We start from the raw sequence: 114,575 nt of genomic DNA, 5'->3' as shown, positions 1-114,575 counted from the left end.
CGCATCAGCTGGCCGGCGAGCCGTTCGTCGAGCGGGCGTTCGGACGTGCGGGCGGTCAGTTCGGTGACGAGAGAGAGGTGCTCGCCGGACGCCAGGCGTGCGTCGGTGTGGTCGAGTTCGGCGGCGGCGATCTCGCCCGCCAGCGTCTCGCGCAGACCGGCGAACCACGGGCCGTGCAGTCCCGCGAACGGTTCGCCGCGCACGAGCGCCATGGCCTCGCTGGGCCGTCCGAGCGTCACGAGAGAGCGGAACCGGTGCAGGTCGATGGACGCCGGGTCGGTCTCCAGCACGTACCCGCCGGAGCGGCGCACGATCGGGGTGCCGCCGAGCGCCGTCCGCAGCCGGGACATGTAGCTGTAGAGCGCGGCCTTGGCCTGCCGCGGCGGCGCGTCGCCCCACACCCGTGCCAGCAGCTTGTCGATGCCGACGACCTGGTTGACGTCCACCAGCAGCACCGCCAGCACGCTCAGCTGGCGGGCGTGGCCGACGTCGACGAGGTCGGCGCCGAGCCGGATCTCAGGTGCGCCGAGGACGCGGAACTCGTGCCTCACCGGTCCAGGAACAGCAGCATGATCAGCAACGCCAGCAGCGCCAGGTCCACGACCACGCCCGACGGCTTCGAGTCGTACCGCAGCCGGGTGATCGTGGCGCCGACCATCAGCAGCCCGAGCCCCACGGTGGCGGCGTGCGCCACCCACTCCCACGTGACCAGGCCGACGACCAGCCCTGCCGCACCGGCCCACTCCAGCGCGCCGATGGTGCGCCACAGCGCCGGGTTCATCCGGAAGTGGTCGCGGGCCTCCAGTGACGCCTTCGCCCCGAACAGCTTGCCCGCGCCCGTCGCCACGAACAGCAGGGCCAGCACGATCGACAACGCGATGGTCAACGTCATGGCGGCGAGCATACGGTTTGCGCCCGCCCGTACCCTGTAGCTACAGGCACCGATCCGGCCATCACCGGGGAGCCTCCGGAAGAACGGGTGCGCGAGCACCTCAGTAGAACCGGACGGGACCGGCCCGTCACAGCCGAAGAACGAGAGGCTCGCCGCAAGGCGGGCAAGCGGGGTGGTACCGCGGCAGGCCGAGCCACATCGGCGTGTCGTCCTCGCGTGTCGCATCTGACCGCGAGGAGCAGTGGAGATGGCCTACCCCAGGGCCGGCGCGAACGAGGTCCCGGCGCAGCCGTCCTTTCCGAACCTCGAGCAGGACGTGCTCGGGTACTGGAAGGACGACGAGACCTTCCAGGCGAGCATCGACCGGAACCCGGTCGGCGACGACGGCGCGAACGAGTTCGTCTTCTACGACGGCCCGCCGTTCGCCAACGGTCTGCCGCACTACGGGCACCTGCTGACCGGCTACGTCAAGGACGTCGTGCCGCGCTACCAGACGATGCGCGGCAAGCACGTCGAGCGCCGGTTCGGCTGGGACACGCACGGCATGCCGGCCGAGTACGAGGCCGAGAAGCAGCTGGGCATCACGCAGAAGCACGAGATCGACGAGCTGGGCATCGAGAAGTTCAACGAGGCCTGCCGCACGTCCGTGCTGCAGTACACGGACCAGTGGCGCGAGTACGTGACGCGACAGGCTCGCTGGGTCGACTTCGACAACGACTACAAGACGCTCGACCTCGACTACATGGAAAGCGTCATGTGGGCGTTCAAGGCCTTGTGGGACAAGGGCTTGATCTACGAGGGCTTCCGGGTGCTCTGGTACTGCTGGCGTTGCCAGACGCCGCTGTCCAACACCGAGACCAAGATGGACGACGCCTACCGGGACCGGCAGGACCCGGCCGTCACGGTCGCGCTGCGCCTCGAGTCCGGTGAGAAGGCGCTGGTCTGGACGACCACGCCGTGGACGCTGCCGAGCAACCTGGCCGCCGCCGTGCACCAGGACGTCGACTACGTGACCGTGGTCGGCACCGACGGCGAGAAGTACCTGCTGGCCGAGGCCCGCGTCGCGGCGTACGCGCGTGAGCTGGGCGAGGAGCCCGAGGTCGTCGCCCGCTACAAGGGTTCGGACCTGGTCGGCAAGAAGTACCTGCCGCCGTTCGACTTCTTCGTGGGTCGCGAGAACGCGCACCAGGTGCTGGCCGCGGACTACGTGACCACCGACGACGGCACGGGCATCGTCCACATCGCACCGGCGTTCGGTGAGGACGACAAGGTCGTGACGGACGCGGCGGGCATCGAGGTCGTCGTGCCGGTCGGGCCGGACGGCAAGTTCACCGCGGAGGTGGCGCCGTACCAGGGCGTGCACGTCTTCGAGGCGAACAAGCTGATCATCCGCGACCTCAAGGACGCGGGCCTGCTGCTGCGGCACGAGACCTACGACCACCCGTACCCGCACTGCTGGCGGTGTGCGAACCCGCTGATCCAGCGCGCGCTGTCGGCGTGGTTCGTCGCGGTCACGCAGTTCAAGGACCGGATGGTCGAGCTCAACCAGCAGATCAACTGGGTGCCCGGCCACATCAAGGACGGCCAGTTCGGCAAGTGGCTCGAGAACGCGCGCGACTGGAACATCTCGCGCAACCGGTACTGGGGCTCGCCGCTGCCCGTGTGGACCTCGGACAACCCCGAGTTCCCCCGCACGGACGTGTACGGGTCGCTGGACGAGCTGGAACGCGACTTCGGCGTGCGCCCGGACAACCTGCACCGGCCGTTCATCGACGAGCTGACGCGGCCGAACCCGGACGACCCGAGCGGCCAGTCGGTCATGCGCCGGATCCCGGACGTGCTCGACTGCTGGTTCGAGTCGGGCTCGATGTCGTTCGCGCAGGTGCACTACCCGTTCGAGAACGCGGCGTGGTTCGAGAACCACTACCCCGGCGACTTCATCGTCGAGTACAACGGGCAGACGCGCGGCTGGTTCTACACGCTGCACGTGCTCGCGACGGCGTTGTTCGACCGGCCCGCGTTCCGCGACTGCGTGGCGCACGGCATCGTGCTCGGTGACGACGGCCAGAAGATGTCCAAGTCGCTGAAGAACTACCCGAGCGTCAACGAGGTCTTCGACCGCGACGGCTCGGACGCCATGCGCTGGTTCCTCATGGCGTCGCCGATCCTGCGCGGTGGCGACCTCGTGGTGACCGAGCGCGGCATCAGGGACGCGGTGCGCCAGGCGGTGCTGCCGCTGTGGAACTCCTGGTACTTCCTCGCGTTGTACTCCAACGCTTCCGGGAAGGAGGGCACGTGGCGCGTCGACTCGAAGAACGTGCTCGACCGGTACGCGCTGGCGAAGACGCACGACCTGGTGCGCGACGTCCAGGCAGCCATGGACGTCTACGACATCTCCGGTGCGTGCCAGCTGGTGCGTGAGTACCTGGAGGTGCTGACGAACTGGTACGTGCGGCGGTCGCGGCAGCGGTTCTGGGACGGCGAGCAGGACGCGATCGACACCCTGCACACCGTGCTCGAGGTCGTCACGCGCGTGACGGCGCCGTTGCTGCCGTACACGACCGAGGTCGTGTGGCGCGGGCTGACCGGTGGCCGTTCCGTGCACCTGACGGACTTCCCGTCGGTGTCGGACCTGCCGGCGGACGACGCGCTGGTGGCGGCGATGGACGAGGTGCGGGACGTCTGCTCGACGGCGTTGTCGCTGCGCAAGGCGAACAAGCTGCGCGTGCGGCTGCCGCTGGCGCGCCTGACGGTCGCGTCGCCGGTGGCGGGCTCGCTGGAGGACTTCGCCGAGATCGTGCGCGACGAGGTCAACGTCAAGGAGGTGTCGCTGTCCACGGACGTCGACGCCTACGGGCAGTTCCAGCTGGTCGTCAACGCACGTGCCGCCGGGCCGCGGCTCGGGCCGAACGTGCAGAAGGTCATCAAGGCCGTCAAGGCCGGCGACTGGTCCGAAGTGGACGGCAAGATCGTCGCCGCCGGTGTCGAACTGTTCGAGGGCGAGTACGAACAGCGCCTGGTGGCAACGGATCCCGCCGCCACGGCCGCTCTGCCGGGCGGTGCCGGTGTCGTCGTGCTCGACACGGTGGTGTCGCCGGAGCTGGAGGCCGAGGGCGTCGCGCGTGACCTCGTGCGCGTCGTGCAGCAGGCACGCAAGGACGCTCAGCTCGACGTGTCCGACCGGATCACGCTGACGCTGGAGCTGCCGGACGCGGTGCGTTCCGCCGTGGAGCCGCACCTGGAGTTCGTGCAGTCGGAGACGCTGACGACCTCGGTGGTGTTCGGCGAGGGCTCTTCGGAGGGCACGGTCGGCGACGGCCTGAAGGTGAAGGTCGCCGTCGCCAAGGCCTGATCTTCGGGTGAGGTAGCAGGAAGCGGGGCCGCCGTCTTCGGACGGCGGCCCCGCTTCCTGCGCATTCAAGAAAAATGTCAGATCTCGTCACTACGGTCGGAACCAGGTCGACCCGCGAGGGATTGCCGTTCTGACTGGGGGAAGTGCGAGATGAAGGCTTTGCTGATCGCGTCCGTGAGTGCGCTGAGCCTGCTGACACCGGTGTCGGCGTCGGCGGCCACCTGCACGTGGACGTCCGCTGACCTGCCGTTGCCCGCGGACACCGAGTTCTCGTCCGTCACCGGCGCGGCCAGTGATGGCAGCTACGTGCTGGGCACGGGCACCGAGACTCCGTGGAGAGACGTAGCCCTGTTGTGGCACAACGGTTCCGTCGAGTCGCTGCCGCTGGCGCCCGGCGAGTTCCCGAACGACGTCAACGCCTCGGGCACCGTCCTGATCACCTCCTCGGACGGCCACGCCCGGCGCGGTGGCGTGGAGCTGAACCCGGCGCCGGGATCCAACTACGCCTGGGCGTCCGCGCTGAACGCCTCCGGCACGGCGGTCGGCCACTCCGGTGGCTCGATGGCGATCTGGCCGGCGGGGTCGGCGGACCCGCGCCCGGTCGCCGGCACCGACGACGCCGCGAGCTGGACCGTGGCCGGCATCGACGAGCAGGGCCGCGTGGCCGCCTGGCGTCTGGGCCAGGCCGGGGAGCCCACCGAGTCCTACGTGTGGGACGAGGCGGGCGTGCGGACCCTCTTACGTCCGCTGCGCGGGTACAGCGAGACCAGGGTCCAGGGCCTCCGCGACGGCCGGGTGGTCGGCTTCTCGGCGCAGGAGCACTGGGCGAACCCGATCGGCGTGGAGTGGGACCTGCGGGGCAACGTCGTCCGCACCTTGGAGGGCTCGGTCGACGCCACGGACATCACGTCGTCCGGCGACGTCCTGGGCCGCACCGATGGTGGTGACGTCCCCGGTCCGTCCACGATCTGGCGTGCCGGCGGGCAGGTCGAACAGCCTCCGCTGCCCGCGGTCTACGAGGAGTTCGCGGACGACGGTTCGCTGTACGGCTGGTCGTACCGAGCAGGCACCTACACGCCGGTGCACGCCCGCTGCGCCTGACAAGTTGGATGCAACACCTCTCGTAGAGGTGGACACCTCCAGGTGATCGGTCGATCTCTCTGAGAGGTGTGGCGAATGGTTGCTGGGGGATGGCGCTCGACGGCGGGCACCGCGGTGTTGATCACGGGTGTGTTGCTGGCACCCACCGCCGCGCGGGCGGACACGGGGTGCGATTGGTGGATGAAGAGGTTGCCGATTCCGGCCGGTCAGTACTCGGTGGGCCCGCTCGCCGGAGAGGGCGACTGGTTGGCTTCCGGCGGGGGCACGTCGGTCGTGATCTGGCACCGCGAGGTCGCCAGGACGGTCGAGTTCCCCGTGTCCAGGTCCACCCCGGACATCAACCGGCATGGTGTGCTGATCAGCGCTGGTGAGGACGGTGTGTGGCGTGGAGAGGAGAAGCTCGGGGAGTTGCCTGGCGAGCCGTCGACGGTGCACTCGATCAACGCGGACGGCGACGTCGCCGGCGTTTCCGGCGGGGCGTTGGTGGTCTGGCCGGCCGGGTCTACCTCTCCGACACCGCTCGAAGGCACCGACGACGGGCGGTTCTGGCAGGTCTCGGGGATGGACGACGCCGGGAACGTCGTCGCCGCCACGAGTGCGGACGGGGTCCGGCAGGGCTACGTCTGGGGACCGCAGGGCGAGCGCGTCGAACTCCAGCCGTTGGCGGGGCACCACGAGGTCTCTCCGACGTTGATCCGGGACGGCCGCGTCTACGGGTCGTCGTCGGAGAGGGGCGGGGAGTGGGCGACCACGTCGGTCGAGTGGAACCTGCGGGGCGAGGTCGTCCGCACCATGGAACTCGGCCCCGTGTTCGACGTCAACGACGCCGGTGACGAGTTGCTGTCGTGGAGCGGGGCCGTGCGACGCGCCGACGGCCGTGTCGACCGCTGGTCCTACCCCTTCACCCTGGCCTTCCCGAGCGTGCTCGCCGAGAACGGCGACCTGTACGGCGGGCAGTACTACGAGGGGCCCGCCAAGCTGTTCTGCCGCTGACGCTTCATCGCCGTGCCGATCACCCGCCGCACCAGCCGGACCCAGGGGGACCACCTGGCCGGTGCGGCGGGTTCGCGTCCCGCCGCGCGCTCGAAGTCGTCGAACAGGTCCTCCAGGCACGCGTCGTGCAGCCAGCGGACCACCAGTGCCCAGCGGATCCGCGCGACCAGGGGGAAGTCGCCGACCAGCTCGTGCCGGATGACCGTGCCGGACGCCGACAGGGTGTGCGTGCCGTGGCCCTCGCGGAACGCGAAGGTGATCGACTCGCCGGGCGTGAACGAGGTGCAGTGGTAGCGGATCGGGCCGTGGCCGCCGTCCGCGCCGACCCCCAGCGGGCGGTCGAACTCCTGCCTGCCCCACGCGGGCGGCCAGAGTTCCTGGATGCGGTCGACGAACGGGCCCGCGGGCACGCCGAGGTCGCGGGTGTGGATGTTCCTGATCATGAGGATCCCCTTCCATACGCTGCCGTATGTTCCTGAAACGTACGGTAGCGTATGGAAGCGTGGTGCGGAGGAATCAGGACGACTGGACTGAGATAGCGCTGAGAGCGCTGGCCGAGGGCGGGCTTCAGGCCGTCGCGATCGAACCGCTCGCCGCACGGGCCGGAGCCACGAAGGGCAGCGTCTACCACCACTTCCCGAACCGCGAGGCGTTGCTGAAGGCGACGGTCGAGCGGTGGGAGCGGGAGCACACCGAGAAGGTCATCGAGCTGGTCGAGGCGGAGAAGTCCCCGCGGGACAAGCTCAGGACGTTGTTCGGCACGGTGCTCGACCGCGGCCGCAAGGGCTCGGTGGAGATGGCGTTGCAGGCGGGCGCCGAGAACGAGGTGATCGCACCGGTTCTGCGGCGCGTCACGGAGAAACGCCTGAACTACCTGACGGAGTTGTTCGAGCAGCTCGGGTTCGACCACGAGCACGCGAAGAAGCGCGCGCTCATCGCGTTCAGCCTCTACCTCGGTCAGGCGCAGATGTGGGTGACCCTGCCCGGCCTCGTCGAACCGGTGCTCGACGAGGCCGTACAGGTGCTCACCGCGAAATGATCAGACCGCGGTCGCCCACAACGCGTAGGCGATCACGTCCGCGTTGCGGTCGAGAGCCGTCACGTTGACGTTCGACGTGGTGTCGCAGGAGCGGTGGTAGCACCGGTCGAAGGCCTGACCGGCCGTGCCGCCCCACTTCGCCGCCTGCGCCGCGGTCTTGGTCACCTCGGCGCCGGTGAAGGTGCCGCCGGTCGCGATGCCGGCCCGCGCGAACGCCGCGTGGTCGGAGCGGCCGCCGACGTTGGTCAGCTCGGTCTGGACGCCGATCGAGGTGAAGCCCGCCTGCAGCCGCTGCTGCAGCGCCACCGAACCGGTGGGCTGGCCGTCGGCGCCGTTGTAGACGAAGTAGCCGGGGTTCGGCGAACCGGTCATGTCGAAGTTCAGGTACACCTTGATCCTCGACTTCTCGGTGGTGGACAAGGAGTTCACGTAGGCCGTCGAGCCGCGCAGCCCGAGTTCCTCCGCGCCCCACCAGCCGAACCGCACGTGCTTGGTCGGCTGGAAGTTCGTGGCCTTCATCTGGAGGGCGACCTCCAGGATCGACGCGGAACCCGTGCCGTTGTCGTTGATGCCGGGGCCCGCCGTGACGCTGTCGAGGTGGCCGCCCAGCATGACGACGTTGTTCGCGTCGCCGCCGGGGTAGTCCGCGATCAGGTTGTAGCCGGTGGCGCCGCCGTAGGTGAACGACTGCACGCGCGTCGTGAAGCCGGCCGCGTCGAGCTTGCTCTTGACCCAGTTGACCGAGGCCAGGTACCCCGGACGTCCGTGAGCGCGGTTGCCGCCGTTGGCGCTCGCGATCGACTGGAACTGGTTGAGGTGTGCTTGGACGTTCGCGACGTTGATGTTGGGCGCCGCCAATGCCGCCGGAGCGGCCGCTTGCGCTGTGGTTGCTCCGGTCACCATCAAGGCGGCCGCCAGCGCGATCAGGATCCTCATGGTTCAACTCCGTGCAGGGTTAGGGATTGAGCCACAGATCAACATGCTCCACCGCGCATGAGCCCGCTAGATGCGATCGTCGGATTCGTCGGAATCGATGGTGATCAACCAGAATGGTCCAGGTGGGTGACGTCACGGTCGTTCTGGGCATCGGCGCGGCCGTACTGCTGATCTCCGTGATCGCGGTGCGGGTGTCGACGCGGCTCGGGCTGCCCTCACTCCTGCTGTACCTCGGCATCGGCGTGCTGCTCGGCGAGGCCGCGTTCGGCATCAAGTTCGACGACGCCGACCTGACGCAGTCCCTCGGCATCGCGGCACTCGTGCTGATCCTGACCGAGGGCGGCATCACGACCCGCTGGAACGCGGTGAAGTCCTCGCTGTGGCTGGGTGTCGCACTGTCCACAGTGGCCGTTGTGGTGAGCGTGGCGGTGACCGGGACGGCGCTGCACTTCCTGCTGGGCCTCGACTGGCGGATGGCGTTGCTGTGGGGCGCGGTGCTGTCGTCCACCGACGCGGCCGCCGTGTTCAGCGTCCTGCGCTCGTTAGGTGTGGGGCCGCGGCTCACGGGCGCGCTCGAACTGGAGTCCGGCCTCAACGACGCGCCGGTCTACATCGCCGTCGTGCTGCTGGCCTCGTCGGACGCGATCTCGTGGACCGCGCCACTGCTGGTGATCTACGAACTGGGCGTGGGCGCGCTCATCGGCGTCGCACTGGGGTATCTCGGCGGGGCCGGGCTCAGACGCGCGGCACTGCCCTCCACCGGTCTGTACCCGCTCGCCACCGTGGCGGTGTGCGTCATGGCCTACACGGCCGGCGACCTCGCGCACGCGTCCGGATTCCTCGCCACGTACGTCGCCGCGCTGGTGCTGGGCAACGCCCGCCTGCCGCACCGCGCCGACACCCTCTCGTTCGCCGAAGGTCTCGGCTGGCTCGCCCAGATCGGGCTCTTCGTGCTGCTCGGCCTCTACGCCTCGCCGTCGCGGCTGCTCGACGTGCTGTTCCCCGCGCTGGTCGCGGGCGTGGTGCTGACGTTCGTGGCCCGGCCGCTGTCGGTGATCCTGTCCTCGCTGCCGTTCAAGGTGCCGTGGCGCGAACAGGCCTTCCTGTCCTGGTCCGGGTTGCGTGGCGCGGTGCCGATCGTGTTCGCGCTGATCCCGTTGATCCAGGGGGTCGAGGGCGCACGCGAACTGGTCGACGTGGTGTTCGTGCTGGTCATCGTGCTGACGGTGGTGCAGGGCACGACGTTGCCGTTCCTCGCCCGGCGCCTCGGGCTGGTGAAGGCGGGCGAGGCGCAGGAGGTCCAGGTCGACTCCTCGCCGCTCGACGAGCTGGGCGCCGAACTGCTGCAGGTGCACATCCAGCGCGGGTCGAAGCTGCACGGCGTCTACATGACCGAACTGCGGCTGCCCGTCGGCGCCACAGTCAGCCTCGTGGTGCGCTCGGGAAAGAGTTTCACGCCACAACCGACGACCCGGCTGCAGACCGACGACCAGTTGCTCATCGTCACCACCGAGGAAGCGCGCGATGCCGCTGAGCGGCGCGTTCGTGCCGTCGACCGCGCCGGTCGCTACGCACGGTGGAAGGGCGAGACCGGCGATTAGTCGGTCACCGACGCTTCCCAGCATCTGAATCAGGTGTCGACGGGCGCGGCGGCCTCCGCTAACGTCGTCGGCAGGTCATGAGAGCCAGCGTCAAGCCCAAGCTTGCTGGCCGGCAACCCTCCAACCGCGGTGGGGTGCCCTTGGTGAGGACCTGGTCCGGCGCGTGGGGCGCCGGTCAAGCGCGGGCCTTCGCACAACGGGGCCCCTGGCCTCGGAGGCAGCTCGATGACGCTCGCGATCACCCCTGGAACCACCACCGCCGTTCCGGCTGTCGTCGGCGCTGACCTGCGGGTTCCGCTCGTCACCGGAGAGCGCGTCACCTACGCCAACCTCGACCACGCGGCATCGGCACCCTGTCTTCAGGAAGTGCGCGACGCCGTCGACGAGCTGCTGCCCTGGTACGCCAGCGTGCACCGCGGCGCCGGGTTCGCCTCGCAGGTCTCGACCCGCGTCTACGAGCAGGCCCGCGACCGCATCCGCCGGTTCGTCGGGGCGCACTCCTCCGACACCGTCGTCTTCACCCGCAACACCACCGATTCGCTGAACCTGTTGGCGCGCAGCGTTCCCAGGAACACCGCCGTCGTCCTGTTCGACAGCGAGCACCACGCGGCGCTGCTGCCGTGGCGCGGTCCGAACGTTCAGCGTGTTCCCGCTCCGTCTTCGTCCGGTGCTGCTGTTGTCGCACTGGACCGGGCGTTGGCCGCCGCCCCGGTCGGTCCTCGGCTCGTGATCGTCACCGGGGCGTCCAACGTCACGGGGGAGCTGTGGCCGGTCGCCGAGCTCGCGAAGGTCGCCCGCCGGCACGGCGCGCGGATCGCGCTCGACGCAGCCCAGCTCGCCCCGCACCGCCCGATCAACGCCCGTGAGCTGGGCGTCGACTACATCGCGTTCTCCGGCCACAAGATCTACGCGCCGTTCGGTGCCGGTGTGCTGGTCGGCCGCGCGGACTGGTTGCAGCAGGCCCAGCCGTACCTCGTCGGCGGCGGCGCGACCTCGAAGGTGACCGACCACGGCGACCGTCTCGGCGTGGCCTGGTCCGCGGTGCCCGAGCGGCACGAGGCCGGCAGCCCGAACGTCGTCGGCGTGCACGCGCTGGCCGCGGCCTGCGAGATCCTGTCGCGGCACTGGGAGCAGACCGTCGCGCACGAGCAGGAACTGCTGACGCGCCTGCAGGACGGCCTGCGCGCGATCCCCGGCCTGCGCGAGCTCGCGATCCTGACCGACGCCGACAAGGTGGGCGTCGTGAGCTTCACGATCTCCGGCTTCGACGCGGGCTTCCTCGCGGCGGCGCTGTCCGCCGAGTACGGCATCGGTGTGCGCGACGGAGCGTTCTGCGCGCACGTGATCGTGGGTCGTCTGGTCAAGCAGGTCGGATCGCACGAGGAACGCGCCGTGCGTGCGTCGATCGGCCTCGGCACGACGGCTGAGCACGTCGACCGTTTGGTGGCGGCGCTGCGCACTCTCGTCACCGAGGGTCCGAAGTGGACCTACGCGCAGCGCGACGGCCGCTGGGTTCCGCAGGACGACAACCGAACCCTGCCGCCGTTCCTCGCGTAGTCCCTGTAGTGGACAATGACCTGGTGAGTGACGAGGCCGAGGCCGCGGAGAAAGCCACCGAGAAGGCGGCCGACAAGGTCGCTGACAAGCCGGTGGAAGCGCAGGTCAGCGAGCCGGAGACGGTCGCGACGCCCGCGATCGTGGTCGAGCCGGCCGCGGAGGAGAAGGCGGAGGGGAAACCCGCCGAGTCCCCCGCCAAGGCGGACGAGGACGACGACGAGTTCTCGATCTCCGGTTCGATCTCGGGCTCGTTGCCGGACCTCCAGACGAAGGTCCTCGCGCTCCTGGCGGGCGTCGTGCTGGCCCTGGACGTGCTCACCAAGGTCGTGTCCGTGGCGTTCCTCGAGGGCGCCGACCCGATCAAGCTCTTCGGCGGCGTGCTCTACCTGACGTTCGTCCGCAACCCCGGCGCCGCGTTCGGCCTGGCCGAGGGCCAGACGTGGATCCTCGCGCTGATCGCGCTGGGCGTCGCCGGGTTCATCCTCTGGATCTCGCGCAACCTCCGTTCGCAGACCTGGGCCGTCGGCCTCGGCCTGGTGCTGGGCGGCGCCGTCGGCAACCTCGCCGACCGCCTGTTCCGCGAACCGGGCCCGATGCGCGGCCACGTCGTGGACTTCCTGTCGCTGTTCGACCCGTACGGCCAGGTGTGGCCGGTGTTCAACGTCGCGGACATGGCGATCGTCGGCGGTGGCGCCACGATCATCGTGCTGGCGCTGCTGCGGCACGACTACGACGGGACCGTCCACAAGGACGAGCCCGCGCTCGTCGTGGAGCCCACGCGCACCGTGGAGTCCGATGGTGCGGCGGAGTCGAAGTAGCTGCTCCTGGTAGGTTCAGCAGGTTCTGCAAGGAGAAGAAGGTCGAGGCACCCCGCGTGAGCGGATACCGAACGCTGCCGATTCCCGACGGTCTGGACGGCATGCGCGTCGACGCCGGCCTCGCGAAGTTGCTCGGCCTGTCCCGCACCGTCGTCGCGGCCATCGCCGACTCCGACGAGGTGCTGGTCGACGGCCGGGTCGTCGGCAAGTCCGACCGGCTCATCGCCGGGTCGATGCTGGAGATCACGCTGCCCGCGCCGCCGCAGCCGGTCACCGTCCAGGCGATTCCCGTCGAGGGCATGGTGATCATCCACGAGGACGACGACATCATCGTCATCGACAAGCCCGTCGGTGTCGCCGTGCACCCGTCGCCGGGCTGGACCGGGCCGACCGTCGTCGGCGGGCTCCTCGCCTCCGGCCACCGCGTCGCCACGTCCGGTGCCGCCGAGCGCCAGGGCGTCGTGCACCGGCTCGACGTGGGCACGACCGGTGTGATGGTGGTCGCGAAGTCCGAGTCCGCGTACTCGGCTCTGAAGCACGCCTTCAAAGAGCGGACCGTCGACAAGGTCTACCACGCGATCGTGCAGGGCCACCCGGACCCGATCAAGGGCACCATCGACGCCCCGATCGACCGTCACCCCAAGCACGACTACAAGTTCGCCGTGATGCAGGACGGCAAGCCGTCCATCACCCACTACGAGGTGATGGAGGCGTTCCGCGCCGCTTCTCTCGTCGAGGTGCACCTGGAAACCGGTCGCACGCACCAGATTCGCGTGCACTTCTCGGCGCTGCACCACCCGTGCGTCGGCGACCTGACGTACGGGGCAGACCCGACGTTGTCCAAGCGGCTCGGGATCACCAGGCAGTGGCTGCACGCGCGCCAGCTCGGGTTCCACCACCCGGCCGACGGTCAGTGGGTCTCTTTCACGTCCGAGTACCCGGACGACCTGGCTTCGGCGTTGGAGAAGCTGCGCGAAGAGGGCTGATTGCGTTTGGGTAAATCATCGGTTGACGACGTTGCACTTGATGTTAATCGGTGAGCTCAATAGCGTTCTCGGCATGCACCTGACCATTCTCGCGGCCTCGGGCCGAACCGGTCTCGCCCTCACCCGCCAGGCGTTGGAGCGCGGCCACGTCGTCACCGCGATCGCCCGCGACCCGCAGCGGATCCCCCTCGACCACCCGAACCTGAACAAGGTCGCCGGCGACGTCAGCACGTCGTTGGACATCGACGCCGACTCGGTCGTCCTGTCCGGTCTCGGCACCGACCGGGCGGGCGTCCTGCTCGACGGCGCCAAGGCCGTGGTCGCCGCCGGACCGAGCCGGATCATCTGGCTCGGCGCGTACGGCACGGGCGCGTCCGCCGACGCGGCGGGCGAGGGCGCCGCGGTGCTGTGGAAGGTGATGGGCGACCGGATCCCGGACAAGATCGCGGCTGACAACGCCGTCCTCGCCGCCGGTGGCACCGTCTTCCACGCCGGCGTGCTCAGCGACGAGCCTTTGACTTCCAGCCGCACCGTCGGCCTGGACGCCGCGCCGCCGTTCGACCTCAGCGCCAAGGTCAGCCGCGAGACCGTCGCCGCCGCGATGCTCGACGAGGCCGAGAACCCGCGCTTTCCCGGCGTCGTGGCGCTGCCGCTACCGGGCTAGAACGTCGGCGAGGGTCGTCCGCACCAGGTCGCGCAGCCACGCGTGGGCGAGGTCGGAGTCGTAGCGCTGGTGCCAGTTGCAGTTGATCGGCGCCTCCGGCGACTCGGTCGGCAGCGGCCGGGTGACCAGCCCGAACGCCTCGATCAACGGCCGGCAGAGGATCGTCGTGGTGGTCACCAGCGCGTCGCTCGCCGCCGCGATCTGCAGGGCCGAGTGCACGGTGGCCACGGTCGCGATCACCTTGCGCTGCAACCCTTCCGCGGCCAGCACCTCGTCGATCGGGGCGGTCAGCCGGCCACGCCGGGAGACCAGCACGTGCGGATAGGCCGCGTACGCGCGCAGATCCAGTTCGGTGCACGGGTGGCCGGACCGCAGGACCACGGCGAGCGGGTCGGTGCCGAGCGTCTCCGAGCGGAACTCGGGGAGGTCGGGCGCGCCACCGCCGAGTTCGAGGTCGACCCGGCCGTGCCGCAGGTCGTCGGTGTCGGCGGACTGCTCGGCGAGCACCCGCAACCGCACGCCGGGCGCCTGCTGCGCGATCCGGCCGACCAACGCCGGCACCACCGACGAGGCGAGGGCGTCATGGCACTGCACCGTGAACGTGCGGTCGAGTTCGGCCAGATCCAGCTCACGGCTCGGCGCCAGCACGGCGTTGGCCTCCCGCACCAGCCGACGCACCTCTTCGGCGATTCCCAGCGCGTACGGCGTGGGCGTCATCGTGTGGCCGGTCCGCACGAGGATGTCGTCGCCGGTCACCTTCCTGATCCGCCCGAGCGTGCGGCTGACCGCGGGTGACGACAGGTGCAGCCGCTGCGCCGCTCCCATCACGCTGCCCTCTTCGAGCAGGGCGTCCAGCACGGTCAACAGATTCAGATCCGCTTGCATGACAGTCAATCTTGGAGGAAGCCATGCTCACCGCCACCACCGCCGCCGTCCGCCGTGCCGGAGCGCGCATGCTGAAGCGCTACTCGACGGAGTCCCGCGCCTCCAGCCTCACCGAGATCGTCGAGGCCGTCCGCGCCAACGACGCCGCCGTCGTCGACCTGCTCAAGCCCGAACTGGAGGCGATCAACCCGGACGCCCGCTGGCTCGACGACGAACACGGCTCCGGCCCGCTCGAAGCGGGCGAGTGGTGGCTGGTCGACCCGGTCGGCGGCAACATGAACGCGGTCCACGGCATGACGGACTGGAACATCGGCGTGAGCCTGGTCCGCGACGGCCGACCGGTGCTCGCGGTCATCTACTTCCCGCTGTTCGACGAGATGTTCACGGCCACCGAGGGCGGCGGCGCGTTCCTGAACGGCGTCCGGCTGAAGGTCTCGGACAAGACCTCGCTGGACGGCGCGCTGGCCGGCACCGGTCAGGCCCAGCCCGGTCAGGGCGCGGAGATGGCGGACCGGGTCGGCGCCGCGTACAGCGCGATGGCGAAGGAAGCCCTCTACGTCCGGATCTCGGTGCCGGTGACCCACCAGCTCGCCCAGGTCGCGGCCGGACGGATGGACGTGCACTGGCAGTACGACAACGTGCGCGCGCACGCGTCCGGTGTGCTGCTCGTGCAGGAGGCGGGCGGTGTCGTCACGGATCTCGACGGCAAGCCTTGGGAGCTGACGACCCGTGAGTACCTGGCGGCCGCGCCTGGCGTGCACGCGGCGGCACTGGAAGCGCTGGTTTAGTGGCGTGGCCCGAAACGCTGCCGTGCGAATTCGCGGTCAGACGGGCGCATCGTGGTGCCGCCCCCACGTCCTCATACCGGAGTCGTATGGGGGCGTGGGGGCGGTGCCGCGAGGTGCCCTGCTGAGCGTGAATTCACCGCCAGCGTTTCGGGCCGCGCCACTAGTCCTCGACGGTCCAGACGAGGGTGTTCAGGTCCACCTCGGGGCGCACGCTCCAGCGGACCTGGATCACCTCGGTCGCGTCCGGCAGCACGAACACGCTGTGGCCGCCCGCGGTCTCGCCCGGCGCCACGCCGAGCTTGTGCGCGGGCCGCGAGGACAGCGAGACGGGCGCCTTCGTCACGGTCTCGCCGGTCTTGGTGACCAGGACGAGGTACATGTCGGGCAGCGAGGTGTAGGGGACCTGGGAGGTGTTCGTCACCTCGGTGTGCACGACGACGGCCCGTTCGCCCTCGGCGAGCTTGTAGCCGGCGGCGGTGAACAGGAAGTCCGCCGGGTCGACGACCTCGATCAGCTGGATCGACAGGCGGGCGCCCTCGAGGCTGTCCGCCTCCAGGGCCGTGCCGATCTTGCCGGTGCGCGAGAAGGGCTTGGGCTGCGGCTGGTCCGCGCGCACCCAGCCGGCGGACTGGGGCGGACCCCAGGTGGCCTGCGGCTGGGCCGGGAACGGCTGGCTGACCGGCGCCTGAGGCGGGTAGGGCTGCTGCTGGACCGGGTGGGGGCCGCTCTGGTTCACCGCGTACGGGCCGGACGGCGGACCGCCCACGTAGCTGCCGTAGGCGGCGGCGTTCGCGAGGGCCCTGCGCACGCCGTTCGGGTCGCACTCCACGCCCACCAGCAGCGGAAGGCCGCTGCCGGAGAGGGTGATCAGACGCATGGCGGCCTCGCGCGGGTCCATCCCCAGGCGCTGGGCGATCTCGTGCACGGCGGCGCGACCTGACTCGGCGAGAACGGCGAGCAGGCGGGCGTCTACGGGATCGGGGGGCACCACGAAAAGAACGCTACCTGGCGGTCGCGATCTTCGTGACACCGCATGCCTGATCGAGATCAAGGCAACGTGCGCTGTCGTGCGGCACCGATGACCTTCGAAGGACGTACGATGTGGTCCCTTTTTTGCTGTCGTGGGAGTTCGCCGGCTCATTGGCGGGTCGGCTTCTTGAGCCGAAGCAAGTCGGCTAGTCTCGACGAGCGCCAGGGGCCTTCCCGTTCGCCTCGTTCGCGCTAAAACGCTTGCTATACAAGGGGGTTGCCGGTGGCGGACTCGTTTGTGCACCTGCACGTGCACACCGAGTACTCGATGCTCGACGGCGCGGCGAAGGTGGCCCCGTTGTTCGAGGAAGCCGAGCGGCTCGGCATGACCGCTGTCGGTATGAGCGACCACGGCAACATGTACGGGTCCGACGAGTTCTACCAAACGGCGATGAAGACCGGCATCAAGCCGATCATCGGCATCGAGGCCTACCTCGCGCCGCACAACCGCCTGCACAAGAAGCCGGTCGCCTGGGGCGATCCCGGCCAGCGCAGCGACGACATCTCGGGTGCCGGCGCCTACACGCACATGACGATGTGGGCGCGCAACGCGGACGGCCTGCGCAACCTCTTCCGCCTGCACACCGAGGCGAGCAAGACGGGCTACTACTACAAGCCCCGCATGGACCGCGAGCTCGTCGCGGAGCACGCCGACGGCATCATCGCGACGACGGGCTGCCCGTCCGGCGAGGTGCAGACCCGGCTGCGGCTCGGGCAGGTCGACGAGGCGTTCCGGGCCGCGGCCGACTACCAGGAGATCTTCGGCAAGGAGAACTTCTTCCTGGAGCTGATGGACCACGGCCTCGACATCGAGCGCCGCGTCCGCGACGGCCTGCTGGAGATCAGCAAGAAGCTGGGCATCCCGCCGCTCGCGACCAACGACAGCCACTACGTCACCAAGGACCAGGCGGACACGCACTCCGCGTTGCTCTGCGTGCAGTCCGGCAAGATGCTGACCGACCCGAACCGGTTCAAGTTCGACGGCGACGGCTACTACCTGAAGTCGTCCGAGGACATGCGGCAGATCTGGAAGGACCTGCCGGAGGCGTGCGACAACACGCTGCTCGTCGCGTCGATGGTCGAGTCCTACGACGACATCTGGAGCGTCAAGGACCGGATCCCGAACTTCGAGGTGCCCGAAGGCGAGGACCAGGCCTCGTGGTTCCGCAAGGAGATCCGGCGCGGCCTGGAGTGGCGGTTCACCGGCCAGGAAGTCCCCGACGAGTACATCAAGCGCTGTGACTTCGAGGCCCAGGTCATCATCGACAAGGGCTTCCCGGCGTACTTCCTGATCGTCGCCGACCTGATCAGCTACGCCCGCAGCGTGGGCATCCGCGTCGGTCCCGGCCGTGGTTCCGCCGCGGGCGCCGCCGTGTCGTGGGCGATGGGCATCACGAACATCGACCCGATCCCGCACGGCCTGCTGTTCGAGCGGTTCCTGAACCCCGAGCGCACCGCCATGCCCGACATCGACATCGACTTCGACGACCGCCGTCGTGGCGAGATGATCCGGTACGCCAGCGAGAAGTACGGCGCGGACAAGGTCGCCCAGGTGATCACGTTCGGCACGATTAAGACCAAAGCGGCGCTGAAGGACTCGGCGCGCGTGCACCACGGTCAGCCGGGCTTCGCGATCGCCGACAAGATCTCCAAGGCGCTGCCGCCGCCGATCATGGCGAAGGACATCCCGCTCAACGGCATCGTCAACAAGAGTCACCCGCGCTACGGCGAGGCCGCCGAGGTCCGGTCGCTGCTCGAGACCGACTCGCAGGTGAAGGAGATCTTCGACACCGCGCTCGGTCTCGAGGGCCTGATCCGCAACGCCGGTGTGCACGCCTGCGCGGTGATCATGTCGAAGGACCCGCTGACGGAGTCCATCCCGCTCTGGTACCGCGACGACGGCTCGTTCATCACCGGCTGGGACTACCCGTCGTGCGAGAACATCGGCCTGCTCAAGATGGACTTCCTCGGGCTGCGCAACCTCACGGTGATGGGCGACGCGATCGAGAACATCGAGGCCAACCGCGGCAAGGACGCGGTCCCGGACTTCGACAAGCTCACGCTCGACGACCCGGAGACCTACGCGCTGCTCGGCCGCGGTGACACGCTCGGCGTGTTCCAGCTGGACGGCGGGCCGATGCGCGACCTGCTGCGCCGCATGCAGCCGACGACGTTCGAGGACATCGTCGCGGTCGGCGCGCTGTACCGCCCCGGTCCGATGGGTGTGAACGCGCACAACGACTACGCTGACCGCAAGAACGGCCGTCAGGAAGTCAAGCCGATCCACCCGCAGCTCGAGGAACCGCTCAAGGTGATCCTCGGCGAGACGCACGGTCTGATCGTCTACCAAGAGCAGATCATGTTCATCGCCCAGGAGGTCGCGGGCTACTCGATGGGTCGCGCGGACGTGCTCCGCAAGGCCATGGGCAAGAAGAAGGCCGAGGTTCTGGCCAAGGAGTTCGCGGGCTTCCAGGAGGGCATGCGCAACGACCCGCGCGGCTTCTCCGACGAGGCGATCCAGGCGCTGTGGGACACGATTCTCCCGTTCGCCGGCTACGCGTTCAACAAGTCGCACGCCGCTGCGTACGGCCTGATCTCGTACTGGACGGCGTACCTCAAGGCGAACTTCCGCGCCGAGTACATGGCCGCCCTGCTGACGTCGGTCGGTGACAACAAGGACAAGTCGGCGGTCTACCTCGCCGAGTGCCGCCGCCTGGGCATCAAGGTGCTGCCGCCGGACGTCAACGAGTCGGCGCTGCGCTTCGGTGCGGTCGGCACGGACATCCGCTTCGGTCTCGGCGCGATCCGCAACGTCGGCGCGAACGTCGTCGAGTCGATCATCAAGAGCCGCCGGGAGAAGGGCAACTACACGTCCTTCACGGACTTCATGGACAAGTCCGAACTCGTCGCCTGCAACAAACGAGTGATCGAGTCACTGATCAAGGCAGGCGCGTTCGACGCGTTCGGGCACCCGCGGTTGTCGCTGATCCAGGTGCACGAGGACGCGGTCGACGCCGTCGTCCCGATCAAGCGCAAGGAGGCGGAGGGGCAGTTCGACCTGTTCGGTGGCGACAGCGCCGACGACCAGGACGACAGCACCTCTCCGTTGGCACACCTCAAGTTCGGCACCGAGGAGTACCCGCGCAAGCAGATGCTGAGCCTCGAGAAGGAGATGCTGGGGCTGTACGTGTCCTCGCACCCCCTCGACGGCGCGGAACGCATCCTGCGCAAGTTCGCGCCGCGGCCGATCGCCGTCGTGCTCGACGATCCGCCCAAGGAAGGCGAGCTGATCGTCTCGGGCATGATCTCGTCGATCGAGCGCCGGGTGAACAAGAACGGCCTGCCCTGGGCGATCACGGTGATCGAGGACCTGGACGCGTCCATCGAGGTGCTGTTCTTCCCGAAGTCCTACGAGGTGCTGCGCGACGACCTGGAGCTCGACTCCGCCGTGTGCGTGAAGGGCCGGGTGAACTGGCGCGAGGACAAGATGGCGATCTTCGGCGACGGTGTCGTCCCGCTCGACATCAGCGACGCGGAGGCGAACCCCGGAGCGGACCCGCCCCTCGTCCTCGGGCTGCAGACCAAGACGCTGACGCCCGAGTTGATCGAGGAACTGAAGAGCGTCTTCAAGTCGCACGAGGGGCAGGTCGCCGTGCACCTGGAGGTGCAGAAGCGCGACAAGTCGAAGGAGATGATGGTGGTGGGCAACTTCCGGGTCAACACCACGCCGTCGCTCTTCGGTGACCTCAAGACCATCCGCGGCATCACGATCCACCGCTAGAGATCCAGAACCACGTCGGTTTCCGGTCGCGCGCAGCAGATCAGCGCGCTGCCGGGAACCGGTGGTTCCAGCGGGTCCGGCGCGTTGGTGATCGTGCCGGACAGCACCGGGGTCACGCAGGTGTGGCAGACGCCGGTGCGGCACGACCAGCGGGTCGGGACGTCGCAGGCCTCGGCGAGGTCGAGCAGGGACTCGTCCTCGCGCCAGGCCACGGTGAGGCCGCTGCGGGCGAACGTGATCTTCGGACCGGTGCCTTCAGGGACGGGCTGGTGCGGTGCGACGGTGTTGGTGCCGTTCAGGCCCGGGTTGATGGCCGAGCGGGCGCCGAAGAGTTCGGAGTGGATGCGCGCCGGGTCGAGGCCCAGGCCGATGAGGGCCTCGCGCATGTCGTCCATGAAAGCGTTGGGGCCGCAGAGGTACGCGCTCGCGCTGGTGGGCAGGGCAGCGAGGTCGGCAGGGGTGAGGCGGCGGCCGGTCGCGGTGGTGAGGTGGACCAGTTCGTGGCCGCGAGGCATTCCTGCCAGCAGTCCCGCTGCCTCGGCCGCGAAAGCGTGGTCGGCTGAGCGGGTGGTGTGCACCCACCAGACCTCGCGGCCCGTTCCCTTGAGCGCGTGCAGCATCGCGAGCACCGGCGTGACGCCGACCCCCGCCGACAGCAGGACCACCGGTTCGTCGCCGGGCTTCAGCACGAACTCTCCGCGCGGCGCCGCGACGTCCAGCGCGTCTCCGACCTGCACGTGCTCGTGGAGCCAGGTGCTGACCCCGCCGTCGCGCTTGACGCTGATCCGGTACGAGTCCGCCGAGATCGAGTAGCTGCGCACTCCTGCCGGCGTGCGCACGGTCAGGTACTGGCCCGGTTCGGGGCGCGGGTCGTCGCCGGCGAGGCGGAACGACCTGATGGACGGGCTTTCCTGCGTGATCGCCTCGACCCGCAACGGCCGGAATCCTTCCCAGCCAACGGGTTCGGGCTCCGGTGGTGCCAGCAGGTCGTGGAACGAGCCCTGCCAGCCGGGGCTCAGGGCGGGGATGTCGACGGCCTTGCGGAGTTGTTCGGTGTCGCGGTCCGGCAGGTAGAGGAGTGCGTCGATCGCGGCCACGCTCATCCGGTGCCGGCCGACCTCGGTGCGCACGATCTCGTCCCCTGCCTGGACTTCGCCCTCGGTGATGACCCGCAGGTAGAAGCCCGGACGGCCGTGCGCGACCATCAACGACGGCATGCGCGGCTCGTCCAGCCGCATGCCGACGCGGTAGCAGGTGACACGTGGCTGGGTGACCTCGAACTCGGCCGCGCCGATGCGGAACCGGTCGCCGATGTGCACCTCGGCGTCGGCCAGGCCCTCGACGGTGAAGTTCTCGCCGAACTGGCCGTACTCGAACGCGCGGCCCAGCTCCGACCGCCAGTGCTCGTACGACTCCCGTTGGTACACAAGAACAGCGCGGTTCTCGCCGCCGTGCCCGCCGAGGTCGCCCTGGCCGTCGCCGTCGACGTTGAGCCTGCGGACCGTCAACGGCCCGGCGACCGGCTGCTTGAAGATTCCGGTGTGGACGGTCCGGTCGTGCCAGGAGACGTCCTTCGGCAGTCCGACGTTGAGCGACAGCAGGCGGGCCATCACTTGTCCCCTCGCGTGCGCTGGTAGTGGCGGCGGGCCTTCATCCTGTTGCCGCAGACGGCCATCGAACACCAGCGGGCGCTGTTCGGCTTGCTGTGGTCGATCAGGAACAGCCTGCAGTCGGGGTTCTCGCACGGTCGCACCCGGCCGGGGCTCGACCGGCGCAGTTCGTCCCACGCGAGCACGGCCTGGGCGGCGGCGGTGCGTCCTTCTGGCAGGTCGAGCTCCCACGTCACGCCGTCCGCGCCGAAGCCGGCCCGTTGCCGCACGCCCTCGACGAACGGGGCCAGTGCCGCCGGTTCCTCCTGGCCGCGCACCACGGCCTGCAACGCGTCCCGTGCCGCGATCAGCGCGCGCAGTTCGTCGTCGGAGGACGGCTGGTCGTGCGCTGTCAGCCAGTGCAGGCCTTCCTCCGCGAGCACGTCGTGCTGCCCGTCGTCCAGCACGGGTGTCGTGTTCAGCAGGTCGAGCAGCATCCCTAACCTCCAAAGTTACCCTTGACAGGTTATAGGACGCTCTGCCTAACTATCAACCATCACTTAAAGGGTTAGGAGATGGTCATGGGTCTGTCGTGGCAGCAGGGACCGCTGGGTGCGAAGGCCGTGGGGCGGTTCCTCACTCCGGAACCGTTGCCGGAGCGGCTGTTGTTCGCCGAACCGCTGCGCCGCCGGATGCGGGTGAAGCACGCGGGGGAGTGGATCGCCGACAGCGAGGACGTCGTGCTGCTGCACGAACCCGGCCGCTATCCGGTCGCGTACTTCCCGCGAGATGACGTCACGGGCCTCGAGGCGGAGACACGCACGACGAACCACCGCGACCTCGGCGCGACGGCGTGGTTCGCGGTGGGGGCGGCGAAGCACGCGGCGTGGCAGCACGTCGACCTGCCCGGTCACGCGAGGGTGCTGGAGGGCCGAGTCGCTTTCGCCTGGCGCGCGATGGACGCGTTCTACGAGGAGGACGAGCGCATCCTCGGGCACGCGGCCGATCCGTACCACCGCGTCGACATCCGGCAGACCTCGCGGCACCTCGTCGTGCGCGACGGCGACCGGATCGTCGCGGACACGAAGAGGCCGCTGGCGCTGTACGAATCGGGTTTCGCGACGCGCTGGTACGTGCCGCGCGAGGACATCGACGCGGCGGCCTTGAAGCTCGTCGAAGGCGAGACCTTCTGCCCCTACAAGGGTTTGGCGAGTTACTACGACATCGGCGACCGCGAGCGCGCCGCCTGGTCGTACCCGGAGGCGTGGGCCGAGGTCGGCCGGATCTCGGACTGGGTCTCGTTCGAACCCGACGTCGTCGACGTCTTCCTCGACGACCGGAAGCTGGCGCTGGAGCCAGGGCAAACCGTTGTGCCGCACGGGGTCGACCGCGGCCTGAACCCCGACGAGATCAAGGAGCAGCAGCGATGAAGGTACTGGTCATCGGCCGGGACAGCGGCATAGCCGGGGCTGTGGCGGCCGGGGTGCGCGCCGCCGGCGGCACCGTCGTCCTGGCCGGGCGCAACCAGGACGAGCACGTCGACCTGACCGACGAGAGCAGTGTCGCCGCGCTCGCCGAACGGGTCGGGAGCGTCGACCACGTCGTGTCCACCGCGTCGGCCAGGGCGCGGGGCACCGTCGCGGACCTCGACCGGGACGCCGTGCGCGCCTCGTTCGACGTCAAGGTCATCGGCCCGATCCTGCTGGCCAGGCACTTCGCGCCACGCATGCCGCGCGACGGCTCGTTCGTCTTCTTCTCCGGTGCCTCCGCCCGCAAGGTCATGCCGGGCATGCTCGCGGTCGGTGCCACCAACGCCGCCGTCGATGCCGTGACCAGGAGTCTCGCCGTCGAACTCGCGCCGATCCGGGTCAACGCGGTCTCGCCCGGCACCATCGACACCGGCGCCTACGACGGTCTCGGCGCGGAGAAGAAGGCCGCGCTGTTCGCCGCCCGTGAGGCCACGAGCCCGGCCGGACGCGTCGGGCAGGCGGACGAGATCGCCGCCGCGGTGCTGTTCGCGCTCACCAACTCGTTCATGACCGGCGTCTCGCTGGGCGTCGACGGTGGCGAGGTGCTGGTCTGACGTGGACTACCGCATCGAGGTCGTCACGCTGCCCGTCAGCGACGTTGATCGGGCCATCACCTTCTACACGAAAATGGCCGGATTCGAGTTGGATGTCGACTATCGGCCCAATGACCAATTCCGCGTTGTACAGCTCACTCCGCCGGGATCGGGGTGTTCGATCCAGTTCGGCACGGGTGTCGGCAACTACCTCGTGGTGAGCGACATCGAGGCCGCGCATCGCGACCTCGCCGGGCGCGGGCTGCGGGTAGGACCGTTGCGGCACAAGGCGGGCATGCCCGACTGGCAGGGGGAGTTCGCCCCCGGCAGGGACCCGGCGCGACGCAACTACGCGAGCTTCTTCGACTTCGCGGACCTCGACGGCAACACGTGGACGGTTCAGGAACGGGGTTCGCTCGAGAAATAGTGGCGAGGGTTGAGTAAACGGGGTTAACTGGGTGAGGTGACGACACTCACCCGGTTGCCCGACGACTACATCCAGAACCCGCACGCGGTGCACGACCTGCTGCGTGCCGAGGGGCCGGTGCAGGAAGTGATCCTGCCGCACGGCCTCAAAGCCTGGCTTGTCACTCGGTACGACGAGGCGAAGATCGCCCTCACCGACCCCAGGGTCAGCAAGAACATCCAGGAGGGTGGCCACCTGATGGCCAAGCACGCCACCCAGACGCACGTGCGCCGCGAGATCGAGCCCACGCTGGCCGTCCACATGCTCAACCTGGACCCGCCCCACCACACCCGGCTGCGCAAGCTCGTGACCAAGGCGTTCACCGCCCGCCGCATCGAACTGATGCGCCCGCGCGTGCAGGAGATCGCGGCCGAGCTGATCGCGAAGCTGAACGACGGCGACGAGGTCGACCTGCTGGAGGCGTTCGCGTTCCCGCTGCCCATCACGGTGATCTGTGAGCTGCTCGGGATCCCGATCGACAACCGCGACGACTTCCGCGAGTGGTCCAACCAGCTGCTGTCCTTCGGCACGCCCGAACAGGTGCAGGTCGCCGCGTCCTCCATGGCCGGCTTCCTGTTCCAGCACGTCACGGCGATCGCCGAGGCCGAGCCGAACGACACGTTCTTCTCCGCTCTCGTGCACGCCGACGACTCCGGCGACCGGCTGAACACCGAAGAGCTCATCTCGATGGCGTTCCTGCTGCTCGTCGCGGGCCACGAGACGACGGTGAACCTCATCGGCAACGCGGTGCTGTCGCTGCTGCGCAACCCGGAGCAGCTGCAGATCCTCAAGGACCGCCCGGAACTGATCCCGGCGAGCACCGAGGAGTTCCTGCGGCTGGAGGGCCCGGTCAACGTCGCGACCTTCCGCTACACCAAGGAACCCCTCGAGCTCGGCGACGTCACGGTGCCGGCCGACGAGATCCTGATGGTGTCGCTGATCGCCGCGAACCGCGACCCGCAGCGCTACGAGAACGCCGACCAGCTCGACGTGACGCGGTCCGCGCAGGGCCACGTGGCGTTCGGCCACGGCATCCACTTCTGCCTGGGCGCGCCACTGGCTCGGCTGGAGTTCGACGTGGCGCTCACGGCGCTGCTCGCCCGGTTCCCGAACCTGACGCTCGCCGCCGAGCCGGAGACGTTGGGGTGGCGGGACAGCACGCTCATCCGCGGCCTGCACACCCTGCCCGTTCGCCTCGCCTAATGTTCGATCCGTGGACGACCTGCTGAAGCTCGACCAGGCGCACGTCTGGCACCCGTACGGCCCGATGCCGGGCACCCAGGAACCGTTGCTCGTCGCGGAGGCCTCGGGTGTCCGGCTGACGCTGGCGGACGGCCGCGAGCTCGTGGACGGCATGTCGTCCTGGTGGGCGGCCATCCACGGCTATCGGCACCCCGTGCTGGACGCGGCCGTCACCGGCCAGCTCGGCCGGATGAGCCACGTGATGTTCGGCGGGCTCACGCACGAGCCCGCGATCAGGCTCTGCGAGAAGCTGGTCGAGATCACCCCTTCGGAGCTGCAGCACGTGTTCCTGTGCGACTCCGGCTCGGTGTCGGTCGAGGTCGCGGTGAAGATGTGCCTGCAGTACTGGCGTTCGCAGAACCGGCCGGAGAAGCGCCGCCTGCTGACGTGGCGCGGCGGCTACCACGGCGACACGTTCAACCCGATGTCCGTCTGCGATCCCGAGGGCGGGATGCATTCGCTGTGGCGTGGAATTCTGCCGGAGCAGGTGTTCGCGGACACGCCGCCGGCCGAGATGGACACCGCGTACGTCCAGCACCTCGCCGAACTGATCGAGGAGCACGCTCACGAACTGGCGGCGATCATCGTCGAGCCGGTCGTGCAGGGCGCGGGCGGCATGAGGTTCCACGACCCGCGCTACCTGCACGTTCTGCGTGAGCTTGCGTACACACACGACGTGCTTCTCGTGTTCGACGAGATCGCCACGGGCTTCGGGCGCACGGGCGAGCTGTTCGGTGCCGACCACGCGAACGTCAGTCCGGACGTCATGTGCCTCGGCAAGTCGCTGACCGGCGGTTATCTGACGATGGCCGCCACCTTGTGCACGTCACGGGTCGCCGACGGGATCAGCAAGGGCGAGGTGCCGGTGCTCGCGCACGGGCCGACGTTCATGGGCAACCCGCTCGCGGCGGCGGTGTCGCTGGCGTCGATCGACCTGCTGCTGTCCCAGGACTGGAAGCGTGAGGTCGCGCGCATCTCGGCGGGGCTTTTGAACGGACTCGCGCCCGCACGCGCGTTGCCCGGTGTTCGGGACGTGCGCGTGCTGGGCGCTATTGGCGTCGTGCAGTTGCACGAGCCCGTGGACATGGCACGAGCCGCCAAGGCGGCCGTGGACGCGGGTGTGTGGCTGCGGCCGTTCCGCGACCTGATCTACACGATGCCGCCGTTCATCAGCACGGACGACGACATCGCGGCGATCTGTCAGGGCGTGATCGCGGCGGCGAGCTGAGTGTCGGTCGGCTCGACCAGGAACTCGCCGTTCGGCAGCACCACGACGGGGATGTTCTTGCGGCCCGCGATCTCGATCGCCCTGTCCCGCGCCTCGTCGTCGTTCGCGACGTCGAGGTAGGTGAACGGCACGTTGTTGCGGGTCAGCCAGGACTTCGCCCGGCGGCAGTCACCACACCATTCGGCGCCGTACATCACGATCGGTTGCTCGGTCATGCCCTCACGTTAGGTGACGTCCTAAGGTGAGGACCTGTGAGCGTGCTGGTGATCACCGGAACCGGGACCGAGGTCGGCAAGACCGCCGTGACCGCGGGCATCGCGGCGCTGGCCAGGGCAGAAGGCAGACGGGTCGCGGTGCTCAAGCCCGCGCAGACCGGCCTGCTGCCCGGCGAGCCTGGCGACGTCGCGGAGGTGGCGCGGCTGGCGGGCGACGTGACGACCCGTGAGCTGGCCAGATACCCCGATCCACTGGCGCCCGCCACGGCGGCGCGCAGGGCCGGGATGGCCACCGTGCGTCCCCAGGAGGTCGCGGCCGAGGTCACCGCGCTCGACGCGGCCCACGACCTGGTGCTGGTCGAGGGCGCTGGCGGGCTGCTGGTGCGGTTCGACGAGGCCGGGACGACGCTGGCGGACATCGCGTGGGCGGTGAACGCCCCTGTCCTGATCGTGGCTCAAGCCGGGCTCGGCACGCTGAACACGACCGCGTTGACGGCCGAGGCGCTGCAGCGGCGTGGGCTCGAGGCGATCGGCGTCGTGGTCGGCAGCTGGCCGTCGCACCCGGACCTCGCCTCGCTCACCAACCTGGCCGACCTGCCGGAGGCGGCGGGCGCCCCGTTGCTCGGCGCGCTGCCCCAAGGTGTGACGAAGCTCGGTTCTGTGGATTTCCTGGCCGTTGCCAAGAGATCGTTTTCACCGTGGTTCGGCGGCGAGTTCGACCCGGAGACGTTCGCGGCTCAATTCGCGGTCCAGTGATCTACGTCGCTCCACGATGAAGGATTCAGTGAGGCACACTGGCTCGCCAGGCCACCGAGGAGGAGAGACCGTGACCGCAGCGCCGGAACAGATCGACGTGCTGGACGAAGCTCGTGAGCAGGTGCTCGAACGAGGCGTCGGGCTCACCGAGGCTCAGGTGCTGAAGGTGCTGGAGCTCCCGGAGGACCGGATCGCCGACCTGCTGGCGCTCGCGCACGAGGTTCGTGAGCGCTGGTGCGGCCCCGAGGTCGAGGTCGAGGGCATCGTCTCGCTCAAGACCGGCGGCTGCCCGGAGGACTGCCACTTCTGCTCGCAGTCGGGCCAGTTCCCCTCGCCCGTGCGCTCGGCGTGGCTCGACATCCCCGGCCTGGTCCGCGCGGCACGCCAGACCCGCGACACCGGTGCGACGGAGTTCTGCATCGTCGCGGCCGTGCGCGGCCCGGACAAGCGGCTGCTCTCGCAGGTGCGCGACGGCATCAAGGCCATCCGCGAGGACGGCAACGACATCCAGATCGCCTGCTCGCTCGGCATGCTCACGCAGGAGCAGGTCGACGAGCTCGTCGCGATGGGCGTGCACCGCTACAACCACAACCTCGAGACGGCCCGCTCGCACTTCCCCGAGGTCGTGACCACGCACTCCTGGGAGGAGCGCTGGGACACGCTGCGGATGATCCGCGACGCCGGCATGGAGGTCTGCTGCGGCGGCATCATCGGCATGGGCGAGACGCTGGCGCAGCGCGCGGAGTTCGCCGTGCAGCTCGCGGAGCTGGAGCCCGACGAGGTGCCGCTGAACTTCCTCATCCCGAACCCCGGCACGCCGTACGAGAACTACCCGGTCGTGGAGGGTGCTGAGGCGCTGCGCACGGTCGGCGCGTTCCGGCTCGCGCTGCCGCGCACGATCCTGCGGTTCGCCGGCGGCCGTGAGCTGACGTTCGGCGACCTGGGCGCGAAGCAGGGCATGCTCGGCGGCATCAACGCGATCATCGTCGGCAACTACCTGACGAACCTCGGCCGTCCCGCGCAGCAGGACCTCGACATGCTCGAGGAACTGTCGATGCCCATCAAGGCGCTGAGCCAGACCCTGTGATGATTACGACCGTGTACTGCTCCTTCTGCGGCAAAGAGGAAGCTGACGGCGACCACGCGTTCTGCCGTCAGCGCCTGTCCATGATCGACCCGCCGCGGTACTGCGCCGAGTGCGCGCGCCGCATGGTCGTCCAGGTGACCCCGGACGGCTGGACGGCGCGCTGCAGCCGCCACGGAGAGCTGGGTTCGGCTCGGTAGTAACCTTCCGCGAATGGACGAGAAAGCAGCGCCGGTGCGCATCGAACCCGTGCCGGAGCCGCCGTACGTCTACCACTACTACATGCGGCCACGGCCGAAGGTCGTGGTGAAGCGGGACCTGCTGCCGGGCGTGGTGGTGGCGCTGACGACGTTCGCGTTCGGGCTGCCCGCCGCGTACCTGTGGTCGTGGCTGGCCCCGGCTCAGCTCAAGATCGTCTCGCCGCAGGACGGCAAGTTCTACCCGATCGGCATCGAGAGCTACCACCGGCTCGACGCGCTGATGGTGTTCGTGCTGATCGGGCTCGGCGCCGGGGTGGTCACCGGGATCGCGACGTGGCTGCTGCGGCAGCGGCGCGGGCCCGTGGTGATGCTGGGGATGACCGCCGGCTCGTTCGCGGCGGGGTGGATGGCGCAGTGGATGGGCACCAAGCTCGCCCTGGGCGCCTACCCGATGCCGGCGTCGATCAAGGCGAACGACACCTTGCTCATCGCGCCCGCTTTGGAGACGTGGTGGGGAATCATGGCGTGGCCGCTCGGTGCCGCGCTGGCGTACGGCTGCTGCACGGCGTGGAACGGCCTGGACGACCTGGGGCGGCGCCTCGGTTAAGGCACCGCCCTCGCGGTGGCCTATCCGACTCGATAGGCGAAGTCCGGCATGTCCGTCACGAACATCTGACCGGGCGCGTGCGTGATCGCGAACGGCGGCTTGGACTTCATCAGCACCGCCTGTGGCGTCACGCCGCACGCCCAGAACACCGGCACGTCACCGGGTTCGTGCTCGACGGCGTCCCCGAAGTCGGGTTCGTCGATGTTCTCGATCCCGAGCATGCGCGGATCTCCCGCGCCGACCGGAGCCCCGTGCACCGACGGCATGAGCGCGGTGACCTTGTGCGCTATGTCCACAAGGGACTCCGGAATCCAGCGCATCGACACGACCATCGGGCCGTGCAGCCGTCCGGCCGGCCTGCACTGGATGTCCGTGACGAACATGGAGACGTTCTTCTGCTGCTCGACGTGCCGCAGCGGCACTCCGGCGTTGGTCAGCGCCGTCTCGAACGTGAAGCTGCAGCCGATCAGGAACGTCACCAGGTCGTCGCGCCAGTAGTCGGTCGCGTTCTCGGGTTCCGCGATGAGTACGCCGTTCTCCCAGACGCGGTACTGCGGCGCGTGCGTGCGCACGTCCGCGTCCCGCTTGAGAGCGCTGACGGTCTCGCCCGCGTCCAGCACGTCGAGCACCGGGCACGGCTTGGGGTTGCGGTGGGTGAAGAGGAGGAAGTCGTACGCCCAGTCCCTGGGGATGGCGATCAGGTTGGCCTGCGCCTGGCCCGGCGCGCGTCCCGCGGTCGTCATTCGAGCTCCTTGTTGACCGTCTCCGGCAGCCAGATCAGTGCGATGACAGCGATTCCGTACGCGGCCGCCCCGAACAGCATCGCACCGCCGATGCCCATCCGGTCGGCCATGAATCCGACCAGACCGGGGAACACCGCGCCGAACGCGCGCCCGAAGTTGTACGTGAAGCCCTGCCCGGTGCCGCGCAGCTGCGTCGGGTAGAGCTCGCTGAGGTAGCTGCCGAAGCCGCTGAAGATCGCGGACATGCAGAACCCGAGCGGGAAGCCGAGGAACATGACCAACGTGTTGGCGCCGTTGGGAATCTGCGTGTAGGCCACGATCAGCAGCGCGCTGGCGATCGCGAAGAGCACGAAGGTCTTCTTGCGCCCCAGGTAGTCCGTGAGATAGCCGCCGGAGACGTACCCGATCCACGCGCCGGTGATGAGGAACGCGAGGTACCCGCCCGTGCCGATGATCGTGAGGCCGCGCCCGGTCTGCAGGAACGCCGGCAGCCAGTTCGCGAGCGTGTAGTACCCGCCCTGCACGCCGGTCGCGAGCAGCGAGGCGAACAGCGTGGTCTTGAGGATCGGGCCCTGGAAGATCTTCGGGAACGTGCCGCGTTCCTTGGGCTGCGACTTGGTCTCCGGCGCGTCGTCGACGTTGCGGCGCACGTAGAAGATGAGGATCGCGGGCAGCGCGCCCGTCCAGAACATGATGCGCCAGGAGATGGCCGGGTCCGCGAAGCTCGCCACCAGCATGTTGATGACGACCGCGAGCCCCCAGCCGACCGCCCACGCGCTCTGGACGAACGCCACCGTGCGGCCGCGGTACTTCGGCTTGCAGTACTCGGCCACGAGGATCGCCCCGGCCGCCCACTCGCCGCCGAAGCCCAGTCCCTGCAGGGCGCGGAAGATCAGCAGTGTCTCGTAGTTCGTCGCGAAGCCGCACAGCACCGTGAAGAACGCGTACGCCGCCACGGTGATGATCAGCGTTCTGGACCGGCCGAACCGGTCGGCCATGACGCCCGCCACCGCGCCGCCGATGGCGCTCATGAGCAGCGTGCTCGTGCCGAGCAGGCCGGCTTCCGCCTTGGTGAGGCCGAAGTAGCCGGTGATCGCGACCAGGCTCAGGGGCAGGACCCAGTAGTCGTAGGAGTCGAGCCCGTAGCCGCCGAAGGCGCCGACGAACGCGCGCTTTCCCTTCTGGCCGAGACTGTGAAACCAGGCGAAACGGCCTGTGTCCTCGGTCGTGGACGTGCTCATGGGACACCTCGCAGCGTGGTGGAGGAGTGGTCGAGTGTGATGTGGACCTCAGAGTAAGGATTGTTCAACAATCCCACAAGGCCACAATTCAACGATCCGACGATCGGCGCGCCGGGGATGGGCTTGATGGCGCCTGCGGGTGCGGCTCAACGGGGCTGCGGGCGCGGGGATCGGCGACCCCGAGTGGGGCTCAACGGTCTGCGGGCGCGGCCCGGGACGCCCTGAGGGGTGGGCGTTCGGAGACGGGGCAGCGGGTTCGGGGCGAGGACGGTGCGGTCGGGACGGGCGGCGCGGTCGGGACGGGCGGCGTGTTCAGTGGCGAGGCAGCGCGTTCAGGGGCGGGGCAGCGCGGCCGGGACGACGGCGGTGCGTTCCGGGGACAAGCGCGGTGCGGTCGGGGAAGGGGGCTGCGCGTTCAGAGGCGAGAGCAGCGCGCTTGGAGGCGAAGGCAGCGCGGTCGGGGTGAGGGCGGCGCGGTCGGGGACGGGCGGCGGGTCGGGGACGGGCGGCGGGTCGGGACCGGGCGGCGGGTCGGGACCGGGCGGGCGCGTTCGGGGGCGGGGCAGCGCGGCCGGGACGATGGCGGTGCGTTCCGGGGGCAAGGGTGATGCGGTCGGGGGAAGGGGGCTGCGCGTTCAGTGGCGAGGGTGGCGCGGTCGGGACGGGGCAGCGCGGCCGGGACGACGGCGGCGCGTTCCGGGGACAAGGGCGGCGCGTTCGGGAAGGGGGCTGCGCGTTCAGAGGCGAGAGCAGCGCGTTCGGGAACGAAGGCAGCGCGACCACGGGGGCAGGGTGGACGCGCGGGCGGTTCGGGCCCTTCTGCGACCGGTTGCTGAACGGCGGCACCGGGCCCCCGGATCACCTCGCCGAAGGCTTCCACCCACTCGCAGCCGTACTCCGAGAAGCTCCGGGCCAGGCCCGGTCGGGTCCGGCCTGGTCGGGCCTGGCCCGGCCTAGTTCGGGCTAGGCACGTGCCCGAACTCCGTCAACGGCACCGGCACCGCCTTCAACGCGCTCAGAATCCCGGTCTCCCGATGCAGCATCCGCCGAACCAACCGCAACCGCCGCGCCGGCGACCTCTCCTCCAACAGCCGCTGCCGGTCCTCGACGGGCAGCAGGCAGTCGGCGGCCAGCAGGTACGACAACGCGCCCAGGTCGATGTCCTCGGCGGGCGGGGACCAGTCCTCGCGGTGCCAGGCGGCGCCGCAGTAGCGTTCGTGGGCCGCGCGGGCGCCGCGTTCCAGGATCGGCACCACCTCCAGGGCGGCCTCGGGTACCGGGGCGTCGTCCAGGTAGTCGACGTGGGCCAGCAGGTACGGCGCGGTCGTCGTGTCGACGTCCAGCAGCCGGAAGCGGCGCACGCCGCGCGTCACGATGTCGAAGCGGCCCTCCGGCAGCGGGCGGGCGTCCAGGAGGTCGGCCGAGCAGCCGATGTCCTTCAGGGAGTGGACGTTGTCCGCGCCCACCTCCCAGCCCTCCTTGATGCACACGACGCCGAACGTGCGGCCGAACAGCGAGCCGGTCATCAGGTCGACGACGAGCTGGCGGTAGCGCGGTTCGAAGATGTGCAACGGCAAAGACGCCCCTGGCAACAGCACGGTGCCCAGGGGGAACAGCGGAAGCGTCTCTGCCACGTGCCCAACGTTACGGGGTGCCTCCGCCGCCCGCCGGACGGCCAGATCCCGGGGGTCTGAGCACGGCGAACGGATCGGTGACCAAGATTCCCTTGGCGCTGAACCGGAACAACGCCGCCGGGCGGCCGCCGGACGGGCCGGGGGGAGCGGTACCACCCGTGGGTTCCAGCAACAACCGGCGCGAGAGCACGCGTTGCAGGTTCGTGGCGGACACGCGGTAGCCCAGTGCCGCCGAGTAGTGGTCGCGCAGCAGGGAGATCGTGAACTCCGGTGGCGCGAGGGCGAAGCCGATGTTCGTGTACGACAGCTTCGAGCCCAGCCTGTGCCGCGCTCGATGCACGATCGAGGCGTGGTCGAACGCCATCAGCGGAAGCTTCTCCACGCAGTGCCACTCGGTGTCCGCCGGCCGCTCCGGATCGACGTCCGAAGGGACCAGTCCGAGGAACGCCGTCGCCACGACGCGGGGACCGGGAACGCGGTCCGGGGCGCTGAAAACGGCGAGCTGCTCGACGTGTGACAACTGTCGCACGTCGACTTTTTCCGCCAGCTGACGCCGAATGGAGGACTCGACGTCCTCGTCCACCCGCAGCTCCCCGCCGGGCAGCGACCAGCGGTGAGCGTGCGGTTCCCGAGCGCGCTCCCACAGCATGACCTGGAGTGACGCACCTCTCACCCGCAACACAGCGGCCAGAACTTCGTGCCCCACACCTGCCACCCGGCTGATACTATCGGCCACGTTTTCGACCAGTAGGCGAAAACCCCGGATCGAGGAGGCAGTGATGGTCGCTACCGCAACCGTGGAGCGAACCGCGTCGGGTGTGTACGGCGGAGTCGAGCCGAACGCCGCGTGGCGAGACGAGGTGCTGCGCCTCGCCGAGGAGCGCGACGCCGTCATCCTGGCGCACAACTACCAGCTGCCCGAGATCCAGGACATCGCCCACCACACCGGCGACTCCCTGGCGCTCAGCCGGATCGCCGCGCAGTCGGACGCGCAGACCATCATCTTCTGCGGCGTGCACTTCATGGCCGAGACCGCGAAGATCCTCGCGCCGCAGAAGACCGTGCTGATCCCGGACGAGCGCGCGGGCTGCTCGCTCGCCGACTCGATCACCGGCGCGCAGCTGCGCGAGTGGAAGGCCGAGCACCCCGGCGCGGTCGTCGTGTCGTACGTGAACACCACAGCCGAGGTGAAGGCCGAGACGGACATCTGCTGCACGTCCTCGAACGCCGTCGACGTGGTGCGCTCGATCCCGGCCGACCGCGAGGTGCTGTTCTGCCCGGACCAGTTCCTGGGCGCGCACGTCAAGCGCGAGACCGGCCGCGAGAACATGCACATCTGGGCGGGCGAGTGCCACGTCCACGCGGGCATCAACGGCCCTGAACTGGCCGAGCGCGCCGCCGAGAACCCGGAGGCGGACCTCTTCATCCACCCGGAGTGCGGCTGCGCGACGAGCGCGCTGTACCTGAGCGGCGAGGGCATCGTCCCGGCGGAGAAGGTCAAGATCCTCTCGACCGGCGACATGATCACCGCGGCCCGCAGCACGAAGGCCACCAAGGTGCTCGTCGCGACCGAGATCGGCATGCTGCACCAGCTGCGCAAGGCCGCCCCGGAGATCGACTTCCGCGCCGTGAACGACCGCGCGTCCTGCACCTACATGAAGATGATCACGCCGGCCGCGCTGCTGCGCTGCGTGCGTGACGGCCTGGACGAGGTGCACGTGGACCTGGAGACCGCCAAACGCGCCCAGGGCGCCGTGCAGCGCATGATCGAGATCGGCAAGCCCGGCGGCGGTGAGTGATGGCCGCGCGCTGGGAGGCGCGAGCCGACCTGATCGTGGTCGGCACGGGCGTGGCGGGTCTCACCGCCGCGCTGCGGGCTCGTGAGCTGGGACTTCGGGTCCTGGTCGTCACGAAGGCCGCGGGCGACGACGGCAACACCCGCTGGGCCCAGGGCGGCGTCGCCGTCGTCATGGAGGACCAGCACGACCCCGGCGACTCGGTCGGGAAGCACATCGAGGACACGCTGACGGCGGGCGCGGGCCTCTGCGACGACGTGGCCGTCGCGGCGATCATCTCCGACGGTCCCGCGGCCGTCGCCCGGCTGCGCGAGCGCGGTGCCGTGTTCGACGCGAAGCCGGACGGCCTGCTCGAACGCACCCGCGAAGGCGGCCACAGCGCGTTCCGCGTCGTGCACTCCGGTGGCGACGCGACCGGCGCCGAGGTCGAGCGGGCACTGCTCAAGGCCACTGTGGACGGACGGGTTCCCCTGCTGGAGAACCACGTCGCGGTCGACGCCGTGAAGACGCCGCTCGGCGCCGTCGCGGGCCTGCTGGTGCTGGACGGCAACGGCTTGCCCGGCGTGCTGACCGCGCCCGCCGTGCTGCTGGCGACCGGTGGCCTCGGCCAGATGTACCAGGCGACCTCGAACCCCTCGGTGGCGACGGGTGACGGTCTGGCGCTGGCCCTGCGCGCCGGCGCGGTGGCGGCGGACGTCGAGTTCATCCAGTTCCACCCGACCGTCCTCTACACGGGCCGTGGCGCACGTGGCCGCTGCCCGCTCGTCACGGAGGCCGTCCGCGGCGAGGGTGCCGTGCTGATCGACGCGACCGGCGCCCGCGTGATGAAGGGCGTGCACCCGCTCGAGGACCTCGCCCCGCGCGACGTCGTGGCGGCCGCGATCACCCGGCACATGGCGCTCGAACCCGGCGGCGTCGACGACCACGTCTTCCTGGACGCGACGGCGCTGCACGACATGGCGACCCGGTTCCCGACCGTGTTCTCGGCCTGCGTCTCCGTGGGCATCGACCCGGCCGTGGACCCGATTCCGGTCGCCCCGGCGGCACACTTCGCCTGCGGCGGAGTGGTGTCCACTGTCGACGGTCGTACCGGGGTCGCCGGGTTGTACGCGGTCGGCGAGGTCGCCCGCACCGGCCTGCACGGCGCGAACCGTCTGGCCTCCAACAGCCTGCTCGAAGGCCTGGTCTGCGGCACGCGTGCCGCAGAGGCCGTCGCCGCCGACCTCGCTGTCGGCCTGATCGCGCCCGCGCGTGCCGTGGAGATCTCGCTGCCGACCGCGCCCGTGGCGGACCGCGACCTGCTTCAGCGCGTGATGTCCCGCTACGCCGCGATCGGCCGTGACGCCGAAGGTCTGGCCGTCGTCGGCTCGGTGCTCGACGTGTCCACTGTGGACAAGCAGCTGGAGTCGCGCGAACTGGTCGAGGACGCGGCGCTGACCATGGCCGCCCGCGCCCTGATCGCGGCGGCACAGCAACGCACCGAGTCGCGTGGCTGCCACGTGCGCACGGACTTCACCGAGCGTTCGCAGGCGTGGCAACGCAGTCAGCTCGTCCGGCTCACCCCGACCGGTCAGCCCGTGCTGGCCGATCCTGTTCTCGCAGAGGGTGTCGCATGACCATCGATTGGGACGACGCGAACCGGGTCATCCAGCTCGCGTTGGAGGAGGACCTCCGCTACGGACTCGACGCCACGACGCTGGCGACCGTGCCGGAGAAGGCGGTCGCGACCGCCGAGATCACGCCTCGCGCGGCGGGCGTGCTGTGCGGAGTTTCCGTGGCACGCACCGCTTTCCAGCGCTACCTGCCGGAGATCGAGGTGCTGTCCGAGGCCGCCGACGGCGACAAGGCGGTTCCCGGCGAACCCGCACTGGTGCTCACCGGCCCGACGCGCGGCCTGCTCACAGTCGAGCGCACGGCGCTGAACCTGATCTGCCACCTGTCGGGCATCGCCACGCAGACCGCCCGCTGGGTGACCGCGATCGAGGGCACCGGCGCCGCGGTCCGCGACTCCCGCAAGACGTTGCCCGGCCTGCGGTTGTTGCAGAAGTACGCGGTGCGCGCAGGCGGCGGCGTGAACCACCGCATGGGCCTCGGCGACGCGATCCTGATCAAGGACAACCACGTCGCCGCGGCCGGTTCGGTCGGTGCCGCGATCCGGGCGGCTCGTGCGCACGCGCCGGAGCTGCTGATGGAGGTCGAGGTCGACAGCCTGGCGCAGCTCGACGAGGCGCTGGCCGAAGGCGCGGAACTGGTGCTGCTGGACAACTTCACGCCCGAGCAGTGCGCTCAGGCCGTGAAGGTCCGTCCGGACGGCGTGAAGCTGGAGGCGTCCGGCGGGCTCACGCTCGACGTGGCCCGCCAGTACGCCGAGACCGGCGTGGACTACCTCGCGGTCGGCGGCCTCACGCACTCCAGCCCGTCACTCGACCTCGGCCTGGACCTTCGCTAGCGGCCGGTACCGCTCGACGCTCACGTGCTGGACGCCGGGGAAGTTCTGCACCCGGCGCCAGTCGGCCGTCGCCGAGCCGACACCGCCGCCGCTCGACACCGCGTCGACGTGGTCCTCGGCGCTGACCCACTCCGCGTAGTTGATCACGCGCCTGCCGTCGTCCCTGATGTGGAAGGCGGCGGAGATGCCACCGGGGTGCGGGTTCGGCTCACTGGCGAGCGCCACGAACACCGAGTCGACCCACGCCCGTGCGGTCGCCTCGCTGTCGGTGTCGACGGTGACGAGCACGACGCAGCCGGGTTCGCGGCGGTCACGCGGGTCGCCGGAGCGGTAGAGGGTGAAGCCGTCGAGGTTCTTGCGGTCGTGGACGAACGTGGGCAGTTCGGGAAGCGTCATGCCCCCGATCCTGTGGTCTCGACCTAACTGGAGGTCAAGCGCCGGTTCGCCAGCACCGGCAGGACTTCACGAGCCCGTGCCACGGAGTCGAGATCCAGGTCCACGATCGTGTCGGACGGCTGTTCCGACAGCTGCACCACGATGTTCCCGAACGGATCGGCGACGGTCGAGTACCCGATCCCGGTGGGCGCGGACGACCCGAGATCACCGGGATCGGCCTGCCCGCAGGCCACGACGAACGACGTGCAGTCCAGAGCACGCGCCCGCACCAGCAGCTCCCACTGCTCCTTCTTGCCCGGCCCGGCACCCCACGACGCCCCGACCAGCACCGCGGAAGCACCCTCGTCCGCCAGCGCCGTGAACAACGAGGGGAAGCGGATGTCGTAACAGGTGGCCACGCCCAACGTGACGCCGTCCACCTCGAACGTCACCACGTCAGAGCCCGGCGCGACCGTCCGCGACTCCTGGAAGCCGAACGCGTCGAACAGGTGAATCTTGTCGTAGCCGACGTGGATGTCCGGCCCGGTCACCAGAAGCGTGTTCGTCACGCGGTCACCGGAAGGCGTGAACATCCCGGCCACCACCACGACGTCGTGCGACGCCGCGATCTCGTGCACCGCAGAGGCCCACGGCCCGTCCAACGGCTCCGCGACAGGCCCGAGAGGCACGCCGAAACGGCACATCGTGGCCTCGGGCAGCAGAACGACCCGTGCGCCCTCGGCCCTGCGCACCGCGTCGCGGACGAGCTCCAGGTTGGAGCGGGGATCGGTGGTCGAGCTGATCTGACTCACGGCGACGCGCATGGGGATCACTGTAGGGTCCGACTCGTGCGTTCCCCACTGCTCCTAGTCGTGTTGCTGGCCGTCGCGGGCTGCACCGAGACCCCCACACCCCGCCCGGACGGTGGGCAGAACGGCACCTCGATCGTGCTCGCCGACCGCGACGAGCCGACCACGCTGAACCCGCTGCTCGGCTACGGCGTGCAGGGCGTGTCGAAGATCTACGACGGGCTCGTGGAGCACCGCCAGGACGGGTCGCTGACCCCGCAGCTCGCGGCGGATCTGCCCGAGCCGGCGGTGGACGGGCTGAGCTGGACGGTCAAGCTGCGCGGCGACGTGAAGTTCACCGACGGCAGCACGTTCGGCGCCGAGGACGTGGTCGCCACCTACACCGCCGCGCTGCAGAACCCGGTCAAGGAGCGGTTCAGCACCCTCAAGGGCGTCGAGCAGGTCGACCCGTCGACGGTCCGGTTCACCCTGACGCAGACGCAGGCGGCGTTCCCGCACCTGCTCGTGCTCGGCATCCTGCCCAGTGAGCAGGCGAAGCCGGACGGTCAGCCGATCGGCACCGGCCCGTACAAGGTCACCGAGTGGAAGAAGGGCGACCGGCTGCTGCTGGAGTCCAACGACGCGTACTTCGACGGCGCGCCGAAGGTCAAGAAGGTCACGGTCGTCTTCGTCACCGACGACAACCAGCGCGCCCGCCGCATGCAGGACGGCGAGTTCGACGGCACGGTGCTGCCGCCCAAGATCGCCACGCAGTTCGCAGCCAAGTCCGGCCTGCAGGTGAACTACCACCGCAGCGCCGACTACCGCGCCGTGCGGCTGCCGATGGCCAACCCCGTCACCGGCAACGCCTCCGTCCGGCTCGCGCTGAACTTCGCCGCGAACCGCCAGGGCATGATCGACAGCCTGCTCGAGGGCAAGGGCACCATCGCGTACACGCCGGTGCCGGACGCGCTGGCCGAGGAGTTCGACCCGACCGCGAAGTTCCGCTTCGACAAGACCGAGGCGACGCGGCTGCTCGACGTGGGCGGCTGGGTGCCCGGCACGGACGGCATCCGCGTCCGCGAGGGCGTCGCGGCCCGTTTCACGCTGATGTACCCGCTGGGCGACGACCTGCGCGCCGACCTGGCCACGGCGTTCGCGGCCGACGCCAAGGCCGTGGGCGTCGACGTGCAGCTCGCCGGCCTTTCCTGGGAGGCGATCCGGCCGCGGATGGCCCAGGACGCGCTGCTCTACGGCGAGGGCTCGCCGTTCGACCCCGACCTGATGCTCTACGACCTGCGCGGCCAGGGCAGCCCGGCCGCCGACGCCGCGCTCGAGAACGGCCGCAAGCTCATCGACCCGGCGCAGCGGGCGGTGGCGTACAAGCTCTTCCAGCAGGCCTTCATCGCCACGCCGTCGATGGCGGTGCTGGTCTTCCCCGAGCACGCGTACGTGATGCGCGACTCGTGGAACGGCTATCAGCCCGTGGTCGACCCGAACTCCTACGGCGCGCTGGCCTGGGGCCCGTGGTGGAACCTGGAGAAGTGGGAGCCTAAGTAGTCCGGGCGTTGATCTCGCGGACGGCGCGGTCCGGGTCGTCCGCCCAGAACTCGACGCGTTCGACCGGCCGCACGCCCGTCTTGCCGAGGTTCACGAGCTGCGGCTCGTGGAACGGCACGGACACGTTCGTCCTGGTCAGCGACTGGATGACGAGCGCGTCGCCGATCACCTCGACGCTGCGCTGCCCCTTGTGGGTGCGCTCGGCGACCTGGGCCGCGCCGAGGTCCGCGGTCGGCAGGCGCCAGTCGAAGAACCCCAGCTGACGCAGCCGCAGCTCGTCCTCGGAGATCGTGTGCGGCTGCTTGGCCAGCACGTAGAGAGCGCCCATGCACACGACCGCGTTCAGCACGCCCAGGACGATCAGCGTGATGAGCAGCCACGGGATGTCCAGGGCGAACGCGACCAGCGCGATCCCGACCGCCGTGATGATCAGGAACCGCAGGTACCTCGGCCGCATGCGCTTGCCGTAGGGGATCTCCACCATGGTCGTGAGCCTATTTTCGCAGCGCGCCGACCATGCCGTCGGGGTCGTCGGTCCAGAACTCGATCTTCGTCACGTCGTGCGCGCCGCGCCGGCCCAGGTCGATCTCCTGCGGCTCGGTCAACCGCAGTGAAACGTTGGTGGAGTTGGAGATCTCCAGGACGAGCGTGCCGTCCACAACGGACCGCGTCCTGTGCAACGCCCGGCTCGTCGTGCCCTGCGTCACGCTTTCGATGGCGGCCAAGGGAATTCTGTATTCGAACTCACGCGCGTACCGCAGCCAGAGGTACCGCTCGTCCACCGAGTGCTTGAACTTGTGGAGCATCCACAGCTGCCATCCGAGCAGCAAAGCGCTGATCACCCCGAACGCGAGCAGCACGGCCCGCAGCCAGAACCACGGCACGATCAGTTCCACGAGCAGGATCTCCAGCGGTGTCACCACGATGAACACCCAGAGGAACGGTCTTACCTGTGCGCTGTAACCAAAAGTTTGATCCCCCATGAGTTCGATGGTGGCACAGTGGAGTCCGTGAGCGACCTGATCTTCCTGGACAGCGCCGGTTCCTCGATCCCGCCCGCCGAGGTGGTGGACGAGGTGATCGGGCACCTGCGCAGGGAGACCGAGATCGGCGGCTACCGGGCCGCCGCGGAACGCCGTGCCGACATCGAGGCGGGCTACGGCGTGCTGGCCGAGTTCTTCGGCTGCGAGCCCTCGGAGGTCGCGTTCACCGACAGCGCGACCCGGTCGTGGCTCACGGCTTTCGACGCCGTTCCGTTGGGGAAGGGCGACCGGATCCTCGTCACCGAGGTCGAGTACGGCGGCAACGCGGTGCCGATGCTGCGACGTGTCGAGGAGACCGGCGCGATCATCGAGGTGATGCCGTCCGACCGGCACGGGCAGCTCGACGTGGACGCGCTGGAGCTGGACGAGCGGGTCAAGCTGATCTCGCTCGTGCATGTGCCCACGAACGGCGGTCTGGTCAACCCGGTCAACGAGGTCACCGCGAAGGCCCGCGAGGTCGGCGCGCTCGTGCTGCTCGACGCCTGCCAGTCGACCGGCCAGATCGACCTGCGCCACCACGACTACGACATGCTCGTCTGCACCGGCCGCAAGTGGCTGCGCGGACCCCGTGGCACGGGCGCGCTGGTGGTGCGGAACGAGGTGCGGCGCAGGCTGAAGCCGCGCCTGATGGACCACAGCGCGGCGGAGTGGGTCGCGCCCGACCGCTACGAGCCGCGCGACGACGCGCGGGTGTTCGAGCTGTGGGAGTACAGCGTCGCGGACCGGCTGGGCATGATCGCCGCCGCGAAGTACGCGCTGGCCAGAGGGCTGGACGTGATCGAGGCCGAGGTGGGGGACCGCGCCAAGCGTTTGCGCACCGGTCTCGCGAGCATCCCCGGCATCACCGTCCAGGACCTCGGCGAACGGCAGTCCGGCATCGTCACGTTCACGAGCGACCGGGTGCCGGCGATGGAGCTCAAGGACCGGCTCTGGCAGCGCGACGTCGCCGTCACGGTGTCGCAGAGCGGGTCGACGCTGATCGACATGACCCGGCGGGGCCTGGACGAAGTAGTGCGGGCCTCCCCGCACTACTTCGTCACTCCTGAGGAGATCGATCAGGCGCTGGACCGGATCAGCAGCTCACGTTGATGACGCGCTTCACGCAGTCCGAGTAGCCGACGAACAGGTCGACGGCGCGGTCGTTGCGACTGGTCTGCGTCGCGATGGCCGTGTCACGCGGGTAGAAGCCGTTGAGGCCGCCGCTGCTCGGGAACATCTCGAAGGTGTACGACCAGATCTTGTGCGTGCCCCACATCCAGTCGTCGATGCTGCCGTCGGTGATGTACAGGTCGCTCGCCTGCTCCGGCGTGTAGCCGTTGGTGGCGGCCATCTGCTGGCCGAGCGTGCGGAACGCGCGTTCCTCGGTCGCGTCCAGGCCCGGCGCGGTGTTCGCGGTGGTGTAGCCGAACGGCCACAGCACGAGCTCCGAGAACGAGTGGAAGTCGATGTTCGTCTTGATCTGCTGGACGCCACCGACGACGCGCGAGTTCACGAAGTTCTTGATCACGTTGGTCTCCGGCGCCGAGAACGCCGCCGTGCCGCGGTAGGTGTCCGACGTGCTGGAGCCGCTGGAACCGCCGCAGCAGCCCCACTTGAAGCCCCAGTTGCGGTTGAGGTCGGTGCCGTTGCCCTGGCGGTTCTTGCGCCAGCCGCGGAACGAGCCCGTCTCGATGTCGTACTCGACACCGTCCGGGTTGACCATCGGGACGAACCAGATCTCGCGGCTGTCCACCAGGCTCTTGATCGCCGGCGTGGCGTAGTTGTCGGTGTAGCGCTTGATGATCTGCAGGCACTGCTCGACCGTCAGGTGCTCACGGGCGTGCTGGTTGCAGGTGAAGATGACCTCGGGTTCGCTCTCGTCGGTCGCGACGTTGTCGCTGAGCTTGAGCGCCCAGATGTCCCGGTTCTGGTAGCTCTTGCCGATGCTGCGCAGGCTCGTCAGCGTCGGGTGGTCCCGGACGGTCTGCTGCAGCTCCGCGGTCATCTCCGCGAAGTTGTGGTAACCCGTGTAGCCGGACGGGAAGTCCTGCGTGCCGATCTGCCCCGGCTGCGGGTCCTTGAAGTCGACCTTGCCGAGACTCTTGAGCTGCTGCTCGAAGTCGCCGACGTACTTGAGCGGCAGACCGGTGGCCTGCAGGGCCCGGTACTGCGCCTTGTCCGCGACGACCGAGATCGTGGTGAGCTTCGTCGCGCCGAGCACGTCGACGCCGATCTGGGCGACCTGGGTGCGTTCGGCGGACGTGTTCGCGGTGACTTCCAGCAGGTAGCGGCCGGAGTCGGCGTTGCTGGGTGCCGCCATGCCCGCGACGAGCACGGGCAAACAGATGGCGAGCACTGCGGCGATCTTGCCGCGGCTCTTGCTGAACATCTTTCCTCCATCATCAGCAGGGGTTTGCGACGGAGTGGTGCTCGACCGAGCGTGGCCGTGGTGTCACAGCCTGAGGTAGCGCCGATAGCGGGCTGACCGTTGACAGATTTCTGCAGGAACTAGGCTGTCAGACATGCTCAGCCGCATCGACCTGCGAGGTCGCACCACGACCCCTGCTCAGCTGCGCGCCGTCGTGCCGCGCGCCGAGGTGGACGTGGACGCGGTTCTGCATCATGTACGTCCGATGGTGGCCGCGGTCGCCGAACGCGGTGTCGACGCGGTTCTCGAGTACACCGAGAAGTTCGACGGCGTTCGTCCTGATTCCGTCCGTGTGCCCGCTTCGGCCATCGCGTCCGCTTTGTCCTCGCTCGACCCGGCCGTGCGCGAGGCGCTGGAAGAGGTGATCGCGCGCACCCGGCGCGTGCACGCCGACCAGCGCCGCACCGGGACGACCACGCAGGTCGTGCCCGGCGGCACCGTGACGGAGAAGTGGGTACCGGTCGCGCGCGTCGGCCTCTACTCGCCCGGCGGGCTCGCCGTGTACCCGTCGACGGTCGTCATGAACGTCGTGCCGGCGCAGATCGCCGGTGTCGAGTCGCTGGTCGTGTGCTCGCCGCCGCAGGCCGAGTTCGGCGGCCTTCCGCACCCGACGATCCTCGCCGCCGCCGCGTTGCTCGGCGTCGACGAGGTCTGGGCCGCGGGTGGCGCGCAGGCCATGGCGCTCATGGCGTACGGCGGTGTGGACACCGACGGTGCCGAACTGGCCCCGGTCGACATCATCACCGGTCCCGGCAACATCTACGTGACCGCGGCCAAGCGGTTGCTGCGCGGCCTCATCGGCATCGACTCCGAGGCCGGCCCGACCGAGATCGCGATCCTGGCCGACTCGTCCGCCGACCCGGTGCACGTGGCGGCCGACCTGATCAGCCAGGCCGAGCACGACCCGCTCGCGGCGTCCGTGCTGGTGACCGACTCGGTCGAGTTGGCGGACGCCGTGGACGTCGAGCTGGAGCGCCAGGTCGGTGCCACCAAGCACGTCGAGCGGATCCGGACGGCGCTGGGCGGCAAGCAGTCCGCCACCGTGCTGGTGTCCTCTGTGGACGAAGGTGTCCGGGTCGTCGACGCGTACGCCGCCGAGCACCTGGAGATCCAGACGCGCGACGCCCGTGAGGTGGCGGCGCGGATCCGTTCGGCCGGTGCGATCTTCGTCGGTGCGCACTCGCCGGTCTCGCTGGGCGACTACTGCGCCGGCTCGAACCACGTGCTGCCGACCGGTGGCTGCGCGCGGCACTCGTCCGGGCTGTCCGTGCAGACGTTCCTGCGCGGCATCCACGTGATCGACTACTCCGAGGAAGCACTGCGCGAGGTCGCGGACAAGGTCGTCGCTCTCGCCAACGCCGAGGACCTGCCCGCGCACGGGCAGGCTGTGACAGCGAGGTTCTCTCGATGAAGCCAGTGGTGGGCGCGCGGGTGGAGCTTTCCGATCTGCCTCTGCGCGAGGACCTGCGCGGCCGCACGCCCTACGGCGCGCCGCAGCTCGACGTCCCATATCGCTTGAACACCAACGAGAACCCGTACGCGCCGACCGACGCTCTCGCGGCCGACGTCGTCGCGGCGGTCGCCGAGATCGCCGGTGAGCTGCACCGGTACCCGGACCGTGACGCGGTGGCGTTGCGCGAGGACCTGGCGGCGTACCTGACCGAGGCGACGTCGGTGACGCTGACGTCCGAGAACGTCTGGGCCGCCAACGGGTCGAACGAGATCCTCCAGCAGATCCTGCAGGCGTTCGGAGGTCCGGGCCGGGTGGCGCTGGGCTTCGAGCCGTCGTACTCGATGCACCCGATCATCGCGGCCGGCACGCGCACCGAGTGGTCGCCGGCCCCGCGCCGTTCCGACTTCTCGCTGGACGTGGAGAAGGCCGCCGCGGTGATCGCCGAGACGCGCCCGGACGTCGTCTTCGTGACGTCGCCGAACAACCCGACCGGCCAGTCGATCCCGCTTCCCGACCTGCGCCTGCTGATCGCCTCCACCACCGGCATGATCGTGGTGGACGAGGCGTACGCGGAGTTCTCCCCGCAGGAGAGCGCGATCAAGCTGCTCGACGAGTTCGGTTCGCGCCTGATCGTCTCGCGCACGATGTCGAAGGCCTTCGCGTTCGCCGGCGGCCGTCTCGGCTACCTGGCGGCGGCTCCGGCCGTGGTCGACGCGCTGCAACTGGTGCGCCTGCCGTACCACCTGTCCGCGCTGACGCAGGCCGCCGCGCGCGCCTCGTTGCGGCACGGCCCGGAGACGTTGGGGTCCGTGGCTCGCCTGTCCGCGGAACGCGACCGGGTGTCGGCGGCGTTGGCGGACATGGGTTTCCAGGTCGTGCCCTCGGACGCGAACTTCGTGCTGTTCGGCTGGTTCGAGAACGCGCGTGAGGTCTGGAAGTCCTATTTGGACCACGGCGTGCTCATCAGGGACGTCGGAATCGCGGGTCACCTGCGGGTGACCATCGGAACGCCCGAGGAGAACGACGCTTTCCTCGCGGCCAGCAAGGAGGTCAGCCGGTGAGTCGTGTCGGCAAGGTGGAACGCACCACCAGGGAGTCATCCGTCTACGTCGAGATCGACCTGGACGGCACCGGCCAGGTCGAGATCAGCACGGGAGTGCCGTTCTACGACCACATGCTCACCGCGTTCGGCGTGCACGGCAGCTTCGACCTGATCGTCCGCGCCACCGGCGACACGCACATCGACGCCCACCACTCGGTCGAGGACATCGCGATCGTCCTGGGCCAGGCGCTGCGGGAAGCGTTGGGGGACAAGAAGGGCATCCGCCGCTTCGGCGACTGCTGGATCCCGATGGACGAGACCCTCGCGCACGCCGCGGTGGACGTCTCGGGCCGCCCGTACACCGTGCACCGCGGCGAGCCGGAGCAGTTCAACAGCTTCGTGATCGGCGGCAACTACCCGTTCGTGCTCAACCGGCACGTCTTCGAGTCGCTCGCCTTCCACGCCCAGATCGCACTGCACGTGCGCGTCGAGTACGGCCGCGACCCGCACCACATCGCGGAAGCCGAGTACAAGGCCATCGCCCGCGCCCTGCGCACGGCCACCGAGCCCGACCCGCGCGTCGGCGGCGTCCCGTCGACCAAGGGCGTCCTCTGATGCCGAAGGAAGTCGTCGTCATCGGCCTGCTGGCCCTCGCGGGCTTCCTGGCCGGTGGCGTCTACACCACGTGGAAGACCGCCAAGTTCATGGCGATCATCCTGCTGGTGCTGACCGTGGTGGCGGTGGGCGGCGCCGTTCTCTGGCTGCTCTAGCCCTTGCGGGCGAGCACCCAGTGGAACGTCGCCGGGTCCGGCTCGTGCATCGTCACCAGGTCGTCGACGACGATCTCCAGGTGCTGCGAGAGCAGGTCCCGGTTCACGTCGGGCGTGTTGCTGCCGAAGAACATCTCGACGCCGAGCCAGGTCTCGGTGACGTCCGGCGTGCCGCTGCCGAGCGAGGCCAGGAACAGGCCGCCGGGCTTGAGCCAGCGCGCGATCTTCGCGATGAGCGCGGGCTGTTCGGCGCGCGGCACGTGCAGGATCGAGTAGAACGCCGCGACGCCGTCGAACTCTCCGTCCGGGAAGTCGAGCGCGGTCATGTCGCCCTTCTCGAACCGTGCTTCGGGCACGTTCGCGCGGGCCAGGTCGATCTGCCGCTGGGACAGGTCGACGCCGAGGACGTCATGCCGTTCGGCGAGCTTCCGACCGCACGGGACGCCCGCGCCGCAGCCGAGTTCGAGAACTTTGGCCTTGCTGGGCAACCGCTCGTCGAACGCGGCGAGATAGCGCAGCCGGGGGTCGTCGGCGATCTGGGCGGACCAGTCGAGGTACCGCTGCGCGATGGCGTCGTAGCCGTCCTCGACGGTCCGTTTCACGTCGTGGCCAGGTAGCCGGCCGGAACGTGCTGCGCGAGCCACACCCCGTTGGCGCTGAGCCGGAACTCGTGCCCGTCCGCGTGCATCGCCTTGGCGTCGACGGTCAGGATCAACGGCCGCCCACGCCTGGCTCCCACGCGCCGCGCGGTCTCGCGATCGGGCGAGAGGTGCACGTCGTGGCGCGACATGGGCCGCAGGCCGTCGCGCATGATGTCGTCGAGGTACTGCGCGACGGTGCCGTGGAACAGCTGGTCCGGCGGGATCGCGGCCGGCAGGCCGAGGTCGACCTCGACGCTGTGACCCTGGTTCGCGCGGATGCGGTCGCCGTCGATGCTGAAGCGCTTCTTGTCGTTGCGGTCCACGACCTCGCGCAGGTCCGCCTCGGAGATGTCGAGCGCGGTCAGGAGGTCGGCCACCGGCACCCAGCCCGACGGGTCGAGGGTGAGGCCGACGCGCTCGGGCTGGTGCCGGAGCGCTTTGGACATCCGCTTCGAGAGGCGGATCATTCGTTCGTCGTTCATTTGCTCCTCAGGAAACCACAGCGCGTCCACCGGTTTTTGCGGTTCCTAGACGGTGCCGCCTTCGAGGGCGGGCTTGAGCTGCGGAGCCCCCGGCCCGTGTGAGGCCTGCTCGTCGTCGATGTTCTGCAACGCGCAGCTGCGCAACGACAGGCAGCCGCACCCGATGCAGCCGGTGAGGCGGTCGCGCAGCCGGTAGAGGGCGTCGATGCGCGCGTCGAGCTCCGTCTTCCACGAGCGGGACAGGCGTTCCCAGTCGGACTTCGTCGGCGTGCGGTTGTCGGGCAGCTGGGCGAGGGCGTCGCGGACGTCCTCCAGGGTGAGGCCGACGCGTTGCGCGGTGCGGATGAACGCCAGCCGGCGCAGCACGGAGCGCAGGTAGCGCCGCTGGTTGCCCGCGGTGCGGACGGAGGTGATCAGACCCCTGTCCTCGTAGAAGCGCAGGGCCGTGTGGGGGACGCCGCTGCGCTCGGCGACCTGGCCGATGGTCAGCATTTCCGGCAACTTGCTCACCGGATCATGGTAACCGCTTGACCTCCAGCATGGTCGAGGTTGAACAGTGGGTGGCATGCAGCGGCTACCAGAGCTCTTCGCGAGGATGACCGGGGACGAGAAGCACGAGTGGGCGGCGGCCTCCACGGTCGACGTGCTCTGGGTCCTCTACGACAAGGTCCTCAACATCACGCCCGCCACCGTCGCCGATCCCGACCGCGACCGGTTCCTGCTCTCCAAAGGACACGGCCCGATGGCCTACTACGCCGTGCTGGCGGAGAAGGGTTTCATCGAAGAGTCCATTTTGGACGACTGGACGTCGTGGGACAGCCCGCTCGGCCAGCACCCCGACCGGGTGCTCGTGAACGGCGTGGAGATCAGCAGCGGCTCGCTCGGCCACGGGCTGCCCATCGCGGTGGGGACGGCGATCGGGCAGCGCGTCGCGGGGAGTCGCGGCCGCACGTTCGTGCTGGTCGGCGACGGTGAGCTGGACGAGGGCAGCAACCACGAGGCGATCGCGGTGGCGTCGCGGCTCGGGGTCGCGAACCTCACCACGATCGTGATCGACAACCAGTCCGCCAGGTACGGCTGGCCCGGCGGCATCGCCCAGCGGTTCGCCGTCGAGGGCTGGCAGACCGCCGAGATCGACGGCCGCGACCACGAGGCCATCTTCACCGCACTGACCGCGCCGCACGACCGCCCGTACGCGGTGGTCGCCAAGATCGAGAAGAGCTACTGATGACCACCATGCGCCAGGCCTTCGTGAAGGCGGTCAACGACGAGATCGCCACCGACCCGCGCATCGCCGTGGTGACCGCGGTGATCTCCAGCAACGAGTTCCCGCAGGAGAACGAACGCGTCGTGGACGTCGGGATCCGCGAGCAGACCATGGTGGGCGTGGCGAGCGGCCTGGCGCTCGCCGGGCTGCGTCCGGTCGTGCACAGCTACGCGCCGTTCCTCGTCGAACGGCCGTACGAGCAGATCAAGCTCGACATCGGACATCAGGACGTGGGCGCGGTGTTCGTGAGCATCGGCGCGTCCTATGACGACCCGGCGTGGGGCCGCACGCACCAGTCACCCGGCGACGTCGCGTTGTTCGACACGTTGCCCGGCTGGACCGTTCACGTACCTGGACACCCGGAGGAGGTGACGCCGCTGCTGCATCAGGCGCTGAAGGACGACAACCGCGTCTACGTGAGGCTTTCGCTGCACGAGAACACTCAGGCGTATCCGGTGGGGGAGGGATTCACGACGCTGCGCCACGGAAAGCGCGGTGTGGTGGTCGCCGTCGGGCCGATGCTCGACCGCGTGCTCAAGGCCGTCGAGTGCGAGAACGCCGACGTCACGGTGTTGTACGCGGCCACGGTCCGGCCGTTCGACTCGGACGGACTGCGCAAGGCGGTGCAGGACACCGATCACGCCGACGTGATGGTGGTGGAGCCGTACCTGGAGGGAACCTCGTCTCATCTTGTGTCCGAGACACTGCAACAAATCCCGCATCGCGTTCGTTCTATAGGTGTCAAACGACACGCAGAGCTCCGCAACTACGGCACGGCCGAGGATCATGACGCCGCGCATGATCTCGACGTGGTCGGGCTGGGGAGTGCTGTGCGGAGTTTCTTCAGGGGGTGAAGAAACATGTTGGCAGTCATGGGGGATGACTGGACCGGCGCGCCTTCGCGCTCGGTGTGATGGTCAGCCGGAAGGGTGCGATCGGGCCGGATGCCCGGCGCACCCTTCCGCCGTTCGCACCCCTGCCCGTCTCGAAACGCGAAAACCTTGGCATGTCTGCCTGGACGCGCGAGGCGGACCAGGAATGATGTTGACCGTGAGAATGCTGATCTGGACCCCGTTGAACGCCGCCGAACTGCAGAAGGCCATGCACAGCGGCAACGTGGGCCCCGCGGCACTCGTCCCGGTCCCGTCCGGCACGGTGCTGCTGCCTCCTCCGGCCACCAAGCTCAACGAGGCCGCGTACATGACGAACAGGGTGCGCAAGCTCGGGGGCGGCGCCGCGCTGGCCGTCTGGAACGACGAGGCCGCGTTGCTCTACATGTTCACCACGACGCTCGGCCGCGCCTCGATGTGGGGCTCGCGCGAGGCGGTGCTGCGGTTGTCGGCGCAGGCGAAGCAGTCAGGGCCCGTCGGACTGTTCTTCGACCGCATGACCGCGGGCATGGTCAACCTGCGTGAGAAGGAGAAGTGGCAGCTCGACGCCATCGACAAGCTCACCGCGCTGTACCCGGCGGCCAGTCGCAAGGCCACGCTCGAACGCATCCGCGACTTCGAGAACGGCCACGCGGCGATCCCCGACTTCTTCCGCGCGGCGGGGCTGCAGGAGGTCGCGCAGGTCGCCGAGCTCACCGAGCAGGGCCGGGCGGACGTCGTGCTGCAGACGCTCGAACCGCCGCGCGCGCAGATGTGGCCGCTCGCGCTGATCTTCCCGTTGATCGTGCTGACGGCGTTGGTGACGGTGCTGCTCAACATCCCGGCGTTCGTGTACTACGTCGTCGGCGGTCTGCTTCTCGTGTTGATGTCCGGGCTGCTGGTCATGCTCCGGCGTCGGCTCGTGCGCACGAAACCGATCAACACCGTGTTGCCGGTCATCCCGGTCACGCAGGGTGCGGTCCCGACCGACTAACCTGGACGGCGTGGCACGCGTCGTCGTACTTGACTATGGATCCGGCAACCTGCGCTCCGCCGAGCGCGCGCTTCAGCGGGTCGGCGCCCATGTCGAGGTGACGTCGGACCAGAAGACCGCGCGCGAGGCGGACCTCCTCGTCGTACCCGGTGTCGGTGCGTACGCGGCGTGCATGGAGGGCCTCAACTCGGTGCGGGGCGCCCGGATCATCGGCGAGCGCCTCGCCGGCGGCCGTCCGGTGCTCGGCATCTGCGTGGGCATGCAGATCCTGTTCGAGCGCGGTATCGAGCACGGCGTGCTGACCGAGGGCTGCGGCGAGTGGCCCGGCACCGTCGAGCGGCTCGAAGCGCCGATCGTGCCGCACATGGGCTGGAACACCGTGCGCACGCCTGAGGGTTCGAAGCTCTTCGCGGGCCTCGACAAGGACACGCGGTTCTACTTCGTGCACTCCTACGGCGTGCGCCGGTGGGAGCTGGAGCCGGCCGAGCACCTCAAGCCGCCGCTGGTGACGTGGGCGGACCACTCGGGCGACGAGTTCGTCGCGGCGGTCGAGAACGGGCCGCTGTGGGCGACCCAGTTCCACCCGGAGAAGTCCGGCGATGCCGGGGCGCACCTGCTGCAGAACTGGTTGACTAGCTTTTCGTGATCACACGACTGCTGACGGTAGCCGCGATCGTGGCTGCCTGCGTTGCCGTGCCTGGGGGCGCGCACGCCGCACCGGCACCGTTCCACGACGACTTCGACAACGCCGTGGACGCCGACCCGACCTACGGCCTGAACGACAACCTCAAGCAGCGCCAGGGAACCGGCGCCGTCACGTACAGCCGGGTGTCCGGCAGGTGGAACACCGGTGACGTGCCGCGCCCGTGGTTCGCGCAGGTCGGCCATCCGAACCACCGCGGCAAGCTGTCGCTGCACCTCGGCACGACGGCCGTGCGGCTCGACGCACCGTCCACCGGGTCCACGATCTCGGCGACGCTGACGCCGGTCGCGGGCGACCGCACGTCCGGCGACTGGTCGTCGATCGCGTTGGGACGTTCGGCGAACAGCTGGGGTTATGTGTCCAATCAGGACATCGACCTCGGTTTCCTGGTGCGCGCCAACGGAGGCGTGCAGATCTTCCAGCCGGGCAAGTCCGTCGTGACGCTGCCGGCGTTCGCCGTGGCCGGGGACGACGGCTCGTTCGACGTGACGCTGAAGCTCGCCGGGGCGAAGCTCGACCTCACGGTCAACGGCGAGCACGAGACGATCACGCTGGGCACGGCGGTGCCGACCGAACGGCTGTGGGTCTACCTCGGGCGCTACTCCGACAACGACAAGACCGTCAGCCTCGTCGACGACCTGCAGATCGAACGGCTCAACTCCGACGACCTGCGCAAGCTGCCTGGGTCCCAGTTGCGCTACTACGGCTACTTCGGTGCACGGCTGAACCTCGCGGGTGGCAACCACCTGCCGGAGGTGCGCGGCCGAAGCAACCTCAACTGGGTGCAGATCAGCGACGTCGACGCCTACCGTCCCGAGGTGTTGCAGGACTGCGCTCCCGCCGGCTGTGTCGTCCACACGGGCAACGAGTTCTTCGACTGCGACGCGGCCGGCTGCCCGCTGCACCCGAACGCCGCCGAGCGCTGGCAGGTCCTCGCCTCGAAGGTGCGGCCCTACCTCGACCGCGTGGCCGGGTTCGTGCTGCAGGACGAGCCGTTCCACCACGGCGCGAGCTTCGCGGACGTCGAGTTCTCCGCCCAGCAGATCAAAGACACCTTCCCGGACAAGAAGGTCATGCTGATCGAGGCGGGTGTCCGGGTCGACGACGCCTTCCGCGTGCCCGCCGCCGTCGACTGGGTCGGCTTCGACGAGTACTGCGTCGGCTACGAGGCGTTGGAAGCGCGCATGACCAAGCTGGAGGACCGCGCTCCGGGCAAGGAGCTGTTCCTGCTGCCGGAGGCCGCGCCGCAGTCGTGGTGCGCGGACCGGACGGACGCGGACCTCGAAAGCACCCAGTACCTGTACATGGCGCTGGCACGGCAGCACCCCGCGTTCGTCGGAATCATGGTCTTCGGGCCGTGGACGGGCGTCGGACCTGCCGCGACGGGTCCCGGCACACCGGTCCCGTCGAAGTTCCCGCGCGCCACGGAGGCCCAGGAGCGCGTGGCCGCCCTCGTGCTCGGGGACGCTAGGCTGCTCGGGTGACGTTCACACTCCTCCCCGCTGTTGACGTGGCCGACGGTCGTGCCGTCCGGCTCGTGCAGGGCGAAGCCGGTACCGAGACGAACTACGGCGAGCCGCTCGACGCGGCCTTGCAGTGGCAGCGCGACGGAGCGGAGTGGATCCATCTCGTCGACCTCGACGCGGCGTTCGGCCGTGGCTCCAACCGCGAGCTCATCGCCCGTGTCGTCGGCGAGCTCGACGTGAAGGTCGAGCTGTCCGGCGGCATCCGCGACGACGCGTCGCTGGAGGCCGCGCTGGCCACCGGCTGCGCCCGCGTGAACCTCGGCACGGCCGCCCTGGAAGACCCGGAGTGGTGCGCGAAGGCGTTGGCCGCGTACGGCGAGAAGATCGCGGTGGGCCTCGACGTCCGCATCACCGAGCAGGGCCACCGGGTCAAGGGCCGCGGCTGGACGTCGGACGGCGGCGACCTCTGGGAGGTCCTCGACCGGCTCGACCGCGACGGCTGCACGCGTTACGTGGTCACCGACGTGTCGAAGGACGGCACGCTGACGGGCCCGAACGTGGAGCTGCTGCGCGAGGTCTGCGCCCGCACCGACGCACCGGTGATCGCGTCCGGCGGGGTGTCCACTGTGGACGACCTGGTCGAGCTCGCCAAGCTGTCGCGCGACGGCGTGGAGGGCTCGATCATCGGCAAGGCCCTGTACGCCGGCAATTTCACGCTCCCGGAAGCACTCGCTGCGGTCCGTTGACCACGGTCTCAATGTGAGCGGCCGCGGCCGCGTGCGTCACACCCGTGTTGTGCAGCACGTCGGCCGCGGTCCCGTCCGCTTCGAGCAGTACGCCGAGCAGGATGTGCTCGGTCCCGATGAACATGTGGCCCATCCGCAGCGCCTCGCGCACGGCCAGTTCGAGGGCCTTCTTGCAGTGCGTCGTGTACGGCTGCTTCTCCGGCCGCTGCTTGGCCTCGGTGTCGAGCCGGTTGAGGGTCGCGATGCGCGTGCTGCCGTCGCCCGACTCCAGCTTCGCGATCGTCTTGGCCGCGAGCCCCGCCGACTCGTCGAGCAACCCGAGCAGCAGGTGCTCGGTGCCGATCCGCTCGCTGAACCGCGCGTGGTGCCTGGCCAGCGCGATCACCCGGCGCGACCGCTGCGTGTAGCGCTCCGTCGAGGGCTTGGACAGCTCCGGCGACTCCCTGGGCACGAACCGCTTCTGCGCGGCCTGCTTCGTCACGCCGAGGCTCTCGCCGATCTCGGCCCAGCTCGCCCCGCCGCGCCGCGCCTCGTCCACGAAGTGGCCGATCAGGTGGTCGCCGAGCTCGTTGAGCTGACCGCTCAGCTCGACTGCCTTCGCCAGGCGCACCAGCGCGTCGTCGGCCTCGCGGGCGACGGTGACGATGAGGTCGGTCAACTGGATCACGCGTCAACTCTAGGTTGACGCCGAGTGTCGGGTCAACCTCGGGTTGACGCATCAACGCGGCCTCAACGTTGACGCGCACGATCCATGTTGACTCAACATGGACGCGAGGGAATCAACGTTGACGCGTCTGGTCAATGTGCACTGGAGAGCGGAAGACAACGTTGTCATCGGCGAGCGACGCCCGCATGGTGGGTTGAGCGGATCCAGTCAACGTTGATCCAGCGGCGTCCACGTTGAGTCAACGTCACCGGGCGCTCTCAACGTGGACCGGCGTCGTCAACGTGGACCGGGCGTCGTCAACGTTGATCAGGTCGGATCAACGTTGACTCGACGTTGATCTCAGCTCGCCGCCGTGATCCGGATGCCGATCGACCCGGTCCGCCCGCGCCGCAGCTTGCTGCCGGTCACGGTCACCCACCCGAACAGCCCGTACTTCTTGGAGATCCGCGACCGCACGTCATCGCTCGCGGCCTCGTCGACGAGCGCCGCGTGGGCCTTGACCGACTCGCCCTTCGGGTTGCCGCGGACGTCGCACGGCCCGATCTCGACGTCACCGCTGCGCCGGATCCGCTTGACCTTGCCGCTGTCCGTGGCGCTCCAGGCGTAGATCACGCCGTCGTTCTCGCCCGGCACGACCCACACCGGCGTGGGTACCGGGGTGCCGTCCTTGCGGAAGGTCGTCAGCAGCAGGTACTTGCCTTCGCCGAGTTCGGTGATCATGGCCGCGCAGCGTAGTCCTCGCACGCCCCTTGTAGGCTTTCCCGCATGTCAGTCGCGGTCCGTGTCATCCCCTGTCTCGACGTCGACCGGGGCCGGGTGGTGAAGGGCGTCAACTTCACCAACCTCGTCGACGCGGGCGATCCCGTCGAGCTGGCCAGGGCCTACGACGCCGAGGGTGCCGACGAGCTGACGTTCCTCGACGTGACGGCCAGCAGCGGCGACCGCGAGACGACCTTCGACGTGGTCCGCCGCACCGCCGAGCAGGTGTTCATCCCCCTCACGGTCGGCGGCGGCGTGCGCAGCCCCGAGGACGTCAACAAGCTGCTCCGCGCCGGCGCGGACAAGGTCAGCCTCAACACCGCCGCCATCGCACGTCCCGAGCTGCTCAGGGAGTGCTCGGAGCGATACGGCGCGCAGTGCATCGTGCTGTCGGTCGACGCGCGGCGCGTGCCCGGCGGCACCGGCTTCGAGGTCACCACGCACGGCGGCCGCACCGGCACCGGCATCGACGCCATCGCCTGGGCCGCGAAGGGCCAGGAGCTGGGCGTCGGCGAGATCCTGCTGAACTCGATGGACGCCGACGGCACCAAGGCAGGGTTCGACCTCGAACTGATCGACCTGGTGCGGCGCGAGGTCGACGTGCCGCTGATCGCGAGCGGCGGCGCCGGCGCGGTCGACCACTTCCCGCCGGCCGTCGCCGCGGGCGCGGACGCCGTGCTGGCCGCGAGCGTCTTCCACTTCGGGCAGCTCCGCATCGGCGAGGTCAAGGACGGCCTGCGCCAGGCGGGTGTCGTGGTGCGATGAAGCCCGTCGAGGTGCGGGTCGCCTCGGCGGTCGCGTTCGGCGGCGCCCTGGTGTTCTTCGTGGTCGGGCTGATCCTGTGGCGCTCGACCGGCGACGCGGACGTGCTGAAGCTGCCGTCGTTCCTCGCGGTCGTGGAGCTGCCCGTGGCGGCCGCCCTGTTGCTGCGCCTGCGTTTCATGCACTACCCGGCGATGATCGTCTTCATCCTCGTCGGGCTGCTGCACCTCGTCATCGTGCTCGCCGAAGGACCGGCGTGGGCCCGTGTCGCGTCCGGGGTGCTGTCCGCCGTGCACATCTACGGAGTGGTCCTGCTCAACACCGGACCGGCTCGTGAACACCTGGGAGGTCCCCGTTGAGCAACGCGCTCGATCCCGCCATCGCCCAACGGCTCAAGCGCACCCCGGACGGCCTGGTGTGCGCGGTCGCCCAGCAGCGCGGCACCGGTGAGGTGCTCATGGTGGCGTGGATGGACGACGAGGCGCTGCACCGCACCCTCACCACCCGCCGTGCGACGTACTACTCGCGCAGCCGCCAGCAGCTGTGGGTGAAGGGCGAGACCTCCGGGCACACCCAGTACGTGCACGAGGTGCGGCTCGACTGCGACGGCGACACGCTGCTGCTGACCGTCGACCAGGTGGGCGCGGCCTGCCACACGGGCGACCGCACGTGCTTCGACGCCACGGTGCTGCTCGCCGGCGCGTGATCAGTCCAGGTCGCCCATCCTGGCCCTGAAGTCCATGAGAGTGTTTCTGGCGAGTGGTATGTCGACCGCCATGTACTGCCGGGCGTTGGCGAGCAGGACAACACCAATCGCTTGGTCTTCTTGCACTGTGGATGTGGTCACGTTGAGGCTGCTCAGAGCTTCGGGATCTAGTTCGTCGTGGAAGACCTCGACGAGAATCTGACAGAACAGCAGGTAGCAGGCAGCCTCCGCGCGGAGGTTCTCCAACTCGGTGCGCGGAGACTGTTCTGGCGCGGGCCAGATGCGCCATGCCAGCTTCTCCAGCTCGTTCAGTTCGGTGCCGGCGACCAGCTGAAGATCGTTGATCAGAGCATGTGGCTGGCCGTCGTCCTCGTCGGTCCTGATCGCTTGTCTCGCGCTGTGTCCTAGTGCACGGACCTTGACGGTCAGTTCGTTGCGCACCAGTGCATGTGTGATGTCACCGAGCCGTGTGTGCTTGTCGTTCAGATCGTGCAGGGCGATCGCCACTCGTCCTAGGTCTCTCGGCAGCCCACCGGACAAGCAGTGACACAGCCAGACGAAGGGTTGTGGAATCCCCAGGGCACGTTGGGCGAGCCAGATTTCCGACTCCTTCAACGTGAACGATTGGACATTGATCATGGTCGTGAACGCGCTGTCGAAGGCATCGCGTGCAGGCATGCCACGCCGCTCGAACGCCGTCAGGGCGTCGTCCGACACCGAAACCAGGAACAAGCAACCTCGCACACCGAAGATCCCCTTGATCTCGTTGAGGAATCGGTGAGCCTCTTCGGGGTCGGAGATCTTGTCGAGTTCGTCGATGCCCACCACGACTCCGCTGAGTCTCGTGGGCTCAGCACCGAGCACGTCGACAACCAGTTCGAGGAATTCACGAAGGCGTTCCACCACCTCGGGATGGGTCCACGGTTGTTCAGTTTTCGCCAGCGACCGGCTGAGCCCCAGGTCGATGCCGCGTGGGCCGCTGATCTTGCCCGACCAGCCCTCTGTGTGCGTTTGAAGAAAGCGGATTCTTCGCAGGTGCTGCTCTGCGAGTGTGCGGAGCGCGGTGTACCTGGAGTCGTGACGGCCGTGCGTCGTGCGGGAGCGGGTCCGTCGCCAGAGCAGGATTGCAGTGCCTTTCACTAGGCGCCAGACCAGTCTGCGTATCAGCGTAAAGAAGGCCGCCACTACGAAGCAGGCGCACAGAACCGCGACGCCGTGCCGCCATTCCAGTTGGCGCAATGCCGCATCAGGATCGGTTTGAGCGGTCGCAGCGAGGCGCGCGAGTGTTCGCTGTGCGGCCTCGATGTCAGGGAGAGAGGCCCAGCTCCAATGCAACGTCAGTGCGGCGATGCCCGCAGCCAGTCCGAGCAGGACAGCTGTGCGGAGCAGCCCCCGGCCCATGTCCGCCAGCGAGGCGCGGAGCCGGTGTGTGCGATGCAGGCGGCGCCATTCGCGGCGCGTCTCAGTCCCGTCCTCGTCGCGAGAGCTGTCCAGGAAGTCCAGCACTGCTCGGCAGACTCGGCTGTGGATATGCAGCACGAAATCCCGCGCGTCATAGCGCACGGGCGCGGTGGTCATGACTCCGAGCATCGACCGCCATTGATCGGTGAGCTCGTCGTGAACAGCTCGTTCGACGATCGTCGTCTTGCCCGCGCCGCGGGTTCCCGCGAGCCCGACAGCTGCAGGCATCAACCGGTTGACCTCGCGGACGCACTTCTCGACCGCACCCGTTCGCACCAGCGGAAGGCGATCGGGAGGCATCATGAGTCCACTTGTGTCGCGCAGCCGCAGCTCCAGGGCGAAAGACGGCGTCGCCTTGCGGTGCAGCCATTCCCGCAGTTCTGGAATCAGGACTTCATCCCTGAGCTGGCGATGCTGCTCCGCAAAACCCGCGGGGATGCCGAAGAGCAGCCGGACTTGTGTTCGAGCCCAGGTGGTCCACCTGCCAACTGTGGGAGGAAGTCCGTACCAGGCCAGGAACCAGGTGACTGCGAACACGGCGAGCCACCCGATCGCGACGGCTGTCCCAGGTAGCCAGGTGCCGATCAATGCGAGCGTCAGCAGCCAGGTGGCCGGAACCGCCGCGGCCGCGCACAGAGCCCGCCTCTCCTGCCGCGTGAAGGTCCATTCGTCGGGCCACAGCGCTGGCATCTGAACCTTGTGCACCGCAGCGGCGCGACTGCGGTTCGTCATTGGCTCGTAGGCGCGCCTCGCACCTGCTCGCACGGTCGGGTCCAGCGCGACTGCGGACGCGACATGCTCCCAGTTCAGTTTCAGGAGCTCGATCTCGTCCGTGAACTCTGGCCGCCGAACCAGCCGCCTCAGTGTGAACTCCAAGGCAAGGTCGAACCACTCAGGGTCCCCGCCTTTGCTCGCCACCGCGCCCCCACTGGCCCTGTTTGTCGCCAAACGTCCATGTTGGCCGGTGCGGTGGAGGTAGGGGGAGAATATTGTCTGCTCCACCCGTCTGGAGCAGGCTGTGCAAGCGGGGTGATGCCTAGTCCAGGTCGCCGGTCAGGTAGCGCTGGAGGTTCGGGCCGATCGTCCTGACCACGGTCTCCACGTCGGCCGAAGCCAGCGGCTCGAACCGCACGACGTACCGGACGATGCCGAGTCCCACCATCTGGGTCGCGCACAGCGTGGCCCTGAGCTCGCGGTGCTCGGCGCCGATCTCCGCGAGCACGTTCTTGAAGATCGCGTTGATGAGGAACGACTTCAGCGCGCCCGCCACCTCCGGCTGGCTGGTGACGCTGCGGATCAGGGCCGCGAACGTGCCGCCGCCGGTCGCGTCCCACACCGTCACGAAGGTGCGGACGATGCGTTCGCCCGCGTCCTGCACCGGGCCGTCGAGCAGGCGTTTGAGGAGCTCGGCAGGGTCGAACGGGAGCTGCAGCACCGACTGCGCGAACAGGCCTTCCTTGCCGCCGAACCAGTGGTTGACCATGGCGGCGTCCACGCCCGCCTTGGCGGCGATCGCGCGTACGGTGGCACCGTCGTAGCCCTTTTCCACGAACACCTCGCGGGCCGCGGCGACGAGCGCCGCCCTGGTGTCCTCGCCCGCGGCGCGACGGCCTCGGCGTTTCTGGTTCACTTGCTCCACACGGGCCATAGTTCAACAGTTGTTGAATTTATGCAACAATCAACGGCATGGTGAGCGTCATCGGGGCTGTGGCCGCCGCTGGTCTTGGGGCCGTCAGTCCAACGCGTGAGGAGTTCCGCGAGCTCGCGGTCAACCGCCGGGTCATCCCGGTGGTGCGCAAGCTGCTCGCGGACGCGGAGACCCCGGTCGGTCTGTACCGCAAGCTCGGGGCCAATCAGCCGGGCACGTTCCTCTTCGAGTCGGCGGAGAACGGCCGCTCCTGGTCGCGATGGTCGTTCATCGGCGTGCGGTCCACGGCGGCGCTCACGGCGACCGGCGGCGAGGCGTTCTGGACGGGCACGCGGCCCGTCGGGCTGCCCGACGGCGGCGACCCGCTGCAGGCGTTGCGCGAGACCATCGAGGTGCTGCGCACGGACCCGTTGCCCGGCATGCCCCCGCTGACCGGCGGCATGGTCGGCTACATCGGCTACGACGCGGTGCGGCGCCTGGAGCGGCTGCCCGTCATCGCCGAGGACGACCTGAAGATCCCCGAACTGGTCATGCTGCTGGCGACCGACCTCGCCGCGCTCGACCACCACGAGGGCACCGTCACGCTCATCGCGAACGCGATCAACTGGGACGACTCGACCGAACGGGTCGACGCCGCCTACGACGACGCGGTGCGCCGCCTCGACGAGATGACCACGGCGCTGCACACGCCCGCGCCGCCGACGGCCGCCGTGTTCGCGCGGCCCAAGCCGGAGTTCCGGCGCCGGCGCTCGCAGGCCGAGCACTTCGCGGCCGTCGAGAAGGCCAAGGAGGCCATCCGCGCGGGCGAGGCGTTCCAGGTCGTGGTGTCGCAGCGGTTCGAGATCGAGACGGACGCCGACGCGCTCGACATCTACCGGGTGCTGCGCGCGACGAACCCCAGCCCGTACATGTACCTCCTGCGCCTGGACGGGTTCGACATCGTCGGATCCAGCCCGGAGTCGCTGGTGACGGTGCGCGACGGCAAGGCGACCACGCACCCCATCGCGGGCACCCGCTGGCGCAGCGAGGACCCCGAGGAGGACGCCCTGCTCGAGAAGGACCTCCTCGCGGACCACAAGGAACGCGCGGAGCACCTGATGCTCGTCGACCTCGGCCGCAACGACCTGGGCCGCGTCTGCAAGCCGGGTTCGGTGCACGTCGTCGACTTCTTCAAGGTCGAGCGGTACAGCCACGTCATGCACATCGTGTCGACCGTGACCGGTGAGCTGGCCGAGGGCAAGACGGCCTACGACGCGGTCGCCGCGTGCTTCCCGGCCGGCACCCTGTCCGGTGCGCCCAAGCCGCGCGCGATGGAGCTCATCGAGGAACTGGAGCCCACCCGCCGCGGCCTCTACGGCGGCGTCGTCGGCTACTTCGACTTCGCCGGGGACGCGGACACCGCCATCGCCATCCGCACCGCCCTGGTGCGCGAGGGGGTGGCCTACGTGCAGGCCGGCGGCGGCATCGTGGCCGACTCGGACCCGCTGTCCGAGGACAACGAGTGCCTGAACAAGGCGGGCGCGGTGCTGGCCGCGATCGCCACCGCGCAGACGATGGCGCCGGCAGTTGAAAGCTAACTCTCCACTGTGGACCGCCGCGCTCCTGCTCGTGGGCGCGGCGGGAGCCTTCTGGGGCGCCGACTCGGTGCCCGTCGCGCTGCTGTGCCTCGCGGCCGTCGCGGCGGTCGTCGCGCTGAGCGGGGTGGCGCGCCGGGCCCTCGGCGCGTTGCTGATCGTGGTCGGCATCGTGGCGGCGGCCTCCGGCCACTGGCTGGCTGCCGCCGGCGGCGTGCTCATGGCGGGTTCCGGCGCGCTTCAGGTAGCGCTGGGGGGCCGGATGCCGAAGATCGGGATGGGTGGGCAGAAGCCCCGCACGCACGACCCCGAGACGGACCTGTGGCGCGCGCTGGAGCGCGGGGATGATCCGACCGACGATAAGACCCCCGGCGGACCTGCCTCGAACGAGTGAAGATCATTCAACCGCGTTCACGCATGTGACAGGCGCAAAGCCTCGGTTAGCTGCGTGGACACTTGAACCCCGGTGGCGGAGGCGTTACTCCGGCGGGGTTAGCATCCCCGTAGCGGGAAGGGGAGCAACACTGTGACGGTTCTCGAGTCGATCCTCGAAGGTGTGCGTGAGGATCTCGCCGCTCGCGAGGCTCAGTTGTCCTTCGAGGTGGTCAAGGAGCGCGCGACCAAAACCGCTCCGCCGCTCGACGTGCTGTCGGTGCTACGCGGGCCGAATGTGGGTGTCATCGCGGAGGTCAAGCGCCGCAGCCCCTCCAAGGGGGCGCTGGCGGAGATTCCGGAGCCTGCCGACCTCGCGTCCGCGTACGAGGCGGGCGGCGCGTCGGTGATCAGCGTGCTGACCGAGCAGCGCCGCTTCGGCGGGTCGCTGGCGGACTTCGACGCGGTGCGCCGGGCGGTGAAGATCCCGCTGCTGCGCAAGGACTTCATCGTGTCGCCGTACCAGGTGCACGAGGCGCGCATGCACGGAGCGGACCTGGTGCTGCTGATCGTGGCGGCGCTGGAGCAGAACGCGCTCGTGTCGCTGCTCGATCGGGTGGAATCGCTCGGCATGACGGCGCTCGTCGAGGTGCACACCGCCGAAGAGGCGGACCGTGCCCTGGAAGCGGGTTCGTCGGTGATCGGCGTGAACGCGCGCAACCTCCACACGCTGGAGGTCGATAAAGACGTTTTCGGCAGGATCGCTCCGGGACTACCCTTCGAGACGATCAAGATCGCCGAGTCGGGCGTGACCGGGCCCGGCGACCTGATGTCGTACGCCGGCGCCGGTGCTGACGCGGTGCTCGTCGGCGAAAGCCTGGTGACCAGCGGAGACCCCAAGGCCGCCGTGAACAAGCTCGTGACCGCGGGCTCACACCCCGCGTGCCCCCGGCCGAGCCGGTAAGGCACGGTTGATTACAGCGCTAGAGGAGCTATTCGATGGGCCAGTTCACGCCCACACCGCATGATCCAGACGCACGTGGCCACTTCGGCCCGTGGGGTGGCCGGTTCGTCCCGGAGGCCCTGATCGCCGCGGTGGACGAGCTGGCCGCCGAGTACGACAAGGCGCGGCTCGACCCGGAGTTCGTGAACGAGTTCCAGCGCCTCCTTCGCGACTTCGCGGGCCGTCCGTCCCTGCTGACCGAGGCCCCGAAGTTCGCGGAGCACGCCGGTACGCGGGTCTGGCTGAAGCGCGAGGACCTCAACCACACGGGTTCACACAAGATCAACAACGTGCTCGGCCAGGCGTTGCTGACCAAGCGCATGGGCAAGCAGCGCGTCATCGCCGAGACCGGCGCCGGCCAGCACGGCGTGGCGACGGCGACGGCGTGCGCGCTCCTCGGCCTCGACTGCGTCGTCTACATGGGCGAGGTCGACACCGAGCGCCAGGCGCTCAACGTCGCCCGCATGCGTCTGCTGGGCGCCGAGGTCATCCCGGTGAAGTCCGGGTCGCGCACCCTGAAGGACGCGATCAACGACGCGTTGCGCGACTGGGTCGCCAACGTCGACGAGACGCACTACCTGCTCGGCACGGCCGCGGGCCCGCACCCGTTCCCGCTGATGGTCCGCGACTTCCACCGGATCATCGGCATCGAGGCGCGCGAGCAGATCCTCGAGAAGACCGGGCGCCTGCCCGACGCCGTCGTCGCCTGCGTCGGTGGCGGCTCGAACGCGATCGGCATCTTCCACGGCTTCATCGACGACGCCGACGTCCGTCTCGTCGGTGTCGAGCCCGGTGGTTCCGGCCTCGACAGCGGCAGCCACGGCGCGACGCTGACGGCCGGCACGCCCGGCTCGTTGCACGGCGCGATGTCGTACGTCATGCAGGACGCGGACGGCCAGATCACCGAGGCGCACTCGATCTCCGCCGGTCTCGACTACCCCGGCGTCGGTCCCGAGCACTCGCACCTCAAGGACATCGGCCGCGCCGAGTACTTCCCGGTCACCGACGCCGAGGCCATGGAGGCGTTCGCCCTCCTCTCGCGCACCGAGGGCATCATCCCGGCGATCGAGTCCGCGCACGCCCTGGCGGGCGCGCTGAAGCTCGGGCCGTCGCTCGGGCCGGACGGACTGCTGCTCGTGAACCTCTCCGGCCGCGGTGACAAGGACATGGACACGGCCGTGAAGTACTTCGGCCTCGCTGACGGGGGACAGGCCTGATGTCGTTGTCCGACGTGTTTTCCGCCGCGCGCGCCGAGTCGCGTGCCGCGCTGATCGGCTACCTGCCCGCGGGTTTCCCCACGGTCGACGGTTCCAAGGACTACCTCCGTTCGATGGTCGAGTCCGGGTGTGACCTGGTCGAGGTCGGCCTGCCGTTCTCCGACCCGGTGATGGACGGCCCGACGATCCAGGCCGCCGCCGAGCAGGCGCTGGCCGCGGGCTTCCGCGTGCGCGACCTGTTCGACGTGGTGTCTGCGGTGACCGACGCCGGTGGGCGTGCGGTCGTCATGACGTACTGGAACCCGGTGCTGCGCTACGGCGTGGACGCGTTCGCACGCGACCTCGCCGCCGCCGGTGGGCTCGGCATCATCACGCCCGACCTCGTTCCGGACGAGGCCGAGGACTGGATGGCCGCTTCCGCCGCGCACGGGCTCGACCGGACGTTCCTGGTGGCGCCGTCGTCGACCGAGGAGCGCATCGCGATGACCGCGCGTGCGTCCTCCGGCTTCCTCTACGCCACCGCGGTCATGGGCGTCACGGGCGCCCGTGACGTCGTGTCGTCCGCCGCCCCCGAACTGGTTGCACGGGTGCGTGAGCACACCACGCTGCCGATCGGTGTCGGGCTGGGTGTGCGCTCTGGCGCGCAGGCCGCCGAGATCGCCGGGTTCGCGGACGGCGTCATCGTCGGGTCGGCGTTCGTGTCGGCCGTGAACGAGGGCGACGCAGCGGTGCGCGCGCTGGCCGCCGACCTCGCCAAGGGCGTGCGGTCGGCTCCTGCGACCGTCTGAACCTCCTTTGCTCTGTACAGCCGCCCGGCCTTCTGGCCGGGCGGTTTTGCTTTGCCGGGGAGCCGTTGATGTTCCTCCAAGAGCATGACACGGATTCGAACACCTGATCGAGTGAACCTGGGTCGGTTGGGGCCAAAACCCCGTTTGGCTGTCGGCCTGACCTGCGATCGTGGACTTATGCACAACCCAGCCATCCAGCCGACGTGCCACACTGGTGGTGCGAAGGCGGTCAACGGAGGTGATGCCCAGTGGCGGCGCCAGCCGAAGTCAAAATCGATTTCCTGCTGCCCAACCACGAGGGGCCGTGGACGATCGAGGACGTCCTCGCCTTGCCGGAGGACAACAGCCAACGCATCGAACTCGTTGACGGGATGCTGTACGTGAGCCCGCTCGGGACCGCCGCGCACCAGCGACTGGTGTTCGAGGCGTCGTACGCGCTGCGTGGAGCGTGTCCGAAGGAGTACGAGGCCACGATCGAGTTGAACGTCGAGTTCGACAACCGGCGCCTGTTCATCCCCGACTTCACCGTGCTGAAGAAGAGGGGTGCGAAGGGACTGACGGTGCCGGTCGAGGACGTGCTCCTCATCGGCGAGGTGCTCTCCCGGAGCACCAAGTTGAAGGACCTGGTGGTCAAGCGCCAGGTCTACGCGGAAGCGGACGTGCCTTACTACCTGATCATCGACCCGGCAAAGGGCGTGCCTGACGCGACGCTGCTTGAACTCGGAGACGAGGGGGAGTACGTCGAGATCGCGCGGAGCGTGAACGGTGTGCTGACCTTCGATCGGCCGTTCCCGGTGACCATCGAACTGCCTTCCTAGCCGTAGAGCCACTCCAGCCGTTCGTGCAGGTCTGCCGCGGTCCACGAGGCGAACATCGCGTCACGGACCGCCGCCGCCTCGCCGGCCGGGTGGTAGACCTCCCGGCCCATCCACCGTGACGCGTGGTGGACGCGCGCGGTCCGCTCCGAGCGGAGCGCCACGTACCGCGCAAAAGAGCCGGCCACGTCACGGGGATCGAACACCGAGGAGAGGCACACGGCGTCCTCCAACGCCTGACAGGCGCCCTGGGCGGCGTACTGCAGCACCGGATGGGCGGCGTCGCCGAGCAGCACGACCCGCGAGTCCTGCCAGTTCGTGATCGGCGCGCGGTCGCACAACACCCACGCCCGCCACTCGTCGGCCAGCTCCATGATCCGGGCCGCGTCGTCGCACAACGGCGTGAAGTGCTTCATCACCTCGGCGTGCTCGACGGGCTTGCCGGTCATGGGGTCCGTGGCGCCGTTGTCCGCGGTGGCGACGAGGTTCACGTACCGCCCGCCCGCGATCACGTACCAGACGACGTGAAAGCGCGGTCCCGCCCACAGCGTGACGACGTTCTCCTTCAACGACCGCGGCACGTCCTGAGCGGGAATGACCGCGCGAAAGGTCGTGTGCCCGGACACCTGCGGATCTCCGTCGCCCACGAGTTGCCGCCGCACCGCCGACCGCAACCCGTCAGCACCGATCAACGCCTCCCCGTGCACGAGATCGCCCGACCGCAACACCGCCGTGACCCCGCCCGCGTCCTGTGTGTAGGCCTCGACGCCGCTGCTGACCCGAAGGTCGATCCGCTCGTCGTTCTGGCAGGCGTCGAGCAACGGCGTGAGCACGTCGTTGCGATGCACCACCGCATAGGTGCCGAACCGCTCCTGAAAGCCCTCGTCGATCGGCAACCCGGCGATCTGCCGCCCGGACACCCCGCACCGCAACCGCAACTCGTCCACGTGCACGGCCCGAGCCCGCACAGCACCACCCACACCCACGGAGTCGAGCATGCGAAACCCGTTGGGCCCGACCTGGATGCCCGCGCCGATCTCCTCGAACACGGCCGCGGCCTCCAGCACCGTCACCCGCTGCCCGGCCCGCGCGAGCCCGAGCGCCGTCGCCAGCCCGCCGATACCGCCGCCGACCACCAGGACCGTCATGTCCGACCTTTCGGGAGTCCGCCCCAGACCGCGTCCGAGTATCTCGGTTCGGCGATCACGAACCCCCTAAGGTCGCGAACCCGAGCCCAGCGGATGGCAGAACGGGCATGGTTTCGCCCTCCCGGCGGAGGGAGAACGGGCGAATGGTGCACTGTTCCGCTGTCTCGGATAGCGGGGCGCGTTCGGCGGATTCGCCCAGCTGGAGTCACGAGGCTCACGTGCTTATGGGCTGCGACCACACACACGCGCCCAGCCGGGTAACCCCAATTTCGATTCTAGTGAGCGGCACCGACAGGGTTCGGGCCGATAACGATCGAGCGTCCCCACGAGACGCTCACAAGCCGACCGGTACGGTGGGCGCCGTGTTGGACGCCCTCCTGGCCACGATCCCGAGTCCCGACCGCGGTGTTTGGTACCTCGGTCCCCTCCCGCTCAGGGCCTACGCGCTGTGCATCATCGCCGGCATCATCGTCGCCATCTGGTGGGGTGAGCGCCGCTGGGTCGAACGCGGCGGCATCAAGGGTGAGGTCACGGACATCGCCGTGTGGGCGGTGCCGTTCGGCCTCGTCGGCGGGCGGCTCTACCACGTCATCACGGACAACCAGAAGTACTTCGGGCCGGGCAAGGACCCGCTCGCGGCGCTGGAGATCTGGAACGGCGGCCTCGGCATCTGGGGCGCCATCGCGCTCGGTGCCGTCGGTGCGTGGATCGGGTGCCGGCGCAAGGGCATTCCGTTGCCCGCGATGGCGGACGCGCTGGCGCCCGGCATCGTCGTGGCACAGGCCATCGGGCGGCTCGGCAACTACTTCAACCAGGAGCTCTACGGCGGCGACACGACGTTGCCGTGGGGTCTGGAGATCTACCGCCGGGTCACGCCGGAGGGGCGTGAGGACGCGCTGGCCGGTATCGCCATCGACCACACGCCGATCCAGGTCGTGCACCCGACGTTCCTCTACGAGCTGCTGTGGAACCTCGGTGTCGCGCTGCTGATCGTGTGGGCGGACCGGAAGTTCCGGCTCGGTCACGGGCGGGTGCTCGCGCTGTACGTCGCGGGCTACACGGCCGGTCGGTTCTGGATCGAGCTGATGCGCACCGACGAGGCGACGCTGATCCTCGGCACGCGCGTCAACGTGTTCGTGTCGGCGATCGTGTTCTTCGGAGCGATCGCGTACTTCATCATCGCGAAGTCCCGCGGTGAGCGTGAGGACGTCGCGGCGCTGCGCGGCACGGACCAGCCGACCGAGGCCGAACTGGCGGCAGAGGACAAGAGCGTCACCGACGTCGCCGAGGACAGCGGCGAAGCCGGCGAGGACGACGTTGCCGAGAAGGACAAGAAGAACTCCCCGGAGTCCGTCAAACCGGAGTGATCTGTGCGCGTGCTCGTCGTCGAGGATGACGACCGGGTGGCCAGAGGCCTGCTGACCGCGCTGCGGCATGCGGGCTACGAGGTGCATCGGGTGGCCACGGCCGCTGACGCGCTGCGTGCCGCACCTGCCGACGTGGTGTTGCTCGACCTCGGCCTGCCCGATGGCGACGGTCTGGACGTGCTGCGCGAGTTGCGGCACCGGCCAGGCACCGCCGTCATCACCGTGACCGCACGCGGCGAGGAACGCGAACGCGTCCTCGGTCTGCGGGCGGGCGCCGACGACTACGTGGTGAAGCCGTTCGGCACGTCCGAGCTCCTCGCACGGATCGAGGCCGTCCTCAGGAGGACGCGCACGCACCGCGCCGAGCCGGAGAGCGAAGGGCCGCTCCGGATCGGACCGCTGCAGATCAACACGTCGACGCGTGCGGTCACTTTGGACGGTGAGCCGCTCTCGTTGACCCGCAAGGAGTTCGACCTGCTCGCCCTCCTCGCCACCCGCAAGGGCGAGGTCGTGAGCCGCGACTTCATCGTGGACCAGGTGTGGCAGGCGCACTGGGAGGCGCCGTCACGGACGCTGGACACGCACATCGCGGCGTTGCGCGGGAAGCTCGGCGGCCACGCCAAGATCGAGACCGTCCGCGGAGTGGGCTACCGCCTCGCCACGTGACGAGTCTCCAAGAGACATCCACAGGTGCGTGCGGAACAATCGCAACCGATGCTCCGCCGACTGCTCGTCATCACCGTTCCGCTGCTCGTCGCCCTGGTGGCGGCGCTCGGCATCCCTTTGGCGTCCGCGGTCGTGCAGCGCGAGACGCAGACGACCTACCTCGACCGCCTCGGTGACGCCAGCAGGTTCGCCTCGCTCGGCGAGAGCGCGTTGCAGTCGGACCGGCTGGAAGCACTCAGCCAGGAGATCCAGCGCTACGACAACCTCTACGACATCCCCGTCGCTCTGGTCAGCGCGGACAAGCGAATCCTCATGTCGTCACGGCAGGGGTTCAACCCCAGCAACGACCCCGAGGTCACGAAGGCCCTCAACACGGCGTTGAACGGTGGCGTGAGGCCCGAGCCCGAGTACACGGGCTGGCCGTGGCGCACGGGCCCGATGGTCGTGGTCGAGCCGGTCGGACGGGACAGCGAGGTCGTGGCCGCCGTCGTCACCATCTCGCAGACGGGCGACCTCCGCGCCGAGGTGCTGAGGCAGTGGGGACTGATGGCGCTCGCCGGCCTCGCGCCGATGCTGGCTGTGGTCGCCGCCGCCTGGCCCATGTCGCGGTGGGTGCTCCGGCCGGTCGGCAGGCTCGACGAGGCCACCGCGGCCGTCGCGCAGGGCAACCTCGACGTGCGGGCGGACGAGGTCGGCGGGCCGCAGGAGCTCCGCAGGCTCGCGCGCAGTTTCAACGTCATGGTCGACGTCGTCGGCAAGGCCCTGAACAGGCAGCGGGCGTTCGTGGCGGACGCGTCGCACCAGCTGCGGAACCCGCTGGCCAGCCTGCGGCTCGCCGTCGACAACCTCGAACCGCACGTGGACGGCGAGCTCGCGCGGGAAGCGCACCAGATCGCGGTCGAGGAGGCCGAGGAGATGGGGCGCGTGCTCGACACGCTGCTCGCCGCGACCCGTCTCGACAGCGCACGGCAGACCGAGCCCGTCGAGATCGACCAGCTGCTCACGACGCACAAAGCGGCTTGGCAGGCGCTAGCGAGCAAGTCCGGGGTCACGCTGAAGATCGACGTCCCGGCGGGCCTCACCATGCAGGAACCGCCCGGTGGCCTGGGCAGCGTGCTGGACGAGCTCGTCAGCAACGCCATCCGGCTCGCCAACGCCACCGAGGTCGTGGTCACCGGCAGTCTCGGCGAGCTGCACGTCGTCGACGACGGCGACGGCCTGAGCGCCGAGGAACGCGAGCTGGCGCTGCAGCGGTTCTGGCGCGCCACCAAGCACCAGAACGTCGCGGGCACCGGCATGGGGCTCGCGATCTGCGCCGAGCTGATCGAGTCGGCCGGCGGCACGCTCACCCTGCACGACGCGGCCCCCGGCCTGGACGTGAAGGTCGCCCTCAGCGCTTCACGGAACGGAACCAGCGCATAGCGCCGTCGTGCAGCGGCACGAGGCCGGTCGCGATGCCGGTGCGGACGTTTATCCGCGACGCCTCCGGGTGCCCCTCCACGATCCGCGCGGTCTCGGTGAACACCGTGCGCGTCACGACCTCGACGACGTCCGCGCTCAGCGACTCGCGCGCCAGCAGCAGGTTCGGCACCGCGAACGTCTGGTTCGCCGCCACGTCCTCGTAGGTGGTGCTGGGGATGGTCGCGGGGATGTACGGGCCCTTGTACTTCTCGGCGAGCTTGATCGCCTCGTCCGGGATGTTGATCAGCCGCACGTTGCCCTGCAGGTCGGTTATGGCGGGCGTCGGGATGCCGGTCAGCGCCAGCATCGCGTCCAGCGACCCGTCGGCGACGCGCCGGGAGGCCTCCGCGTGCGCCATGCGTTCGTCCATTGCGGACAGGCCGAAGAACCCCAGCATCCGTTCGGCGGTGAACTCCGTGCCGGAACCCTTGGGACCCAACGAGATGCGCTTGCCCGCGAGATCACCGAAGGTGTGGATCGGGGACGCCGACGGCACCGCGATCTGCATGAAGCTGTCGTAGAGCCGGCCGACCGCGCGCACGCTCTGCGGGTCGTCGATCGGGTCCAAAGAGGACAGCGCGAGCTGGGCTTCACCCGAGCGCAGCAGTTGCAGGTTCTCAACCGATGCAGCAGTCGGGATGGCGGTGACCTTCGTGCCGGGCAGCTGCTCGGCCAGCGCGGCGGCCAGAGCGCCCCCGACCTCGCGGAACACCGCGCCTTCCGGCCCGGTCGCGAGCACCAGTTCGGCGGGTGCCTCGACCCTGCGCGGGGTGCACCCGGCGAGAGCCAGTCCGGCCCCTAGCAGAAGTGTGCGACGACGAAGCGACACCGATGAAGCCTAGCTGTTACGTCAGGGCTGTCTGAAGTTTCCTCACGCCGGGTTGTCGGGCCAGGTGGCGCGGCTCACTCTCTCTCCCAACACGTAGTTCAAGGAGGAACAGTGGCCACCACGACCACAGGGCGCAAACCGATCTACAAGCACCTCTACTTCTGGGTGCTGGTCTCCATCGTTCTGGGCGCTGCCGTCGGCTTCCTGTTCCCCAAACAGGCGTCCGAGATGAAGTGGCTCGCCGACCTGTTCGTGAACCTCGTGAAGGTCGTCATCGCGCCGACCATCTTCGCGACGATCATCGTCGGCATCGCGGGCCTCGGAAACCTCGCCAAGGCGGGCGGGCTCGCGCTCAAGACGATCCTCTACTTCACCGCGATGACCACGGTGGCGCTCGCCATCGGCCTCATCGTCGTGAACATCGTGCAGCCGGGTCACCACGGCGGCGACATCACGCTCAACGCGAGCCAGGCCGACGCGACGCTCAAGTCCGCCTCGACCACGGAGACCGGTGTCACCGGCTTCATCCTGAGCCTGGTGCCGAAGTCGTTCGTCAGCGCGTTCACCGACGGCCAGCTGATCCAGGTGCTCGTGGTCGCCATCCTCGTGGCCATCGCGGTCGCCGGCATGGGTGAGCGCGGCGCCAAGGTCGTCTCCGCGATGGAGACGCTCTCCAAGGTGATGTTCGGCATCATCAAGATCGTCATGTACGTCGCGCCGATCGGTGCCTTCGGCGGCATCGCCTACACCGTCGGCAAGTTCGGCGGCAGCGTGCTCGGCAAGCTGCTCTGGCTGATGGGCTCGTTCTACGCGACCTGCATCCTGTTCGTCATCGTGGTGCTCGGCCTGGTGGCGCGGTTCGCGGGCTTCAGCCTGCTGAAGTTCCTGCGCTACATCAAGGACGAGATCCTGATCGTGCTCGGCACCTCGTCGTCCGAGTCGGTGCTGCCGCGCATGATGGTCAAGCTGGAGGCGGCGGGCGCGCAGAAGTCGGTCGTCGGCCTCACCATCCCGACCGGGTACTCGTTCAACCTCGACGGCACCTGCATCTACCTGACCATGGGCGCGATCTTCATCGCCCAGGCCACGGGTCATGACGTGTCGATCGGCGTCCAGATCGGCCTGCTGGCCTTCATGCTGATCGCGTCGAAGGGCGCGGCGGGCGTCACCGGCGCCGGCCTCGTCACCCTGGCCGCCTCACTGCAGGCCTTCGAGGCGCACTCGGCCATCCCCGCGGTCGGCATCGCGCTGATCGTCGGCATCGACCGGTTCATGTCCGAGGCCCGCGCCATCACGAACGTCATCGGCAACGGTGTCGGGTCGCTCGTGGTCGCCGCCTGGCAGAAGGGTCTCGACAAGGAGCGCCTGACCCACGTGCTGAACAACCCGGACAGCGTCGACGTCGACGACCTGCTCGCCCAGCAGACCGGTGCCGAGGGCGACGACAAGAAGGAGCCGGTCACGGCTCACTGAGAACGTCCGTGACCGGAGGCGTCTCCTCGCCTCCGGTCACGAGACCTCAGACCTCCATGTATGCCGAGGTCCCGCTCTCCCCGCATGCGGCGTGGGGTGAACGGGGCCTCGGTCTCGTTTGGCAGGCAACAGTCGCGGTCTGCCCCGGTGGACAGTGGCGCGGTGGCTGTGGCCGGTTTCGAGTGAGCGTCCGCTAACTGGGACGACAATGGCTCGACCAGCGAAAACGCGTGGGTACCCAGCTCATCCAGTGGCAAACCGGGAATGTCGCGCAACTCTCATCCGGCTGGCCGATGTTGAACGTTCGGTTACGCTTACCCGGCTGTAACGAGCGTCGACGTTGGCTGCAATGTCGCTCCCAGGCCGGGAATCGTTACACATCCATGACCTAGATCACCCATTGGCGGGTGTCCCTGGGTTTCGCGGCTGTTAAAGTCGCGTCAACACGCGGGCCATCGTCGTCCCGTGCTCCCTTGTTGGTTCGAGGTCTGAGCACGAGGACATTGTTCTTTAGCGAGGACGACGAAGGAGGTCTGCGCAGTGATCTTCTCCGCCATCCCCGGCCCCCAGGGTCTTTACGACCCGGCTGATGAGCGCGACGCGTGCGGCGTCGCCATGGTGGCCGACATCCAGGGCAGGCGTTCCCACGGCATCGTCGTCGATGCCTTGACAGCGCTGGCGAACCTGGAGCACCGGGGCGCCGCGGGCGCCGAACCCACTTCGGGTGACGGTGCTGGCATTCTTCTGCAGCTGCCGGACGAGTTCCTGCGTGCTGTGGTCGATTTCGACCTTCCCGAGCGCGACCAGTACGCGGCGGGAATCGCCTTTCTTCCGTTTGAATCCGAAGAACGCGTCGCCGCGATGCAGGAGATCGAACGCATCGCGGAAGAGGAGAGCCTCGTCGTTCTCGGCTGGCGCGACGTCCCGACCGAACCGGAGAAGGCCAACGTCGGCCCGACCGCGATGTCGGTGGCGCCGCACTTCGCGCAGCTCTTCGTGAAGGGCACGCGCGACGAGGCCGGGATCGCCCTGGACCGCCTCGCCTTCTGCCTGCGCAAGCGGGTCGAGCACGAGGGCAGCGTCTACTTCCCCTCGCTGTCGGCGCGAACGATCGTCTACAAGGGAATGCTGACGACCGAGCAGCTGCCGGCGTTCTTCCCCGACCTGCACGACGAGCGCCTCTACTCGGCGATCGCGTTGGTGCACAGTCGTTTCTCCACGAACACCTTCCCGTCGTGGCCGCTCGCGCACCCGTTCCGGTTCGTCGCGCACAACGGTGAGATCAACACCGTCCGCGGCAACCGCAACCGCATGCGTGCCCGCGAGGCGTTGCTGGACAGCGAACTCATCCCAGGCGACCTCGCCAGGCTGTTCCCGATCTGCAACCCGGACGGCTCGGACTCGGCGTCGTTCGACGAGGTGCTGGAGCTGCTGCACCTCGGCGGCCGCAGCCTTCCGCACGCGGTGCTGATGATGATCCCGGAGGCGTGGGAGAACCACGCCACGATGGACCCGAAGCGCCGCGCCTTCTACCAGTTCCACGCGAGCCTCATGGAGCCGTGGGACGGTCCGGCCTGCGTCACCTTCACCGACGGTGAGCTGGTCGGCGCGGTCCTCGACCGCAACGGCCTGCGCCCCGCCCGCTGGTGGCAGACCGCCGACGGTCGCGTCGTTCTGGCATCCGAGACCGGTGTGCTCGACGTGCCGTCCGACCAGGTGGTCGCGAAGGGGCGGCTGCAGCCCGGCCGCATGTTCCTCGTGGACACCACGCAGGGCCGCATCATCGACGACGACGAGTTCAAGTCGTCGCTGGCCTCGGAGTCGCCCTACGACGAGTGGCTGCACGCCGGCCTGCTCGACCTCGCCGACCTGTCGGACCGCGAGCACGTGACGCAGAGCCACGAGTCCGTCGTGCGCCGCCAGCTCACCTTCGGCTACACCGAGGAGGAGCTGCGGATCCTGCTCACGCCCATGTCGATCATGGGCATGGAACCGCTGGCCTCGATGGGCACCGACACCCCGGTCGCCGCGCTCAGCCAGCGTTCCCGGCTGCTCTACGACTACTTCGTGCAGAACTTCGCGCAGGTCACGAACCCGCCGCTGGACGCGATCCGCGAAGAGATCGTCACGTCCGTCAAGCGCGTGATGGGCCCCGAGCAGAACCTGCTCGAACCCAGCCCTGTCTCGTGCCGCCACGTGACGCTCGACTACCCGGTGATCGACAACGACGAGCTCGCCAAGCTCATCCACATCAACGACGACGGCGACCTGCCGGGCTTCGCCTGCACCGTCCTGTCCGGACTGTACGAGGTGGACGGTGGCGGCGAGGCGCTGACCGCCGCGATCGAGCGCGTGCGTCGCGAGGCGTCGGAGGCCATCGCGAACGGTGCTCGCACGCTGGTGCTGTCGGACCGCGACTCGGACCACCGCATGGCGCCGATCCCGTCGCTGCTGCTGGTCTCCTCGGTGCACCACCACCTGGTGCGCACCAAGGAACGCCTGCGGGTCGCGCTGGTCGTCGAGTCCGGTGACTGCCGCGAGGTCCACCACGTCGCCGCCCTGCTGAGCTACGGCGCCGCCGCGGTGAACCCGTACCTCGCGTTCGAGACGATCGAGGACCTGATCAGCCAGGGCGCCATCTCCGGCGTCCGCGCGCACAAGGCCGTGCGCAACTACGTCAAGGCGCTGGTCAAGGGCGTCCTGAAGATCATGTCGAAGATGGGCATCTCGACCGTCGGTGCCTACACCGCGGCGCAGATCTTCGAGGCGGTCGGCCTGTCGAACGACCTGCTGGACGAGTACTTCACCGGCACGCAGTCCAAGCTCGGCGGCGTCGCGCTGGACGTGCTCGCCGAGGAGGTGGCGGTGCGGCACCGCCGCGCGTACCCGGACAACCCGACCGACCGCGCGCACCGCAGGCTCGAAGTCGGTGGCGAGTACTCCTACCGCCGCGAGGGCGAGCTGCACCTGTTCACGCCGGAGACGGTGTTCCTGCTGCAGCACGCCACGAAGACGCGCAAGGAGGACGTCTTCCGCCAGTACACGGCGGAGGTCGAGCGCATCTCCCGGCAGGGCGGCACGTTGCGCGGGCTGTTCAAGTTCCGGGGCGAAGGTCGCACGCCGATCCCGATCGACGAGGTCGAGCCCGTCAGCTCGATCGTCAAGCGCTTCAACACCGGCGCCATGTCCTACGGCTCGATCTCGGCCGAGGCGCACGAAACCCTTGCCATCGCGATGAACCGCCTCGGCGGCCGGTCGAACAGCGGCGAGGGCGGCGAGGACCGCGAGCGCCTGTACGACCCGGAGCGGCGTTCCGCGGTCAAGCAGGTCGCGAGTGGACGGTTCGGCGTCACGAGCGAGTACCTCGTGAACTCCACGGACATCCAGATCAAGATGGCGCAGGGCGCGAAGCCCGGCGAGGGCGGCCAGCTGCCCGGCTTCAAGGTCTACCCGTGGATCGCGCGCACCCGGCACTCCACGCCGGGTGTCGGTCTCATCTCGCCGCCGCCGCACCACGACATCTACTCGATCGAGGATCTGGCGCAACTCATCCACGATCTTAAAAACGCGAACGAGCAGGCACGGGTTCACGTGAAGCTCGTCTCGTCGATCGGTGTGGGCACGGTCGCGGCCGGTGTGGCCAAGGCCCACGCGGACGTCGTGCTGATCTCCGGCTACGACGGCGGCACCGGTGCCTCGCCGATGAACTCGCTCAAGCACGCCGGCACGCCGTGGGAGATCGGCCTCGCCGAGACCCAGCAGACGTTGCTGCTCAACGGGTTGCGCGACCGCATCACCGTCCAGGTCGACGGCGCGCTGCGCACCGGCAGGGACGTCGTCGTGGCCGCGTTGCTGGGCGCGGAGGAGTTCGGCTTCGCCACCGCGCCGCTGATCGTCGCGGGCTGCGTGATGATGCGCGTCTGCCACCTGGACACGTGCCCGGTCGGCGTCGCCACGCAGAACCCGGACCTGCGGGCCCGCTACACCGGTCAGGCCGACCACGTCGTGAACTTCTTCGAGTTCATCGCGCAGGAGGCCCGCGAGATCCTGGCCGAGCTCGGTTTCCGCACGATCGACGAGGCCGTCGGTCACGCGGAGCTGCTCGACAAGGACGAGGCGATCGAGCACTGGAAGACCGCGGGCCTGAACCTGGACCCGGTCTTCGAGGTGCCGGAGACCCCGTACCCGACGGCGAAGCGCAAGATCCGCGACCAGGACCACGGCCTCGACAAGGCCCTGGACCGCACGCTGATCCAGCTCGCGGAGGCGGCGCTGGAGGACGCGCACCAGGTCAAGCTGGAGCTGCCCGTCCGCAACGTCAACCGCACCGTCGGCACGCTGCTCGGCGCCGAGGTCACCCGTCGCTTCGGCGGCGAGGGTCTCGAGGACGACACGATCCAGGTCAGGCTGACCGGGTCGGCCGGCCAGTCGCTCGGCGCGTTCCTGCCGCGCGGCATCACGCTCGAGATGGTCGGCGACGCGAACGACTACGTCGGCAAGGGCCTGTCCGGCGGGCGGATCATCGTCCGGCCGTTCGAGGACGCGCCGTTCCGCGCCGAGGACCAGGTGATCGCGGGCAACGTGATCGGCTACGGCGCCACGTCCGGTGAGATCTTCCTGCGCGGCCGCGTCGGCGAACGCTTCTGCGTCCGCAACTCCGGTGCGCTGCTGGTGGCGGAGGGCGTGGGCGACCACGCGTTCGAGTACATGACCGGTGGCCGGGCAGTGGTGCTCGGGCCGACCGGGCGCAACGTCGCGGCCGGCATGTCCGGCGGTATCGCGTACGTGCTCGACCTGGATCCCCTGTCGGTGAACCAGGAGATGGTGAATCTGCAGCGCCTCAGCGCCGAGGACCTGCGTTGGCTCAAGGACGCCGTCACCAAGCACCACCTGGCGACGGGTTCCGCCGTCGCCGCGTCGTTGCTCGGTGACTGGACCCGTCGGGCCGGTGCGTTCACGAAGGTCATGCCCGGCGACTTCCAGCGAGTGATGGACGCGATGCGTCTCGCGCGCGCCGAGGGCCGGGACGTTGACGCGGCTGTCATGGAGGCGTCTCGTGGCTGATCCACAGGGTTTTATGAAGCACACCCGCTCCGACGCGCCCAAGCGCGCGAAGCCGGAACGGTTGCAGGACTGGAACGAGGTCTACCTCCACGAGGACCCCGTCGATCGCAACAAGGCCGTGCGCACGCAGGCCACGCGGTGCATGGACTGCGGCATTCCCTTCTGCCACAGCGGAACCGCGGGCTGTCCACTCGGGAACCTGATCCCCGAGTGGAACGACCTGGTGCGCCGCGGCGACTGGGAGCTCGCCTCGGACCGCCTGCACGCCACCAACAACTTCCCGGAGTTCACGGGCCGGTTGTGCCCGGCGCCGTGTGAGGCCGCCTGCGTGCTGTCGATCTCGCACGACGCCGGCGGTGCCGTCGCGATCAAGCGGGTCGAGGAGACCATCGCGGACGTGTCGTGGGAGAACGGCTACGTGCAGCCGGCCCAGGCGACGGTGTCCTCCGGCAAGCGCGTCGCGATCGTCGGCTCCGGTCCGGCCGGGCTCGCCGCCGCGCAGCAGCTGACCCGCGCGGGCCACGAAGTTGTTGTGTACGAACGGGACGACCGGCTCGGTGGCCTGCTGCGGTACGGCATCCCCGAGTTCAAGATGGAGAAGAAGGTCCTCGACCGCAGGCTGTCGCAGCTTCGCCGCGAGGGCACGAAGTTCGTGACCGGCTGCGAGGTCGGCGTCGACATCACCGTCGAGGAGCTGCGTGCCGAGTTCGACTCGGTCGTGCTCGCCGTGGGTGCGTTGCGGGGCCGTGACGACAAGACGACCCCTGGGCGTGAGCTCAAGGGCGTGCACCTCGCGATGGATCACCTGGTGCCCGCGAACCGCGCTGTCGAAGGCGACGGCCCGTCCGCGATCTCGGCCGAGGGCAAGCACGTCATCGTCATCGGCGGTGGCGACACGGGTGCCGACTGCTACGGCACCGCGACCCGCCAGGGCGCGCTGTCCGTGACGCAGCTCGACCAGTACCCGATGCCGCCGTCCGTCCGCGACGACGACCGTTCGCCGTGGCCGGTGTGGCCGCACATCCTGCGCACGTACCCCGCGCACGAGGAGGCCGGCGAACGCCGCTTCACCGTGGCCGTCAAGCGTTTCGTGGGCGACGACGAAGGCCACGTGCGCTTCATCGAACTGCAGCAGGTGCGCGTCGAGAAGGACTCGTCCGGCCGCCGTTCCGTGGTGCCGCTGACCGACGAGATCGAGGTCCTGCCCGCGGACATGGTGCTGCTGGCGATCGGCTTCGAGGGCGTCGAGCACATGCGTCTGCTGGACGACCTGGGCATCTCCCTGTCGGCGCGCGGCACGATCTCGTGCGGCTCCGACTGGCAGACGGCCGCGCCCGGCGTGTTCGTCTGCGGGGACGCGCATCGCGGCGCCTCCCTCGTGGTGTGGGCGATCGCCGAGGGGCGGTCCGTGGCGAACGCCGTGGACAAGTTCCTCACGGGTTCCTCGAACCTGCCCTCGCCGGTCATCCCGAACCAGCTTCCGCTCGCTGTGGTCTGACAACGGCGTCCGACCAGCGGAGAGCAGCATGACGCCCCGGCCGACAACGACGTCGGCCGGGGCGTTCGCCTATGCCGCCTGGGCGCAGGTGTCGCGGTAGTCCAGTTCCGGTAGGTACCGCTGCCATTCGAGCGGGCTGAGGCCCCCTGCCGCGACCTCGCAGGCCTGGGCGAACAGGTTGCCGGGCACGCCGAACGAGTCGAGCAGCGTGGTGGTCAGTTCGGCTTTCGTGTCCTGGCTGGGCGCCAGTGCGTGCGCGGTCAGGCCGAGACGCAGCGCCAGTCGTGGCGATGACGTTCGCGCTACCTGGGCCTGTACCACGAGCGCGCGTGCTGTCGCCCTGTCCCGGTCCACGCTGGCGTTGTGCCACTGGAACGCCGCCAGCCCCGCCGCGCCGATCGCGGCCACCAGGAACACCGCCAGCCAGCTGGTCGTGCGCCTGCGATCGCGCCGGCGTTGCCCTCGCAGCGCGTGGATCCGGTCGTGGCTCACGGCCAGGAACCGGCGGGCGTCGGGGGAGAGGTCGTCGTTCGCCACCAGCGGCGCGATGGCGGCGAACGTGTCCTCGTTGAGCAGCAGGTGGTCCGCGCGGTCGCCCTCGATCCACTGCGAGGCGTCCAGCTCGACGGACTGGGCCGCGCGCAGGCCGATCTGCCGTTCCTCGATGGCGCTGCGCAACGGCCGCCACTCCGTGAACAACGCCTCGTGCGCCACACCGATCCAGCGGCCCTGCTTGTCGCCGCTCGCGGTGAGAAGACGGTGCCGGACGAACACCTCCAGCGCGGCACGGGCGTGCGCGTCCAACTGGGACATGTTGACGCGCTTGCGGGTCGGCCTGCCCGTGTGGTCGAGCGTGGCCAGGGTCGCGAGCCGGGCGAGCAGTTCTTCCTTGCTCATCCCGGTTTCCGCGACGGCGCGGTCGAGCACGTCGTCGGCGTGGCGGGCGAGTGCGCCGTGCACGCCGCCTAAGTGCTCGTACAGCTCGCTGGAGAGCGTGCCGCCCCTGGGCACGCCCATCGCCAGGTGCTGCAACGTGAACGCGAGCAACGGCAGGGCTTCGCCGCTCGCCGTGTCCTCGACCAGCAGCGCGACGAGCTCCGGGTGCACCTTCAGCCCGGCCACGCGGGCAGGGCCGGTGATGACGATGTTGAGCACCTCGCGCGCGAGCGGCGCCAGCACGTAGCTGCCGAGGTGGACGCCGCTCAGTTCGGGCAACGTCCGCAGGTCGTCCAGGAACTCCGACCGCAGCGTCGCGACCACCCGCACGTTGTCCGCGAGCGCGTCCTTGAGCAGGCTCGCGACGAGCTGGCGGTCCTTCTCACCGGCACGGGTGAAGAGCTCCTCCGCCTGGTCGATGGTGATCAGGAGTCTGCGGTCCTCGTCCACGAGCTCCTGGGCGACGCCGCGCAGCCCGTCGAGGGCGAGTCGATCTCTGGTCTCCCGCAACGTCCAGCCGAGCCCGACGCGGCCGGCCGTCTTGCGCACCGCGCGGGCGAGCGCGTCGAGCGGGTCGTTGCCCGGCAGCCACGGCGGCATGACGAGCCAGCGCGGGTCGTCCGCGAGCTGGGCCAGCAGACCGGCCCTGACCAACGACGACTTGCCGCAGCCGGACGGGCCGACGACGGCGAGCAGACCGGGCCCGCGGCGCACTTTGCGGGCCAGCGCGCGGGTTTCCGCGTCCCGGCCGAAGAACACCGCGCTGAGCGCCGTGCTGAACGCGTCCAGGCCGGGGAACGGTTCCTGGTCCTTCGGGAGCTTGCGGCCGTCGGTGTCGAACCGCCGCAGCGCCTTCTCCAGGTGCCGGCGCGCGGTGGTGTGCGGGATGTGGTTGAGGTGCCCGATCAACGGGTGGATGACGCCGTCGAGCTGTACGGGCAGCAGGAGGGTGCCCAGCGCGTCCGCGATGGCGATCTCGGCGTTGCACCAGCTCGACGTGACCGACGCCTGGCTGACGACGCACACGACGGCGTCCGCGATCCGCAGCTCGTGGTGCAAACGTTCGCGCCACGCCTCGCCGACCTGGATCCCGTCCTCAGGATGAACTTCCAGGAAGATCTCGTGATCACCTTCGAGCCAGTTGCGGATGTGTGTCGCGATCGCCACGTTCTGCGTCGCGTGGCTGATGAACACCCTCGCCACGACCGTCTCCTTTGCCATTCGGTCACCGATTGTGCAGAGCTGACAGGGATCGGCGGCCGGTCGTCCACTGATTGGCGGATCTACAACGTGGCAGGACCACTCTCCGCATACGTACGTTTCCGTGAAATCAGAAGCCCTTTCGGGTGAAACTTGTGTGTGTTGTGAGCAAAGTCAGTCTCGTATATCGCGGAACTTGTCCACTTTGGGCGAAACTGATAGTCGTAGATCAACTCGGTTGGGGGTGTGAGCATGCGCAGCGTTCTTCTCGCTGTCATCGTCGCCCTGTGCGCCGTGCTGACCCCGGCCGTGTCCACTGTGTCGATCGGCGCGCCGCCGCCGAAGTCGAAGACCTCTGTCCCCAAGGAAGAAGCTCCGCGCGAGGAGCGCGAGACGAGCCGCCTGCGTCTGCTGGTCACGTCCGTCGACCGCACGTCCAGCGTGGCCGCTCCGTCGTTCTTCACGGTGTTCACGCCGCGCGGCGTTCCCGGTGTTCTCACGCTCATCTCCGACGCCGAACCGATACTGGTCTGGCGCACACCCCCTGCGCTGCAGGTGTTCCGAAACTGATCGGTCCCCGCTGCCCGATCCAACCGAAACACTTTTCCTTAGCAGTGAGGGACTCCCATGGACTTCCATCGCTTTGTTCAGCATGCCCGCGCACACGCCGCATCGCGTTCCCGTGCGCTGGGTCGCAGGCTCGCCGCTGGTCAGCAGCCCACCACGATGTTCATCACGTGTGCCGATTCGCGGATCGTGACGGCCGCGATCACGGGTGCCGAGCCCGGTTCGCTGTTCGAACTCCGCACCGCGGGCAACGTCATCCCGCCCTATTCGCTCACCGCGCCGTCCAGTGAGATGGCGACGATCGAGTTCGCCGTGCTGCAGCTCGGGGTCAGCGAGATCGTCGTCTGCGGCCACTCGCACTGCGGTGCGGTCGGCGCGTTGACCGGCGGCGGCATCGACCACCTGCCCGCGATGCGCGGGTGGCTGCGTCCCGGACGGCCGCGCCAGTCGTCCGATCCGGCGATGCGGACGGAAGGACAGGAACACGTGCGCGCTCAGCTGGAAACCCTGCTGGCGTACCCGTTCGTGGCAGAGAAGGTCGCTTCGGGTTCGTTGCGCGTGCACGGCTGGTTCTACGACATCGAGACTGGCGAGGTCTCCGCGTGTGCCGAGCACGCCTTCCTTCCGCTGTAGGGGTTTCTGACGTGATGAAGAAGTACTGGACCGATCTCGGCGCGTCGGTCGTCGTGTTCCTCGTGGCGCTGCCGCTGTGCGTGGGCGTGGCGGTGGCGTCCGGGGCGCCGGCCGAACTCGGCATCGTGACCGGCGTGGTCGGCGGCATCGTCGTCGGCCTGCTGCCGGGCAGCACGATGCAGGTGAGCGGACCGGCCGCCGGGCTGACGGTGCTGGTGGCGGACGCCGTCAGCCGGCACGGAATTCAGGCGCTGGGCGTGATCGTGCTCGGCGCCGGGTTGTTGCAGGTGGCGCTGGGCTTAGCCAGGTGCGGGCGGTGGTTCCGCGCGATCTCGCCTTCCGTGGTGCAGGGCATGCTCGCGGGCATCGGGCTGGTGCTGATCTTCGGCCAGCTGAAGCATCTGATCGTCTCGCCGGTCGCGTTGGCACTGGGCCTGCTCACCGTGCTGATCATGCTGCTGTGGCAACGGACTCCGCTGCGGGTCGTGCCGGGCATCCTGGTCGGCGTGGTCGTGTGCACCGCGGTGGCGGCGGTGTTCGCGTCGGGCGTCGAACGCATCACGGTCGGCACGCTCTCGACGGACGTGCATCTGCCTGATTTCTCGTTGCTGGACACCGGAGTCATCGGCACGGCCGTGGTGTTCGCCCTCGTCGCCTCGGCGGAGTCGATGTTCAGCGCGGCCGCCGTCGACCGCATGCACAGCGGCCCGCGCACGCAGTACAACAAGGAACTGGTCGCGCAGGGCGTGGGCAACACGATCTGCGGCCTGCTGGGCGCGTTGCCCATGACGGCGGTGATCGTGCGCAGTGCGGCGAACGTCAACGCCGGGGCCCGCACCAAGGCGTCCAGGGTGCTGCACGGCGTGTGGCTGCTGCTGTTCGTGGTGCTGCTGCCGGGGTTGCTGACGCTGATCCCGGTCGCGGTGCTGGCCGCCGTGCTGGTGCACGCCGGGTGGAAGCTGCTGGGCCTGGGCGAGGTGGTCGCGTCGTGGCGCACCGACAAGGCCGAGAGCTTCATCTTCGTCCTGACGGCCGGTCTCATCGTGGCGACCGACCTGCTGACCGGCACCGTGGCCGGTCTGCTGGCGGCGGTGATCAAGACGGCCTGGGACGTGTCCAGGCTGCAGGTGACCGTGACGGCGGAGGGTGTGGCGTTGCGCGGCAACGCGACGTTCCTGAAGCTGCCCGTGCTGCTCGACGAACTGGACCGCGTGGACCGCGAGCACGTCCGGATGGACCTGAGCGGGGTCCGGCACCTCGACCAGGCCTGCGGGCAGGCGATCGACCAGTGGGTGGACGAGTCGAGGCGGGCCGGCAAGACGGTCGACCTCGTCGGGAGATAGCGAAAGGCGCCGCGACCGTGGGGGTCGCGGTCGCGGCGCCTCTCTCATTCAGTTGGCTAGTGGGTGGTGAACTGCCCGCGCACCGCTCCGCCGGGGAACGCCGCGGTGTGGATGTTGGAGTAGAAGTCCTTCGGGGACTGCTTGAGCGCGTCCAGCGTGGCCTTGTCGGCGGTGGCCGTGCCCGAGACCGCGAAGATGCCGTTCGGGACGGCGGTGCCGAAGAACGTGATCTTCACGGCGCCGTTCACGCCCTTCGCGCCCTGGTGGACGTGGCCGAGGGTCGGCGCGTCGACGTTCACCCACGCCAGCGAGAAGTCGACACCGGTGGCGGTGGGCTGCACGAACGTGATGGCCTGGCCGTCCGGGTCGCCGACCTTCGGGCCGTCGGCCACCGGCACCTCGTTGCGGCCGTTGGAGAACGCGCGGAGCTTGCCGCCCTTGATGATGTCGAGCGGGTTGACCTGCTTGCTCAGCGGCTTGAGCTGGCCGCGGACCGCGCCACCGGGCTTCTCGGTGCTGTGCAGGTTCACGTAGAAACCGGCCGGGTTCTTCCGGATGTCCTCGGCGAGCTTCGCGTCGACCACGGTCTGACCGGCGGCGGCGCCCAGCGTCTCCGGCATCGGGGTGGTGAACAGGTTGACCTTCACCCCGCCGTTCTGGCCCGCCGCGCCCTGGTGGATGTGGCCGAGGGTGAGCTGGGCCGTCTTCTTCCACTCCAGCGCGAACGTCACGCGGTCGCCGCGCACCTCGACCAGCGCCTTCGCCGAGGCGTCCGCGTCGCCCACGGCGGGGCCACCGGCGGTCGGGACCTCCTGACGGCCGTCCAGCTCGGCGGAGAAGAACACGGGCTTGCCGGTGGCGGGCTTGACCGGCGGGGTCTGCGGCGCGGTCTGGCCGGGTGCGGGCGGAGCCGTCGTGTGGCCGCCGTGCCCGGCGCCGTGGTCCTGCGCACCCGCCTTCGTGGCGGTCGGCTTCTCGGCGGAACCGCCCGCTTCGATGTTGAGCGTGGGGCCGTCGGCCGTGAAGAACTCGAAGGCAGAGCCGCCGTTCTTCACGACCACGCGGACCTCGATCTGGCCGCGGCCGGGCTTCACGGTGAAGGTGGGCGACTCGCCCTTCCTGGCGCCGTCGAGGCAACGGCCTTCCAGCTGGTCGGCGGCACAGAGGCTGGCCTCGTAGCCGGCCGTGTTCGTAATCTTCACGGTCACGGTGTCCTGGGCGGCGGACGCCGGCGTCACCACGGCTAGTCCGAGCGTGGCGCCCAGAAGGCATGCGGCAGCGACGTTTTTGTTGACAGGCATGGGATGTGCTCCAAGGCTCCGCTGTGGGAGTCGGGGGGTCTGGCGGACCCGACATGACCAACACGGACGTCGATCGGATTCGGTTCAAGGAATCTTCCGATGAACCGGACCTCGTCTCATTACGTGTCAACGTCGGAACAGGACACACCCCGCTAGGAGACGAAGATGCGCGCACGTATGGGAATTCTGCTGCTGCCGGTGTTGCTCGCCGGACTGGCTGCCTGCGGAAACGAGGCACCGCAACAAGGTTCGCGGCAGGAGGCCCCGGCGAAGGTCGAGGTGAAGATCGCGCAGTCCGACCTCGGACCGATCCTCGTCGACCAAACGGGACGGACGCTCTACGCCTTCACCAAGGACGAGAACAAGTCCAGCGCGTGCGACGCCGACTGCATCGCCGTGTGGCCCGCGCTCACGGCTGAGTCCAAAGTAGACGCCAAGGACGGCGCCGACGTGCAGCTCGTCTCGCAGATCGACGAGAGCTCGCAGGCCGTGTACGGAAAGTGGCCGCTCTACTACTACGTGGGAGACCAGGTCGCCGGCGACCTGAACGGCCAGGGCGTCGACGACGAGTGGTTCGCGATCGCCGCGGACGGGAAACTGGTCAGGAAGAGCTGATGAACACTGGGCCGTTCGGGTGTATGCGGCTAACGGCCCTGTGGGAGATGTCGACCCTCAAGATGAACCAGTAGGGGGCGACACATGACCAGCGCAGGCTTCGACGCGAAGTTCCTCGGCACGACCGCCGGGATCCCGGTCCTGACCGACTCGGGAGAGGCCGACGCGGTCGAGCTCGACGGCTCGACCACGATCGACTACACGCACTTCTCGCTCGCGATGAGCAAGTCCCGCAAGTTCGCGAGCTGGGTCGCGTGGAACATCGACGGCGGTGAGATGAAGGCGCTGAGCCGCACCAACATCCCGTTCGTCAAGGACCCGCGCGTCCCGGCCGAGTTCCAGACCGGCGACGAGCTCTACCGCGACAACCGGCTCGACCGCGGCCACCTCGCCCGTCGCGCAGACCTGTGCTGGGGCCCGAAGGCCGAGGCGCAGAAGGCGAACAGGGACTCGTTCTTCTTCACGAACATCACGCCGCAGATGGACGACTTCAACCAGAGCACCAAGGAAGGGCTCTGGGGCCGGCTCGAGGACGCGGTGCTCGCCGACGTCGACGTCGACAACCTCAAGGTCAGCGTCTACGGCGGCCCGGTCTTCAACGCCGACGACCGGGTGTTCCGCAGCGTCGCGATCCCGCGTGAGTTCTACAAGGCGATCGCGTTCGTGGTGGACGGCGAGCTGCGCTGCAGCGCGTTCCTGCTGACCCAGAACATCGTCCTGGCCGAGGCGCTCGACCTGGACGAGTTCCGGGTGTTCCAGGTGTCGCTGACCGAGCTGGAGAAGAGGCTGAGCCTCACCTTTCCGGCTGAGCTGCATGCGGCCGACACCGCGTCGGTCCAGCTGCTCGACGAGGCCGAGCGCAAGCCGCTGGACAGCCTCGACGACATCAACTGGTGACGCGCACCCCTGGCAACGCCTGACGCAGCTCGTCCAGCCGGGCAAGCGACTCCGGCTGGTGCACCACGAGGTGTTCCAGTGCCGGCAGGACGCGCAGGTCGTTCGCTGAGGGCACGCCGAACACCTCCAGCGTCGTGATGGTCGGCCACCGCTCCAGCCCCGCCAGCGGGTAGGGCGGGCGGTGGTCGATCGCCAGCTCGCGCAACGCGGGCAGGCCGGGCAACGCGTCCAGTCCCTCGTCGGTGGCCGAGTCGCGGATCTGCAGGCGCCGCAGAGCGCCACCCTCCAGCGACTCCAGCTCGACCCGGCTGAAGTGCAGGTGCAGCTCGTCCAGGTCCCTCACCGGCGCCAGGTCGATCCGCCCGAGCGGACGGCAGCGGCTCAGGTGCAGCTCCTTCAACGAGCGCGACCCGGCCAGCGGCGACAGATCGCGCATCACCTCGTTCTGCCACAGCTCCAGCCGGTGCAGCGACGGCATGGCGCCCAACGGGTCCAGCGGGTTGATGTTGCCGATGCACCGCACGTACCGCAGCTTCTCCAGGTGCATGATGAACTGGATCCGGTGCCAGCCGCGGACGTCCACCCGCCGGTCGCCGAAATCCACTTTGGACAGCACGGACTTCGCGTACTTCTCCGCGTCCGGCGTGTTCCGCCACGCCCGCAGCAGTTCGTCGATGACCATCGCGTGGTCGACGGCCACGAACTCCGCGATCCGCTCCCACGCGGCCTCGCCACCGATGTTGGCCAGCGTCCGCACGATGTACGCGGCCTCGTCGGACGCTTCCGGCCCCGGCAGCAGGTCGACCACGAACGAGCCCGCCTCGGACAACGCGTCGGCGTGCGCGAAGCTCTTCGGCGGGATCAGCGCCGCGGCGGCCGCCGTCACCTGGGCCCGCGCGGTCTCCGGTTCGATCACGTCGGCCTGGTCGAGGCACGCCAGCGCGAGCAGCCGCAGCTTGTCCCGCCCGCGTTCGTCCTTGCGCGTGTCGTCGTTGCCCGCCAGCAGGTCCATCAGCACGCGGGCCCGTTCGCGCGGCCGGGCGTGCGCGACCGCCATCACCACGACGTCGTGCCACTCGTCCAGATGTGCCCTGTCCACCAACAGGTTCAGGTCGCCCGCGTCCACGACCTCCTTGGCCGCCAGGTAGTCCCGGAACGTGCGGTGCACGAACTGCACGCGTTCGGACGCCACCTCCCGCAGCAGCCCGGCCCGTTCGAGCAGCCGCTGCATCGCCTCGTCCGGGTCGATGTCGTGCGACCGCAGCCCGCGCATCGCGTTCCCGAGCCGGTGCACGGCCTCCTCGCGGGGCACCATCAGCTCGCGGTTGCGCACCAGCGAGTACGCGAACCGTTGCAGCAGAACGAGTTGCTCCTCCTTGGAGAACGACGGCAGCGCGAGCCCGCGGTCCTCGTCCCACCGCACCAGCAACAGGTCCAGCGCGGCCTCGTACAGCGACCGGCGATCGCGGGGCAGGTGCATGTTCCGGTCCTGGTGCAACGCGCACAACAGCCCCGCCAGCAACGGACTCGACGCCAGCCGCCGCAGGTCCGGCCGCTTCGCGAGCGTCGTCACCAGCCGTGCCTCGCACTCGGTCAGCCACACCCGCGCGTCCCGGGTCAGCCCCGGCTCGTCGCGGGCGGCGGTGTGCCAGGCCTCCACGAAGTCGCGCACACCCTTGTCGCTCAACGGCAACAGGTCGAACGCGCTGAAGCCGACGTCCTCCAGCCAGTCCTCCGGCACCGCGGCCGGCCGGGTCGTGATCGCGTAGCGGGCGTCGGGATAGGCGTTGACCAGCTTCTCCAGCCACAGCCGGGCCTCGGCCCGCCGTTCCCACACCAGCTCGTCCACGCCGTCGACCAGGACGAGCGCGCGCCCCTCCTTGAGCCGCGCGGTGACCCACCCGGAGGGCTTCTCCTCCTCGATCATCGAGGCCGTCGGCGAGATGAACTCCTCCGGCTTCGGCAGCGACGTGTACTGCCGCAACGGCACGAAGAACGGCACCAGCCCGAGCCACTCGTCGCCCGAGGTCCGCGTCTCGCCCAGCGCGTTCATCGCGAGCCAGCGCAGGAACGTCGTCTTGCCCGCGCCCGCGCCGCCCCGGATCAGCACCCGAGGCGTGTCCGCCAGCGCCGCCGCCACGGGCAGCCCGGCCCCGGTCAGTTCGTCGGTGTCGCCGACCCGCGCCACCGCCAGCGACACGTACGAGGTGTCGAACGACTGCCTGCGCGGCGCCCGCCCGCGCGACACCCCGAACAGCTCCAGCCCGCCCAGCGCGTGCGCGACCTGGTCGGCGTAACGGTCCTCGAAGTCCCGGTGCGACGCCGTCAGCGCGAGTTGTTGCTGGTCCGCGAGCCGTGTCACGGCGTCGGCGGTCGCCCGGCCCATCCGGTACATCTCCACCGAGAGCCGGCGCGCGTACTCCGGCTGCGACCACACCAGTTCGACGACCGCGACGCACACCCGCAGCAGCAACGCGTCGTAGACGGCCGTCGCCTGCTCGGACAGCCCCGCCGCACGCCGGATCTGCTCCGACCGGGACAGCACGTGGGCGCGCAACGACTCGGGCGTCAGCATCACCCGCAGCGCTTCCTCCGGCCGCAACGGCAGCGCGGCCTCGATGGACTCGCGCACCGCGTCCACGGCGGCCTGCCACTCGTGCTGTTCGACGGCGCTCAGCTCACCGCGCGCGAGCTCGGAGCTGACCCGCTCGACCAGCGGTCCCGGCCTGGTCAGCTCGCGCTGGCGCTTCTTGTCCTTGGCGCCCTTGTGCACGACGTCGAAGAGACCGAGCAGCACGCGCTCCAGCACGGTCTCGAGCACCATCAGCAGTCCGGCGGAAAACGGATCGGCCACATCCCCAGTATCGGCAGGTGATCACCGCACGCCGGGGTACTTCACCAGCTGTTCATTCGGGGAGCGCGACCTTGCGGACGTGCCCGATGTCGAACTCCCTGCTCGTGCCGTCCTCGCAGTCCGCGCTCAGCACGCCCTCGAGGTGCTTGGTCGGCATGATCACGTACGTGTCGGTGCGGCGCGGCCCGGTCGCGTACTTGATCTCGACGTTGCTGCCGTCGACCAGCGCCGACGACAGCAGCACGACCTCCTCGTCGCGCAGGAAGACGTTCTGGTCGCGCAGCATCCGCGCCGCGTTGGCCCGTGGTGCGCCGGGTCCGACGCTCGGCCGTTCCTGCTCCACCAGCCGGACCGCGAGCTGGGCCAGCTCCAGGTCGTTCATCTCGGTGCGCCACCACCGCTCCGGCTTGCGTTCGCCGCGGGCGGAGGCCCGCAGCCGGCCGACACTCTCCACAATGGACTTGTCGCCGGCGTCCAGTCCGGTCGGCGCGTACCCGCACCGGCGCAACGCCGCGAGCGTCTCGGCCATCGGCTGGGCCGATGCCAGCACGGTCGGTGCGAGGAACCGCAGCTGCAACGACGTGAGCCGCTTCGATCGGGCGATCTCCTGCAACAGCGTGGGATCCGTGCCCCGCACGCAACTCGCCACGTCCGTCACCGTCAGCTGGCCGTGCCTGCGGGCCACGTCCTGCACCTGGTACTCGATCACCTGCGGCAGCGCGGCTTCCGACACGGCGTTCAGCCGCGCGAGCACCTCGTCGGCCGACAGTCCCGAGTCCAGCGCGCGCCGCACCGACCCGGCGGACAGCCGCCACACCCGTGCGGCGTCGTTGTCCTCCAGGTCCGCCACCAGGTTCAGCGTCGCGCTCAGCTCGGGCGACGGCAGTCCGTTCACCACGGCGGTCATGTCCGTCTGGAACGCGGCCCTCTCCGTCGCCGGGGGCATCAGCTCGGCGGCCGCGGTGTCGACGTCGCCGTCGTGCAGCACCGCCACTCCCAGCGGCGTGAGCGCGCCGCCGGCCACCAGTCCCAGCGACTCCATCTCGCTGATCACCGCCGCGGTCGCCCTCGGGTCGTGCACGGCGGGGCGTTCCCAGACGAGGTCGTCGACCAGTTCGTTGATGTTCGTGAAGGCTTCCTCCGCCGAGAACCGCTCCAGCGCGCCGCGGCGCAGCACTAGCCCGGCGGCACCGGTGTAGTCGCGCAACGCCGCCCGCGCCTGGTCCGGTTCCGGCCGCCAGTCCATCCGCCGCCACGCCGCGACCAGCGCCGCGAGCCGTGGACCGGGCTGCGAGTCGAGCCAGGCGTCACCCTGACTGGTCGGCAGCAGCCGCGACCGTTCCACGCCGACCAGCTGGGCTTCGGCCGCGAGTTCCAGCCACAACCGCAGCACGCCGTCCGAGACCCGCAGCGCCCGCGCGACCCGCCGGATCTCCACGGTCGCCACGCCACCGGTGTAGCGGGCGTCGAACGTGTCCTGCTCGCAGTACGCGAGCAGCCGAGCCACTCCGTCCACAGTGGACATCGCGGGCACGATCGGCGAGATCTCGGACGCCTTGCGCTTACCGGGTGCCTTGGGCCGCAACGTCAGTTCGCCCTGCGCCGCGCCGTTCGTCCGCACCGAGTTCACCGCGATCAGCCGCGACCCCTCCGGTCAGGCCAGCGCCCGTTCCTTGAGCTCACCGAGCGCGCGTTCGAAATCGCCGATGGTGCAGTGCAGTTCGGCGCACACCGTGTCGACCGTCCCGGCGTTGTTCTGCGCCACGATCGCGCCGAGCACGTCGAGCGCGCCCTGGTCCAGCGTGTCCTCGACGGCGTGCACCGAGTCGGAGTCGGTCAGCTGCGTCGCGAGGTCCTTCAACGTCCGGATGAAGCGGTCGGCGACGTCGCGGCGGTACAGGAGTATCGCGGCCACCTCGTCCGGCCCGAGTTGGAGGAGCCAGGTCGCGAGCGCGTTGATACGGCGGGGCATTCACCGGATTATGGCCTGATTGTGTGTTCTCAAACGAATTTTCACGCACATGGGCGATCCGCCTAGGCTGACTCGGTGACGTTCAGCGGTTTCGGCGAGTACGCCATTGACTTCTACGACGGCCTGGTCCTGGACAACTCGAAGGCGTACTGGGACGACAACAAGGAGACCTACCTGCACGACGTGCGCGCCCCGATGGAGGCGCTGCTGCTCGCGCTGGAGAAGGAGTTCGGCGAGGGCAAGGTGTTCCGGCCGTACCGCGACGTGCGGTTCGCCAAGGACAAGACGCCGTACAAGGACCATTGCGGCGGCGTCATCGAGAAGGGCCGCGGCGGCGGCGCGTACTACGTGCAGCTCAGCCCCGAGGGCCTGATGACCGGCGGCGGCTCGTTCCACATGCAGTCCGACCAACTAGCCCGGTACCGCGCCTCGGTCGACGCGCACGGCGTCCTGCTGCGCAAGATCGTGGACAAGCTGGTCAAGCAGGGGTGGACGCTCGCGGGCGACGTGATGAAGTCGAAGCCGCGCGGGTTCGCCGACGACCACCCGCACCTCGACCTGCTCCGGTACCGGTCGATCTACGTGCGCAAGGTCTGGGAGCCGGACGACGTGCTGCACGAGCCGGGGTGCCTGGACCGGGTGCGCAAGTCGTGGAGGCAGTTCAAGGACTTCAACGCGTGGTGCGAGGACCACGTCGGCGTGAGCGAGACCACCAGGTCGCGGTAGCCCAGCCCAGGCCGATCCCGACGACGTCCACCAGCGCGTCGAGCACGTCGCCGCTGCGGTGCAGGGGCGTGATCAGCTGCTGGAGCACCTCCGAAACGCCTGCGTAGACCACCAGCAGCGGCAAAATGCGAGGAAGTTTCGCGTACAGGCCGGTGAACGCGAGCAGCGCGAACAGCAGCGTGTGGACCACCTTGTCCGTACCAGGTGGCGAGCTCGGCACACCTGACTCCGGGGTGAACAGAACGACGACGCTGAGCAACGCCGCGATCACAAAAGGCAGTACTCGACCCATGGTCAGAACATTACTGAGTAGTAGTTCGGGATCGGTCCAGGAACGGGGTCTACTCTCTCTACACGTGAGTCGACGCGCAAAGATCGTCTGTACCCTCGGTCCCGCCACTGGCACGCCGGAAAAGGTCCGTGACCTGGTAGCGGCCGGTATGGACGTGGCCAGGATGAACTTCAGCCACGGCAGCCATGCCGACCACAAGCAGGTTTACGACATGGTCCGCGCGGCAGCCGACGAGTCCGGCCGCGCCGTGGGAATCCTCGCCGACCTCCAGGGCCCCAAGATCCGTCTCGGCCGTTTCGCCGCGGGTCCGGTGGACTGGAACACCGGCGACATCGTTCGCATCACCGTTGAGGACGTCGAGGGCACGCACGACCGCGTGTCGACGACCTACAAGGAGCTCGCGAAGGACGCCAAGGTCGGCGACCGCATGCTCGTGGACGACGGCAAGGTCGCGCTCGTGGTCGTGGACGTCGAAGGTTCCGACGTCGTGGCCGAGGTGACCGAGGGCGGTCCCGTCAGCAACAACAAGGGCCTCTCGCTGCCCGGCATGGACGTCTCCGTGCCCGCCATGTCCGAGAAGGACATCGAGGACCTCGAGTTCGCGCTCTCGCTGGGCGTGGACTTCATCGCCCTGTCGTTCGTCCGCTCGCCGGCCGACATCGACCTGGTCCACCAGGTCATGGACCGCAGCGGCGGCAAGCGCCTCCCGGTGATCGCGAAGATCGAGAAGCCGGAGGCCGTGGACAACCTCGAGGCCATCGTGCTGGCCTTCGACGGCGTCATGGTCGCCCGCGGTGACCTGGGCGTCGAGCTTCCGCTGGAGCACGTCCCGCTCGTGCAGAAGCGGGCGATCCAGATCGCCCGCGAGAACGCCAAGCCGGTCATCGTGGCGACCCAGATGCTCGACTCGATGATCACGAACTCCCGCCCGACCCGCGCCGAGACGTCCGACGTCGCGAACGCGGTGCTCGACGGCGCGGACGCCCTGATGCTGTCCGGCGAGACCTCGGTCGGCCGCTACGCCATCGAGTCCGTGCAGACCATGGGCCGCATCATCGAGGCCGTCGAGACCGAGTCGGTCGTCGTGCCGCCGCTGACGCACGTCCCGCGCACCAAGCGCGGCGTGATCTCGTACGCGGCCCGCGACATCGGCGAGCGCCTCAACGCCAAGGCCCTGGTCGCGTTCACGCAGTCCGGTGACACGGTCCGCCGTCTGGCCCGCCTGCACACGCACCTGCCGCTGCTGGCGTTCACGCCGGAGCCGGCCGTGCGCTCGCAGCTGTCGCTGACGTGGGGCACCGAGACGTTCCTGGTGCCGCGCGTCGAGTCCACCGACGAGATGGTCCGGCAGGTCGACGTGGCCATGATCGAGATCGGCCGCTACTCCGCCGGTGACCTCATGGTGGTCGTCGCCGGATCGCCTCCTGGCACCATTGGGTCGACGAACCTCATCCGGGTGCACCGGCTGGGGGAGGACGACCACGCGTAGGAGCTTGACGTGACCGAGGCTGCCCGAGCCGCCGCTACGAGCCCATCCGGCTTGAGTGGACAATCCGCAGTGGACGACCTGGTCGCGTTGCTCGACCTGGAACGCATCGAGGAGAACATCTTCCGAGGCGTGTCGCCCGCCGAGTCGCCAGTGCGCGTCTTCGGCGGGCAGGTGGCGGGCCAGGCCCTGGTGGCCGCCGGTCGCACGGTCCCGGTGGAGCGGCGGGTGCACTCGCTGCACTCGTACTTCATCCGGCCCGGCGACCCCCGCGTGCCGATCGTGTACGAGGTGGACCGAATCCGGGATGGACGGTCCTTCACGACCCGCCGCGTGGTCGCCGTGCAGCACGGCAAGGCGATCTTCGCTCTCTCGGCCTCGTTCCAGCTGGAGGAGCAGGGCAACGAGCACTCGTCGCCGATGCCCGACGTGCCGGACCCGGAGTCGCTGCCGACCTGGGCCGAGGCGGCCGAGGGCTACGCGCTCCACACGTCCAAGTTCCCGCGGCCCATCGACGTCCGCTACGTGACCGAGCCGCCGTGGGAGTCGCGTGAGGACGGTCCCGGCGAGGCCTCGTCGCAGGTGTGGATGAAGGCGGACGGCAAGCTGCCGGACGACCCGATGCTGCAGCTCTGCATCATGACCTACGCCTCGGACATGACGTTGCTGGACGGGGTTCTGGCGCGGCACGGCGTGTACTGGGGGCTGGACAAGGTCCTCGGGGCTTCGCTGGACCACGCGATGTGGTTCCACCGGCCTTTCCGGGCCGACGAGTGGTTGCTGTACGACACGTCTTCTCCGTCTGCGTCCGGGAATCGTGGGCTTGCGACTGGGCGGTTCTTCACCCGGGACGGGCAGTTGGTGGCGACCGTGGTGCAGGAAGGGCTGATCCGGGTGATCAAGCCTTCCGGCGACGGTGCGTAGGCCGCAGGTTCGCCGGCGGCGTCAACGCTCGGGTCTCCACCCGCTCCAGCACCACCGAACTCGTCAGGTTCCGCACCTCAGTCCGTGAAGCGATCTTGTCCATCAGGAACGCCTGCAGATGCGTGGAATCCGCCACGGCGATGTGCAGCAGGAAATCGGCCTGCCCGGACACGTGGAAGATCGACCGCGTCTCCGGCTGTGCCATCACAAAAGCACGAAAACCAGCCACCACGGCACGGGTGTGCGGCCGCACGTTCACCGAGATCACGGCCTCCAACGGCAGCCCGGTGGTAGCCGGGTCCACCACGGCGTGGCACCCCGTGATCACACCCAGGTCGCGCAGCCGCCGCACCCGTTGCAGACACGACGACGGCGCGAGCCCGACGATCTCCGCCAGCGCGCGGTTCGGCAGGGTCGCGTCGTTCTGCAACTCCTCCAGGATGTGCCAGTCGACCGAATCCAGTTCGGCTTGTTCGCGCATAACCGAACATCGTACTGAGCAGCTGGAAGAGACACGAACGAACCACAGACGATCTGCGTCATGCACATCGCGTGGACGTCGTTCCTGCTGGCACTCGTGGTGATCACGGTCGTGCCCGGTCCCGACTTCGTTCTGGTCATGGGGAACGCGGTCCGGAGCTTCAAGAAGGGCGTCGAGGCGGCGCTCGGGGTGCTCACCGGGCTGTTGATCCACGCGACGCTCGCGACGGTCGGGTTGTCCGCGCTCGTGGCGGCGGCTCCGGCGGCGTTGTTCGTGGTCAAGGCGATCGGCGCGCTCTACCTGGCCTACATCGGCTTCATGACGCTGAAATCGGCCAGCAAGCCGCTGAGCGAACAGCCTCAGCAGAAGAACGTGTTCCTGCGCGGGATGTTGTGCGACCTGTTGAACCCCAAGGTGATGCTCACGTTCCTGAGCCTCATCCCGCAGGCGATGGACCCGAACGCCGCGCCCCTTCCGCAGGCGGCCGTGCTGAGCGCCGTCACGGTCGGGGTGTTCGCGGTGTTCTGGGTCATCGTGGTGCCGTCGGCGCGTCAGCTGGGCAGGCTGCTCAGCAAGCCTCGGACGCGCGCGGTGTTCGAGAGGGTCTGTGGGACCGCTCTCATCGGGCTGGCGGCGTCAGTTCTCGCTACCTGAGTCCCACGTGACGGACAGCTCGTCGCGCGTTCCGAAGCGGACGAGGTGCCGTTCCACGACGTCCTGCAGCCTGGCCACGTCCTCCTCCGACGTGCAGACCACGCGCATGATCAACGCGTCGTCCGCCGCCTCGAACTCCGCGAGGCCGGCCGAGAAGCGGACGAAGCCGCGGGTGTCCTCCCAGGACCCCTCGAGGTCCTTGGCCGTGAAGTGCTTCACCAGCTGCGATCCGTACCTGGGGGCACGGTCGGTCGCCGAGCGTCCCACGCTCGTGAATTCCGTCATGAAGCCAACTTACGCCTAGCAATACGTACCGGCACGTGACGCGGTTCACCTGGCAAAACGGAGTCTGAGAACACCCTGTGACGTCTCGCGTAAAGGCGCGGAACACGGCAGGCTGTCGCGTATGACGGAAGGCAAAGCACGTATCGCGGTCACCGGTCTTGCCACCATGGGCAGCAACCTCGCGCGGAACCTCGCGCGGCACGGTTTCAAAGTGGCCGTGCACAACCGGACGCCCGCGAAGATGAAGGCCCTGCTCGACGAGCACGGCCACGAGGGCGACTTCGTCGGCGCCGAGACGCTGCAGGATCTGGTCGACAGCCTGCAGACGCCGCGCCAGATCATCATCATGGTCAAGGCGGGTGGCCCGACCGACGCCGTCATCGACGAGCTGAGCGGGATCCTCGAACCCGGCGACATGGTCATCGACGGCGGCAACGCCCACTTCAACGACACGCGTCGCCGTGAGGCCGCGCTGAAGGAGAAGGGACTGCTGTTCGTCGGCGCCGGCATCTCCGGTGGCGAGGAGGGCGCGCTCAACGGCCCGAGCATCATGCCGGGCGGTCCCGCCGAGTCCTACAAGCACGTCGGGCCGGTCTTCGAGGAGATCGCGGCCAAGGTGGACGGTCAGCCGTGCTGCGTGCACGTCGGGCCGGACGGCGCCGGGCACTTCGTGAAGATGGTCCACAACGGCATCGAGTACGCCGACATGCAGCTCATCGCCGAGGCGTACGACCTGCTGTCCCGCATCGGCGGCCAGACGCCGGCGGAGATCTCCGAGGTCTTCACGCAGTGGAACTCGGGCGACCTGGAGTCGTACCTGGTCGAGATCACCGCCGAGGTCCTCAAGCACGTCGACGCGGACGGCAACCCGCTCGTCCAGGTCATCGAGGACGCCGCGGAGCAGAAGGGCACCGGCCGCTGGACCGTGCAGGAGGCGCTGGAGCTGGGTGTGCCGGTCACCGGCATCGCCGAGGCCGTGTTCGCGCGCAGCCTGAGCGGTCACACCGACCAGCGCAAGGCCGTGCGCGAGGCGTTCGGTGCCAGCGAGGTCGTCGCGAAGCCGGACGCCGAACTGGTCGACGACGTGCGCCAGGCGCTCTACGCGTCGAAGGTCGTCGCGTACGCGCAGGGCTTCGACATGATCCGTGAGGCGTCGAAGAACTTCGACTGGAACATCGACCTCGGCGCGATGGCGACGATCTGGCGTGGTGGCTGCATCATCCGCGCGCAGTTCCTCAACCGCATCCGCGAGGCCTACGACGCGAACGCGGACATCGAGTCCTTGTTGGTGGACAACTACTTCCGCGACGCGGTCCAGAACGCCGAGGCCGCGTGGCGCCGGGTTGTGGTGCGGGCAGTGGAATCCGGCGTGCCGACGCCGGGCTTCGTGTCCGCTCTGGCCTACTACGACGGACTTCGCTCGGAACGCCTGCCTGCCGCGCTTGTCCAGGGACAGCGCGACTTCTTCGGGGCGCACACGTACCGCCGCACGGACAAGCCCGGTAGCTTCCACACGTTGTGGTCGGGTGATCGATCAGAGGTGGAAGCGTGAAATTAGGCATTCTGGGGGCGGTCGTCGCTGTGGCGGCAGGGTTGACCCTGACGTCCAGCGGCGGCGCCGTGGCGGTCGGCAACGAGGCCCTCACGGCTGATCTCGACACGATCCTGGCCGACAACGCGCTGAAGGGCGCGGATGTCGGCCTGGTCGTGCGGGACGCCAACTCGGGTGAAGTGATCTACACCAGGCAGAGCAGCAGGCGTTCCCAGGTGGCGTCGAACATGAAGCTGCTCACCACGACGGCGTCGCTGGACCTGCTGGGTCCGGACTACCGCTGGAAGACCGAGCTCGTCTCGGCCGGAACCAGGACCGGGACGGCGCTCGACGGCGACCTGGTCCTGCGAGGTGGTGGCGACCCGACGATGTCCCGGTTGCGCTATCAGCAGCTCGCGGACGCGTTGAAGGCCAGCGGTGTCACCACGGTGAACGGCGCGCTCGTCATCGACGACACCAAGTTCGACGCGCAGCCGTACGGCACGGGCTGGGCGTGGGACGACGAACCGTACGCCTACAGTGCGGAAACGTCGGCCCTCACGCTCTCGCCGGACGCGAAGTTCAGCGCCGGCACCGTGATCGTGCGCGTCAAGCCGGGCGCCGCGGCGGGCGCCCCGGCTGTCGTCACGACCGAACCGGCGAACGACCACGTGCAGATCGTGTCCACGGCGACCACCGGCAACGGTGGCGTGTCCGTGGAGCGTGAGCACGGCACCAACCGGATCTTCGTCAGCGGGTCCACGTCCGTCGAGACCACCGCGCTCTCGACGGTCAAGGACCCGACCGGGCTCGTGACGTCGGTGTTCCAGAAGGCCTTGCAGGCCAACGGGATCACCGTCACCGGTGGCGTGAAGCGGCAGAAGGCGCCGGCGAACGCCGCCGTCCTCGCGACCGACACGTCGATGAAGCTCAGCGAGCTGATCGTGCCGTTGCTCAAGGACAGCAACAACATGCTGGCCGAGGTGCTGGTCAAGACCGCGGGTGGTTCGTTCACCAACGGCGTCAACCAGCTCAGCACCAAGTGGTCCGGTCTGGGCGTCGACCCGAACGCGGTCGAGATCTTCGACGGCTCCGGCATGTCGCGGCTCGACCAGTTCTCGCCGGACGACCTCACCTCGGTGCTGGTCAAGGCGAGGACCAAGCCGTGGTTCGCCGCGTGGCAGGCGTCGCTGCCGGTCGCCGGTGTCGACGGCACGCTGGTCAACCGCATGAAGAACACGCCGGCCGCGGGCAACGTGAAGGCCAAGACCGGGTCGCTGTCCGGCGTCTCGGGCCTGTCCGGCTACGTGAAGACGGCGGCGGGCCGGGACCTGGTGTTCTCGGTGGTGCAGAACAACGTCCTGTTGTTCAACAGCCCGAAGCTCATCGAGGACAGGATCGCCGTGCGCCTGGCCTCCGACGGCGGCACGCAGCTGGTGTCGCCGCAGGTCCAGTCGGTGCCGCAGCAGCGCAAGGCTCCGGCACAGGACCGCGCGAAGGTTCCCGCGAAGGAGCGCTTCGACGTGGAGTGCTCCTGGATCGGCACCTGCTAGTCGACAGCGTCAAAGGGAGCCGCCCCGGGAGTTCTCGGGGCGGCTCCTCGCTTTTCTACGCCGGTGCCGTCACCGGTTCGAGCCCGTTGCGGTCCGGGTCCACCAGGTACACGCGGGCGTTCGAGATGTCGAAGTACATGCCCTTCAACGTGAGCGTGCCCGCGGCGATCGCCTCCCGCACGCTCGGGTGGGCGAGCAGGTTGTCCAGCTGCTGTGCGACGTTCGCGACGGCGAGCCGGTCGGCCACCGGCAGTTCCGCGCAGCCGGGCGACGTCGGCGCGTGGAACCGGATCAGCGACGGCTCGGCGTTGCGCAGCCACGAGTGCAGGTGCGAGCCGCGCGCCGCGGACCCGTTCACCAGCGCCTTCATCGCGCCGCAGTCGGAGTGTCCACACACGACGATCGTGCTGACGTTGAGGATCTCCACGGCGTACTCGATCGCCGCTCCGACCGAGCTGTCGTCCGACGACGGCATCGGCACCAGGTTGCCGATGTTGCGCACGCAGAACAGGTCACCGGGCCCGGACGTGGTGATCAGGTTCGGCACCACGCGGGAGTCGGCGCACGTGATGAACAGCTGCTGGGGCCGTTGCCCGCGCACCGCCAGCTCGTGCAGGAACGGCCGCACCAACGGCGCGGAACGACGTTCGAACTCGTGCATCCCGCGCAGCATCGGATCGCCCTCCACGGACGACCGCTGCTCCGGCAACGTCACCAGGCCGGGCGTGCCCTGCCAGTGCGACCACGGTGCGAACCAGCGCGGCAGCGGGCCGGGCAACGTCTTGCGCCGCCCCGGTTTGCCCTGGTTCGCCCGGTCGTACCAGGTGTCGTGCACCTCGTCGACCTGAACCCGGCCACCGAGCCGCTCGTAGCCCTCGCGCCAGTCGTTGATCGCCTCGTAGGACGCGTGGTCCAGGTAGTCGACGTGCAGCTCCAGCACGACGGTCTCGCCCGGCGGCATCCCGCGCAGCTCCCGCACGAGCCGTCCGACTCCCAGGAACACCAGCGATCCCCGCACGTACACCCGGTTGCGCTCGACCCGCACCGAGCAGTGCGTCAGCCGGTACAACGCGCGCAGCAAAGCGATGGCGAGCCCGGCGACCACGCCTTCCAGCAGTCCGAAGAGGACGACGCCGAGCGCGGTCGCCGCGTAGACGAGGAACTCCCGGTGCTGCACCAGGTTCCGCATCCGGGCGACCGACACGAGCCGGAGTCCGACGACGAACAACACGCCCGCGAGCGCCGCCAACGGGATCAGCTCCAACGCCGGCGCGAACGCCAGCACCGCCACCGCGATCCACAAGCCCTGGAAGATCGCGGCGTAACGGGTCTTCGCGCCCGCCGCGACGTTCGTGGAACTGCGCGCCAGGCCGCCGCTGATCGGGAACCCGCCGAGCGCGCCCGCGAGCACGTTGCCGGTGCCCTGCGCGATGAGCTCCTTGTCCAGCCGGGCCCGCGGCCCGTCATGCAGCCGGTCCGTGGCGACGGCCGACAGCAACGACTCCATGCTCGCCACCAGCGCGACCGTGACGATGGCCGTGACCACCGTGCCGACGCTGCCCCGCGGCATCTCCGGGAACACCAGCGCGTGGCTGTCCGGCAGGTCGACCCTGGCGACGTCCAGGCGCAGCACGAACGCCAGCGCGGTGGCCGTGGCGACGGCGACCAGCGGCGCCGGAATCACGGAGGCACGCGGAACACGGGGCCACAGCAGCAGAACCGCGATCGCCACGGCACCGGCCAGCACCGACCCGAGCGACGCCCCGGCCAGTTCTCCCGGCAGCAGCGCGAGGTTCGCGGGCACCGTCGACGCCGCCGTGCCGCCCAGCACCACCACGAGCTGCCCGACGGCGATGGAGATGCCGATGCCCGCGAGCATGCCGTGCACCACGGCGGGGGACAGCGACATCACCAGGCGGCTGATCCCGGTGAGCCCCAGCGCGAGTTGCAACGTGCCCGCGGCCATCGTGATCGCCGCGGTGGCCGCCCACCCGAACTGCGCGACCAGCCCGGCCACGATCACCACGAGCCCGGTCCCCGGACCGCTGATCTGCAACGGAGCTCCGCTGATCGCGCCGACCACCACGCCGCCGATGACCGCGGAGATGATCCCGGCCATCAGCGGCGCGCCCGTGGCGTGCGCGATGCCGAGCGACAACGGGATCGAGATGAGGAACAGCACGAAGCTCGCGGGCAGGTCGTGCTTCAGGATCAGCGGTGGACCGTGCGGGGTGTGGTCGCCGGTGTTGGACCTGGGCTGATGGTTCACGAGATTTCCCTTTGCTGAATAGCGGCATAGCCCTGTGCGACGGATGCACAGGGCGGGGAGGGGAGTGAGCTGTGGGGAGTGCGCTCTACAGGCGCTCTAAGGGCAGCATGCGGCGCGGCCGGACGGCATCGAGCTCGTCGGCGCGGTCATGCGGGGTCGGCACGGGAACACCTCCGTGTCGGCACAGGCACCATGGGGCGGGATCAGGCCGCGTCGCCCTCAATGATGACGCCGGAATCGGTGCTGTGACAGATCTTTCAGCCAACCGTGTTGATCTTGGGTGGCGTCGTCACGCGAGGTGATCAGGTAGATGGGCCGGCTCCGGTCGGGGGGTGCGGAGCCGGCCCAAGTCAGGCCGGAACTGAAGAACTATCGAGTTCCGGAAATCAGCCTACCGAGCGCAGGTGCTTGCCGTGCGCAGTCTCCTGGCCGACGACGGTCAGGATCAGCTGCGCCGAGAGATAAGCACGGCACGGTGCGGGCATCCGCCGTGAGAACCAGCCGCGCTTGCAGGTCGCGCACCGGCCGTGCTCGTCGGGCTGGTGCTCGTCGAGCAACGCCTTCACCACCGCGACCACCCTCGGCAACTCAACCCTGGCGAGTACGAGAGCGGTCTGGTCGTCGCCACGTGCGGCGAGGTCGGTGAGTGTGGCCAGGTGGGAGTGCAGCGACTTGTCCAGTTGGCTGAACACCGTGACGGCCATCAGGCTCAGAGCTCCAGTCCTTACGTAAGCAGCCCCAGCAGACTGTCGCGTCCAACCTGCGATCTGCAAGTTGCAGTACACGAATGGATGACGTCTCTTTGCGACGAGCTCCTTTGCTCTCAAACTGGGTAGGACCACGAGGTGTGGATGCCGTCCAGGAGGAGTAATGCGGGGTAGCAGCCCGACTCTGCGCAAGCGCCGGCTCGTGAGCGAACTCCGGCGACTGCGTGAAGTGGCGGGGCTGACGATCGAGGAGGTGGGCGAGCGCCTGGAGTGCTCGGCCTCCAAGATCAGCCGCATCGAGACCGGCCGTGTGGGGGTGAGCCCGCGTGACGTGCGGGACATGCTCAACGTTTACGGCGCGGACGCCGCCACCCTCGAAGAACTGGTTCAGCTGGCAAGGGAAGCCCGTCGCAAGGCGTGGTGGGACGAGTTCGGCGACATCGTGCCCGGTCGTTACGTGGGGTACGAGGCCGACGCGGACTCGATCAGGACCTACCAGGGGCTGATGATCCCGGGCCTGCTGCAGTGCGAGTCGTACACGAGGGCGTTGATCTCCCAGGTGCTGCCGGACGCGCGCACCGGCGAGATCGACCGCCGCGTCCGGTTGCGCAAGGCCAGGCAGGCCCTGCTCAGCGAGGACGACCCGTTGCGCCTGCACGTCGTGATCGACGAGGCCGCCCTGCGCCGGCTCGTCGGCGGCGCCGAGGTGATGCGCGTGCAGATGGCGCGTCTTCTCGAAGTCGGTGCGTTGCCGAACGTCACGATGCAGGTCGTGCCGTTCAGCGCCGGTGGTCATGCTGCGATGGACGGCCCGTTCGTCATCCTGAGCTTTCCAGAGCAGCTCGACTCCGACGTCGTGTACATCGAAAGCACCAGAAGCGGCGTCTACCTGGAACAACAGTCGGACGTCCATTCCTACGCCGAGATGTTCGAGCGTCTCGTGAGTTCCGCCCTGACCCCGCGGGAATCGGCAACCCTGATCACGGAGATCGCTCGCACTCTCGCGTGACTGCGACCGGAGAGTGAACAGAGTGGAAAGCTTGCGTTGGCGCAAGAGCAGCAGGTCGTCGGCCGGTGGGCCGGAGTGCGTCGAGATCGCGCTCGTCTCATCAGGCGCGGCGGTTCGTGACAGCAAGAACGCGGACGGGTCGCGGCTCAGGTTCGGCGGCGCGGGATGGGACACATTCCTCGCCGCCGCGAAGACCGGCTCTTTTGTCAGCTGATTGGAAGACGAGAACGAGGAAGGCCCCGGCTGGATCAACCAGCCGGGGCCTTCTCGCGTAAGGGGACGTGGGCCGGCCGGCGTTCCGCCGCCGCGGGCTGGATGCCCCTTGCACGCCGGCCGACCCACGTCGATCATGGGGAGCAGCGGGTGTTCCGCTGTCCGGTCCAACCTGCCCGGACGCGCTGATCTCCGGTTTCCGTTGATCTCGCGGTCTGTGGTTGGTTGGACACGCTAAGCGTAAGAATGCCTTCTACAGCACGACTGGAGCCCGACTGAAGTGATCTTCAAGCTCCAGGTGGACCACGGGCGAAGGACATATCGGTGACGCACGGCGAGGAACCCCTTCGGTTCGAGGTTCTCGGCCTTCTCCGAGTCGTTCGCGCAGGTCAAGAGGTTGATCTCGGTGCGGCGAAGCAGCGCGCCGTCCTCGCGGTCCTGCTGCTGGAGCGCAACACACCGGTCAGTCGCGGGCAGATCATCGAGGCCGTGTGGGGCGACAACGTGCCCTCGAGTGCGGTGAACCTGGTCCAGACCTACGTCGCCGGACTGCGCAGGGCGCTCGAACCGACCCGTGCGCGCAGGGCTCCCGCCGAGCTGCTGACCTCGGTCGGCGACGGCTACCTGATGCGCGTCGAGCCCGGCGCGCTCGACCTCGACGTGTTCGAACGTCAGGTCCTGCTCGCGAACCGCATGCGCGCCGCCGGTGATCTCGCCGGAGCCGCGGTCGAGCTGGACGACGCGCTGGCGCTGTTCCGCGCCGAACCGCTGGGCGGCGTCTCCGGCCTGCACGCCGACGTCGAACGCGGCCGTCTCGTCGAACGCCGGCTGGCGGTGCTCGAGGAACGCGCCGAGCTGGGACTCGCGATCGGGCAGGGCCCGGAACTGGTCTCGCAGCTCGGTTCGGTGGTCGCCGAGCACCCGTTGCGCGAACGCGGCCACGGCCTGCTGATGCGGGCACTGGTCCAGGCGGGCCGTCAGGCCGAGGCGCTGGCCGCCTACCGGGAGGCCCGCGCCGTGCTGATCGAGGAACTCGGCGTCGAGCCGGGTCCCGAACTGCGCCGGGTGCACCAGGCCGTGCTGGCGGGGGACAGTCCCGAGCCGGAACGCGCGCCGATCCGCGTGCCGCAGCAGCCGTCCGCGCCCGAACCGGCCCCGATGACGATCCCCGCCCAGCTGCCGCGCGCCCCCGTCGCGCTGGTCGGCCGGGACCTCGAGCTCGGCCTCATGGACGCGTTGCTGCGCGGTCACGACGGCCCGGTGATGCTGGTGACCGGTCCGGCGGGGGTCGGCAAGACCGCGCTCGCCCTGCACTGGGCGCACCGCGTCCGCGAGGAGTTCCCGGACGGCCAGCTCTACGTCGACGTGCACGGCTACGACCCGAACCGGGAGCCGCTGGAGATCGGCGAGGTGCTCAACCGGTTCCTGCGCGCGCTGGGCGTTCCGGCCAGTGACACCCCGGTCTCGGTCGACGAACGCTCGGCGCTGCTGCGCACGTTGCTGGCCGACCGCCGGATGCTCGTGATGCTCGACAACGTCCGCAGTTCCGCTGATCTGCTGCCGTTGCTGCCGGGCGCGCCCTCGTGCGTCGTCGTGACCTCCCGCCGGCGGCTGGTCGGGCTGGTCGCGCAGGTCGAGGCGAAGCTGATCGAGCTGGACATGCTCGACCCGGACGCCGCCGTCGACGTGCTGGGCCGCATCGCCGGCCGGTCCGACATCGAGGCCGGTGCGCTGCGCGAACTGGCCGAACTGTGCGACGGCCTGCCGCTGGCGTTGCGGATCGCCGCGGCCCGTCTTGCCGTGTCCCCACGTCTGCGCGTGGCCGAACTGGTCGAGGAACTGCAGGACGAGCAGGGCCGCCTGGCCGCACTCGGGCTGGAGGACGGTGAGGGCACCGTACGAGCCGCTCTGGACGCCTCGCGCCGTGCGTTGCCCGCGGAGCCGTCGCGGTTGCTGGCGATCGTCGGCCTGCACCCCGGCGCGGACCTGACCCCGCACGTGGTCGCGGCGATGGGCGACGTGGCGCTGCTGGAGGCCCAACGCGCGCTGGACGCGTTGACCGCCGCGAACCTGCTGTCCGTCAGCGAACCGGGCCGGCACGTCGCGCACGACATCGTCCGCGTCTACACGAAGACCCTGGCAGGGGAGCTGTCCGAGCCGGAGCGCCGGGCCGCCACCGGCCGGATGCTCGACTACTACCTGCACTGCGCCGACCTCGCCGACGGGCTGTTGCCGATCAACCGCGGCAGTGTCCTGGTCGCGCCGGAGCACCGGCCGGTCCACGTGCCGGCGATCTCCGGTGCCGCGGACGCGACGGCCTGGTTCGACGCCGAGCGCGCCAACCTGATCGCCGCCGCCGAGCTCGCCTCGGGTTCCGGCTGGCACGTCCACGCCTGGCAGCTGCCGTACACGTTGTCGCGGTACCTGTGGCTGCGGACCGAGCGCGAGACCTCGCTGCGCCTCACCGAAGCGGCGTTGCAGGCCGCCATCGCGCTGAACGACGACGACGCCCGGTTCGTCATGCAGTTCAACCTCGGCGTCGCGTTGCTCCAGTTCGAACGCTTCGAAGAGGCCCTGCAGGCCCAGCAGGGCGCGCTGGAAGTGGCTCGCCGCAAGGAGGACGTGCACCAGCAGGCACGTGCCCTGACGACGGTCGCCGGCACGTTGCAGGACCTGGGCCGGGCCGCCGAGGCCGAGGCGCACTACCGCGAGGCCATGGAGATCTCGCGGATCGCGGGTTCGAAGTGGGCGGAGGCCAACGCCCACCACCACCTCGGCCTGTTGTACCTGAGCACCCAGCGCTTCGACGACGCGATGCCGTGGCTGCGCGTGGCGTTGCGGATGTATCACGAGGTCGGCGAGCAGTGCGGGGAAGCGGCCTGTCACGTCGACATCTCCACGGCCCTGCTGGAGACCGGCGACACGGACGGTGCGCTGTCCTCGGCCCGTACGGCGTTGGCGGTGGCGTGCGATGCCGTCTCGCCGTACCACCAGGCATTGGCGCACGACCGGCTCGCGGCGGTGTTCGAGCAGCTGAACGCGGCGGGGGCGGCGGCGCACTGGCAGCGCGCGCTGGCGTTGTTCAGCGAGCTGGGAGCGCCGGAGGCCGACGGGGTAAGGGCCCGGCTGGCTCGCGCACGTGCGGTGACGGTCGGGTAAGGGGTTTCGCGGGCAGGACTGCGTGATCGCCCGATGCCTGAGGTGAGGCCTCAGGACGACTCTTCTGTCCATGACCGAATGGACCCCTGAGGCGATCAAGGCGGAAATCGACTACCGACGTGGCACCGCTGTCTGCAACTGGCAGCGTTCGAACCGCGACATGCCGTCGTGGATGAGCCGAGTGATCCACCGCACGACTCGGAAACTCGGCGGCAACTAGGCATGACCTGTGCAAGCATGCCCCTTGTGGCGCGCCTTGGTTCTGGAATCCCTCTGGTCGCTCGCGATCGGGAACTGGACCGGTTGCGTGCAGCTCTGGCCCAGGCTGGAGAAGGAACCGCGGGGGCGGTGCTGCTCGCCGGTGACGCCGGTGTGGGCAAGACGCGGCTGATCGACGAACTGGCCGCCAGCGCCGAGGACACCCTCGTCCTCATGGGACGGTGCCTGGACGTCGGCGAGACCGGCCTGCCGTACCTGCCGTTCGCCGAGGCGCTGAGCAAGCTGAAGAGCGACGTGGCGAACCGGCCGGCGCTCGCGATGTTGCTGCCGCAGCTGACGTTGCCCGCCGAACGCGAACCCGGCACCGAGGGCATGATCGCGCCGAGCCTGATCCCTGGCCGGCGGCCTGAGCAGGACGTGGGACAGCTCCAGCTGTTCGACGCCGTGCTCGGGCTTCTCGGCGATCTCTCCGAACGGCAGCGCGTGCTGTTCGTGGTCGAGGACCTGCACTGGGCGGACGCGTCCACCCGGTACCTGCTGTCGTTCCTGTTGTCCCGCCTGCGTTCCCAGCGGTTGCTGGTCGTCGGCACCTACCGCGCGGACGACCTGCACCGCAGCCATCCGTTGCGCCCCTTGCTGTCCGAGCTGGTCCGGCTGCCCGCCGTCGACCGCCTGGACCTCTCGCCGTTCAACGCCGCGGACGCCCGCCGGTTCGTCGAGGCCCTGTCCGACGACCTGCCGGAGGACGTCGTCCAGCAGGTCGCGGAACGCTCCGAGGGCAACGCCTTCTTCGCCGAGGAACTCATCGCGGTGGCCACCTGTGACGACGCCAGGTCGCTGCCCTCCGCGCTCGCCGACGTGCTGCTCAGCCGGGTCGAGAGCCTTGGCCCCGAAGCACAGCACGTCGTCCGCGTCGCGTCGGTCTGGGGTCGCCGGGTCCGGCACTACCGGCTGCACGAGGTCGCGGGCATGGCGGACATCGCGTTCGACACGGCCCTGCGCGAGCTGATCCAGCACCACCTGCTCGTCGTGAACGACGACGAGGTCTACGCCTTCCGCCACGCCCTGGTCCGGGAGGCGGTCTACGGCGATCTGCTGCCCGGCGAACGGGGCCGGCTGCACGCCGCCTACGCCCACCACCTGGCCCAGCGGCCGGACGAACGCGGTGGCGCGGCGGCGCTGGCCCACCACGCCTTCGAGAGCCACAACCTGCCGCAGGCCTTGGAGGCCTCGATCAAGGCTTCCAAGGAGGCCGAACGCGCCGGGGCGCCCGCGGAGTCGTTGCGGTACCTGGAAAAGGCGCTCAACCTGTGGAACGCCGTCGCGGCGGCCGATCGTCCGTCCGATGTGGACGAGTCGGTGCTGCTGCGGCGTGCCTCGTGGGTCGCGGGCACGGCCGGGCAGCCGGAACGCGCGGTCGCGTTCGCCCGCAGCGCCACCAAGGCCATCGGTGCCGAGCAGTCGCCGGAGGAGGCGGCCGAGGTCTGGCTGCGGCTCTCGCAGGCGCTCTCGATCCTCGACGGCAACGAGGAAGAGCACTTCCTGGTCCTCGGCAAGGCCTTGGACCTCGTGCAGGACCGCGAGCCCAGCCCCACCCGCGCCCGTGTGTTCGCGGGCAAGGCGTCTTCCCTGCGCCAGCAACGCAAGGACGCCAAGGCCAGGGAGGCCGCCGAACTCGCGATCGCGGACGGCCAGACGGCGAACGCGCCGGGTGCGGTCGCGGACGGGCTCGGCACCCTGGCGATCCTCGACGACCACGCAGGCCAGCCCGAGGAGGCGAAGGCCAGCTTCGAGCGCGCGATCCAGTGCGCGCGCGAGGTCGGAGCGTTCAACAACGAACTGAGGGCTTGGTACTACTACGGCCTGATGCACTACGACCGCGGTGAACTGGCCGAGGCCGCCCGCGTCTACAACCTCGCGGGCGACCGGGCCAAGGAGACCGGCCTGACGTGGAGCATGTACGGGCTGGAGATCCGCATCCTGCAGGTGCTCGTGCACTACTACATCGGCGACTGGGACTACGCGGCGTGGGCCAGCGAACCGCCCGGCATGTCGGTGTCGTCGACGGTGCTGGCCCGGCTGGCGTCGGCGAGCACGCACCTCACGGTCTCGCGCGGGGATCTCGCCGAGTCCGAGCGGATGATCACGAAGCTGCGCAGCGACTGGCACCGCGACATCCAGATCGCGCTGATCAACGGCGGTACGGGTGCGGAGCTCGCGTTGTGGCGCGGCCGTCCGGAACTGGCCGTCGAGCGGGTCACGGACGCGCTGGCGTGGGCGCGCAAGCTCGGTGGCCCGTGGATGCTCGCGGGCATCAGGATCGGCGCGATCGGCATCGCGGCGCACGCGGAGATCGCCGCGAAGGCCCGTCGCAAGCGGGACGCCGAGGCCGAGAAGAACGCGGTCGCGGCAGGACACGACCTCGCCGAGCACGTGCGGCTGACCGCGGAGAACGGCAAGCCGCGCGCCGGTGTGCTCGGTCCTGAGGGACGTGCCTGGCTGGCCCGCGCGCTCGCCGAGGAGTCCAGGCTGACCGGCGCGGGCGATCCGGAGCTGTGGCAGGCCGCGGTCGACGAGTTCGCCTACGGGGTCGTGTTCGAGCAGGCGCTGTGCCGGTGGCGGCTCGCGGAGGCGTTGCTGGGCGCGGATCGCCGCGAGGAGGCGGCGGAGCAGCTGCGTCTCGCCGACGAGGTGGCGACGAGGCTCAAGGCCGTTCCGCTCGCCGAGGCCGTGGCGTCGTGCGCCAAGCGGGCCCGCATCACCCTCAGGGCTGACGAACCGGTGCGCGAGCAGATCGACCTCTTCACCCCGCGCGAACGCGACGTGCTCGGCCTGGTGGCCTCGGGACGGACGAACCGCGAGGTCGGCGAGGAGCTCTACATCAGCGAGAAGACCGTTTCCGTGCACCTTTCCCGGATCATGGCCAAGCTCGGGGCGTCCCGGCGCGCGGAGGCCGTGGCGATCGCGTACGACCGGGGTCTGCTGGAATAGCCCTGGTTGTCATACCTCAGGCTGACGCGCAACGCGTCGCCGAGTTGATGTCCGCGCACTCAGCTTCCTCATAGCTTCTTCCTCATCGAGGAACACCCCCTGTGAGGAAGGCAAGTCACATGTCAGCACTGGCGTCCGAGGTCGGCACCCGGACCGCTGCGGCGGCCCACAACCTGGTGAAGGTCTACGGCAAGGGTGACACCGCGGTGCGGGCGCTCGACGGCATCAACGTCGCCTTCCAGGCCGGCCGTTTCACCGCGATCATGGGCCCGTCCGGCTCCGGCAAGTCCACGCTGATGCACTGCCTCGCGGGACTGGACACGGTGGACAGCGGCGAGATCCACATCGGACAGACCGAGATCACCAAGCTGAACGACAAGGACCTGACCAAGCTGCGCCGCGACCGCGTCGGCTTCGTGTTCCAGGCCTTCAACCTGCTGCCGACGCTGACCGCCGAGCAGAACATCCTGCTGGGCCTGGAGCTCGCCGGCCGCAAGCCCGACAAGCAGTGGTTCGACACGATCGTCAACGTGCTGGGCCTGCGCGACCGTCTCACGCACCGCCCGACCGAGCTGTCCGGTGGCCAGCAGCAGCGCGTGGCCTGCGCCCGCGCCCTGGTCGCCCGGCCCGAGGTCATCTTCGCCGACGAGCCGACCGGCAACCTGGACTCCCGCAGCGGCGCCGAGGTCCTCGACTTCCTGCGCATGTCGGTCCGCAAGATGGGCCAGACCGTGATCATGGTGACGCACGACCCGGTGGCCGCGAGCTACGCGGACCGCGTGGTGCTGCTCGCCGACGGCAGGCTCGCGGGCGAGATCCACCAGCCCACCACCGAGTCCGTCGTCAACGCCCTCACGCACCTGGGGGCGTGAGCTAAAGATGCTGAAGACGATCCTTGCGGGCCTGCGCGCCCGCACGGCGAGGTTGGTGCTGTCCAGCATCGCCATCGCGCTCGGCGTCGCGTTCGTGACGGGCACGCTCGTGCTCGGCGACGCGGTCGGGGAACAGACCAGGGACAACTTCGCCCGCAGCGCCCGCAACGTCGACGCGGCCGTGCACATGGGGGAGAACAGCCCGAACCGGGAGAACGGCATTCCCGCCGACTTCCTGCAGAAGATCCGCAACACCCCCGGCGTCGAGGGCGCGGACTCGCGTGAGTTCGGCAGCGCCGCGTTGCTCAGCGGCGAGGGCAAGGCGCGCGGCGCGATGGTGCAGCCGCTGCCCACGACGGAGAAGCTGCGCGACTTCAACCTCAAGGACGGCAAGTTCCCGGTCAAGGCCGACGAGGCCGCGATCGACGTCAAGACCGCCCAGGTCGCGAAGCTCAAGGTCGGCGACAAGCTCAAGCTGCTCGACGAGGAGAACGCGGAGCACGCGTTCACCATCGTCGGCACCTACCAGCAGGGCGCCAGCAGCATCTCGATGTCCGGCAGCGACCACGTCCTGGTCTCGCAGGAGGGTCTGCGCACGGTCATCCCGACGCAGCGGATCTACGAGATCGTCGCGGTCGCCAAGTCCGGTGTGTCGCAGCAGCAGCTCGTCAGCGACATCACCAAGGCCATCGGCGCCGGCTACGAGGTGCAGACCGGTGAGCAGCTGACCCAGGCCACGCTGGAGCAGGTCGGTGACGCCGCCGGCGAGATCAAGACCTTTCTGCTCGCGTTCGCCGCGATCTCGCTCGTCGTCGCGGGCATGGTCATCTACAACACCTTCACGATCCTCGTCGCCCAGCGCACGAAGGAACTCGCGCTGCTGCGCTGCGTCGGGGCGAACCGCTCGCAGGTGTTCCGCAGCGTGCTCGCCGAAGCGCTCTTCATGGGCCTCACGGCTTCCGTGCTCGGCCTGCTCGGCGGACTCGGCGTCTCGGCGGGCCTGCAGGCGTTCATCAGCACCGTGGGTGGTCCCAGCGGTGGCGACGACGCCCCGATCCGCCTGCCGATCTCGTGGGTGACCATCGCCGCGGGCTTCGGCGTCGGCGTGGTCGTGACGGTGCTCTCGGCCGTCCTGCCCGCCCGCCGCGCCACGAAGGTCGCCCCGGTGGCCGCCCTGCGCTCGCAGCCGGACAGCTCCGACGACGTCGCCCGCACCGGCAAGGCGCGGATCATCGTCGCGACGCTGATCGCACTGGCCGGTGGCGCCGCCGTCTACTTCGGTCTCCAGCAGGAGAAGGAAGAGCCGGCGATGTTCATCACCGGCGGCGCCACGATGGTGCTGCTGCTGGCGGTCCTGCTGCTCGGCCCGCTCTACGTGCCGCTGGTGAACCGCCTGTTCGGCAAGGCGCTGCGCGGCGTCCCGGCGAAGCTGGCCTCGGCCAACGCGGGCCGCAACCCCAAGCGCACGGCCGCGACGACGGCGGCGTTGATGATCGGCGTGACCATCGTCGCGATGGTGACCGTCGTGGCCGGCAGTGGCCGCGCGACCATGAACGAGCAGGTCGACAAGCGCTTCCCGGCGGACTACGCGGTCAAGTCGAACGTGTACAGCCAGCCGCTCTCGCAGAAGTTCACCGACGACCTCGCCAAGGTGCGCAACGTCGAGATGGTCGCGCCCGAGCTCAGGGCGTACGGCGAGTCGCCGAAGCTCCAGTACGCCGACGTCACCGGCTACCCGGTGAACGCGATCGGGTCCCTGGTGCGCCCGGAGACGACCAGCGGCACGCTCACCGGTCTCAAGGACGGCGAGATCGCCATGCGGGAGAAGGAGGCCAAGGAGGCCGGCCTCGGCATCGGCTCCACCGTCCCGATCAGCGGCAAGGACTTCAAGGTCGTAGCGCTGATCAAGGACAACAGCTACGGCACCGGCCTGGTGACGCTCGCCTCGGCCCAGTCGCTGCTCAAGGAGCCCGCCAAGGGCTACCAGAACGTGCTGATCAAGCTCGCGCCCGGCACGGACATCACGGTGGCCCGCGCCGACCTGGAGCGGTTCATCGCGACCTCGCCGGTGGCGGTGCTGGACTCCGCGGCCGAGACCAAGGCCGAGCTCAACGGCCAGATCGACCAGATCCTGATGTTCATCTGGGCCCTCGTCGGCCTCGCCCTGATCATCGCCCTGTTCGGCATCGCGAACACGCTGACGCTCTCGGTGCTGGAACGGACCCGCGAGTCCGCCCTGCTCCGAGCTTTGGGCCTGACCAGAGGCCAGCTGCGCCAGATGCTGGTGGTCGAGTCGATCCTGATGGCCCTGATCGGCGCGGTGGTGGGCGTGCTGCTCGGCGCCGGCTTCGGCTGGCTGCTGGTCGAGGCGATCTCCAACTCGGAGTTCACGATCAGCTTCTCCATCCCGTTCGGACAGATCGGCATCATGCTCGGGCTGGCCGTGGTCGCGGCGATCATCGCCGCCGCCCTGCCCGCCCGCCGCGCGGCCCGCAACTCCGTGGTCGCGGGCATGGCGGAGGCGTAGGACACCCCGCCTGGCCCCGGCTGTCGGGGGCCACGGCCAGGCGGGTTCGGGAGTGCGGAACAGGGGCCGCACGACCGGGGGATCGGTGGAGGTCCGGTGCCGTCGGGGCACCGGACCTCCGCTGCGTTCACGGGCGGGGCGCGCGTGCCAACCGGCGCTCGCCAACGCAAGGCGACCACGTACGAGGGCCCGGCGCGCGCTCCCACCCGGCGCCCGCCCTCGCAAAGCAACCACGTACGAGTCCTGGCGTGGCGATGCGAAGCGGGCCGTCTGAACCTTCAGGGCTGGGTAGCGGTGAGCCCCAATCGCAACCCCGCACTTCGTCACGACCTGCGCAAGCACCCTCGCAAGGCGACCTCTCGCACGGAACGCGACCAACCCCGCTGGAACAGCAACGGCCCGCACGCAACGGCCCCACGCACGTCCCGGTCGCGGTTCACCTGCATGAACAAGCGCCCCGCTACCCGCCCACGAGCGCCCCAATCACCCGTTCGGAAAAAATCTTGGACGACACGCGTCACTTTTGGCCCGCAACCCCCTCTACCTGGGGTGAGGGACGACCGGAGCGAGGGCCCGGTCGTCCCTCTTCGTCGTTTCCGGGGGCCCTTCGGCCGCCCCATCCGAGACGCTCGGCGTTTCGGTCCAGGTTTTTGTTGCCTGCCACGACAAAGTTACGGAACGATGTCGACCGCTTGACACCCGCGCCTCTCCGGTTGAGTGTGAGAGCGCTCTCATCACAGT

General features: G+C 69.2%; 105 protein-coding genes and 1 riboswitch (1 of these 106 only partly in view). Of the genes, 68 read left to right on the top strand and 37 right to left on the bottom strand.

All coding sequences use genetic code 11. From position 1 onward, the window contains the following. Together ACH413_RS13550 and ACH413_RS13545 are read right to left on the bottom strand one after the other, a co-directional pair. Positions 1-551: the beginning of a BTAD domain-containing putative transcriptional regulator gene (locus ACH413_RS13550; RefSeq protein WP_360041709.1), read on the bottom strand. The gene continues 604 nt to the left of window position 1, outside the view; the window shows 551 of its 1,155 coding nt (coding positions 1-551); the start codon lies at positions 549-551; the stop codon falls past the left edge of the window. After that, on the bottom strand, positions 548-892 hold the full coding sequence (locus ACH413_RS13545; RefSeq protein WP_036014530.1) for a DoxX family protein: 345 nt from the start codon (positions 890-892) through the stop codon (positions 548-550). Before ACH413_RS13545 ends, ACH413_RS13550 begins: the two co-directional genes overlap by 4 nt. A 247-nt stretch (positions 893-1,139) precedes the next feature. Between ACH413_RS13545 and ileS the strand changes: the two genes are divergently transcribed. The 3 genes from ileS to ACH413_RS13530 all read left to right on the top strand — a co-directional run bounded on the left by ileS (position 1,140) and on the right by ACH413_RS13530 (position 6,338). Continuing rightward, complete coding sequence (ileS, locus tag ACH413_RS13540; RefSeq protein ID WP_360041705.1) at positions 1,140-4,244, top strand: isoleucine--tRNA ligase; 3,105 nt, start codon at positions 1,140-1,142, stop codon at positions 4,242-4,244. A gap of 150 nt (positions 4,245-4,394) precedes the next feature. After that, on the top strand, positions 4,395-5,345 hold the full coding sequence (locus ACH413_RS13535; RefSeq protein ID WP_360041702.1) for a hypothetical protein: 951 nt from the start codon (positions 4,395-4,397) through the stop codon (positions 5,343-5,345). A 75-nt stretch (positions 5,346-5,420) separates the two neighbouring features. Continuing rightward, positions 5,421-6,338: a hypothetical protein gene (locus tag ACH413_RS13530; RefSeq protein WP_360041699.1), complete on the top strand. Its 918-nt coding sequence runs from the start codon at positions 5,421-5,423 to the stop codon at positions 6,336-6,338. On the opposite strand, the gene ACH413_RS13525 is transcribed toward ACH413_RS13530, so the two are convergent. Continuing rightward, positions 6,305-6,781, bottom strand: coding sequence for an SRPBCC family protein (locus ACH413_RS13525; RefSeq protein ID WP_360041696.1), 477 nt, complete (start codon positions 6,779-6,781; stop codon positions 6,305-6,307). The genes ACH413_RS13530 and ACH413_RS13525 overlap by 34 nt on opposite strands. A gap of 59 nt (positions 6,782-6,840) precedes the next feature. On the opposite strand from ACH413_RS13525, the gene ACH413_RS13520 reads away from it, so the two are divergent. Beyond that, positions 6,841-7,377, top strand: coding sequence for a TetR/AcrR family transcriptional regulator (locus ACH413_RS13520; protein WP_360041693.1), 537 nt, complete (start codon positions 6,841-6,843; stop codon positions 7,375-7,377). On the opposite strand, the gene ACH413_RS13515 is transcribed toward ACH413_RS13520, so the two are convergent. Then, the gene (locus ACH413_RS13515) at positions 7,378-8,313 is read right to left on the bottom strand and encodes a M28 family metallopeptidase (protein ID WP_360041690.1); all 936 of its coding nucleotides are present in this window, start codon (positions 8,311-8,313) and stop codon (positions 7,378-7,380) included. A gap of 122 nt (positions 8,314-8,435) precedes the next feature. On the opposite strand from ACH413_RS13515, the gene ACH413_RS13510 reads away from it, so the two are divergent. From ACH413_RS13510 to ACH413_RS13490, 5 genes are all read left to right on the top strand, one after another. Continuing rightward, positions 8,436-9,914, top strand: a complete 1,479-nt coding sequence (locus tag ACH413_RS13510; RefSeq protein ID WP_360041687.1) for a potassium/proton antiporter — start codon at positions 8,436-8,438, stop codon at positions 9,912-9,914. A gap of 73 nt (positions 9,915-9,987) precedes the next feature. Beyond that, a riboswitch (SAM riboswitch) is annotated at positions 9,988-10,102 on the top strand. 37 nt (positions 10,103-10,139) lie between these two features. Further along, the gene (locus ACH413_RS13505; RefSeq protein WP_360041684.1) at positions 10,140-11,471 is read left to right on the top strand and encodes an aminotransferase class V-fold PLP-dependent enzyme; all 1,332 of its coding nucleotides are present in this window, start codon (positions 10,140-10,142) and stop codon (positions 11,469-11,471) included. A gap of 23 nt (positions 11,472-11,494) precedes the next feature. Then, on the top strand, positions 11,495-12,289 hold the full coding sequence (gene lspA, locus ACH413_RS13500; RefSeq protein WP_360041681.1) for a signal peptidase II: 795 nt from the start codon (positions 11,495-11,497) through the stop codon (positions 12,287-12,289). 101 nt (positions 12,290-12,390) lie between these two features. Continuing rightward, positions 12,391-13,275, top strand: coding sequence for an RluA family pseudouridine synthase (locus tag ACH413_RS13495; protein ID WP_360041773.1), 885 nt, complete (start codon positions 12,391-12,393; stop codon positions 13,273-13,275). A gap of 73 nt (positions 13,276-13,348) precedes the next feature. Beyond that, positions 13,349-13,939 (top strand): NAD(P)-binding oxidoreductase, encoded by a 591-nt coding sequence (locus ACH413_RS13490; protein ID WP_360041678.1) that lies wholly within the window; start codon positions 13,349-13,351, stop codon positions 13,937-13,939. Here the strand turns inward: ACH413_RS13490 and ACH413_RS13485 are convergent. Next, positions 13,928-14,824 (bottom strand): LysR family transcriptional regulator, encoded by an 897-nt coding sequence (locus ACH413_RS13485; RefSeq protein ID WP_360041675.1) that lies wholly within the window; start codon positions 14,822-14,824, stop codon positions 13,928-13,930. The two genes, ACH413_RS13490 and ACH413_RS13485, sit on opposite strands and share 12 nt — an antisense overlap. 23 nt (positions 14,825-14,847) lie before the next feature. Here ACH413_RS13485 and ACH413_RS13480 point away from each other — a divergent pair, with 23 nt between their 5' ends. Next, positions 14,848-15,612, top strand: a complete 765-nt coding sequence (locus tag ACH413_RS13480) for an inositol monophosphatase (protein WP_360041672.1) — start codon at positions 14,848-14,850, stop codon at positions 15,610-15,612. Positions 15,613-15,772: 160 nt separating this feature from the next. On the opposite strand, the gene ACH413_RS13475 is transcribed toward ACH413_RS13480, so the two are convergent. Beyond that, positions 15,773-16,603 carry an AsnC family protein gene (locus ACH413_RS13475; protein ID WP_360041669.1) on the bottom strand — a complete coding sequence of 277 codons (831 nt, stop codon included), beginning with the start codon at positions 16,601-16,603 and terminating at the stop codon, positions 15,773-15,775. A gap of 306 nt (positions 16,604-16,909) precedes the next feature. Between ACH413_RS13475 and dnaE the strand changes: the two genes are divergently transcribed. Continuing rightward, positions 16,910-20,422: a DNA polymerase III subunit alpha gene (gene dnaE, locus ACH413_RS13470; RefSeq protein WP_396425008.1), complete on the top strand. Its 3,513-nt coding sequence runs from the start codon at positions 16,910-16,912 to the stop codon at positions 20,420-20,422. On the opposite strand, the gene ACH413_RS13465 is transcribed toward dnaE, so the two are convergent. Together ACH413_RS13465 and ACH413_RS13460 are read right to left on the bottom strand one after the other, a co-directional pair. Beyond that, positions 20,419-22,032, bottom strand: a complete 1,614-nt coding sequence (locus ACH413_RS13465; protein WP_360041663.1) for an MOSC domain-containing protein — start codon at positions 22,030-22,032, stop codon at positions 20,419-20,421. The genes dnaE and ACH413_RS13465 overlap by 4 nt on opposite strands. Next, positions 22,032-22,508, bottom strand: a complete 477-nt coding sequence (locus ACH413_RS13460; protein WP_360041660.1) for a CGNR zinc finger domain-containing protein — start codon at positions 22,506-22,508, stop codon at positions 22,032-22,034. Before ACH413_RS13460 ends, ACH413_RS13465 begins: the two co-directional genes overlap by 1 nt. 84 nt (positions 22,509-22,592) lie before the next feature. On the opposite strand from ACH413_RS13460, the gene ACH413_RS13455 reads away from it, so the two are divergent. The 5 genes from ACH413_RS13455 (at position 22,593) to ACH413_RS13435 (ending at position 27,009) form a co-directional block, all read left to right on the top strand. Further along, positions 22,593-23,441, top strand: a complete 849-nt coding sequence (locus ACH413_RS13455; protein ID WP_360041657.1) for a DUF427 domain-containing protein — start codon at positions 22,593-22,595, stop codon at positions 23,439-23,441. Further along, positions 23,438-24,094, top strand: coding sequence for an SDR family oxidoreductase (locus tag ACH413_RS13450; RefSeq protein WP_360041654.1), 657 nt, complete (start codon positions 23,438-23,440; stop codon positions 24,092-24,094). Before ACH413_RS13455 ends, ACH413_RS13450 begins: the two co-directional genes overlap by 4 nt. 1 nt (position 24,095) lies before the next feature. Beyond that, the gene (locus ACH413_RS13445; protein ID WP_360041651.1) at positions 24,096-24,500 is read left to right on the top strand and encodes a VOC family protein; all 405 of its coding nucleotides are present in this window, start codon (positions 24,096-24,098) and stop codon (positions 24,498-24,500) included. 36 nt (positions 24,501-24,536) lie between these two features. Beyond that, a complete protein-coding gene (locus ACH413_RS13440) occupies positions 24,537-25,742 on the top strand; it encodes a cytochrome P450 (protein ID WP_360041648.1) in 1,206 nt (401 codons plus the stop codon). A gap of 64 nt (positions 25,743-25,806) precedes the next feature. Continuing rightward, on the top strand, positions 25,807-27,009 hold the full coding sequence (locus tag ACH413_RS13435; RefSeq protein ID WP_360041770.1) for an adenosylmethionine--8-amino-7-oxononanoate transaminase: 1,203 nt from the start codon (positions 25,807-25,809) through the stop codon (positions 27,007-27,009). Here the strand turns inward: ACH413_RS13435 and ACH413_RS13430 are convergent. Then, complete coding sequence (locus ACH413_RS13430; protein WP_360041645.1) at positions 26,982-27,224, bottom strand: glutaredoxin family protein; 243 nt, start codon at positions 27,222-27,224, stop codon at positions 26,982-26,984. The genes ACH413_RS13435 and ACH413_RS13430 overlap by 28 nt on opposite strands. A gap of 36 nt (positions 27,225-27,260) precedes the next feature. On the opposite strand from ACH413_RS13430, the gene bioD reads away from it, so the two are divergent. The 4 genes from bioD (at position 27,261) to ACH413_RS13410 (ending at position 29,871) form a co-directional block, all read left to right on the top strand. Then, the gene (bioD, locus tag ACH413_RS13425) at positions 27,261-27,980 is read left to right on the top strand and encodes a dethiobiotin synthase (RefSeq protein WP_360041642.1); all 720 of its coding nucleotides are present in this window, start codon (positions 27,261-27,263) and stop codon (positions 27,978-27,980) included. A gap of 70 nt (positions 27,981-28,050) precedes the next feature. Further along, positions 28,051-29,067, top strand: coding sequence for a biotin synthase BioB (gene bioB, locus ACH413_RS13420; RefSeq protein ID WP_360041639.1), 1,017 nt, complete (start codon positions 28,051-28,053; stop codon positions 29,065-29,067). Then, positions 29,067-29,264: a hypothetical protein gene (locus tag ACH413_RS13415; RefSeq protein WP_093598013.1), complete on the top strand. Its 198-nt coding sequence runs from the start codon at positions 29,067-29,069 to the stop codon at positions 29,262-29,264. The genes bioB and ACH413_RS13415 overlap by 1 nt, the downstream gene beginning before the upstream one ends. 13 nt (positions 29,265-29,277) lie before the next feature. Next, on the top strand, positions 29,278-29,871 hold the full coding sequence (locus ACH413_RS13410; RefSeq protein WP_360041635.1) for a DUF2567 domain-containing protein: 594 nt from the start codon (positions 29,278-29,280) through the stop codon (positions 29,869-29,871). Positions 29,872-29,891: 20 nt separating this feature from the next. On the opposite strand, the gene ACH413_RS13405 is transcribed toward ACH413_RS13410, so the two are convergent. The 4 genes from ACH413_RS13405 to ACH413_RS13390 form a co-directional block, all read right to left on the bottom strand. Next, entirely contained in the window at positions 29,892-30,614 is a 723-nt protein-coding gene (locus ACH413_RS13405) for a putative hydro-lyase (RefSeq protein WP_360041632.1), read from the bottom strand. Beyond that, a complete protein-coding gene (locus ACH413_RS13400) occupies positions 30,611-31,855 on the bottom strand; it encodes an MFS transporter (RefSeq protein WP_360041630.1) in 1,245 nt (414 codons plus the stop codon). Before ACH413_RS13400 ends, ACH413_RS13405 begins: the two co-directional genes overlap by 4 nt. A gap of 953 nt (positions 31,856-32,808) precedes the next feature. Next, on the bottom strand, positions 32,809-33,489 hold the full coding sequence (locus ACH413_RS13395; RefSeq protein ID WP_360041627.1) for an LON peptidase substrate-binding domain-containing protein: 681 nt from the start codon (positions 33,487-33,489) through the stop codon (positions 32,809-32,811). 10 nt (positions 33,490-33,499) lie between these two features. Next, a complete protein-coding gene (locus tag ACH413_RS13390) occupies positions 33,500-34,168 on the bottom strand; it encodes an NUDIX domain-containing protein (protein WP_360041768.1) in 669 nt (222 codons plus the stop codon). A 100-nt stretch (positions 34,169-34,268) separates the two neighbouring features. On the opposite strand from ACH413_RS13390, the gene nadA reads away from it, so the two are divergent. The 3 genes from nadA to nadC are packed head-to-tail and all read left to right on the top strand — an operon-like array spanning position 34,269 to position 37,734. Continuing rightward, a complete protein-coding gene (gene nadA, locus ACH413_RS13385) occupies positions 34,269-35,288 on the top strand; it encodes a quinolinate synthase NadA (protein ID WP_360041624.1) in 1,020 nt (339 codons plus the stop codon). Next, positions 35,288-36,901, top strand: coding sequence for an L-aspartate oxidase (locus ACH413_RS13380; RefSeq protein WP_360041621.1), 1,614 nt, complete (start codon positions 35,288-35,290; stop codon positions 36,899-36,901). The genes nadA and ACH413_RS13380 overlap by 1 nt, the downstream gene beginning before the upstream one ends. Further along, entirely contained in the window at positions 36,898-37,734 is an 837-nt protein-coding gene (nadC, locus tag ACH413_RS13375) for a carboxylating nicotinate-nucleotide diphosphorylase (RefSeq protein WP_330273333.1), read from the top strand. Before ACH413_RS13380 ends, nadC begins: the two co-directional genes overlap by 4 nt. On the opposite strand, the gene ACH413_RS13370 is transcribed toward nadC, so the two are convergent. Next, positions 37,705-38,130 (bottom strand): hypothetical protein, encoded by a 426-nt coding sequence (locus ACH413_RS13370; RefSeq protein ID WP_360041617.1) that lies wholly within the window; start codon positions 38,128-38,130, stop codon positions 37,705-37,707. The genes nadC and ACH413_RS13370 overlap by 30 nt on opposite strands. A 23-nt stretch (positions 38,131-38,153) precedes the next feature. After that, positions 38,154-38,933, bottom strand: coding sequence for a carbon-nitrogen hydrolase family protein (locus ACH413_RS13365; RefSeq protein ID WP_360041614.1), 780 nt, complete (start codon positions 38,931-38,933; stop codon positions 38,154-38,156). Between the two features lie 24 nt (positions 38,934-38,957). On the opposite strand from ACH413_RS13365, the gene ACH413_RS13360 reads away from it, so the two are divergent. Further along, a complete protein-coding gene (locus ACH413_RS13360) occupies positions 38,958-40,457 on the top strand; it encodes an ABC transporter substrate-binding protein (RefSeq protein WP_360041611.1) in 1,500 nt (499 codons plus the stop codon). Here the strand turns inward: ACH413_RS13360 and ACH413_RS13355 are convergent. Next, positions 40,450-40,941 (bottom strand): hypothetical protein, encoded by a 492-nt coding sequence (locus ACH413_RS13355; RefSeq protein WP_360041609.1) that lies wholly within the window; start codon positions 40,939-40,941, stop codon positions 40,450-40,452. The two genes, ACH413_RS13360 and ACH413_RS13355, sit on opposite strands and share 8 nt — an antisense overlap. A gap of 10 nt (positions 40,942-40,951) precedes the next feature. Next, positions 40,952-41,389, bottom strand: a complete 438-nt coding sequence (locus ACH413_RS13350; protein ID WP_360041606.1) for a hypothetical protein — start codon at positions 41,387-41,389, stop codon at positions 40,952-40,954. Between the two features lie 78 nt (positions 41,390-41,467). Between ACH413_RS13350 and ACH413_RS13345 the strand changes: the two genes are divergently transcribed. Beyond that, complete coding sequence (locus ACH413_RS13345) at positions 41,468-42,589, top strand: aminotransferase class V-fold PLP-dependent enzyme (protein ID WP_360041603.1); 1,122 nt, start codon at positions 41,468-41,470, stop codon at positions 42,587-42,589. Here ACH413_RS13345 and ACH413_RS13340 read toward each other — a convergent pair. Then, a complete protein-coding gene (locus ACH413_RS13340; protein ID WP_396424977.1) occupies positions 42,573-43,868 on the bottom strand; it encodes a M14 family metallopeptidase in 1,296 nt (431 codons plus the stop codon). The two genes, ACH413_RS13345 and ACH413_RS13340, sit on opposite strands and share 17 nt — an antisense overlap. Before the next feature lie 133 nt (positions 43,869-44,001). On the opposite strand from ACH413_RS13340, the gene hisD reads away from it, so the two are divergent. Genes hisD through ACH413_RS13320 form a run of 4 tightly spaced genes read left to right on the top strand, consistent with a single transcriptional unit; the run spans position 44,002 to position 47,172 of the window. Further along, the gene (gene hisD / locus ACH413_RS13335; RefSeq protein ID WP_360041600.1) at positions 44,002-45,318 is read left to right on the top strand and encodes a histidinol dehydrogenase; all 1,317 of its coding nucleotides are present in this window, start codon (positions 44,002-44,004) and stop codon (positions 45,316-45,318) included. Continuing rightward, the gene (locus ACH413_RS13330; RefSeq protein WP_360041597.1) at positions 45,315-46,421 is read left to right on the top strand and encodes a histidinol-phosphate transaminase; all 1,107 of its coding nucleotides are present in this window, start codon (positions 45,315-45,317) and stop codon (positions 46,419-46,421) included. Before hisD ends, ACH413_RS13330 begins: the two co-directional genes overlap by 4 nt. Further along, positions 46,418-47,017, top strand: coding sequence for an imidazoleglycerol-phosphate dehydratase HisB (hisB, locus tag ACH413_RS13325; RefSeq protein ID WP_360041594.1), 600 nt, complete (start codon positions 46,418-46,420; stop codon positions 47,015-47,017). The genes ACH413_RS13330 and hisB overlap by 4 nt, the downstream gene beginning before the upstream one ends. Then, on the top strand, positions 47,017-47,172 hold the full coding sequence (locus ACH413_RS13320) for a hypothetical protein (RefSeq protein WP_360041591.1): 156 nt from the start codon (positions 47,017-47,019) through the stop codon (positions 47,170-47,172). Before hisB ends, ACH413_RS13320 begins: the two co-directional genes overlap by 1 nt. On the opposite strand, the gene ACH413_RS13315 is transcribed toward ACH413_RS13320, so the two are convergent. From ACH413_RS13315 to soxR, 3 genes are read right to left on the bottom strand one after another with little or no spacing between them, the layout of a single operon-like run. Beyond that, positions 47,169-47,774 (bottom strand): class I SAM-dependent methyltransferase, encoded by a 606-nt coding sequence (locus ACH413_RS13315; RefSeq protein ID WP_360041588.1) that lies wholly within the window; start codon positions 47,772-47,774, stop codon positions 47,169-47,171. The genes ACH413_RS13320 and ACH413_RS13315 overlap by 4 nt on opposite strands. Next, complete coding sequence (locus tag ACH413_RS13310; protein ID WP_360041585.1) at positions 47,771-48,295, bottom strand: RNA 2'-phosphotransferase; 525 nt, start codon at positions 48,293-48,295, stop codon at positions 47,771-47,773. The genes ACH413_RS13315 and ACH413_RS13310 overlap by 4 nt, the downstream gene beginning before the upstream one ends. A 45-nt stretch (positions 48,296-48,340) precedes the next feature. Beyond that, positions 48,341-48,787, bottom strand: coding sequence for a redox-sensitive transcriptional activator SoxR (gene soxR, locus ACH413_RS13305; protein ID WP_245822099.1), 447 nt, complete (start codon positions 48,785-48,787; stop codon positions 48,341-48,343). A 73-nt stretch (positions 48,788-48,860) separates the two neighbouring features. Here soxR and ACH413_RS13300 point away from each other — a divergent pair, with 73 nt between their 5' ends. The 6 genes from ACH413_RS13300 to priA all read left to right on the top strand — a co-directional run bounded on the left by ACH413_RS13300 (position 48,861) and on the right by priA (position 54,340). After that, positions 48,861-49,523 carry a thiamine pyrophosphate-dependent enzyme gene (locus ACH413_RS13300; protein WP_360041581.1) on the top strand — a complete coding sequence of 221 codons (663 nt, stop codon included), beginning with the start codon at positions 48,861-48,863 and terminating at the stop codon, positions 49,521-49,523. Continuing rightward, positions 49,523-50,416, top strand: a complete 894-nt coding sequence (locus ACH413_RS13295; RefSeq protein ID WP_360041579.1) for a transketolase C-terminal domain-containing protein — start codon at positions 49,523-49,525, stop codon at positions 50,414-50,416. Before ACH413_RS13300 ends, ACH413_RS13295 begins: the two co-directional genes overlap by 1 nt. Positions 50,417-50,612: 196 nt before the next feature. Continuing rightward, positions 50,613-51,425, top strand: a complete 813-nt coding sequence (locus ACH413_RS13290) for a hypothetical protein (RefSeq protein WP_360041576.1) — start codon at positions 50,613-50,615, stop codon at positions 51,423-51,425. A 10-nt stretch (positions 51,426-51,435) separates the two neighbouring features. Further along, the gene (hisH, locus tag ACH413_RS13285) at positions 51,436-52,071 is read left to right on the top strand and encodes an imidazole glycerol phosphate synthase subunit HisH (protein ID WP_360041573.1); all 636 of its coding nucleotides are present in this window, start codon (positions 51,436-51,438) and stop codon (positions 52,069-52,071) included. Beyond that, a complete protein-coding gene (locus ACH413_RS13280; RefSeq protein WP_360041570.1) occupies positions 52,068-53,612 on the top strand; it encodes a hypothetical protein in 1,545 nt (514 codons plus the stop codon). The genes hisH and ACH413_RS13280 overlap by 4 nt, the downstream gene beginning before the upstream one ends. Further along, positions 53,609-54,340 (top strand): bifunctional 1-(5-phosphoribosyl)-5-((5-phosphoribosylamino)methylideneamino)imidazole-4-carboxamide isomerase/phosphoribosylanthranilate isomerase PriA, encoded by a 732-nt coding sequence (gene priA, locus ACH413_RS13275; RefSeq protein WP_360041567.1) that lies wholly within the window; start codon positions 53,609-53,611, stop codon positions 54,338-54,340. Before ACH413_RS13280 ends, priA begins: the two co-directional genes overlap by 4 nt. Here priA and ACH413_RS13270 read toward each other — a convergent pair. Then, positions 54,306-55,007 carry a Clp protease N-terminal domain-containing protein gene (locus ACH413_RS13270; RefSeq protein WP_330273353.1) on the bottom strand — a complete coding sequence of 234 codons (702 nt, stop codon included), beginning with the start codon at positions 55,005-55,007 and terminating at the stop codon, positions 54,306-54,308. The two genes, priA and ACH413_RS13270, sit on opposite strands and share 35 nt — an antisense overlap. A 339-nt stretch (positions 55,008-55,346) precedes the next feature. Next, entirely contained in the window at positions 55,347-55,727 is a 381-nt protein-coding gene (locus ACH413_RS13265; protein WP_360041563.1) for a PPOX class F420-dependent oxidoreductase, read from the bottom strand. Positions 55,728-55,772: 45 nt separating this feature from the next. Here ACH413_RS13265 and hisF point away from each other — a divergent pair, with 45 nt between their 5' ends. The 3 genes from hisF to hisI are packed head-to-tail and all read left to right on the top strand — an operon-like array spanning position 55,773 to position 57,234. Continuing rightward, on the top strand, positions 55,773-56,531 hold the full coding sequence (hisF, locus tag ACH413_RS13260) for an imidazole glycerol phosphate synthase subunit HisF (protein WP_360041560.1): 759 nt from the start codon (positions 55,773-55,775) through the stop codon (positions 56,529-56,531). Next, a complete protein-coding gene (locus ACH413_RS13255) occupies positions 56,528-56,887 on the top strand; it encodes a hypothetical protein (protein WP_319977264.1) in 360 nt (119 codons plus the stop codon). The genes hisF and ACH413_RS13255 overlap by 4 nt, the downstream gene beginning before the upstream one ends. Beyond that, entirely contained in the window at positions 56,884-57,234 is a 351-nt protein-coding gene (hisI, locus tag ACH413_RS13250) for a phosphoribosyl-AMP cyclohydrolase (protein ID WP_319977262.1), read from the top strand. The genes ACH413_RS13255 and hisI overlap by 4 nt, the downstream gene beginning before the upstream one ends. Here hisI and ACH413_RS13245 read toward each other — a convergent pair whose 3' ends face one another. After that, the gene (locus ACH413_RS13245; protein ID WP_360041556.1) at positions 57,235-59,613 is read right to left on the bottom strand and encodes a hypothetical protein; all 2,379 of its coding nucleotides are present in this window, start codon (positions 59,611-59,613) and stop codon (positions 57,235-57,237) included. Positions 59,614-59,731: 118 nt separating this feature from the next. Then, entirely contained in the window at positions 59,732-60,343 is a 612-nt protein-coding gene (locus ACH413_RS13240; RefSeq protein ID WP_360041553.1) for a TetR family transcriptional regulator, read from the bottom strand. A gap of 38 nt (positions 60,344-60,381) precedes the next feature. On the opposite strand from ACH413_RS13240, the gene ACH413_RS13235 reads away from it, so the two are divergent. The 6 genes from ACH413_RS13235 (at position 60,382) to ACH413_RS13210 (ending at position 66,115) form a co-directional block, all read left to right on the top strand. Then, entirely contained in the window at positions 60,382-61,920 is a 1,539-nt protein-coding gene (locus ACH413_RS13235) for an anthranilate synthase component I (protein ID WP_360041550.1), read from the top strand. Beyond that, positions 61,910-62,311 (top strand): hypothetical protein, encoded by a 402-nt coding sequence (locus ACH413_RS13230; RefSeq protein WP_360041547.1) that lies wholly within the window; start codon positions 61,910-61,912, stop codon positions 62,309-62,311. Before ACH413_RS13235 ends, ACH413_RS13230 begins: the two co-directional genes overlap by 11 nt. Before the next feature lie 132 nt (positions 62,312-62,443). After that, positions 62,444-63,253 (top strand): indole-3-glycerol phosphate synthase TrpC, encoded by an 810-nt coding sequence (gene trpC / locus ACH413_RS13225; RefSeq protein WP_093597267.1) that lies wholly within the window; start codon positions 62,444-62,446, stop codon positions 63,251-63,253. Between the two features lie 35 nt (positions 63,254-63,288). Beyond that, positions 63,289-64,509 (top strand): tryptophan synthase subunit beta, encoded by a 1,221-nt coding sequence (gene trpB, locus ACH413_RS13220; protein WP_360041543.1) that lies wholly within the window; start codon positions 63,289-63,291, stop codon positions 64,507-64,509. Next, complete coding sequence (trpA, locus tag ACH413_RS13215; protein ID WP_396424976.1) at positions 64,509-65,297, top strand: tryptophan synthase subunit alpha; 789 nt, start codon at positions 64,509-64,511, stop codon at positions 65,295-65,297. The genes trpB and trpA overlap by 1 nt, the downstream gene beginning before the upstream one ends. A 248-nt stretch (positions 65,298-65,545) precedes the next feature. Further along, on the top strand, positions 65,546-66,115 hold the full coding sequence (locus tag ACH413_RS13210) for a Uma2 family endonuclease (protein WP_360041540.1): 570 nt from the start codon (positions 65,546-65,548) through the stop codon (positions 66,113-66,115). Here ACH413_RS13210 and ACH413_RS13205 read toward each other — a convergent pair. Continuing rightward, complete coding sequence (locus tag ACH413_RS13205; protein WP_360041537.1) at positions 66,112-67,260, bottom strand: FAD-dependent monooxygenase; 1,149 nt, start codon at positions 67,258-67,260, stop codon at positions 66,112-66,114. The two genes, ACH413_RS13210 and ACH413_RS13205, sit on opposite strands and share 4 nt — an antisense overlap. 353 nt (positions 67,261-67,613) lie before the next feature. Here ACH413_RS13205 and lgt point away from each other — a divergent pair, with 353 nt between their 5' ends. Genes lgt through ACH413_RS13190 form a run of 3 tightly spaced genes read left to right on the top strand, consistent with a single transcriptional unit; the run spans position 67,614 to position 70,715 of the window. Next, on the top strand, positions 67,614-68,627 hold the full coding sequence (gene lgt, locus ACH413_RS13200) for a prolipoprotein diacylglyceryl transferase (RefSeq protein ID WP_396424975.1): 1,014 nt from the start codon (positions 67,614-67,616) through the stop codon (positions 68,625-68,627). A 3-nt stretch (positions 68,628-68,630) separates the two neighbouring features. Continuing rightward, positions 68,631-69,293, top strand: coding sequence for a response regulator transcription factor (locus tag ACH413_RS13195; protein WP_330273362.1), 663 nt, complete (start codon positions 68,631-68,633; stop codon positions 69,291-69,293). 48 nt (positions 69,294-69,341) lie between these two features. Further along, positions 69,342-70,715, top strand: coding sequence for a HAMP domain-containing sensor histidine kinase (locus ACH413_RS13190; RefSeq protein WP_360041533.1), 1,374 nt, complete (start codon positions 69,342-69,344; stop codon positions 70,713-70,715). Here ACH413_RS13190 and ACH413_RS13185 read toward each other — a convergent pair. Next, the gene (locus ACH413_RS13185) at positions 70,684-71,583 is read right to left on the bottom strand and encodes a TAXI family TRAP transporter solute-binding subunit (RefSeq protein ID WP_360041530.1); all 900 of its coding nucleotides are present in this window, start codon (positions 71,581-71,583) and stop codon (positions 70,684-70,686) included. The genes ACH413_RS13190 and ACH413_RS13185 overlap by 32 nt on opposite strands. Before the next feature lie 111 nt (positions 71,584-71,694). Here ACH413_RS13185 and dctA point away from each other — a divergent pair, with 111 nt between their 5' ends. From dctA to ACH413_RS13170, 3 genes are all read left to right on the top strand, one after another. Beyond that, a complete protein-coding gene (gene dctA / locus ACH413_RS13180; RefSeq protein WP_360041528.1) occupies positions 71,695-73,056 on the top strand; it encodes a C4-dicarboxylate transporter DctA in 1,362 nt (453 codons plus the stop codon). Between the two features lie 540 nt (positions 73,057-73,596). Further along, on the top strand, positions 73,597-78,120 hold the full coding sequence (gene gltB / locus ACH413_RS13175; RefSeq protein ID WP_360041524.1) for a glutamate synthase large subunit: 4,524 nt from the start codon (positions 73,597-73,599) through the stop codon (positions 78,118-78,120). Beyond that, entirely contained in the window at positions 78,113-79,618 is a 1,506-nt protein-coding gene (locus ACH413_RS13170) for a glutamate synthase subunit beta (protein ID WP_360041521.1), read from the top strand. Before gltB ends, ACH413_RS13170 begins: the two co-directional genes overlap by 8 nt. Before the next feature lie 69 nt (positions 79,619-79,687). Here the strand turns inward: ACH413_RS13170 and ACH413_RS13165 are convergent, their stop codons facing one another. Further along, positions 79,688-81,757 (bottom strand): toll/interleukin-1 receptor domain-containing protein, encoded by a 2,070-nt coding sequence (locus tag ACH413_RS13165; protein WP_360041518.1) that lies wholly within the window; start codon positions 81,755-81,757, stop codon positions 79,688-79,690. A gap of 249 nt (positions 81,758-82,006) precedes the next feature. Here ACH413_RS13165 and ACH413_RS13160 point away from each other — a divergent pair, with 249 nt between their 5' ends. The 3 genes from ACH413_RS13160 (at position 82,007) to ACH413_RS13150 (ending at position 84,297) form a co-directional block, all read left to right on the top strand. Beyond that, positions 82,007-82,324 carry a hypothetical protein gene (locus ACH413_RS13160; protein ID WP_360041516.1) on the top strand — a complete coding sequence of 106 codons (318 nt, stop codon included), beginning with the start codon at positions 82,007-82,009 and terminating at the stop codon, positions 82,322-82,324. A gap of 156 nt (positions 82,325-82,480) precedes the next feature. Then, positions 82,481-82,954, top strand: coding sequence for a carbonic anhydrase (locus tag ACH413_RS13155; RefSeq protein WP_360041513.1), 474 nt, complete (start codon positions 82,481-82,483; stop codon positions 82,952-82,954). 14 nt (positions 82,955-82,968) lie between these two features. Continuing rightward, positions 82,969-84,297, top strand: a complete 1,329-nt coding sequence (locus ACH413_RS13150) for a SulP family inorganic anion transporter (protein ID WP_360041510.1) — start codon at positions 82,969-82,971, stop codon at positions 84,295-84,297. Positions 84,298-84,353: 56 nt separating this feature from the next. On the opposite strand, the gene ACH413_RS13145 is transcribed toward ACH413_RS13150, so the two are convergent. After that, the gene (locus tag ACH413_RS13145) at positions 84,354-85,598 is read right to left on the bottom strand and encodes a CHRD domain-containing protein (RefSeq protein ID WP_360041507.1); all 1,245 of its coding nucleotides are present in this window, start codon (positions 85,596-85,598) and stop codon (positions 84,354-84,356) included. 165 nt (positions 85,599-85,763) lie between these two features. Here ACH413_RS13145 and ACH413_RS13140 point away from each other — a divergent pair, with 165 nt between their 5' ends. Both ACH413_RS13140 and ACH413_RS13135 read left to right on the top strand, forming a co-directional pair. Beyond that, the gene (locus ACH413_RS13140; RefSeq protein WP_360041504.1) at positions 85,764-86,213 is read left to right on the top strand and encodes a hypothetical protein; all 450 of its coding nucleotides are present in this window, start codon (positions 85,764-85,766) and stop codon (positions 86,211-86,213) included. Positions 86,214-86,297: 84 nt separating this feature from the next. Next, positions 86,298-87,110: a DNA/RNA non-specific endonuclease gene (locus ACH413_RS13135; RefSeq protein ID WP_360041501.1), complete on the top strand. Its 813-nt coding sequence runs from the start codon at positions 86,298-86,300 to the stop codon at positions 87,108-87,110. On the opposite strand, the gene ACH413_RS13130 is transcribed toward ACH413_RS13135, so the two are convergent. Genes ACH413_RS13130 through ACH413_RS13120 form a run of 3 tightly spaced genes read right to left on the bottom strand, consistent with a single transcriptional unit; the run spans position 87,100 to position 91,936 of the window. Further along, a complete protein-coding gene (locus ACH413_RS13130) occupies positions 87,100-89,964 on the bottom strand; it encodes an NACHT domain-containing protein (protein ID WP_360041498.1) in 2,865 nt (954 codons plus the stop codon). The genes ACH413_RS13135 and ACH413_RS13130 overlap by 11 nt on opposite strands. A 52-nt stretch (positions 89,965-90,016) precedes the next feature. Continuing rightward, complete coding sequence (locus ACH413_RS13125) at positions 90,017-91,585, bottom strand: helicase-associated domain-containing protein (protein ID WP_396424974.1); 1,569 nt, start codon at positions 91,583-91,585, stop codon at positions 90,017-90,019. Between the two features lie 33 nt (positions 91,586-91,618). Next, a complete protein-coding gene (locus ACH413_RS13120) occupies positions 91,619-91,936 on the bottom strand; it encodes a hypothetical protein (protein WP_396424973.1) in 318 nt (105 codons plus the stop codon). Positions 91,937-92,011: 75 nt separating this feature from the next. Here ACH413_RS13120 and ACH413_RS13115 point away from each other — a divergent pair, with 75 nt between their 5' ends. Further along, positions 92,012-92,662 carry a DUF2461 domain-containing protein gene (locus tag ACH413_RS13115; protein ID WP_360041492.1) on the top strand — a complete coding sequence of 217 codons (651 nt, stop codon included), beginning with the start codon at positions 92,012-92,014 and terminating at the stop codon, positions 92,660-92,662. Here ACH413_RS13115 and ACH413_RS13110 read toward each other — a convergent pair. Next, positions 92,607-92,954 carry a VanZ family protein gene (locus ACH413_RS13110; protein ID WP_360041489.1) on the bottom strand — a complete coding sequence of 116 codons (348 nt, stop codon included), beginning with the start codon at positions 92,952-92,954 and terminating at the stop codon, positions 92,607-92,609. The two genes, ACH413_RS13115 and ACH413_RS13110, sit on opposite strands and share 56 nt — an antisense overlap. A gap of 64 nt (positions 92,955-93,018) precedes the next feature. Between ACH413_RS13110 and pyk the strand changes: the two genes are divergently transcribed. Then, positions 93,019-94,443 carry a pyruvate kinase gene (gene pyk / locus ACH413_RS13105; protein WP_360041487.1) on the top strand — a complete coding sequence of 475 codons (1,425 nt, stop codon included), beginning with the start codon at positions 93,019-93,021 and terminating at the stop codon, positions 94,441-94,443. A gap of 9 nt (positions 94,444-94,452) precedes the next feature. Continuing rightward, positions 94,453-95,364, top strand: coding sequence for an acyl-CoA thioesterase II (gene tesB, locus ACH413_RS13100; RefSeq protein ID WP_360041484.1), 912 nt, complete (start codon positions 94,453-94,455; stop codon positions 95,362-95,364). On the opposite strand, the gene ACH413_RS13095 is transcribed toward tesB, so the two are convergent. Further along, entirely contained in the window at positions 95,339-95,845 is a 507-nt protein-coding gene (locus tag ACH413_RS13095) for an Lrp/AsnC family transcriptional regulator (protein WP_360041482.1), read from the bottom strand. The genes tesB and ACH413_RS13095 overlap by 26 nt on opposite strands. A gap of 60 nt (positions 95,846-95,905) precedes the next feature. Between ACH413_RS13095 and ACH413_RS13090 the strand changes: the two genes are divergently transcribed. After that, the gene (locus tag ACH413_RS13090; RefSeq protein WP_360041479.1) at positions 95,906-96,499 is read left to right on the top strand and encodes a LysE family translocator; all 594 of its coding nucleotides are present in this window, start codon (positions 95,906-95,908) and stop codon (positions 96,497-96,499) included. Here the strand turns inward: ACH413_RS13090 and ACH413_RS13085 are convergent. Beyond that, positions 96,482-96,784, bottom strand: a complete 303-nt coding sequence (locus ACH413_RS13085; RefSeq protein ID WP_330273382.1) for a DUF2218 domain-containing protein — start codon at positions 96,782-96,784, stop codon at positions 96,482-96,484. The genes ACH413_RS13090 and ACH413_RS13085 overlap by 18 nt on opposite strands. A gap of 121 nt (positions 96,785-96,905) precedes the next feature. Between ACH413_RS13085 and gndA the strand changes: the two genes are divergently transcribed. Both gndA and dacB read left to right on the top strand, forming a co-directional pair. Beyond that, the gene (gene gndA / locus ACH413_RS13080) at positions 96,906-98,336 is read left to right on the top strand and encodes an NADP-dependent phosphogluconate dehydrogenase (RefSeq protein WP_360041476.1); all 1,431 of its coding nucleotides are present in this window, start codon (positions 96,906-96,908) and stop codon (positions 98,334-98,336) included. Then, a complete protein-coding gene (gene dacB / locus ACH413_RS13075; RefSeq protein WP_360041473.1) occupies positions 98,333-99,868 on the top strand; it encodes a D-alanyl-D-alanine carboxypeptidase/D-alanyl-D-alanine-endopeptidase in 1,536 nt (511 codons plus the stop codon). Before gndA ends, dacB begins: the two co-directional genes overlap by 4 nt. A gap of 55 nt (positions 99,869-99,923) precedes the next feature. On the opposite strand, the gene ACH413_RS13070 is transcribed toward dacB, so the two are convergent. Then, on the bottom strand, positions 99,924-102,137 hold the full coding sequence (locus ACH413_RS13070; RefSeq protein ID WP_360041470.1) for a SulP family inorganic anion transporter: 2,214 nt from the start codon (positions 102,135-102,137) through the stop codon (positions 99,924-99,926). 386 nt (positions 102,138-102,523) lie between these two features. Further along, positions 102,524-102,841 carry a hypothetical protein gene (locus ACH413_RS13065; protein ID WP_093597178.1) on the bottom strand — a complete coding sequence of 106 codons (318 nt, stop codon included), beginning with the start codon at positions 102,839-102,841 and terminating at the stop codon, positions 102,524-102,526. Positions 102,842-103,007: 166 nt separating this feature from the next. On the opposite strand from ACH413_RS13065, the gene ACH413_RS13060 reads away from it, so the two are divergent. The 7 genes from ACH413_RS13060 (at position 103,008) to ACH413_RS13030 (ending at position 113,834) form a co-directional block, all read left to right on the top strand. Continuing rightward, the gene (locus tag ACH413_RS13060; RefSeq protein WP_360041466.1) at positions 103,008-103,853 is read left to right on the top strand and encodes a helix-turn-helix transcriptional regulator; all 846 of its coding nucleotides are present in this window, start codon (positions 103,008-103,010) and stop codon (positions 103,851-103,853) included. A 22-nt stretch (positions 103,854-103,875) separates the two neighbouring features. Then, positions 103,876-104,067 carry a DUF397 domain-containing protein gene (locus ACH413_RS13055; RefSeq protein WP_360041463.1) on the top strand — a complete coding sequence of 64 codons (192 nt, stop codon included), beginning with the start codon at positions 103,876-103,878 and terminating at the stop codon, positions 104,065-104,067. Positions 104,068-104,390: 323 nt separating this feature from the next. Further along, entirely contained in the window at positions 104,391-107,225 is a 2,835-nt protein-coding gene (locus ACH413_RS13050; RefSeq protein WP_360041460.1) for a BTAD domain-containing putative transcriptional regulator, read from the top strand. A 70-nt stretch (positions 107,226-107,295) separates the two neighbouring features. Beyond that, positions 107,296-107,445 (top strand): hypothetical protein, encoded by a 150-nt coding sequence (locus ACH413_RS13045; RefSeq protein ID WP_360041458.1) that lies wholly within the window; start codon positions 107,296-107,298, stop codon positions 107,443-107,445. 17 nt (positions 107,446-107,462) lie between these two features. Beyond that, positions 107,463-110,435 carry an AAA family ATPase gene (locus tag ACH413_RS13040; protein WP_360041455.1) on the top strand — a complete coding sequence of 991 codons (2,973 nt, stop codon included), beginning with the start codon at positions 107,463-107,465 and terminating at the stop codon, positions 110,433-110,435. A gap of 119 nt (positions 110,436-110,554) precedes the next feature. After that, positions 110,555-111,307, top strand: coding sequence for an ABC transporter ATP-binding protein (locus ACH413_RS13035; protein WP_360041452.1), 753 nt, complete (start codon positions 110,555-110,557; stop codon positions 111,305-111,307). 7 nt (positions 111,308-111,314) lie between these two features. Further along, complete coding sequence (locus ACH413_RS13030) at positions 111,315-113,834, top strand: FtsX-like permease family protein (RefSeq protein WP_360041449.1); 2,520 nt, start codon at positions 111,315-111,317, stop codon at positions 113,832-113,834. The last annotated feature ends 741 nt before the right edge of the window (positions 113,835-114,575 follow it).

Source organism: Lentzea sp. NPDC020367 (assembly GCF_044387305.1).
GTDB lineage: Bacteria > Actinomycetota > Actinomycetes > Mycobacteriales > Pseudonocardiaceae > Lentzea.
The sequence above is the reverse complement of the archived record's forward strand: the minus strand, read 5'-3'. Positions and strand labels throughout refer to the sequence as shown.

Coding starts and splice junctions, on each gene's coding strand:
- ACH413_RS13545 (WP_036014530.1), bottom strand. CDS start 892: ATGACGTTGACCATCGCGTTGTCGATCGTGCTGGCCCTGCTGTTCGTG.
- ileS (WP_360041705.1), top strand. CDS start 1,140: ATGGCCTACCCCAGGGCCGGCGCGAACGAGGTCCCGGCGCAGCCGTCC.
- ACH413_RS13535 (WP_360041702.1), top strand. CDS start 4,395: ATGAAGGCTTTGCTGATCGCGTCCGTGAGTGCGCTGAGCCTGCTGACA.
- ACH413_RS13530 (WP_360041699.1), top strand. CDS start 5,421: ATGGTTGCTGGGGGATGGCGCTCGACGGCGGGCACCGCGGTGTTGATC.
- ACH413_RS13525 (WP_360041696.1), bottom strand. CDS start 6,781: ATGATCAGGAACATCCACACCCGCGACCTCGGCGTGCCCGCGGGCCCG.
- ACH413_RS13515 (WP_360041690.1), bottom strand. CDS start 8,313: ATGAGGATCCTGATCGCGCTGGCGGCCGCCTTGATGGTGACCGGAGCA.
- ACH413_RS13505 (WP_360041684.1), top strand. CDS start 10,140: ATGACGCTCGCGATCACCCCTGGAACCACCACCGCCGTTCCGGCTGTC.
- ACH413_RS13495 (WP_360041773.1), top strand. CDS start 12,391: ATGCGCGTCGACGCCGGCCTCGCGAAGTTGCTCGGCCTGTCCCGCACC.
- ACH413_RS13490 (WP_360041678.1), top strand. CDS start 13,349: ATGCACCTGACCATTCTCGCGGCCTCGGGCCGAACCGGTCTCGCCCTC.
- ACH413_RS13485 (WP_360041675.1), bottom strand. CDS start 14,824: ATGCAAGCGGATCTGAATCTGTTGACCGTGCTGGACGCCCTGCTCGAA.
- ACH413_RS13480 (WP_360041672.1), top strand. CDS start 14,848: ATGCTCACCGCCACCACCGCCGCCGTCCGCCGTGCCGGAGCGCGCATG.
- dnaE (WP_396425008.1), top strand. CDS start 16,910: ATGCTCGACGGCGCGGCGAAGGTGGCCCCGTTGTTCGAGGAAGCCGAG.
- ACH413_RS13465 (WP_360041663.1), bottom strand. CDS start 22,032: ATGGCCCGCCTGCTGTCGCTCAACGTCGGACTGCCGAAGGACGTCTCC.
- ACH413_RS13460 (WP_360041660.1), bottom strand. CDS start 22,508: ATGCTGCTCGACCTGCTGAACACGACACCCGTGCTGGACGACGGGCAG.
- ACH413_RS13455 (WP_360041657.1), top strand. CDS start 22,593: ATGGGTCTGTCGTGGCAGCAGGGACCGCTGGGTGCGAAGGCCGTGGGG.
- ACH413_RS13450 (WP_360041654.1), top strand. CDS start 23,438: ATGAAGGTACTGGTCATCGGCCGGGACAGCGGCATAGCCGGGGCTGTG.
- ACH413_RS13435 (WP_360041770.1), top strand. CDS start 25,807: ATGCCGGGCACCCAGGAACCGTTGCTCGTCGCGGAGGCCTCGGGTGTC.
- ACH413_RS13430 (WP_360041645.1), bottom strand. CDS start 27,224: ATGACCGAGCAACCGATCGTGATGTACGGCGCCGAATGGTGTGGTGAC.
- ACH413_RS13415 (WP_093598013.1), top strand. CDS start 29,067: ATGATTACGACCGTGTACTGCTCCTTCTGCGGCAAAGAGGAAGCTGAC.
- ACH413_RS13410 (WP_360041635.1), top strand. CDS start 29,278: ATGGACGAGAAAGCAGCGCCGGTGCGCATCGAACCCGTGCCGGAGCCG.
- ACH413_RS13405 (WP_360041632.1), bottom strand. CDS start 30,614: ATGACGACCGCGGGACGCGCGCCGGGCCAGGCGCAGGCCAACCTGATC.
- ACH413_RS13400 (WP_360041630.1), bottom strand. CDS start 31,855: ATGAGCACGTCCACGACCGAGGACACAGGCCGTTTCGCCTGGTTTCAC.
- nadA (WP_360041624.1), top strand. CDS start 34,269: ATGGTCGCTACCGCAACCGTGGAGCGAACCGCGTCGGGTGTGTACGGC.
- ACH413_RS13380 (WP_360041621.1), top strand. CDS start 35,288: ATGGCCGCGCGCTGGGAGGCGCGAGCCGACCTGATCGTGGTCGGCACG.
- nadC (WP_330273333.1), top strand. CDS start 36,898: ATGACCATCGATTGGGACGACGCGAACCGGGTCATCCAGCTCGCGTTG.
- ACH413_RS13370 (WP_360041617.1), bottom strand. CDS start 38,130: ATGACGCTTCCCGAACTGCCCACGTTCGTCCACGACCGCAAGAACCTC.
- ACH413_RS13365 (WP_360041614.1), bottom strand. CDS start 38,933: ATGCGCGTCGCCGTGAGTCAGATCAGCTCGACCACCGATCCCCGCTCC.
- ACH413_RS13355 (WP_360041609.1), bottom strand. CDS start 40,941: ATGGTGGAGATCCCCTACGGCAAGCGCATGCGGCCGAGGTACCTGCGG.
- ACH413_RS13340 (WP_396424977.1), bottom strand. CDS start 43,868: ATGTTCAGCAAGAGCCGCGGCAAGATCGCCGCAGTGCTCGCCATCTGT.
- hisD (WP_360041600.1), top strand. CDS start 44,002: ATGCTCAGCCGCATCGACCTGCGAGGTCGCACCACGACCCCTGCTCAG.
- ACH413_RS13330 (WP_360041597.1), top strand. CDS start 45,315: ATGAAGCCAGTGGTGGGCGCGCGGGTGGAGCTTTCCGATCTGCCTCTG.
- ACH413_RS13320 (WP_360041591.1), top strand. CDS start 47,017: ATGCCGAAGGAAGTCGTCGTCATCGGCCTGCTGGCCCTCGCGGGCTTC.
- ACH413_RS13310 (WP_360041585.1), bottom strand. CDS start 48,295: ATGAACGACGAACGAATGATCCGCCTCTCGAAGCGGATGTCCAAAGCG.
- soxR (WP_245822099.1), bottom strand. CDS start 48,787: ATGCTGACCATCGGCCAGGTCGCCGAGCGCAGCGGCGTCCCCCACACG.
- ACH413_RS13300 (WP_360041581.1), top strand. CDS start 48,861: ATGCAGCGGCTACCAGAGCTCTTCGCGAGGATGACCGGGGACGAGAAG.
- ACH413_RS13295 (WP_360041579.1), top strand. CDS start 49,523: ATGACCACCATGCGCCAGGCCTTCGTGAAGGCGGTCAACGACGAGATC.
- ACH413_RS13265 (WP_360041563.1), bottom strand. CDS start 55,727: ATGATCACCGAACTCGGCGAAGGCAAGTACCTGCTGCTGACGACCTTC.
- hisF (WP_360041560.1), top strand. CDS start 55,773: ATGTCAGTCGCGGTCCGTGTCATCCCCTGTCTCGACGTCGACCGGGGC.
- ACH413_RS13255 (WP_319977264.1), top strand. CDS start 56,528: ATGAAGCCCGTCGAGGTGCGGGTCGCCTCGGCGGTCGCGTTCGGCGGC.
- ACH413_RS13240 (WP_360041553.1), bottom strand. CDS start 60,343: ATGGCCCGTGTGGAGCAAGTGAACCAGAAACGCCGAGGCCGTCGCGCC.
- ACH413_RS13235 (WP_360041550.1), top strand. CDS start 60,382: ATGGTGAGCGTCATCGGGGCTGTGGCCGCCGCTGGTCTTGGGGCCGTC.
- trpB (WP_360041543.1), top strand. CDS start 63,289: ATGGGCCAGTTCACGCCCACACCGCATGATCCAGACGCACGTGGCCAC.
- trpA (WP_396424976.1), top strand. CDS start 64,509: ATGTCGTTGTCCGACGTGTTTTCCGCCGCGCGCGCCGAGTCGCGTGCC.
- ACH413_RS13205 (WP_360041537.1), bottom strand. CDS start 67,260: ATGACGGTCCTGGTGGTCGGCGGCGGTATCGGCGGGCTGGCGACGGCG.
- ACH413_RS13190 (WP_360041533.1), top strand. CDS start 69,342: ATGCTCCGCCGACTGCTCGTCATCACCGTTCCGCTGCTCGTCGCCCTG.
- ACH413_RS13160 (WP_360041516.1), top strand. CDS start 82,007: ATGCGCAGCGTTCTTCTCGCTGTCATCGTCGCCCTGTGCGCCGTGCTG.
- ACH413_RS13155 (WP_360041513.1), top strand. CDS start 82,481: ATGTTCATCACGTGTGCCGATTCGCGGATCGTGACGGCCGCGATCACG.
- ACH413_RS13150 (WP_360041510.1), top strand. CDS start 82,969: ATGAAGAAGTACTGGACCGATCTCGGCGCGTCGGTCGTCGTGTTCCTC.
- ACH413_RS13145 (WP_360041507.1), bottom strand. CDS start 85,598: ATGCCTGTCAACAAAAACGTCGCTGCCGCATGCCTTCTGGGCGCCACG.
- ACH413_RS13140 (WP_360041504.1), top strand. CDS start 85,764: ATGCGCGCACGTATGGGAATTCTGCTGCTGCCGGTGTTGCTCGCCGGA.
- ACH413_RS13135 (WP_360041501.1), top strand. CDS start 86,298: ATGACCAGCGCAGGCTTCGACGCGAAGTTCCTCGGCACGACCGCCGGG.
- ACH413_RS13120 (WP_396424973.1), bottom strand. CDS start 91,936: ATGCCCCGCCGTATCAACGCGCTCGCGACCTGGCTCCTCCAACTCGGG.
- ACH413_RS13110 (WP_360041489.1), bottom strand. CDS start 92,954: ATGGGTCGAGTACTGCCTTTTGTGATCGCGGCGTTGCTCAGCGTCGTC.
- ACH413_RS13095 (WP_360041482.1), bottom strand. CDS start 95,845: ATGCGCGAACAAGCCGAACTGGATTCGGTCGACTGGCACATCCTGGAG.
- ACH413_RS13090 (WP_360041479.1), top strand. CDS start 95,906: ATGCACATCGCGTGGACGTCGTTCCTGCTGGCACTCGTGGTGATCACG.
- ACH413_RS13085 (WP_330273382.1), bottom strand. CDS start 96,784: ATGACGGAATTCACGAGCGTGGGACGCTCGGCGACCGACCGTGCCCCC.
- gndA (WP_360041476.1), top strand. CDS start 96,906: ATGACGGAAGGCAAAGCACGTATCGCGGTCACCGGTCTTGCCACCATG.
- ACH413_RS13065 (WP_093597178.1), bottom strand. CDS start 102,841: ATGGCCGTCACGGTGTTCAGCCAACTGGACAAGTCGCTGCACTCCCAC.
- ACH413_RS13060 (WP_360041466.1), top strand. CDS start 103,008: ATGCGGGGTAGCAGCCCGACTCTGCGCAAGCGCCGGCTCGTGAGCGAA.
- ACH413_RS13045 (WP_360041458.1), top strand. CDS start 107,296: ATGACCGAATGGACCCCTGAGGCGATCAAGGCGGAAATCGACTACCGA.
- ACH413_RS13040 (WP_360041455.1), top strand. CDS start 107,463: ATGCCCCTTGTGGCGCGCCTTGGTTCTGGAATCCCTCTGGTCGCTCGC.
- ACH413_RS13035 (WP_360041452.1), top strand. CDS start 110,555: ATGTCAGCACTGGCGTCCGAGGTCGGCACCCGGACCGCTGCGGCGGCC.
- ACH413_RS13030 (WP_360041449.1), top strand. CDS start 111,315: ATGCTGAAGACGATCCTTGCGGGCCTGCGCGCCCGCACGGCGAGGTTG.